Source organism: Pantoea sp. OXWO6B1 (assembly GCF_001641135.1).
In the GTDB taxonomy this organism is placed as follows: Bacteria; Pseudomonadota; Gammaproteobacteria; order Enterobacterales; family Enterobacteriaceae; genus Pantoea; species Pantoea allii.
The window spans coordinates 3358820-3474162 of sequence record NZ_LWLR01000001.1 but is presented as its reverse complement, the minus strand read 5'-3'; the positions used below and the strand labels follow the sequence as shown (position 1 = coordinate 3474162).

Here is a 115343-nt window from a genome sequence, read left to right as displayed (position 1 = left end):
TGGCTGCTTTTCATGGGATGGACTGGGGTTTGTCGGCGCTGGATTAGGGTTAACCATTACCCGCTACATCGGCGCTTTCGCCATTATTTATGTGCTAATGATTGGATTTAATGCTTCGCTTAAAATCACGCTTTCCAGCTATTTTCGTCGCTGGAACAGCAGCATCTTATATGAAGTACTGAGCATTGGCGTGCCTGCCAGTATTGAATCCGTGCTGTTTAACGGCGGTAAATTGCTGACTCAGGTTTTTGTCGCAGGCATGGGCACCAATGAAATTGCCGGTAATTTTATCGCCTTCTCTGTGGCTTCATTGATTAACCTGCCGGGTAATTCTCTGGGTTCAGCGTCAACTATCATCACCGGAAGGCGGCTGGGTAAATACCAGGTGTTTCAGGCTGAACGGCAGGCAAAGCATGTCTTTTGGCTGGCCACGCTCTGTCTGTCATGTATTGCTGCGCTTACCGTACCGCTGGCAGGTTTACTGGCCCGTTTCTACACCAGCGATCCCGACGTCATCAATGTGACTAAACACCTCATCTGGCTGAATGCCTTGTTCATGCCAATATGGGCCGCTTCGTGGGTTCTTCCCGCCGGTCTCAAGGGCGCGCGTGATGCCCGTTACACAATGTATGTCTCCATGTTCAGCATGTGGTGTGCCAGGGTTGTTGTGGGCTACCTGTTGGGCATTGAACTGGGGATGGGCGTGACTGGCGTCTGGCTTGGCATGTTCCTCGACTGGATGGTGAGAGGGCTCTTTTTCTGGAGACGATTCAACAGCGGTAAGTGGTTGAACAATTACCGTAAGATGATTGCCAAAGCCCAGCAGTCGTGATTTCTGCGTACACCGCGCTGGCTAACGCTGGTCTGTGTTGGCGTTCAGCGTAACGCTTGCGGCTTCCTGTTTTCGTCCGTACAGACGTCACTTCCCGCATCCATACTTTCATTTAAAATCGGCCCTCAGGCGTTATCCCTGCGGGCCTGGCTGGTCTGTAACAACTGACGCGATGCCGTTTAATTTCCCCATAACAGTTGCAGAAAGACGCTATTAATTGATCAGGTTATTAAGATAATTCTTAAATTAATATAAGTTCTTGTTTTTAACTCATTGAATTTAAATAAATTAAATGAATTAGGATTTATTACGTATGGGTAAAATTTGACTTAATTACGATTTAATACTTAAAAACGCTTCCCCGGCGCGCCCCTTATCCTGCTTTCCAGACATAATTTCTTCATTAAGCATTCGTTATGCTAATGTTTACAGGCTTAAGCGGAGCGGGAGGCAGCCCGAATTCGCGGTTTTTAGCCATTTTGATGGCAATATTCTCAGGCCAGTATGAAGTTTGCGTTAACCATAAATATTAGTTTTATTACTGATTAGGATGTGTCTGAGCTATGTTGAAATTTTGCAGGCATTATGTAAAGCTGTGTAAGATGTTAATAAAAGGAAAAGAACTTTACACAGGCGAGCAGGATGTTCAGGCTCGTGCGGTAGCTATGGTGCTGCAGTTTAATTTGTAAACCATTGATTTATTGCTATTTGTGTGAGATCGACTGGAAGTTAAGCAGGATGTTGCCATTCTCCCCACACTTATAACGATTAATCAGCCTTGCAAAACTTAACGATTCAGCAATATGAATTGTTTGCGCGTAATAGTTAACCAGGCTGTCTTAATGACGTTTGCGTTTAGGAATTTGTCAGTTTGCTGAATGTTTAATCTTACATTCAGCCGTCTTGTTCCGGTCATCAGGTTTTTATGAGCAGTTTCTACACTGTTCAATCTCATCGAATATAAATTTTACACTCAATAAATTATCTTATTCAGGCAAATTGTTTTGTTAATCAGGATGTTGGCTCCAGATGGCGGCCGGCATACCTCGTATGACGACATGGTTTGCTTAACACCGGCCAATGGCCACTTTTTGGGTATTAATGGAACTAAATATGAAGAAAATGGTGAACTTTCGAATTGCATTAAGCCTGATGTTCGTTTTTGCTGTTGCAGGCTGTAAAACACCGCCAAAAATGACGGATGACACAATGGTGACCAGCACGGTTGATGGCACCACCTTGATGCATCGTCATGCCATTGCTGCACCCGCTCAGTTTTCTGCCTTGAATGAAACCTATCGCGCATTGTATCCGGCGTCCGTCATGACGCGCCCGGATTTCAGCGGCAAAGTGGTTGAAACCCTAAAAACCGGTGAAAGCTATACCGTTGTCGGCCAGGTTGAAAATAACTGGCTGGCATTGGGTGAAGACGCGCAGGCCGAAGCCGCACCCGCGCCAGCTGCCGATGCAAAAGCAGCTGATAACAAAGGTGCCGCTGCTCAGGCCCCAACCAGCGCTGTAAAAGTCATTGGCTATGTGCCGTTCCGTGCCGTGGTGAAAAGCGATATGTACGATCAAACCGTTAAAGCTGACCAGCCAAAGCGTCGTGTGCGTGCCGCTGCCAGGAAAAAGACCTGTGTGTCAGTCGATGGCAACAGTCAGGCGTGCCAGAACAAAAATAACGGTACCTGGATCATCAACTAAGTCAGGGGCAGGGAGGGACAGAAATGGCACATACCTATTTACGCGCTGGTCTGAAAATATGGCTCTGGCCCTTCCTGCTACTCTTGCTGACGGCATGCAGTAGCAGTAAGCCTGATATCGCGCGCTACAACCTGAATTTTCAGGCGCATCCACAAATCAATGGTGGCGCGCCGTTGAAAGTCCGGGTGATGTTACTGACGTCGGATGCGGAGTTTATGTCCGCTGACTTTTTCACCTTACAGAATCAACCTGCTGCCGCGCTGGGAAATACGCTGCTTAACAACCAGCAGTTTTTCCTGATGTCCGGTCAGCTCACTAAAACGCTGAGTGCCAAAAGTCTTCCTGAAGCACGTTTCATCGGCATCATGGCGGAATATCAAAAGCTGGATGGCAAAGTGTGGCGGCTGGCGTTGCCTTTTCCTGACAGCGACAGCAGTTCGTTCTGGCAGTTCTGGAAGAGCAATGATGGTGAGTTAAACGCCAACATTATCGTAGACGATGCCGGCATGCGTCCCGTTAAGCAATAAAACCGTCTTCAAAGGATGATTATGAACAGAGCCGAAAAGGTTGTTTGGGCGGAAGGGATGTTTTTACGTCCCCACCATTTTCAGCAGGCAGAAAACTTTCTGCAAAACGCACTGCGTGAATGGGGCCAGTCGCAACGTCCTTACGTTTGGGGATTTTTCGATCTCGAATTTGATGAAGCTCTGTTACGGCAGGGTAAACTGGCGCTCAGTGCCGCCAGCGGATGCTTGCCAGATGGTACCTTTTTTTCCTTCAGCCAGCCGCAACACGGGCCCGCACCGCTGGATGTGCCGGGCAATATAGACCGCGCTAAAGTGGTCCTGGCGATTCCTGCTCGCCGTAACGGACGTGAAGCCGTGACCTTTCAGGATTCACCGGATTCGCTGGCGCGCTATCTGGCCTGGGAAGCGGAAGTTGAAGATGATAATGCGCAGGCTGTCGGGACGGCCACCGTCCAGTTTGGCAAGCTGCGCCTGCGTTTGATGCTGGAGCAGGATCTGACCGCAGAATGGACAGCGATGGGCGTTGCCCAGATCGTTGAAAAACGCAGTGACAACCACATTCGTTTAGACAATGACTACATTCCCCCCACACTTACCCTTGCTGGCAGTCGTCCGCTACAGAGCATGATGACCGACCTGCACGGCATGATTCAGCAGCGTAGCCAGCAGTTAAGCCAACGTGCACCCGGCACAGGCCGTTTTAACAGCGCAGATATGGTGGATTTTATGCTGCTGGCGCTGCTCAATCGCCAGTTAGGCCTGCATGCGCATCTGCAGCACCTGCCGCTATTGCATCCCGAAACCCTCTACAGCCACTGGCTGCAGCTGGCTGCTGAGCTGGCAACGTGGACGGAGGCTCGCACGCCAGATGCTTTTCCCCTCTACGACCATGATGACCTGCAGGGCTGTTTCTCGCGCCTCACGCTGTTGTTGCGCCAGGGGCTGTCACAGGTCATGGAAGAGAGCGCTATCCAGTTACCGCTGACCCAACGCTCACACGGCCTGAATGTCGCAACCGTGCCGGATAACAGCATGGTGCGCGAGTTTGGCTTTGTGCTGGCAGTGAAAGCCAGTGTGCCAGCGGAAGCCCTGAAAACGCATTTCCCGGCGCAAATGAAGGTCGCTCCGGTCACGAAAATTCGCGACCTCGTGCAGTTGCAGTTGCCTGGCCTTGCCCTGAAAGCCATGCCGGGCGCGCCGCCGCAGATCCCATGGCATGCAGGTTACAGCTATTTTGAGTTGGATAAGAACAGCGAGCTGTGGCAGGAGATGGAACGATCGGGTGCCTTCGCGCTGCACCTTGCCGGTGATTTTCCGGGCCTGAACATGGAGTTCTGGGCCATTCGCAGTCAGTCAGAATAATTCAAACTGAGCAGGCATGATGCAGGAACAAAATAAACCGAACAGTGATGCATTTCAGCAGGATCTTAGCCATCAGAATATTTTGGTGGCAGCCGCTAATCCGCTGATTAACGCGATTCCACAGATTCGTCACTCCGTGTCGCATGACGATCCCGCACGTCTACGTCAACAGCTTATCGACCAGATCCGCCGTTTCGAGCTGGCCTGCCAGCAGTCCGGTCTGAGTTATGAGGTGATCGTAGGCGCGCGTTATTGTTTGTGTACGGCACTTGATGAAGCTGCAGCACTGACGCCCTGGGGAAGCCGTGGCGTGTGGACCAGTAATGGCTTGCTGGTGACCTTCCACAATGAAACCTGGGGCGGTGAAAAGTTTTTCCAGTTGCTGGCGAAGCTTTCGCAAAATCCGCGTCAGCACATCCTGTTACTGGAGCTGATCTATTTCTGCTTACTGCTTGGTTTTGAAGGGCGCTATCGGGTTTTAGATAATGGCCGTTCTCAACTGGACACCATTAAACAGCGTCTGTTGCAGATGATTCGAAGCGTCAGGGGCAGCTTTGCCGCTGCCTTATCGCCGCATCCGACTGACCAGCCAGTATTGCGCAAACTGTGGCGACCGATGATTCCGCTGTGGGCCTGCGCGGCGCTGGCTGGTCTGGCTGCCTGCCTGTTCTATATTGTGCTGAACTGGCGTCTGGGGGATTACACCTCGCCAGTCCTGGCAAAAATTTATCAGACGACGCTGCCAGAAGTGCAGATCCGCAATCCGGCACCGCCGCCGCCGCCGTCCCTGAATCTGAAGTCCTTCCTCAAGCCTGAAATCGACGAAGGCCTGGTTGCCGTGCGTGACGAGGCAGATCAAAGCGTGGTGACGCTGAAAGGGGATGGCCTGTTCGCATCCGGCTCGACAGAGATTCGCGGACGTTATGACGCGGTCATCCAGCGTATTGCTGAAGCCATGAATAATGTCAGTGGGAAAATTCTGGTGGTGGGCTACAGCGATAACGTTCCGATTCGCAGTGCACGATTCGCGTCCAACTATGAGCTGTCACTGGCGCGAGCCCAGTCCGTGCAGACCGTGTTGCAAAAACAGTTGGCTAAACCATCACGCGTTAAAGCGGAAGGGCGTGGCGAAACGCATCCGTTGGTGCCGAATAACAGTGCAGAAAACCGCGCACGTAATCGTCGTGTCGAGATTACATTGCAGGTCGCACCTGATACGACGCAAGCTGAACTCAACGGCCTGGCGAGAGGGAACTAATCCATGCTGAACGTACTATTTGCGGTACTGACCAGCCGTCTGGCCTGGGGTTTTGTCGGTATTACCGCGTTATCATTTATTATCTGGGTTATCGGCCCGGTGTTCTCAATTGTGGATTCTCGCCCGCTGGAGTCTGAACAGAACCGCATGATCAGCATTGCGCTGCTCTATGTCGTCTGGGGCCTCAGTCAGGCAATTCCGCGCGTTTACAACTACTGGCTGAACCGGAAACTGATGTCCAGCTTGGAGAGTAATAAGTCGGATGCGCCGGAAGAAGACCGCAAGCGTCTGACCAGTGAAGATCAGGTGCTGGCGACTCGCTTCTCTGAAGCCACAGAGATGCTTAAAAAAGCACACTTTCAGCGTCAGAGCAGTAAAGGTGCACCTTTCTGGGCACAGCGCTTCAGTCATCAATATCTCTATCAACTGCCGTGGTACATGATTATCGGCGCACCGGGTGCCGGTAAAACGACGGCCCTGGTGAACTCCGGGTTGCAGTTCCCACTGGCGGATAAGTTTGGTAAGGCCGCACTGCGCGGGATTGGCGGTACGCGTAACTGCGACTGGTGGTTTACTAACGAAGCCGTGTTGCTTGATACAGCAGGACGTTATACCACTCAGGAAAGCCAGCAGGAGCGGGATGCCGGTGAATGGCATCAGTTCCTTGAACTCCTGCGTAAATACCGTGGACGCCAGCCGGTTAACGGCGTCATCGTGACCTTGAGTGTGGCGGATCTGTTATCCCAGTCACCTGAGGCCATGCGTAATCAGGCGGTGGCGTTGCGCCAGCGACTGATGGAGTTGCATGACCAACTCGGTATCCGTTTCCCGGTGTACGTTCTGGTTACCAAAACCGACCTGTTAAAAGGCTTCCGCAGCTATTTTTCCAGTCTGGACAAGGCACAGCGCGAGCAGATTTGGGGCTTTACTTTCCCTTGGGCAAAAGCATCAACGGCAGACTTTGAACTCAGCAGCCAGTTTCAGCAGGAATATTCGCTGCTGCAACAGCGACTGGATGCGGGACTTGCTGATGTCCTGTTGGCGGAAAGTGATGCTCAGGCTCGTGCCGAAAGCTACCTGTTTCCACAGGAATTTGCCGCGCTGCGCCCACAGTTGGCCGAAGCGTTGGATATCCTGTTTGCACGTTCCGATTTTGAAACCCAGTTTGCGCCGCGCGGTATCTACTTCGCCAGCGGTACGCAGGAAGGATTACCCTTTGACCGCGTGATGGGTGAACTGACCCGCGCGCTGCATCTGCCGGGCCAGCAGCAAGGGGAATCAGGCAGTTGGGACAAGGTCGATAAAGACGCACCGATTCCGCAAAACAAAGGCCAGAGCTTTTTCCTTAAGGGCGTGCTGGAAAATGTCATCTTCCAGGAGTCTGGCCTGGCCGGCAGCAACCGCTGGTGGGAATTACGTAACCGGGTGGGCTTGTGGTCTGGCTATGTTGCGTTACTGGTCATTGTACTGATTGCGGGTGCACTGTGGCTGGTGAGTTATAACAAAAACAAAACCTACCTGCAGGAGATGGCCGCGAAAAGCCCACAGGTTGAGCAACTGGGCGACAAGCTGCAAAAAGAGGTGAATGGTAACCTGTTTGCATTGGTGCCTTATCTCAACACGCTGCTGCACCTTCCTGAAAGTGAATCCTTTTCTCTGGATCATCCACCGCTTACGCGCCGGATGGGCCTGTACCGCGGAACGGAAGTCAGTGATGCCACCCAGGCCTTGTATGACCGGGCGCTGAAGCAGTTGCTGATGCCACAGGTTGCACAGAACATTACCCGCTGGCTGCGCAATGACACCGGAAGTGATGCCGACTACAGCTATGAAGCGCTCAAGGCTTATCAGATGCTGTACCAGCCAAAACACTACGACGGTAAATTTCTCCAGGCATGGATGATGTTAAACATTTCTCGCGAATTGCCGCAGGACGTGACCCAGGCGGAAGTGAAGCAACTGGCGTGGCATCTGCAGCAGCTCCTGGAGACGCAGATTCAGTCCTCGCCGTATGCGAAGGATGATGCGCTGGTAAAGCGCGAGCAGGCGCTGATTAGTCAGATGCCGCTGTCACAGCGCGTTTACGGACGCCTGAAACGCCTGCTGGAACGCGATGGCTCACTGTCACCGGTTACCCTGTCAGCCCTGGGCGGGCCACAAAGTGAACTGGTGTTTTCACGTAAAAGCGGTAAGTCAGTCAACGACGGTGTGTCCGGGCTCTTTACGCCAGACGGTTACTGGAACCATGTTGATAAACAGATCGCGCCGGTGACGGATGCGCTCTACAAGGATGATACCTGGGTGCTGGGTGCCGAGACAGCCCATGAAGACAGCAAACAAACCGACCTTGCGGTGCGCCAGCTGTATATTCAGGACTACATCCGTCAGTGGGAGCAGTTTCTCAGCGACATTCAGCTCAACAGTAATGCCGATCTGACGCAGCGTATTAATACGGCACGCCTGCTGTCAGGCAATCATTCACCGTTGCGCCAGTTGGTGATTAACCTGAGCAAACAGCTCACGCTGACCCGCGCACAGCCTGAAGACAAGAACGCAAAAGACCCGTCTGCATCTTCAGATAACAGTGCGACCCGAACGCTACAGGCGCTGTTTACTTCGCCACGTACCAACGGTGAACAGGCAGCCGTGCAGCAAACGCCTGAGCAAGCGGTCACCGCGCATTTTGCGCCGATTATTGAACTCGCACAGCCCTTGCAGCAAGGCAGCAAAGTGCTGGCCGTCGATGATTTCCTGAAGCAGATTGACGATCTTTATCGCTACCTGACTGCCGTGCAGGATGCCGCCAACAGCGGTATGCCACCGCCGTCTGGTGATGCGATAAGCCGTCTGCAGGCCAGCGCCGGACGCTTGCCTGGCTCGCTGCAAAATATGGTGTCCGGTATGGCTGTCGGCGCCAGCAGCGATGCACAACGTCGCGATATGGATAATGTCCGGAAACGCATCACCATGGAGGTGGGCAGTTTCTGCCGTCAGGCTATCGCAGGTCGTTACCCGTTGGTGCGTAATGGACGAAGCGAAGTCACACCGGATGACCTGGCGCGCATGTTTGCACCGGGCACCGGACTGATGGACAGTTTTTTCCGTGACAATCTGGCCAGCAAAGTGGATACCACGCGTGCCGCATGGCGTTTCACGCCCGGCATTGACGGTAAAACGTTACCCGGCGGCGAAGCCTTATTGCGTCCTTTCCAGCAGGCTCAGTCGATTCGTGATGCCTTCTTTGCCAATGGCGCTACCACGCCATCCTTCCGCGTGACATTGCGTACCGTGAAGATGGATAACGATATCCTGAATATGACATTGGACGTGGATGGACAGATTTTACGCTATAGTCATGGACCACAGGCTGTGCAGTTAGTGAGCTGGCCCGGTCCGGGCGGGACAAGTCAGGTACGTATGCAACTGGGTCTGACGAATGGCACCACCTCGACCCTGACCACCAGCGGCCCATGGGCGCTTAATCGCTTCTTTGACCGCGCGCGGGTAACGTCGGTAGGTGGGCTGACTCGCGAAGCCAGCTTCAGTGTGGATGGTCATAATGTGACGCTGTCATTCACGCCTGGCAGCATTCGTAATCCTTTCCAGCTACCCGCATTTAGCTGTCCCTGAAACAGGATCTGACTATGACCCATTACGCAGCACCTGGCTGGTACGGTAAACTGCCCAGTTCGGGTGATTTTGTGAAACGACGCTTTCCCGATACCTTGCAGCGCCAGTGGTCTAACTGGTTTCAGGTGGGATTACATCACTGGCAAACCAGTGCTGAAGGCGAAAATGCCCCCTCACGGGCTTTTCTTAAAGCGCCGGTGTGGAACTTTGTGGTGCCGCCCATGCTCGGCACACAACTGATCCAAATGGGTTGTCTGACGGCCGCACGTGACAGCGTGGGACGCCATTATCCCCTCTGCGCCTTACGTTATTTTACGCCGACCGAATGGATGCCTTCATTACTGGCACGCACGGGCGACTGGTATCACCAGATGGGGAATACCTTGTTGCGCGCGGTGCAGGATGGCGGAACACCCGAGCAGTTCGACCAGGCGCTGTTGAGTATTCCACTGCCTCAGCCTCAGCAGGACGAGGAGTCATCGGATATTCTGGCGGTTATCGGCAGCGGAGAACAAGATTCAACACTGAGCTGGCATTTGCCGTCACAAAGCTTTGATCCCCAGTTCCAGACCAGTTTCTGGTGGACGAATCAGAGCGATGGCTTCCCGCTTTATACCCATGTCCACAGTGGAAACTTAACGGCGCAGTTATTTTCACTGTTGTTTGATCCGGCGGGCGGTGCAAAGCCGGGACGAAATGGACTTTATCCTCCAATGTTTGAATCCTGAGGCGAAGCGGATGAGTATTGATATTGACACCTTGCTGATACCGGTAAGCCACGATAATCCGTGCGGTGAAAACCTGGAGTACGATGCGGATTTTCAGGCGATGGAACAGGCCAGTGTGGGGAAAGGCGAACAGCAGTTCGGTAACACTATTATCCCGGCTGAACCCGCCGACTGGAATAAAGTGGAAAAGCTGGCGCTGGAGCTACTGACCCGCAGCAAAGATTTACGCGTCATGCTGACGCTGACACATGCCTGGACGCGCCTCAAAGGACTGCCAGGTTATGCCCAGGGTCTGCAATTGATTGAGCAGGCCATGCTGCAGTACTGGGAGCCGCTCTGGCCCCGCCTCGAAGAAGATGGCGAGCATGATCCTTTTTATCGCATCAATGCGCTCGCGGTGCTGGGCGATCAGTCGGCACTGACCGGCGCGGTGCGTCAGTCATGGCTCATGCGCTATGCGTCCGACGGTATTACACTGCGTGATGCCTCAGCCCTGTGTGACGGCAGCAAAACAGAGGTGGCCGACTACCCAGGTGGGCTGCCACGTCTCAATGACGAACTGGCGCGCGGCGAACAACCGGGCATTGCGGCCATCCAGAACATTGCCGAGCGTTTGCAGAATATTCGGCGCATTGTGGTGGAAAAACTGGATGAAACGGCCTTACCGGATATGAGTCAGCTGCAGCGCAGCATTGCGATGCTGAATGAGCGCTGCCAGGCCACGGATATCGAATCATTACATTCACTGGCGGCTGCGGTGCAGTCAGCACCGGAAACCGAGCGTCAGGCCAGTCCTGCCGCCCCGCGTGCCGCGACTGACTGGCGCAGTGCTCAACTGAATTCTCGGGCAGAAGCCCAACTTATGCTGGAAAAAGTCAAACAGTACTTTAGCCAGCATGAGCCGAGTCATCCGGCGCCGCTGATGATAGACAGGGTACAACGCCTGATCGAACTGGATTTTTTGGACATCATTCGCGATCTCGCGCCCGATGGTGTACATCAGTTAGAGAACATTTTTGGACGCCGCGACTAAGCTAACAGTCAAGCCTTTACGCAGCGAGACCTGCGCGCCTCCTGCGAGCCTATACCCGCGCATTATTTATGGAGAGAACCATGCCAACAATGAAGTCCAGTGGGCAGAAATTTATCGCCCGCAATCGCGCGCCCCGCGTTCAGATTGAATATGACGTGGAAGTTTATGGTGCCGAACGCAAAATTCAGTTGCCATTCATCATGGGTGTCCTGGCCGATTTAGCCGGTAAACCGCTGGAGCCGCAGGCCAGCGTTGACGATCGTAAATTCATGGAAATCGACATCGACAATTTCGATGAGCGTATGAAAGCCATGAAGCCACGCGCCGCATTCCAGGTAGACAACACGCTGAACGGCGACGGCAAACTCAACATCGATCTGACCTTTGAAAGCATGGACGATTTTTCTCCAGATGCCATTGCCCGCAAAGTAGACCCGTTGAACAGTCTGCTGGAAGCACGCACCCAGCTCTCGAATCTGCTGACCTATATGGACGGCAAAAACGGGGCTGAAGAGCTTATCGGTAAGATTTTACAGGACCCATCACTGATGCAGGCGCTGTCACACGTGCCTAAGCAGCCCGATGCCCCTGAAGGTAAGGAGGAGCAGTAATGAACCAGACTTCTCAACAACCGCAATCGCAGGGCGGCGCCAGCTTTAGCCAGGATGAATTCAGTGCGTTACTGAACAAAGAATTCCGTCCTAAAAGCGATCAGGCGCGTGAAGCGGTAGAAAGCGCGGTAAAAACGCTGGCACAGCAGGCGCTGGAAAACACCGTTACGATGTCCAGCGATGCCTACCGCACGATTCAGGCGCTGATCGCTGAAATTGACGAAAAGCTGTCTCAGCAGGTAAACCAGATTATTCACCACGATGACTTTCAGAAGCTGGAAAGCGCCTGGCGCGGTCTGAGCTACCTGGTGAACAACACTGAAACTGATGAAATGCTCAAGATTCGCTTTATGAGTATTTCTAAGCAGGAACTGAGCCGCACGCTGAAACGTTATAAAGGCGTGGGCTGGGATCAGAGCCCGCTGTTTAAGAAAATCTACGAGCAGGAATATGGCCAGTTTGGTGGTGAACCCTTTGGCTGCCTGGTTGGCGATTACTATTTCGATCACAGCCCGCAGGATGTCGAGCTGTTGGGCGAGATGGCACGTATCGGTGCTGCGGCCCACTGTCCGTTTATCACCGGTACGGCCCCAAGCGTTATGCAGATGGAATCCTGGCAGGAACTGGCTAATCCACGCGATCTGACCAAAATCTTCCAGAACACCGAATATGCTGCATGGCGCAGCCTGCGTGAGTCGGAAGATGCGCGCTATCTGGGCCTGGTGATGCCGCGTTTCCTGTCTCGTCTGCCTTACGGTATCCGCACCAATCCGGTTGACAGCTTTGATTTTGAAGAGCAGACCGACGGTTCCGATCACGGCAACTATAGCTGGACCAACGCAGCCTATGCGATGGCGGCTAACATCAACCGTTCATTTAAAGAGTATGGCTGGTGCACATCGATTCGTGGCGTAGAGTCGGGCGGGGCAGTGGAAGATCTGCCGTGCCATACCTTCCCAAGCGATGACGGCGGTGTGGACATGAAGTGTCCAACGGAAATCGCCATCAGCGATCGCCGTGAAGCCGAGCTGGCGAAAAATGGCTTTATGCCATTAGTTCACCGTAAAAACTCCGACTTTGCGGCCTTTATTGGTGCGCAGTCGCTGCAAAAGCCAGCGGAATACCATGATGCTGATGCCACCGCCAACGCCCGTCTGGCCGCCCGCCTGCCTTATCTGTTCGCCTGCTGCCGTTTCGCTCACTACCTGAAGTGTATTGTGCGTGACAAAATTGGTTCTTTCCGCGAGCGTGACGAAATGGAACGCTGGTTGAACGACTGGGTGATGAACTATGTCGATGGTGACCCGGCTAACTCTTCTCAGGAAACCAAATCACGCAAGCCACTGGCTGCTGCAGAGGTGAATGTGGAAGAACAGGAAGATAACCCAGGCTATTACGCTGCGAAATTCTTCCTGCGCCCGCATTACCAGCTGGAAGGATTGACCGTATCACTGCGTCTGGTATCAAAACTGCCCTCGCTGAAGTCGAATGAAAACTAATCGTTAAAACATGAGGCACGCCCTGCGGGGTGTGCTCTTTTTGTCATAACGCACAGTACTGCTGCATGAAGGTAGGCCTTTAGTAAAAATGGCTGGCTTACGTTTTACCCCAAATTTTAACAATATTGCTTGGGACGAAGCGGAATAAACCTTTTCCGAAAGTGACGTTTGTCGCGAAGAGTGTCGCGCTTTCTTCGTGGATTAGTCAGTATAATGTTCCGCCTGCCTTTACGTTATAAATAACGGCGGTGTGAGCACAACGGATGAAATAATTATTACAACCAGTTTGACGGTGTTCAGGCTTATTTCAGCAGCGTAATCTGGGTGAAACAGAGTGCACAACATAATGGTTTCACTCTATAAGTGTCGTTGCCTTTTGCACAAAGACCTTAATTTGAAATACCCATACAGCAAAAAAATCTCCTGCTATTGCGGTTAATTGTGGTGGGATCTTTCGGGATGCCTGTAGCAACACCCGAAGTCGAGGCAAAAGTAAAATATGGACTGTTTTATTCAGCCCCATGCTTTTCTCTTTGCCATATAGATGCTTTTTCGAAAGCGACAACTTTTTCCATAACGAAGAGTAAATATTATGGCTATTGATATGTATTTGAAGGTAGACGGCATTACTGGTGAATCTAAAGATTCTAACCATACCGGCTGGATTGATATTACCTCTTTCTCCTGGGGCGCTAATCAACCGGGTAATATGAGCGTGGGCGGCGGCGGCGGCGCCGGTAAAGTAAACTTCAACGACCTGCACATTAATGCCAAAATCGACAAAGCTGTCACTGCACTGTTGAAAAACTGTGCCAGCGGTAAGCACGTCACCAAAGTTGAAGTTTCAGTCTGTAAGGCTGGCGGTACTCAAATCGAGTATACCCGCATTACGCTGGAAGACGTTCTGGTAACCAACGTACAGTTCGTGGGTTCTGAGCACGACGATACGCTGGGCGTTACCTATGCATTCCAGGCTGCGAAAGTGAAACAGCAGTACTGGGAGCAGAGTTCTTCCGGTGGCAAAGGCGCAGAAAGCAGCGCTGGCTGGAACATCAAAGAGAACAAAGAAGCGTAATTTATTGTCTAGCGGCCTTAGGGCCGCTTCATTTAAACAGGTTATTACAGGCAATTTGAACATTATCTATAATATCTATTTATAGTAGATTTTTCATGGAGTTGATATGGCTGGAAAAAGTAATGTCGAACCAGGTTTTTGCGTGGTGCAACGTCCGGGGAGATTAACTGAACAGGCAATGTTCTTATTCGGTAATCGTAATTTTCCAGCAATTAATTATTTTTTAGAACTAAACGCCGACGTCGTATGGGCAAAACCTGGGCAGATGCTTATAGTTGCAGATCCTAACGGAAATAATAACCCGACCGTAATAAATGCGCTCAATGTTGCAAAAAAGCAAACCAATAACAGCTTGTCTACCATGTCTGTAGAAGATGCGAATTTTTTTCACCGCCATTATGATTCGATTGCCGCAATCACCAATTTTATGGATAAAGGTCTTGGTTTAATCGGTGATGCAGGTGAAAAATATTTTTCTGAAATTGGTAATAAGTTAAAAGCTATTGAAAATGCTTACCGTAATCAATATTTAACGGCAGGGACACTGATAGGTGAGCAATTTTTTATTGAGAGGCGTCGTCTTTTTAATGAGTTAGAAGAACTATTGAACCGCTTTTCAAGATTGGCTCTGCGATTGCGGCCATATGAGCAACTAAAACATGCATTAAATCTTTCAAGTTCATCAATCGTACATGACTGGCAAACGGCAGGTGTCGGTGCCATCCGAGGATACTCAACCTATGTTGATGCTGCAGCTAAGGCAGCAAAGTTCATGAAATATGGCGGTTGGGTTGCGATTGGCTTCAGTGCACTAAATACGACTAATGATGTATATAAAGGATGCACAGTTGATCGCGAGCACGAATGCACTAAAGTTGCTGTAAAAGAATATTCCAGGTTTGCAGGGAGCACACTTGCTGGTTTTTACGGCGGAGCGTTATCTGCTTCACTTGCTACAGGTGCTTGCGTTGCATTGGGTGTGGCAACGGGTGGAGTTGGAGCCTTGGCTTGCGGCATAATTGGTGGTGCAGCAGGGGGATATGGTTTTGGTGAAGCTGGCGGCAAAGCTGTAGACATCATCATGGATAAGATATTATGACATTGTATAACTTCACCATGAGTATGGTTATTTTTTTGTTCTTTCTTATAGGTGTTTTACATATTGTTGCATCTTTAATATTCAAAAAAAATAAAGAAAAATACGCTAAGCTAATTCTTGGTTTCAATAGCGCCAACCTTCAGTTAGACGCCACCACTAAATTTTCGAGTAAATTGGGTTTTTACGCAAATTATCAGAAGCTATCTTATTTATATCGCCTCCAAAAAGGGGTGAAAATGAAATTCAGGCAGGGTGAAGATGTAAGGCAAGAGGCTTATCAATTTATCCAGTCACAACCAAACGATATGATAAAGTGGATAGCTGATCTGGTGTTCTTTTATAGAGTTATATTCGTGCTGACAGCCATTTTCGGTTTGCTTATGTTTTTCTTCGTTTACGTGCTTAACTAGATATATTTAATCGATTGGTTCAATATGAAAAAAACAATGATCGGACTTTTAATGGTGTTTTTTGCCCCATTCAGCCTTGCGGGCATGACGCTTTCTCCTTTAAAATCAATCGATAATAAAGGTTTTGTGATTGAGCAAATTGAACGGCATGATTTAGAAAGGGTTGATATTAATCATAATCAAACATTTCATCTTTACAGTAAGAATAAAGAAATTGGAACGCTCATTCAGGGAAAGGCCTGGAGGAAAACGACTCAGCCCGTATGTTTCATTGCCTGGTCTAAAAATGGCAAAGTGATCGACCAATTTATGGAAACAATTGGTCAGGGTGAATGGGAGGCAGTAGGCTGTCATGAAGTCCAGTCAGTCGGGATCATTTCACAGCAGAATGAGAATGATGTGAAAATTGCAACTATTTACCGAACTGAATTGCCTGTACATGATGGTGATGGTGTCCGTAATGAAAACGATTATGGCACGGATTATTATGTTATTGGTGTTAATTCCTCTGCGCGGAATATTACTTTTGACACGGCTTTAACGGAGAAATTTCAAAACACCGAAATAAAGACTATTGCTGAAATGAGGGCGCTGCTCAGCAATTAATAGTTAAATTTGTGCATGGTTTTTTGACTTTATTAAACATTGGTGGCTCGATTAGTGAATAAAATAGGAAGTTTTTTTGATTTTTATATTTTTTCTTACCCATTTTACTGCATCAGTTGCTGAAAAAGTTGCTTATGCTGATGGCAATAATGCACAAGAATTTTACGCCTGTCATTAATAATGAAGTCAAAGTTTTTGAAATATCTCTAAATAAAGAATACCAGTCCGCCAGACTAAGAATTAATGATGTATATAGTGGTTCTGGTAAAGACAGAGAAGATTATCTGCGAATTTTTACTGAATCAAAGCGGTCATAGCTTAAATATCGTGACAACGATTGTGAATTGGCTTCACTGGCGGTGGGCAAAAACTCTGAAGCGAGCATGGCATACAGAAACGCCTGTGTTGCGGATCAAGATAAAGAAAGAATCAGCAAGTTAAAAAAAGTACCTTATAGCTAATTATGAATTTAAAAATAAATGTCTTTTCTGTATCTCACTCTCAGGCGTCCATTATGCAGAGAACCGGTTTATTGTTACTTGTTATCGCTTCGCTGGTTACGCCGTTACTGTGTTCTGCTGAACAGGGACGTGTTTTAAAGCTTGATGGTAAATGGAAAGTTGAACATGTTTATGTTAACGAAGATTCCACTTCTACAAACCTGATGGCGCTAATTTCTGATGACCCGACGCTGAGAGGACGTATTTTTGAATTCACTCCGGATAAAATAAAAACGTCAATACTAACAGCTAGTCGCTGCGAGTTACCAGATTATGTTTCCATGGACGTGACATCAATAAACGCTTTGATGAGCAGGACGACAGAAGGGCAGCTCTCCGATCCGGCTAAAAGCTATGCTCTTCCCGTCAAAGGAACGTTAGACATTCGTCCTTATCGCATTCATTGTCAGAATGGGGCAATCAGCCCTTCAGATGAACATAGTGAACACTGGCTTGTAAAACTTGATGAAGAGTCAATATTCCTGAACTGGGATAACCAGTCTTATCTTTTACTAAAAAAACTCGCTGATAATGCCACATTGCAACCTTCGTTCGCCTGCGCAAGGGCTACAAGCGACAGTGAAAAAACCATCTGTCATGATTCCGATCTGTCTTCCTGGGATGTAAGCGTGGCCGAGGCCTACAATGTGGCGTTAAAGCAAATTGTGAATACAGGGGTTGATGTCAAATCACGTTCAGTCGAGCTTCGTAAAACACAGAAACGCTGGCTTGACGAAAGAAATGCGTGTTTTGTTAATCCAGCGTGCCTTAAGAAAAAAATGCAAGACCGTGTTGATGAACTCGTTGAGTTGGCAAAGCAATAAAATGTGCTTAAGTGAGTCTTTTAAGATAAGCAAACGCGCTTTCTTTACCTTAATGCGTTTGCTGATGAGATGAGATCTGAAACTTTCGGAGTCGAGTGAGTAATGAAAATTTACGCAGCGTTTTTTGTGGCTTCAATCGCTGTTTTTTCAGTTTCCTGCTTCGCAGAAACGCTGTGTTCTAAAACAAGTAATGATGCCGAGCTATATCAATGTTCTGTTAAATATAAAAGCCAGGCTGAAAAAGAATTAAATCACGAATATGGTCTTGCAAGAGAGCGCATTGTACAAATGTACGGCGCTCAAAAAAAACTGGGTGAGCAGTATGCCGGGATTATGGTTGATACGCAGCGTAATTGGCTTAAATTCAGGGATGGTCAATGTCATCTTGAAGCTTTTGCTGCAGAAGAAGGCAGTAATCCATACGATGTCACAACGAATCTCTGCATTTATCGAATGGATACTGAGCGTACGGCCGTACTTAAACAGCTGCCATACTGATTTTTTAACAAGCTGATATGACGTTATAGTGGTGCGATGATATTTTCACCATTCAAGTGGTCATTACGTTAATGGATACATAAAATATTATGCGTTATGTACTGATGTTTTTATCGCTGTTAACTCCTTTTCACGTATTGGCTGCGCTTTCCCTTGCTCCTACAGCAGATGCGCCCTATCAGAAAAGTATTTATAAATTATCGTCTGATAAAGGCATTCAGGGCGGTTCTCCAGTTGCACACCAAAGTTTTCATCTGGTTAATGAAGGCAAAGTTCTGGGCAGTTTTATTGCCGGGAAGGGTTTCGACTTACAAGATAAGAACGTGTGTTTTGTCGCCTGGTCAAACAACGCTCATCAGGCAGAGCGTGTTTTACCAACAATTGGATTTGGTGACTGGGAAGCGGAAACATGTCATGCGACTCGCGCTGTCGGCATGCTCGATGAAAAAGATAATAAAGTCATCATCGCGGTGATATATGACGTTGCGTCTCCCAATGCGACAGCACAGGAAGCCATCATCGTTTCTGTCGACCTGACCAATCACTCGATCACGATCAATGAGCCACTGACGAGGAAAATCGGTGCTTCAGGAGCAAAATCGATCAAGGAACTGCGAACCCTTTACAGGACAACGCCCTGAGTTGCGCCTTGCCACACCCTGTACTGTCTGATATGCGAGTGCCTCACCGTAGCCAGACATCAGTTAAACAAGGCGCTTTTACATCTGTAAAACAGGTCAATATTAAAAAATGAAGATATCTTTTTTGGGATGTGTGACTTTTATCATGTTTGGCTTTTCTTCCGCCGTCTACGCCCTTGATGACTGTGCTAAAAAGACCAGTGATGCCGATGTGTTTAGCTGTGCCGAGAATAACCGGGCGCAGGCAGAAGACGATTTAAATCAGGCCTACGGGGCGACGAAAAAACGCATCGAACATGTTTTTCAAAGTGAACCTGAAGCTAAAAAGAACTACCAGAACCTGTTTATTCAATCCCAGCGTCACTGGTTAGCCTACCGTGACGAGCAGTGCCAGTTATATGCGCATCCCGCAGATAAAGGCAGCAATGCGCATACCGTATTTAATAACCAGTGCGTCACCAGGCTTGATGAGTTACGCACGAAAGAATTATCAGAAATGCCCTACGATTAATTTTCACGGGCTGGCTATCTGCAACATTAGGTTTGCGTTTATCTTCCGTACCATTGACTACGCTTCTATATCCCGCCTTTCTTTCCGAGAGACGCGCGATATAGATGTCGAACAGCTAACCGCAGGAATCCGTGATGCGCTTTACGATAATAACCGCTAAACCCGGCCATGAACCGCCGCATACAAGTTTTGATTTTCTTCCTCCCGGCGGCACAATTGGTCGAGGCGTGGATAATAATCTGGTACTGCCTGACGACGACCGCACTATTTCCCGCCTGCAGGCTATCGTGCACATCACTGCTGAGGGTGAATGCCGCCTGACTAACCGTGGCAATGTCACGCGCGTGCTGCTGAATGACATCCCGCTTGAACGGGGACGCCAGGTGGAGTTGCAGGATGGGGACGTTCTCGGCATTGATGACTATCGCCTGCTGGTAAACGATCTCAATGGCGAGCAGCAACCGCAACAGCCACCGTTAGCGGCAGCGCCAAAGCCGCAGGCTGTGCCCAATGCGGCCCCTGTTCAGGCTTCGGCCGCCCCGGCCGCTGCCAGTACGGCAGCGATTCCAAGCGAGATCTGGGACAGCCTTGCCAAAGAGTTTTCGATTTCTGACGACTTATCGAAGCGTAAAAGCCCCGCGCCAGAAATGCCTGAAGCGAATCCATTAACTTCTACCGCTGCGAACCGTAATCCCGAAGATCCGCTGGCGCAGTTGATCAGCGATAAACCCCTGGATATCGGTCAGCAACCTAAAACAAGCAGCCTGTTTGATGAAGAAGATGCGCTGTTTGCTCAGGAAAGCATTTTTGATGACCGCACACCCAGTACCTTGTCGGCAAAACAAAACGCGCAAGGGCAGCCAAAAATAGAGGAAATGTCCACCGACGTGGACCCGTTAAATCTGTTTGGCAGCCAGGCCACGCCGGACCCGCGCCATCATGACGATCCCCTGGGATTAATGATGAGCGGTGCGGTGCCGCTGGCCCAGCCTGATGTGGTGCTTTCTTCACCTGAGGCTGCGCCCTTGCAGCAGAAAGAGAGCCATCAGTCTGCACCCTTACAGCAGAAAGAGCCCCATCAAGCGGTGCCATTACAGCACAAAGAAAATCACCAGCCGATGCCAGATATCCTTGATACGGCACCAGTTGAGTTGGCCGATTTAAGCAGTTCGCCATTGTTTGATCACACGGAAACGCAGGTCACTCACGATCCCGCTTTCGATCCTCAACCGGAGCCTGTCCAGCCTGAAGGTGCACAGAGTCCGATTGATTATGGCGGCATTACCTTACCCACACCGCAGGCGGTGCAGCGCACGCCTTCACCGACGCCAAAAGGGCGGTTGCGTATCGATCCGGTTGCCTCTCACAACAACAGCGGTGGGGCAGAGCAGAGCAGTACCAGCAGCAGTGGCGATGCCTTAAAAGGTGAGTTGCTGGATGCGTTACTGGAAGGTATGGGTTTACAGGACCTGCAACCGACGCCGCAGTTCGACCGTGAGCAGATGCGGCAGTTCGGCCAGATGCTCAGCATGTTCTCGCAGGGAACGGTGGCACTGCTTTCTTCACGGTCAATTTTAAAGCGCGGTGTGAAAGCCGACATGACCGTGATCCTGGATGATGCCAACAACCCGTTCAAGCTCCTGCCGTCGGGTAAGACGGTCCTGATGCAGATGTTTGGTAGCCGTATGCCCGGCTTTATGCCACCACGTCAGGCTGTGCGTGACGCGCTGATCGATCTGCAGGCGCATCAGTTAGGCATGATTGCCGGTATTCGCGCCATCATTGCTTCCATGCTGCAATCCTTCAATCCCGATCAACTTGAAGACGAAGCTCGCCAGGCGGGTTCTGTGTCGCGCCTTGGTCTGCCGGGTAGCCGTAAAGCCGCGTTGTGGGAGCATTTTGTCCAGCGCTATGGCGAAACCGCCGGTGAAATTGAAGATGACTTCCATACCTTGTTTGGCGAAGCCTTCTTGCACGCGTACGACATGGAAGTAAATCAGTATAAAGACTCACAAACCCACACGGATGACGCATGAATATCTCTACTGCTTCCACGTCGAATCAGGGCGATCGCGCCAGCAATCAGGATCAAACCGGTGAGAGCATCGGTGAACGTTCAGCCTGCTTTGTGGTGTGTGATGGTGTAGCAGGGTTTCCGGGCGGTGATGTGGCAGCAAAAATTGCACGCAGTAGCCTGATGGAAGCCTTCGATGGGAATGCGCATCTGGATGCGCAAACCATCCGCGATTACGTGAATTATGCCAATGGCGCGATTCGGCAACAGCAAAAAGCAAACAGTCAGCACAGCCGGATGGGGACAACGCTGGTCAGTTTGTTTATCGACAGAGACTATGAACTGGCTTACTGGGCGCATGCAGGTGACAGTCGCCTGTACCTGTTTCGTCGGGGCTATCTCTATCACGTCACCACCGACCACAGCCTGATCCAGCAAATGAAAGATGCCGGGCACCAGACGGAAGGCATTAACAGTAACCTGCTCTATTTTGCGTTAGGCATGGGCGATGAACAGCGGGATGCCAGCTACAGCGATGTGGTGCCTATTGAAGACGGGGATGCTTTCTTGCTGTGCACGGATGGTTTCTGGCATGGCGTCACGCTCGAACAAATGCAGCAGTCATTGCATATGGTGAATACGCCAGAAGAGTGGCTGACCCTGATGCAACAAATTATCAAAAACAGCCAACCGCAGGGTGGTCAGCAGGACAACTTCAGCGCTATGGCTGTGTGGGTAGGTTCACCAGAAGACACCACCTTATTGCACTCGCTGTCTGATGCGGCGCAGTTTTTCCCTCTTCGAGATTGAGAACGCCAACATGAAATATGGATTAGTGGGCCTGACTGCATTGCTGTTGAGTACACATGCCTTTGCAGAGAACTATCGCATTGTGCAGTCGCCAACTCAGAAACTGGATGTCTGGATTGATGATGTAAAAGATAACCAGCTTTCGAGCTGGTGTAAGAGCACGGTCAATCTGCGCATTGTGACGCACGGTGACAAAGAGGCGTCGGTGCTGAATGATTTTCTGCCCCGTGTCGCCGGGTTAATGGCGTCACAATGTAAACCGTTACAGCAGTTGCACTGGCAATTAACCGATACAGACGGCGGCGCGCTGTCTGCGGGTACGGCGGCAAAAGCGCAGCAGTGGAAACCTGTGGTCACGCCGCCAGCCGCGGTGCAACCGGTTCAGGCTGCGCAGCAGCCGTCCGTGCAGCAGCAGCCCGTCACCCAGACCGCACCTGCCGCCCCGGTGGTACTGAACTCGCCGGCGGCAGATACGACGCCATGGCTTCAGTTCAGCTTGCTGGATGGTTGCCATTTCCGCACCTGGTGGCATCAGCCCGCCCAGTCCAGTGCGCTCTTTGTTCCCGCTAAGCAGGGCGTAACCTGTGGTAAAGATGGCTGGTTAAGCGGACACAGCACGCTAACGCAAATGGGTAAGGACGCGTCTAAATCGGTTTCTGTGAGTTTTCTTCAGGGTTTCCCGGTGTCGGGCCTGAATAATAAACAGCCGGTTGATGAGCTGACCATCACCACCGTCAACAGTGAGCGCATGGTCCTCAGTGATGAAAAATCACCGGACAGCTGGTTGGTGTTGCCGTTCAATCAACAGTTCAATGGCTGGCAGGCGGTAAATCAGGTTGTCGTTGAGATGCCCGCCAGTGAAGCCGCGGACGAAAACGCCTTGCGTGCCCGTCTGCAGGAAGTCCGTAAAATCTGGTCACCCTGGTTAAGCAGCCCTGCATCAATCAAAGTGCAGTTGGTGGAAAAACTGCATCCGGAACTTAAAGATCCGGCCGCAGCCGTCTATCGCACCATCAACTAAGGCATAAGGAGTTTGAATGGACTCATTACAACAGCGACTGGCTAGCGCTTCTCTGGCTGAAAACCTCTCCAGCATCACTGCGCAAATTCAGGCCAATCCCGCGGATGTCGATTTACGCGCGGCTTTTGTACAGCTGCTATGCCTTGCCGGTAACTGGAGCCGGGCACAGACGCAGTTAAAATCCTGGCTGGCCATGCTGCCGCAGGCACAGCCGACCGTGACCCTGCTGCAACAGGCCATCGAGGGCGAACAGCTACGTGCAGCGGTTTTGCGCGGTGACGCTGAGCCGCAACTGCCGGGCAGCGCCTGGCCGTGGTGCGAAGTCTTACTGGCCGCGCTGAAAGCAGACATTGCAGGCGACAAGGCCGCCGGTACGGCACTGCGTGCTCAGGCGCTGGAAAGTGCAGAGGCCAGTGCCGGCACCGCCACGACTCAGGAAGGGGAAAGCCAGTTTGCCTGGATAATGGACGGTGACAGCCGCTTTGGACCGGTCTGTGAAGCCATCGCTAATGGACGTTATTACTGGATTCCGTTCGCTGCGATTAGTGAAATGGAGTTTCAGGCACCGGCGAGCGTCACGGATCTGGTCTGGCGTCATACCCGGCTGCAGCTGGTGGATGGCAGTGAACAGATCTGTCAGATTCCGGTACGTTATCCTTTACAGGACAAGGCAGACGAACGTTTCCTGCGCGCCAGCGTTACCGAGTGGCAGGCTTCAGACAGCGAAGACGGTCAGTTTATCGGACACGGGCAAAAGATGTGGCTCAGTGATGACGCTGACTATCCTGTACTGACACTGCAACAGCTTATTTTCAACGAAACTGAGTTAGCTCATGAGTCGTAATGACAATTCGTCCGGAGACGGCTATTCGCAGCTGCATGGCGGTTATCGTGCGCGCAAAAATCGCGACACGCTAACGGCGCGCGACAAACTTCAGTCCTCCTTGCTGGATCGACTGACGGATGACGCGCCAGACAAAACCAACGAGTCCGGCAACAGTTCCATTATTACTCACAGTACGCTGCGGCGTAATGTTCTGCGCGATCTCCAGTGGTTATTCAACACCATTAATAACGAGGCGCAGCACGATCTGACCGGTTTGACTGAGGTACAGCGTTCTGTCCTGAACTTTGGCGTGGCACCGCTGGCGGGACAAAATATTTCGGATATTGAATGGCAGGATATGCAACGCAAAATGACCGATGCCATTCTGCATTTTGAGCCACGTATTTTACCCCAGGGCTTGCAGGTCCGCTGTGTAAGCGACCTGACCTCCCTGAGTCTGCACAACGTGTTATCGATTGAGATTAAAGGCCGGTTATGGTGCGTGCCGTACCCGCTGGAGTTTCTGTTCCGCACTCAGGTTGATTTAGAGAGCGGCCATTTTGAACTACAGGATGCAGGTTAATCATGGACAGCAAGCTGCTCGATTACTACAACCGTGAACTGGCCTATCTGCGCGAGATGGGCGCGGAGTTTGCTGCCCAGTATCCCAAGGTCGCCGGGCGGCTTGGCATGCGCGGTATTGACGTTGCCGATCCTTATGTCGAAAGGCTGATGGAAGGCTTCGCCTTTCTGACGTCGCGCGTACAGTTAAAGATGGATGCCGAGTTTCCACGGTTTTCCCAGCGGATGCTGGAAATGGTGGCACCGGGCTATCTTTCACCGACACCCTCAATGGCGATAGCACAGCTCACACCGGACAGCCGTAAAGGTGATATCAGCAACGGTTTCTTAGTGCCGCGCGGCACGATGATGGAAAGCCAGAACCTGAAAAAAACCGGGGTTACCTGTAGCTACACCACCGCACACGATGTCATGCTCCAGCCCCTGCGTATCAGCGATGTGTCGTTAGGCGGCGTGCCGGCAGACATCCCTTTAGGCGAACTGAAAGCGGTCGGATCGACAGCAGCTTCCAGCGCACTCCGTATCCGCATCACCTGCGAAGGCATTTCCTCGCTGAGCCAGATGAGCCTGGATGACATCATGTTCTTCCTGAGCGGACCCGATATTCAGGCGCTGAAACTGATGGAGCTGCTGATGCAGCACCGTGTTGGCATCATCCTGCAGTCCGTGGAAGCAAAACCGCAACGTCAGTTTTTGCCCGATGATGCCCTGCAACAGGAAGGCTTCGCACCCGAACAGGCATTGTTACCAGACGATCTGCGCAATTTCGACGGTTATCGCCTGTTGCAGGAATATTTCGCCTTTCCGGCTCGTTTCCAGTTTGTCAGTCTGCGCCAGCTGGCGCCTTTCCTGCGCCGCTGCGACACCACACAGTCTTTCGATATCGTCATCTTGCTGGATAAAGCCGATGCGGCACTGGAAAGCGTGGTAGACAGCGCGCACCTTGCCCTGCATTGCACACCGGTCATTAACCTGTTCCCCAAAACGGCCGAGCGGCTTAAGGTCAGTGACAGCCAGCATGAATACCATCTGGTGGTCGATAACATTCGTCCGCTGGACTACGAGATACATTCGGTGAAGCGCTTATTTGCCTCAGTGGAAGGGCAGCGCGAGGAGCAGATCTTCCGGCCATTCTGGAGCACGTTCAGCCATGATGGCGGAGATTATGGCGCTTACTTCTCACTGCGTCGTGAGCAGCGCACATTATCTGAGCACGCCATGCGTTATGGCACTCGCACAGGCTATATCGGTTCTGAAGTGTTTCTCTCGTTGGTCGATCAAAACCATACGCCATGGAACAGTGACATCCGCTATTTGTCGGCTGAAGTCATGTGTACCAGCCGTGATCTGCCGTTGATGCTGTTGCAGCAGGAGCAGGGCAACTTTGTTATGCCGGACTCCATCCCGGTCGGGCAGCTTAAGTTGTGCAAAGGCCCGACGCCGCCGCGACCGGCGCTGGCCGAAGGGCTGTCAGCATGGCGACTGGTTAGCCACCTGCAGATGAACTATCTGAGCCTGATGGACAGCAGTGATGGCGAAGGCGCGGCTGCACTGCGCCAGATGCTGAGTTTATATGCCAGCCTGGCGGAAACGCCGTTAACCCGGCAGATTGACGGTATACGTCACTGCAACCTCAAAGCCGTTCACCGCCGGGTGCCTGAACCGGGGCCGGTGGTGTTTGCGCGCGGCGTCAGTATTGCGCTTGAAGTCGATGAACAGGCATTTTCAGGTGCCAGCCCGTGGCTGTTTGGCAGCGTGCTGGAGCGGGTCTTTTCTCGCCTTGTCGCGCTAAACAGCTTTACCGAATTCACCCTGAGCAGCCAACAGCGCGGCGAAGTGGGCTACTGGCCACCGCGCATGGGTAAAAAGGCCCTGCTATGAGTGAGACGGCGCACGTTATTCCTTTACAGCGGGCCGTTCGCCTGCCTGATGGCTTTTGGCAGGCGGTCATGGCCGCGCCCTGGCGCTATGACCTGTTTCAGCTGTTACGCAAGCTGGATGCTCAGAGTGGGCAGCGTTATGCCTTAGGTAAAGCGCCACTGCCCAAATTTGAAGCCGTGCGTATTGGACAAAAGCCATCCCTGGCCTTTGCACCGTCGACCGTGTCACAGGTTAAAGCCCGTGAGCAGGACGAACGCTACGACGTCTCCATTTACAGCTTTGGGTTGTTTGGCCCTAACGGCCCTTTGCCCACGCACCTGACGGAATATGTACGCGGACGCATCGATCACCATCAGGATCACAGCCTGAGCGCCTTCGCCGATCTGTTTCACCATCGTGCCACGCTACTGTTTTACCGGGCCTGGGCGAATTCACAGCCCACCAGTTCTCTGGATCGCCGCGACGATCGCCGCTTCCAGGATTATCTGGCCTGCGTGGCGGGCATTGGTTTACCTGCTCAGCAGCAGGCCAGTTCGCTGAGTTTACATGCCCGTCTTATGCTGTCAGGCCATCTCAGTCGCCATGGTCACGATGCGGAAGGACTGGTTCGCATTCTGCGTCATTACTTTGCCGTGCCGTTTATGCTGCAACAGAACGTGCCGCAGTGGTTATCACTGGACAGCCGCGATCAGGCCCGGCTGTCTGCCGGACGCCATATGCCGCGCCTTGGCGAATCTGCCTTTCTCGGTGTGGCTGTGCGTGATGTGCAACATCGTTTTCGTCTGCGTATCGGTCCACTCAGCGCCGAGCAATATGAACGCTTTTTACCCCAGGCACAGGGCTCGCGCGAAGTGTGTGACTGGGTACGTCACTATCTGGGCATTGAGATGCAGTGGGATCTCAGCCTGATTCTGGCGGCCGAAGCCGTTAAGGGAATCACCCTTGGCGGTACGGCCCGGCTGGGCTACACCAGTTGGCTTGGACAGCAACCGCAGCCCGTTGATCGTGAAGATTTTGCCTTTGAGGTTGAGGCGATGCCGTCATAGCCCAACCGCTTTCCCCGATAATTAGCCCGCTTCTTTCAATAAAGAGAACCGATATGTCAGAGATCAGCCGTGCCGTGCTATTCGGCAAACTGGATACGCTGTTATTTACCTCGCTTGAGAGTGCGACCGCCTTTTGTAAACTGCGTGGCAACCCCTACGTCGAGTTGGTGCACTGGCTGCATCAGCTTATGCAGCAGCAGGATGGCGATCTTCAGCAGGTGATTAAGCATTTTTCACTGGATGAAAACGCGCTGACGCGGGATATCGTCGCTGCACTGGACCGCCTGCCGCGCGGCGCTGGAGCAGTATCCGATCTCGCAGAACACATCGATAGCGCCGTTGAGCGCGCCTGGGTTTATGCCTCACTGAAGTACGGTGCCACCCGCATTCGTGGCGGTCATCTGCTGATTGGAATGTTAAAAACCTTTACGCTTGCCAGCGTCCTGAAGGGCATTTCAGCGCAGTTTTCACGCGTGAATGCCGATGCCTTGCTGGAGCAGTTTGATACCTTGCTGGCTAACAGCAAGGAAGTTCAGCAGGCGCTGGTGCAGCCAGCCGGTGAGGCCGCCGCGCCCCCTGCGGCAGGCGACAGCACCTTAGCGCAGTATGCGCAAGACCTGACCGCCCGTGCGCGCGACGGAAAAATCGATCCGGTCGCGGGCCGCGATGAAGAGATCCGCCAGATGGTGGATATCCTGATGCGCCGTCGCCAGAACAACCCCTTACTGACTGGCGAAGCCGGTGTTGGTAAAACGGCGGTGGTGGAAGGCCTGGCGCTGCGCATTGCCGCCGGCGATGTCCCTGCACCGCTGCGCGACGTACAGTTGTGGCTGCTGGATATTGGTATGTTGCAGGCCGGTGCCGGAATGAAAGGCGAGTTCGAAGCGCGTTTACAGGCCCTGATTAATGAAGTGCAGTCCAGCCCGACGCCGATTGTGTTGTTTATCGATGAAATTCACACGTTGGTCGGGGCAGGTGGTCAGCAGGGCACAGGCGATGCCGCCAACCTGTTAAAACCGGCGCTGGCACGGGGCCAGTTGCGCACCATCGGCGCGACGACCTGGGCAGAATACAAGAAATACATCGAAAAAGATCCGGCGCTGACCCGACGTTTTCAGACCGTGCAGGTGCAGGAGCCGGATGAAGCGAAAGCGATCCTGATGCTGCGCAGCACCGTCAGCGCGCTGGAAAAACACCATAAGATACTGTTGCTGGATGAGGCGGTGAGCGCCGCCGTGAAGCTGTCTCACCGTTATATTCCCGCTCGCCAGCTACCGGATAAAGCCGTAGCGTTACTGGATACCGCCTGTGCGCGCGTTGCCGTCAGCCAGGGGGCACAGCCTGCCGCGCTGGAAGATTGCCTGCACCGTCTGGCTGCGCTGGAAATCGAAGCGGAAATCGCCGAACGCGAAACCAAAGTGGGGCTGGGTGATGAAACGCGTCAGGCCAGTATTGCCGCGCAGCGCACTGCACTGGAAGCGGAGCGCGATGCGCTGGACGCGCGCTGGCAGCAGGAGCGTGAATTAGTCGAACAGCTGATTGCCCTGCGCGCACGTTGCGTCACGGAAGGGGAAACCTCCCTGCGTGAGCAGCTCGACGAGACCCGACAGAAACTGCACGCGGTGCAGGGTGAAGCCCCGTTACTGTTCGCCGCCGTGGACGCCAGCGTGGTTGCTGCTGTGGTCTCTGACTGGACCGGTATCCCGCTGGGCCGTATGGTGAAAAATGAAATTGACGCCGTGCTTAACCTGGCGGACACGCTGAACCAGCGCGTTATCGGTCAGCGGCATGGCCTGGATCTGATTGCCAAACGCGTACGTACCTCGCGCGCCCGCCTGGACAATCCCAATAAACCTGTCGGTGTCTTTATGCTCTGTGGTCCGTCGGGCGTGGGGAAAACCGAGACCGCGCTGGCGCTGGCCGAGTCACTCTACGGTGGTGAGCAAAACATCATCACCATCAATATGAGCGAGTTCCAGGAAGCGCACACCGTTTCAACCCTGAAAGGCGCACCTCCGGGTTATGTCGGTTATGGTGAAGGTGGGGTGCTGACGGAGGCCGTTCGTCGTCGTCCTTACAGCGTCGTGTTGCTGGATGAGATTGAGAAAGCGCATCCAGACGTGCATGAGCTGTTCTTCCAGGTGTTCGATAAGGGCTGGATGGAAGACGGTGAAGGCCGCCATATCGATTTCCGCAATACCATTATCATCCTTACCTCTAACGTAGGAACGCAACTGATCAGTGCGCTCTGTGCCGACCCGGAACTGATGCCCGATCCTGATGCGCTCAGCACCGCCCTGCGTAAACCCTTACTTGAGGTGTTCCCGCCTGCACTGTTAGGCCGTTTGCTGGTGGTGCCTTACTATCCATTAAGCGATGAGATGCTGGCAGAGATTGTTAAGCTGCAACTAGGGCGCATTGTCCGTCGTCTGGAAGAGAACCACGGTATTGAAGCCATTATTGACGATTCGGTGGTCAGCCAGATCGTGCAGCGTTGTACGGAAGTCGAGTCTGGCGGTCGCATGGTCGATGCCATCCTGACAAATACCCTGTTGCCGCAGATGAGCCAGATACTGCTCAGCGCCCATGCCCGTGATGAACGTTATCGTCGCGTGCGGGTCAGCTGTGATCAGGGCGAGTTTGTTTGCCAGTTTGCTGTCTAAAGCCGTTTGTTATCAGAGAGCTTTCGAATATGTCGGAAAATGATAATCACCAGAATGTACCCAATGCACTTCCGATTGGTTACCGGTTCAATGAATTTGAAATAAAAGATGTCATCGGTGGCGGCGGTTTCGGCATTGTCTATCGTGCCTGGGACCACCAGCTGGAGCGCGATATCGCCATTAAAGAGTTTATGCCTGCGTCGCTGGCCGTGCGCAGCGATGACCTGAACCTGGTATTGCGAAGTGAACGCTTCAGTAAAACCTTCCATGCGGGCCTGAACAGCTTTATTCAGGAAGCGCGTCTGCTGGCCCGTTTTAATCATCCCAACCTGCTACACGTTCTGCGCTTTTGGGTGCAAAACGACACGGCCTATATGGGCACGGTGTTCTACAGTGGCACGACGCTGTCTAACATGCGTGAACGAAATCCTCATCTGATTGATGAAAACTGGATTCGTCGCCTGCTGCCACCGCTGTTGGGTGCCATCAAGACGATCCATGATGCGGGCTATCTGCATCGTGATATCTCGCTGGATAATATTCAAATCCAGAGCAACGGTGAGCCGGTATTACTGGACTTTGGTTCGGCACGTAAAACCATCGGTAATCTTTCTGATGAAAGTGAAACCATGCTGCGTCCGGGTTATGCGCCCATAGAACAATACAGCGATAACGATGAAAGCGAGCAGGGCGCGTGGACCGATATTTACGCCCTGGGCGCTGTACTGCACACATTAATCACTGGCGCACCGCCGCCGGTCAGTGTGGTGCGCAGTATTGAAGATAACTATCAACCTCTGGTGCAACGCGCGCCGGCCGGTTACAGCCAGACCTTGCTGGCCGCAGTTGATCGCGCGCTGGCGCTAAAACCGGAAGATCGTCCGCAGAGCATTGATGCTTTCGCGGCCTCAATGGTCCTGCCAGAAAAAGCACCTGAACCGCTGCCTGAAGTTAAGTACAGCGGGCCGGGCACCATGCTGGTACCGGTTCAGGAAGAGCAAGAGGATGAGACAGCGGCTGGACCTGCAACGCCGCTGAAAAAACTGATGCGTAACCGCTTTGCACTGCCTGGCCTGGTCGCGGCGGGCGTGCTGGTGGGGGTTTGCGTCGGTCTGATGATGGCGAGTGGCGATAAAGAGGCTGCTGAGCCTGCGACCGTTGCTCAGACAGAGACCGCCCCAGCAACGCAGGTGGCCTCTCAGCCTCCGGTCGAACAACCGGCTGCAACGCCAGCGCAAACCCAGACCGCACAGGCCGAACCGGAAAAACCGCAGGAACCGGTTGCGCCACCGCCTGAACCCGTGGCGCAGGTTTATATTAAGCTCCAGCCTGGCGAGCGTGTTGAGGTGAATGGTAAACCGCAGGCCGTTGTTCCGGCAGCCAACGGTTTTGCGGCACTACAGCTGGCACCCGGCAATTACACCTTTTCTGTGACAGGCCAGCGTGGCGAACGCGAACAAACGTTGACCATTAATCAGGAAGGCGTTTGGTTACTTGATCCCCATAGTTAACAGGTATGTCTATGTCCTCACGTATAACTGTACAACTTCCCGCGGAAGGGCTGCTGTTCCGCCGTCTGAGCGGCAGCGAAGCGCTGTCCCAGTCGTTTGTGCTGGAGACGGAACTGCTCTCCACCGACGCGCGCATTGATCGCAAGTCGCTGCTGGGCAAGCCGGTCACGTTCACGCTGCCGACGGACGGCCTGATGAGCGCGGTGAACCCGCGCTACATCAACGGCAAAATCACCCGGATAGGCGTGCGCAGCGAGGAGCTGGGCGGCGTGCGTTATGCGGTGTACGGGCTGACGGTGGAGTCGGATCTGTGGCCGATGAAGCGCGACCGCAACCTGCGCATCTTCCAGAGCCAGACGGTGCCGCAGATTGTGCAGACGCTGCTGAAGGAGTACGGGGTAAACGTGGAGACGCGGCTGGCGGGAAGCTACCGGGTGTGGGAATACTGCGTGCAGTATCAGGAGAGCAGCTTCGACTTTATCAGCCGGCTGATGGAGCTGGAGGGGATGTACTACTTCTTCCGTCACGAGGCGGACAAGCACACGCTGGTGCTGTGCGACGCGCCGGACCAGCATCAGGCGTTCCCGGGCTACGAAACGATAGCCTACCACGTGACGCCGTCGGGCGGCAGCGTGACGGAAGAGGGCGTGAGCCAGTGGGCGCTGTCGGAAAGCGTGACGCCGGGGATGTACAGCACGGACGACTACGACTTCCGCAAGCCGAACGCGTGGATGCTGCAGGCGCGGCAGAACCCGGTGTCGCCGACCCCGGGTTCGGTGGACGTGTACGACTGGCCGGGTCGCTTCGTGGAGCACGGTCACGGCGAATACTACGCGCGCATCCGCCAGGAGGTGTGGCAGGTGGAGCACCACATGGTGAGCGGGAGCGGCACGGCGACGGGCATCGCGCCGGGGTACACTTTTTCGCTGCTGAACGCGCCGCACTTCAGCGACAACGGCAAATACCTGGTGACGTCGGCGCACTACGACTTTGAAGAGAACAGCTACGCCAGCGGCGACGTGGGCACCACGCGGCACAACATTGACTTCACGGTGCTGCCGGCGGCGGTGACGTACCGTGCGAAGCCGGACACGCCGTGGCCGAAGACGCACGGCCCGCAGACGGCGAAGGTGGTGGGACCGAAAGGCGAGAGCATCTGGACGGACAAATACGGCCGGGTGAAGGTGAAGTTCCACTGGGACCGTCTGGCGAAAGGGGACGACACGAGTTCGTGCTGGGTGCGGGTGTCAAGCGCCTGGGCGGGCCAGGGCTTCGGCGGGGTGCAGATCCCACGTGTGGGCGATGAGGTCGTCGTGGACTTTATTAACGGCGATCCGGATCGGCCAATTATTACTGGACGTGTTTATAACGAAGCCAGCATGCCGCCATGGGAATTGCCCGGCGATGCAACACGAATGGGCTTTATGACACGGAGTAAAGACGGACATCAGGCCAATGCCAGTTATCTGTTCTTTGAAGATAAGCCGGGCGGTGAACTGCTGAATATGCATGCTGAGAAAGACATGAATATTTCGGTAGAGAATGATAAGACCGTTGCCATTGATGGATCCCGGACTACCACTATTGGCAAAGAGCAGAGTGACGAAGTAACAGGTGATGCGAATTTTCATTATAAACAGAAGCGGACGATAACAGTTGACCAGCTCGAGTCAAAAAATTTTAATAACGGTGAAAGTGTTAAAGTAAAAAATGGTCGCAAAACCATCATTTCCAATGGTGGGAGCCACAGTGAAGTAACAGGTGATAAGTTTTTAAAACTCGACGGCCATTTTTCCAGAAAAATAAGTGGCAACGATGAAGAACACATTAACGGTAGCAGAGCGGCCACTATAGATAACGGTGATACACTGACCATTACAAATGGAGGGCTTAATGTTAACGTAAATGGCTTATGGCATCAGAGTGCAACCGCAGGTGTGAAAATTGAATCGCCGCAAGATATTACTATAAAAAGTAGTACTAAAGTTTTTATTGATTCACCTGTTTTTGAAAGAAACGATGTCCAAAAAAATAGCTTTGCACAAGATGCAATGGATTTTATTAGTAAATATGTTTCATTTTCGGTAGGAAGTGTGGCTTTCAAAGGTGTCAACTATGGCATGACAGGTGTGAATATATCACATCAAGGGTTTGCTTTCGGTCGGACCATCATTAATGCTCAAAGAGTTGAAGCCGCTCGTGTTGACAGTGGAAGCCTGAGGACAGCATTGTTTGCTCTCCACATGATTATGTAAAGAGGATTTATGTCGATATCAGGTATTGTGAATATTGTTTTAACTATTCTGGTTATTTTTGCATGTTATTATTTTGCGAATAAGATAGTGCGAGGCTCACAGCAGCGCGAACAAACTATTATTGAGAATGGCAGTGATGTGCAGATAACTATACTGTCGATGAAGCAGAACGGTCTTTTTCTTAATAACAATCCAGTGGTGGAAATGAGTTTGAGAGTAACAGACTCGCATGGAAAAAGTTGGTTAGTCGAAAAACACGAAGAAACAGTATTGCTTATTGCGCTTGATAAATATCAAGTTGGCGATATGTATGATGGTAAGCTCGATTCAAAAACAAATTCCATCATCTTTGTTAAAGATGGAAGTGGGAAGCCAATAAAGATCAACTAATCAAGTTGGGCTTTTATCCTTATAGTTTTCTTTGAAGCTTTACCTGAACGTGCATGAAAAGCAATCGGCAACTGCTTTTTATGCATGGTTGCCTTATTTTTGTCGTAAGAATTGTATTGGTGTTAATTGCTTCTCGTAGATAACAAATTTCTATCCCGGTTAATGTTATAGTGGTTGAACCAAGTAGATTATGAATATGACTTTTTTAACCGAAGTGCCTTTTTTAATTGGTGTGATCATTACTGTTTGTGTAACTGGGCTTGCACTGTCTATGTTAAAGCCTGATAAATCACAATTGAAAGGCATCAAAAACTGGATTAGTCGTGATAATTGGTCAGGAGAGGTTATCACCGTAAATGCAGAAAGTTGGTATCAAAATGATGTCCGATACGGTGATGATTTTTTTTATACTTTTTATTTTATTGCTACCATCAATGGTGTCAAAAAAAGATATGATGCCATGTGTGTCTTAAACTTCAGTCAAATACATAAAATAAGAGAGGGGGTTAAAATTTCTGTAAAATACAGTCGCGATGAACCGCCTAAAATGGCCGTGGTCAATCTTGAATATTTATAGTTTCCCTGTGATTCTAAGGGCATAAAAGAATATCCTTCGTAAGATGATTAGCTGTGCTCGAAGGTAAATATATGCTTTAGAGGTTGTTATGAGTACATTAGATAAGGGATGGTTAATTTTTGCTGCAGCCGTAGCTGTCATTGTTTTTTTCGTATGGCTAAAGTTTTTTCCATTGAGTTTTGGCCGCTTATAAAAAGCGGTTTTGTTCAGGCTCATATTATTAAGACGGGAATTTTGGTAAATGCAGATATTATTGCTGCACAGCAAACTACGGTTTGGAGTGGTGGTAAACCTGTATATAAAATTAGCTTTAAATATGTAACTTTGGACAGTAAAGAGATTGAGGCCAGTGTTTTACGAGAGTTAACGTTTGAAGAAGTTGAAAGGTATAAAGCAGGGCGGTGTACAACAATAAAATATGATGCTAAAAATCCCAAGTGTATTGCTCTGTATGATAAGCCTCTCATTTTGGAGAGATAACCCCTGTCCGATAGCTGCACAGATAAAAAGTCTCTCGAAAGGAGATGGTGGGTTTCTGTCTCTGTTTCAATGCTATGCCATTAATAGTGGTCGTGAACTATGGAATGATATAATGCCAGTTGCTGGTATATTAGCACATTGGTTCTTTTGGTATTTTATTTATGGCTTTGATCTTTCAATTGTCGGTGAATGCATAATAAACACGCTGTCAAGTCAATTTGAATTCATGCTTATTTCTTTAATCTAATGTTTTAAGGGTTAAAAAGGCAGGGTGTTTTATAAGTAAGTTATAATTTCTTGTTGGTGGTAAATTGATTTAATATGAAGTGCTTTCAAATTTTATTTGCTTTTTATTTTATTACAGGCGAGCGTGTTCTTCATGATGTTCGGAGGGCAAAAAACCGATTCCTCTAGCGCGTGTTAAGAATATTTATCTTAAGGTGCGTTTTTAAACCCTTCCAGTTTAGGTACACAACAGTAAGGGAAAAAGCGTTATTGGGCGGAAGATGAATCGCTGTACAAAGTCGGTAATGAAATTAGCATGATTTATGACTAAAAGCAGCCTGACATTGTCAAACTGTATATCGTCGGTCCAACAGAGAAAAAGAAGTATTTAGTTGTCTTTTTTTTGACTGCCCTCTCATCGTATTTATTTGACTGTCTCCCAGACTGGGAGACGCCTTGTCTCTGTTTTAAATGCTATACACAAAGGAAACCCAGGCATGAAAATTATTAAACCTCTCCGCCTGAGCGTACTTAATCGTCCTTTTCGCTGGCAGGGTAAAAACCATCTTGGCGTCACCGTGCTGGCGTTAGCCGATATGAGTGATAACCCGAAGCTCCGCCCGGAAATGGAGCTTTGGCAACTGGCTGCCAGCGAGTTACAGACCAGCGGCGGCGTTCTCGATTTAGCCATGCCAAAAGTGTGCGCCGAATTTCTGGCGACCGGCCATGCCTACACGCATCATCAAAGCGATAAAACCGCCTGCGCGGCAAAGATTGAAGTCGATACGCTAAGCAAGTCGCTGGCGGTATTTGGCGATCGCTACTGGGTTGGAAATAACATCACAGCGCCGCAGCCCTTTGAACAGATGCGGCTTGACTGGAGTCGCGCTTTTGGCGGTGAAGGCCATGATGACAATCCTTATGGAATTGGCATTCACCCCGAGGTGCATCAGGGCCATGAGTTCGTCCGCTTACCTAACATCGAAGCGATGAGCGGACGTCTTACGCAGCCTAAACAAAAGCCAGAGCCTGCGGGGTTTGGCCCGCTGGATATTAGCTGGCCACGACGTTTTAGTCGTATGGGAAAAAAATACGATTCCAGCTGGTTACAAAATGATTTTCCCGGTTTTGCGCGCGATATCGACTGGAAAGTCTTTAATGCTGCCAGTCCTGATCAATGGTGGGCAGATCGCGATACCTTACCTGAGCAAGCCGCCTGGCGAATCTGGAATATGCATCCGCAAAAGCCGATGCAGGAGGGCAAACTTCCTCTCTGGCAGGCACGCTGCTTTATTAATCGTCAGCGCGAAGATGAAACACTGTTTGAGGAAATTGCACTGCGCGCAACCACGGTATGGTTCTTTCCTCATCTGGAGCAAATGGTTCTGTTATGGCAAGGGAACACGCGCATCAATGAAGATGACGCGGCTGATGTCTTACAGTTGATGCCCGCGTTGGAAAAACGGGGAGCACCACGCTCAGTTAATCACTATCGTAAGGTGCTCACGCAACGCTTGGATAAAGAAAACGGCGCGCTGTTTTCATTTCGCGAAAAAGATCTTATCCCTGATGAAACCATTGGGCCCTGGATTGATAATCAGGTCGAGCAAACCCCCAGTCCGATGCGGGATAACATGCAAACGCGAGCAAAACATCTCCGAGAGCAGCATCGTGCGCGTATTGAGGCATCCGGCGGGGATGTGGGTGACTTGCTTAACGAACCCGATGAACCCGGGCTACCCAAACTGGAAGACTTGCCGGAATTTATCGAAAAGATGAACCGCCAGGCCGACGAGATGAAAGCGCGGGCAGAGCAACGTAAGCGCGAGATAGAGGCCCGTTATCCGCAAAGCGAAAGTGACGAGCATCAGCCACGCGGTCCGGAAACACTGTTCCGTATGCAAGAAATGCTGCAGCGCAACAAGGATAGCCTGAGTGAGAAGACACTGGCACAGATGCGTGATGCTCTCCATCAAATGTATCTCATGTCTGTTAAAAGCCAGCCACCAGCGCTGCGTCTGAAAGGCGATCTGGCACTGATAATTCGTCAACGCGCGGAACGAACGCTGGCACAGGGCGGCAACTTTAGCGGTATGGATCTTACCGGCGCTGACTTTTCTGGTATGGATCTTCGGGGAGCCGACTTTAGTAAGACGCTGCTGGAATGCGCCGATTTAAGTCACTGCCAACTGGACGGTGCCAATTTTCAGAGTGCGATGCTGGCGCGCACCGAACTGCATCATGCTTCCCTGCGCGGTTGTAATTTTGAAAACGCGAGTTTTGCCCTGGCACAGTGCTGTCAAAGTGATTTTTCCGGCGCACACTTTAAAGATACGCAGTTGCAAGAAACGCTTTTCGATGAGTGTACGTTTAATGAAGCGACTTTCAGTGAATTGTTGTTCCGGGAAACCTGGTTTACCCAATGCCATTTTCAGCGCGCTATTATGGCGTCTTGCGTGTTTATGGAACTCAGCCTTCCAGGCCTCGACTTTACAGAGGCGAAGCTCAGCAAAACGACGTTTTTAAAATCCACGCTTGCACAAGCCATATTTAACCGCGCTGAATTAGATAGCTGCTCATGGGTTGAAACCCAGGCAGATGGGGCCAGTTTCAGCGGATCAACCTGGTTGACCTGCGCGGTCGCTTCCGGGAGTTCCCTCAATGGCGCAGATTTTACCCACGCCACGCTGCGACAAAGTAATCTGCGCCAGACTCCACTCAATGGTGCAGATTTTACCCTGGCGAAACTGGAGAACAGTGACCTGAGTGAGGCTGTCTGCCAGTGTGCGAATTTCCAGCGTGCGAACCTGGCAGATAGCCTGTTTGTGCGCACCGATTTTCGGGAAGCAAACTTCACTGATGCCAATCTGATGGGGGCGATACTGCAAAAAAGTCAGTTGGGTGGTGCTCGTTTCCCAGGCGCTAATCTGTTTCGTGCCGATCTTTCACAGGCATTTACCAGCAACACCACTCAGATCGATGGCGCCTGGACCAAACGAATTAAAACGTTACCGAAGCGTGATGGAGAAATTGTATGACCACGCTTAGCGCCACTGATTTACAGCAGCGAATCAAACAAGGCCATCTGATCAGTGATGTGAAACTGGATGAACTGGATTTACGCGGATGCGATCTTTCAGGTGGTATATTCCAAAATGTTTCACTGACCCGATCCAACTTTACGGGTGCCAATCTTCAGGAAGCCGTTTTCACCGAATGCCAGCTGTCTCAATCCGACCTGGGTAATGCGAAGCTTGATCGGACAGTGTTTAACCAGTGCGAAATGTCTGGATTGACTGTCAGAGAAACGCGTCTTAACGAAACTATGTTTAACGAGTGTGAACTCACGGGTAGCGATTTTACGCACAGTCGTTTGTTTACCACGCAGTTTATGAAATGTCCGCTTAACCACAGCGATTTCACCCAGGTGGAGCTTGACCGCAGTCTGTTTTTTGAATCACCGCTGAATGAGTGCCGCTTCAATGGCTGTAAAAGTTTGCTCACGACTTTTTACGGTATTGATTTACGTCAGACCGTCATGAGCGCAGGTGCATTTGAACGCACGGTATTTTTTAAGTGCGATCAACGTGAAAAGAATTATGCACAGCAACGTTTTATTGGCTGCCAGTTCATGGACTGCGCGCTTGATGAAGCACAGTTCAATGGTGCTCAACTTTCACAATGTAATTTTAAAGGCGCTTCGCTTAAAGGCGCTCAGCTTAATCAGGTGAACGCCAGCCAGGCACTGTTCATGGAAGCAGACCTCACTGGAGCACAGTGCAAAGGGAGCCTTTTCGATCAGGCTATTTTTGTCGGTGCAATCATGGAGCATACAGATTTTACGGGCAGCCGTTTTTTCCAAAGCATCCTGCAGCAGGTAAAGGCCTCTCAGGCGTTATTCATTCGTTGCGATTTGACGTACAGCGATTTTACCGGCGCAGATATATGCAAGGCAGATTTACGCGGTGCTACCTTTTCCCGAACGCGCATGCATCGGGCGCGCCAGGAGAATGCGCAATTCTCTGGTCGTCAGGGCATTATTGAATTTGATGAAGAATTACTGGCAGCTGAAGCATGGAGCGCACAGCGCCAGAGCCGCAGTTGAGGAGATCAAGCAATGAATAGTGTCAATCATACGCTGGCAAAAGCCATTTTACCTCCAGTGCAGGCGGCTGGCGTTGTCACGCACAGCTTCGCCGATGGCAGCCTGACTGTTGAGTGTGAAGGCCGAGGCTGGCATTGTCGCCGTGCTGCAAGTTGCGTGATTGTGCCGCAAACCGGTGACACAGTTTTAATCACCAGTGTCGAAAATCAGATCTGGCTACTGGCTGTGCTGGAGCGTGCCGATCCGCAAAAGGCGGAACTCAGCATACCTGGCGATTTGCATATCAACAGTGTGGGTGAGCTGAGTTTAAGCAGTGCCGCTCTGCGCGTTAGCGCTGAACAGGGTGATTGCCATATCAACGAGATGAATTACAGTGGTGACAAGCTGTCGGCATGGATCAGTCTTTCACACATCGTTGGAAAACGAGCAGAATCCGTGTGGCAGACCATCACCCAGATTAGCCATAACCTGCTGCGTACCACATACAACACCGAACAAGTTCGTGCTGGGCAACTTGATATGAAAGCGGAAGATTACGCACGTTTGCATGCTCACAATACGGTAATCACCTCGAAAGCGATAACCAAAGTGGATTCCGAACAGATTCATATGGGTTAAGGAGTAAACATGTTTGCAAATTGTCAGCTTTTTGGTGTGGATCTGGCTTTCCCGGATGTGTGCCTGACGCCGACGCCCGCACCGGTGCCTGTTCCCTATCCAGATATCGCGTTGGGGCCAACGGCAATCCCAAATGCGCTAAATATACTATTTATGGGAATGCCTGCGCATAATATGGCAACCGTAACGCCACTTACTAACGGTGATAACCCAGGCGTCGCAACCGGTGTGGCATCGGGAACGGTCATGGGACCCTCGCGTCATCTTACCGGTTCATTCACGGTGTTATTGAAAGGCACGCCGGCAACGCGGTTGACGAGCATGAGTCTGCAAAATTCAACGAATGCGATTGGTATGCGTATTGTTCCCAGCCAGTTCAAAGTATTGATGCTTGCGCCTTAACGCGTACCCCTTTTTACCAACCCTTTTCTGACAGGGATGAATTTTATGTTTTCACGCATTACAGTCCAGTTACCCGCACAAGGACTGCTGTTCCGACGTCTGAGCGGCAGCGAAGCGCTGTCCCAGTCGTTCGTGCTGCAAGCGGAACTGCTCTCCACCGACGCGCGCATTGATCGTCAGTCGCTGCTGGGCAAGCCGGTCACGTTCACGCTGCCGACGGACGGCCTGATGAGCGCGGTGAATCCGCGCTACATCAACGGCAAAATTACTCAGATAGGCGTACGCAGCGAGGAGCTGGGCGGCGTGCGTTACGCGGTGTACGGGCTGACGGTGGAGTCGGATCTGTGGCCGATGAAGCGCGACCGCAACCTGCGCATCTTCCAGAGCCAGACGGTGCCGCAGATCGTGCAGACGCTGCTGAAGGAGTACGGGGTAAACGTGGAGACGCGCCTGGCGGGAAGCTACCGGGTGTGGGAATACTGCGTGCAGTATCAGGAGAGCAGCTTCGACTTTATCAGCCGGCTGATGGAGCTGGAGGGGATGTACTACTTCTTCCGTCACGAGGCGGACAAGCACACGCTGGTGCTGTGCGACGCGCCGGACCAGCATCAGGCGTTCCCGGGCTACGAAACGATAGCCTACCACGTGACGCCGTCGGGCGGCAGCGTGACGGAAGAGGGCGTGAGCCAGTGGGCGCTGTCGGAAAGCGTGACGCCGGGGATGTACAGCACGGACGACTACGACTTCCGCAAGCCGAACGCGTGGATGCTGCAGGCGCGGCAGAACCCGGTGTCGCCGACCCCGGGTTCGGTGGACGTGTACGACTGGCCGGGTCGCTTCGTGGAGCACGGTCACGGCGAATACTACGCGCGCATCCGCCAGGAGGTGTGGCAGGTGGAGCACCACATGGTGAGCGGGAGCGGCACGGCGACGGGCATCGCGCCGGGGTACACTTTTTCGCTGCTGAACGCGCCGCACTTCAGCGACAACGGCAAATACCTGGTGACGTCGGCGCACTACGACTTTGAAGAGAACAGCTACGCCAGCGGCGACGTGGGCACCACGCGGCACAACATTGACTTCACGGTGCTGCCGGCGGCGGTGACGTACCGTGCGAAGCCGGACACGCCGTGGCCGAAGACGCACGGCCCGCAGACGGCGAAGGTGGTGGGACCGAAAGGCGAGAGCATCTGGACGGACAAATACGGCCGGGTGAAGGTGAAGTTCCACTGGGACCGTCTGGCGAAAGGGGACGACACGAGTTCGTGCTGGGTGCGGGTGTCAAGCGCCTGGGCGGGCCAGGGCTTCGGCGGGGTGCAGATCCCGCGCGTCAACGATGAGGTTGTCGTGGACTTCATCAACGGCGATCCAGACCGTCCGTTGATCATTGGCCGTGTTTATAACGAAGCCAGTATGCCGCCATGGGCACTACCGGCTGCCGCCACACAAATGGGCTTTCTGAGTCGCTCGAAAGACGGCACTGCGGATACCGCGAATGCATTACGCTTTGAGGATAAGGCGGGCGAGGAGCATTTGTGGATCCAGGCGCAGAAGAACATGGATACCAATGTCAAAAATGATGAAACGCATAGTGTGGGTGGGGAACGGAGCCACTATGTAGCGAAAAGCGAGCTGCATCGTGTCGAAGTGAATCAGATTCAGGCTGTTAAAGGCGATACCGAAATTCTGACCGGTAAAGGTAAAGTTGATGCCGTAGTCGAAAAGTATGTTCTGGCGTCGGGAACTCAGCTACGTCTTGTGTCGGGTGAAAGTGCCATCGAACTGAACGCCAATGGCACTATCAATCTGATCGGCAAAGATTTCAATTTCTTCGTGGAGAAGGACGGCAATATTACCACGGGTGGAAAACTGAATCTGAACACCGAAGGGGCGCAACCGGGAACCTCTGCGCCAGGAGCGGGGCATAAAGGCGATATCAGCGCGGCTGTTCAGGAGAAATTTACGCCGGGAAAGCCTGAAAGGGCAGGTGCGCTGGCAAGCGCACCTGCTGACGCTTCAAACAATGTAGCTAATCCTTCTGGCGTTCAAACCCCATCTTTTAGCGGTTATGGCAAAGATGTCGACAATTTGGTTGAGAAATCACCTACCATGAAACAGGATATCACCACGCTGAAAAAGCGTGGATGGGTGTTTAAAGAAGGTGAGGCCGGTAAGGGGACTTCAGCGGATCGTCAGGGCCGTATCATCACAGTCGATAAAAGCCAGATGAATAACGCCGCTAACGTCGTACAGTCGCTGTCACATGAGAGTGGACATGCTCTTTATAAACCCAATATTGATCTGAGTTCTAAGAATAGTTACCTGAACAGTACACTCAGTGATGAAGGCGCTGCCACACTAAATAATATTCGTGTACAGCGTGAAATCATTGCCCATCAGGGCGGAGACATTGGTATAGCAGGCAACGCTGCGAACCAAAAGGATTACAATGGTATCTTCGACTCTCTGCAAAAAGGGGACATCACTGAGAGTGACGCGAGGATGAAGATCGGGCGTATATTCGGAAAGGGTGAAAAGACCTCCACGACCAATGAGTTATACGAGGATTATTATGGAGGTTGGTATGATAAAAATTACCCGGCAAAGTAAACTAGCAATAATGTTACTGGCAGGTTTTTTTTTAATAAACGGATTAGTGGAAGCAAAAATGCAAGCAAATGATATATGGAGCTTTGTCGCGCAAATGCGTTCCAACGTAAAAAGTTTGTCTGTACAAAATATCCACAATGCCCCACTGGCGTTCACATTACAAAGTCAGAATGAATATATCAATTTTTACCGGGCTGATCAGGTCAGGCTTAAAGATACTTTGTTGATCAATGATATTGAGTTACGTCTGAGTAAAACCTCTGACGGCATGGCACCTTTTTTTAGTTTTTCGCCACAAGGTAAATGCATCACACTGAATGAAATCAAAAAACACTATCAGGCGATCCGGTTAACGGATTACCCACGTGGTCAGTCTGAACATGAGCTTACCAGCTATACATCATCCCCTGATACGAACGGGCAGGTTATCACCTTTTCATTCACGGTTAAAAATCCGGACTGCCTGAGTAGGGTGATTATTACTACGGAAGAGTAAATTAGCTGCTTACATACAATGATGCTCTGGTACAAAGCTCGGCAGTAATTGCTGTCTTTGTATGCGATGATCTGGCTCGAATAATCCTCTCTCATTAGAAAATATATGACGTTAAACAGGTTGTTTTTGACACTGGCGTTTTTATTCACGCCTGTTTTAAGTCTGGCAAATACTCTGTCGACAGAGACGGTGCCTCCACTGAGCGATAACGATTTCTCTGTCCTGCTAAACGACTATGCCTTCACGCCTGGCGACGCATGGAGCAATCAAAGCTTCATACGCGCAGGCAAAGCCCTGAGTTCAGTTGTGGCCGGAGAAGTGGACATCAATGAGCAGCGCTACAACTATTACCAACACAGCTATGACGGCTTTGAGTTATTCAGCGCGACGGCGGTTGGGAACGACAGCCATACAATTCTGGCAGAGATCCTATTGGACGGTGCCAGCGTGCCGACGGCTCGTAATATCATCGTCGGCGATAGCATGGAACAGGTTCAGAAAGCCTATGGACCCGGAAAAGAAGACAACAGTGATAATCAGCACTGGCTTATCTATAAGATGGGTGAGAAGCAGTTGATGTTCGAAATTGACCAGCAAAAAGTCAGTCACATCATGTTGAATACCACCATGAGTGCAGAGCAACATGAAGTCAGCGCTGATCAGGCTATCGCCGTAGCGACGAACGCGATTCATACTTATCACCTCACCGCGCTTGATGATCAATGTCTGAGATACGACCTGGATGACACCAGTGAGAAGGCGTTCTACATCATTACGGTTCGTGAAGATAACCACGACGTCAGTTGCGGCGGGGACCCGGATATTTCTCCCCGGCTTTTTGATATCAAAGTTGCTCGTGATAACACACAGATACTCACAAATGCCGATAATGCTGATGGCGATTATCGTAGCCTGGTTCCACCCGCCACAAACAATCAATAAAACGGACATCCTATGAATTATCAGTTTAATGAGGGCGCTTTTGCGCTGTTTCCTGCTGCCTGGCAGGACACCACCATGAATATTTTGCGGGATGACGCCAGCGGACTGGCATTAGTGGTGAGCCGGGGTGTGATTCCTGAGGACAGCGATGCGGAAAAAGAGTTTCAACGTCAGTGGGACACGTTGCGCAGCCAGATGGGTCACATTCAGCAGACTGAGTTTGTTCGGGTTACGGCTGGCGCGGATAACGCTTTGCGTGCGGTAGAAGTTGAAACCGCATTCGATCGTAACGGACAAGCCGTGTGGCAGCGACAGTTGGCGGCCCGGGTTCCGGATAGCAACATCTTAATGATTTTTACCCTCTCCGCGATGCGCGCCTTCAATGAAGCAGACGGCCAGCGCTGGAGTGCCTTCAAACAAAGCCTGAGTCTGAACAACCCACGGAAAGCATAAGCTATGGATAACCGTGCGGCCCGTGTGGGCGATGAGATCATTCACTCCAGTATTTTCGCTGATATCACCAGTATTGTTGCTGAAGGCGCAGCCTACGCCGTGATCGGCGCTGCGGTCGGTGCGGCGGCAACAGCAGCAGCACCATTGCTGGGTGCAGGAATGGCTGCGGCCGGCGTGGCAGCCATTGGTTCCAGCTGTCTGCTCAGCGGCATTATTGGCGGTGTATTAGCGAACGCTGCGGGCATTTCGGATGACATCACTAAAGCGGCCGATGGGCTGGGAGACATGATATTCCCGCCTTCTCCAGCCGGTGTGATCGCTAGCGGCTCTGAGAATGTTCACGTTAATGGTCTTTTAGCTGCACGCGCGGCCGGGATGCTTACGCCTGGAGATACGCCGCCACCGGAACCGCAATCGCCCAAGAGTTTCGCAGACTATGGCGGCATGCTGCTCTCTGCGGTGGGGCAGTTTGGCAGTGCAATGTGGCAACCCACGGTCGCCTCTGCCGATGCTGGCACCTCTCCGCTGGAGCAGGACAAAGTGGCCTGTGAAAAGCACAGTGCACCGCAATATCTGGCGCAGGGATCGAAAAGCGTCTTTATCAATGGCCAGCCTGCGGTGCGGGCAAAGGATAAAACCACCTGTGATGCCACGGTGAGTGACGATGTTTCTCCCAATGTCATCATTGGTGGTGAAACCGTCACAGTAAGAGAAATTAAAAGTGGCAAGGTGCCAGGCCTGGCCGTGATGATGATCGGCCTTTCCCTGATTCGTGGTCGCCCCAGCCAGATCCTGAAAAATATGCCCTGCGCGCTGGCGAGCGCCGTGGGCGGGATGATGGCGGATATGGCGATTAACGCAGCCTTTTCGTCGTTGTTCCCGGTTCATGCCTCCACCGGCGTCAAAGTTCTTAATGATGATGCCGAGCGCGATTTCTCCCTTCCTGGCCGCTTCCCGCTTAGTTTCCAGCGTAGCTATAACAGCCTGACACAGCGCAGCGGATTATTTGGTTCTGGCTGGGCGACGGTGTTTGACAGCTATTTAACGCTGGATGGCAATCAGGCGACCTGGTTTGATGACAACGGGCGCGAGCTGAGCTTTGCGGTTCCCGGTGAAAAAGAGGTGCTCTACAGCATCAGCGAAGGGCTGATGGTACGGCGCAACGAATTGGGTGATATCGCCATTGCCGACGACGACGGTGCGGTATGGCGTCTGTACAGACGTACGGCCGCTGATCCGCAAGTGCTGCGGCTGGCTTCTCTGAGCGATGAGTACGGCAATGCGCTGGAGATGGGCTGGGATGAGCAGGCTCGCCTGGTGCGTATTCATGACGCGCCGCTGGCTATTGATGTCACCCTGCATTACGACGACAGGCTGCACACACGGCGTCCGACATCAGCCAGCCATTTTGATGGTGATCAGCACTGGCCATTAGCGCACTGGACCTACAATGAACAGGGCCAGCTTGCCAGCGTCACCGATGCCGCAGGCGTTGTCTCGCGTCGCTTCCGTTACAACGATGACGGGTTAATGGTCTGGCATCAACTGCCCGGCGGACTGGAAAGCGAATATCGCTGGCAGAAACTGGATCACTGGCGCGTCGTTGAAAACCGCACCAATACCGGCGACGGCTGCCATATGCATTACGACTTAGAGGCCGGTATCACGCGCGTTTCCACCTATGACGGTCAACAGCGCGAACACCACTGGAATGCCGCAGGCCTCATCACCTGCTTTATTGATGAGCGCGGCGAGAAGTGGCGCTATGAGTGGGATGAAAACGAACTCCTGACGCGTCGTATCGATCCGCTGGGCAACGCGGTGAGCTTCACCTATGACGATCTGGGCAACCGCGTTGAAGAGAAAGATGCGGATGGCGGTGTGCAGGCGGTGCAATGGCTGTCACACCGTTCTCTGCCGACGGTCGTCGCAGGGGCAGACGGTGCCACAACGAAATACTATTACGATCCCCATCATGGCCTTGAGCGCGTGGTCGATGCGCTCGGGCAGAGTACCTTCTATAAACGGGATGAGTTTGGGCTGGTTGTCGAAGAAACTGACGCGGCGGGTAACAGCTATCGTCGCGAATTCAATGATGCCGGCCAGGTCATCCGTGAAACAGACTGTTCAGGACTGACGACGCGTTACCGCTATCATCCCCTTGGCTGGCTCAGCTGTGTGACTGCGCCGGATGGTGAAGAAACCCGGTATCACTATGATGCAGCGGGCCGTCCTGTTCTGCTGGAGCGGGCAGAGGGCTGGGAAGAGCGGTTGCGCTGGAGCGACAACGGCCTGCCACTGGCCCATGAGTCAGCCGATGGTAAACGTAGTGAATTCCGCTACGATAATGTCGGACGCTTAATCGCCAACCGTAATGCCCAGGGTGAGACGGTTCAGCGCAGCTGGGACAGCCGCGGCCGGTTGACGGCGCTGCAAAACGAGAACGGCGAGCAGTATCAGTTCGAGTGGGGTGCCGATTCCCTGTTGCTGGCCCAGGTCGGGCTGGATGGCGTTGCCACGAAATACGATTATGACGCCGCGGGCCGCACGGTATCACGCACCTTTGCCGCCGGACATCCTCAGTCCATTACCCATCGTTACCACTGGAGCCGTGCAGGGCAACTGCTGGCGCGGACCACGCCGGAAGGCCAGACGCGCTATCACTACAGCGGTGGTGGTCAACTGGGTAAAGTGTCGCAGCATCTGCCGCTGTCTGACACCGCGTGGAGCCAGCAGGCCGAGCAGGAGATTACGTTTACGTATGATGCGCTGGGCCGCATCGTAGGTGAGCAGGGGGAGCAGGGCGCACTGGCCTGGGATTACGACGCGCTGGGCAACTGCACGGCCTTAACCCTGCCGGATGGCCGTAACCTGAAACAGCTTTACTACGGCAGTGGTCATTTACTGAGCATCGCGCTGGACAACCTGCCGGTCACCGAGTTTACCCGTGACACACTGCATCGGGAACTCAGCCGCACGCAGGGCGGCCTGACCACGCGCAGTGAGTATGACCGGTTGGGCAGGTTGCGCCGTCGTGACGTTTTCAAAGGGGAAGCACAGCGCCCTGCGCCGCGCGTCTGGTCCCGTCGGCGGGACTTCGATTACGGCAACAACCTGATCCGTGAAGAGCGCGACGATAACCCGTTCAGCCAGACATTATGGAACTACGATAACGCCGGTCGGCTGCTGTCTCAGGAAGGCGCACAGCCGGGTAATGAGCAGTGGCGCTGGGATGGCGCAGGCAACCCGCTGGATCGCCATACTGCTTCCCACATCATGCATAACCGTGTCACGGAGCTGAACGGTATCCGTTGGCAGTACGACATTCATGGCCGTACCACCGGGAAGGATGACGGCCAGACCCGCTGGCGCTACCGTTACGATGGTGAGCACCGCCTGACGGACGTCATCAGCGAACCGCGGGACCGCAATAAGCCACGCACTAAGGTGAGCTTCCGCTACGATCCGCTGGGGCGACGCATCAGTAAAACCAGCCAGCAACTGTTACAGGGCAGGCCGTCTGGCAGGGCCGTCACAACACGCTTTGTCTGGGAAGGCTATCGTCTGCTGCAGGAGATCCACGACGACATTCCGCTTACCTATGTCTACAGCGACAGCCAGAGCTATGAGCCTTTGGCCCGTATTGATGGCGTGGAAAGCCCGGAGATATTCTGGTTTCACTGCGCGGCAAACGGCACGCCGGAACGGCTGACTGACGTTGAAGGGCAGAAAACCTGGGAAGGTGTGAACAGCCCATGGGGCAAACTGCTGCGCGAGTCTAATCAGCGAATTCCGGTGGTGGAGCAGAACCTGCGTATGCAGGGCCAGTACCTGGATCGTGAAACGGGGCTCCACTATAATTTGTTCCGTTATTATGATCCGGACAGTGGCCGGTTTACCCAGCAGGACCCGATAGGGCTGGCGGGCGGGATTAACCTTTACCAGTACGCGCCGAATGCGCTGGGATGGGTGGATCCGTGGGGACTGAGTAGGTGTAGAAATCCTTCTAAAGAAGCGACTAAGTGGCAGGGGCCACATAATAGAGATTATCCAGGCATTGATGTATACACTAATAAAGTAATAAAAAAAGGGACTATACTCTATGCTCTCCATCCTAATGGAGATCAATTGCCAGCATATACTGTAAGTCATCCCACTGTAAGGCAATATAAAGGTGATCCACTTGGTTATCATGAAGCCCTGCAAATTAAGTTAAACCCAGCATTCCCTATGCGTTCACAGGTAAGAGCTTATTATGTTACAGAGGATATATATGTGGCTACGGGACGTGCTGAGGCGAACGCACGGTACGGCAAAGGTGGAGGGCTACAATTCTATATCCCAGAAGAAGCAAGACTTAAACTGAAACCAGGAAAAATAATAGATATATGAAAAAAATGACTTTAGATGAAAATACTGGAATTTTGCGGGTGAATGAAAATGAGATAGAGCTTAAATCTTATGATTTGTTTATTAATTCTCATTTTTTTCAATGCTCTAAAGATTTGACCTGCGTCGGTAAATATTGTTTTTTTGCTAAAGAAATTATCTGGCATAATGAACCATTTGCTATAGAGTTCAGACCTGCAGTTTTTTCTTTTAAAGGTAGCGTTTATCTTATTAGCAAAAGTGGTGATTATTTTCAAAATCTTCACGATTGGAATAAAAAAGCTGACTTAAATATATTGAAGGATGAAGAAAAAAGGCTATATGAATGGACTTTAAATCAATACCCTGAAAACTATGATGGTAAAATAAAAAAACCTCCCTATGGGTATATATGGCGCTTCCAATGGGGTAATGTAGTGGTTCAATCAAACCCTAATACTTTTGAATGCGGTATATATATAGAATGGAATTGATCTGGTTTTTTAAATTTTATTTTATTGTTAATTATATTTTTAGGGTTGTAAAAAGACGATATTCTAATAAAATCATCATGTTTTATAATTATTAAGATGTGGGAGTTATTTTGGTGTCATATTAATGATGGCACACAAATTAATATTTATTATCTTGCCCTGCATGCTTTTAGCAGGGTATTTGATGGGGTGTCAAGAAGTATGAGTGTATTGAGAAATCGGGCTTTCTTTTGTGATGAGTTTACAGATTATCTTCAGTTTTTTAAGAATAACATTAAGAATGATGTAAGTTGAAAGGATAAAAAGTTGCATGTGGGAAAATAATAATTTCTTTCATAATGTATTATAAAATCCTTATGGGAATAGTCTGCCTAAGAAGGAGGGAGTGAAAATAATAAAAAAGTCTTTTATTTTTAGCAGTAACTGTCAAAATTATTTAATTTTAACGATAGCCGCAAGGGGTGAGGCACCGCAGGTGCCGAATTAACCGGGCTGCACTACAATCTGTTTCGTTATTATGACCCGGACAGTGGCCGGTTTACCCAGCAGGACCCGATAGGGCTGGCTGGGGGGATTAACCTTTACCAGTACGCGCCGAATGCATTCACGTGGATTGACCCGCTTGAGTTGAGTAGGTTTTCAGTAGATAAAACACCAATAACACGAAATTCAGCCAGAAAACTATTTAGAAGTTGTGGCTTAAATAAGAAAGTTCAGCATAACACTATTAATAGTTTTAATGGCCAGGTTTATACATCCAGAGTAAAGCCTGGAGATGTATTCACTATTACAGAGCATACACCAAGTAGTGCCTCACAAGCATATGTCACAAGAAGAAGTGCAGGTGCTGCCCCAGCGGCAAGACATGCAAACTTGGCTTTGCCACCGAATAGCTCAGCAAATTATGAATATAAGGTTGCCCTAACAAGACCTCAAGTTTTTCTTGAAAGTAAAGTCGCGCCTCAGCTGTAATGAGGAGTAGAAAAAGTCGGTGATAAGTTGCAAATAGTGACTGACAGCTTTAGATATTCAGGAGCGACAGAATCATTATGAATTTAGAAGAACTTGGCAAAAAAATATGTGATATATTGGCTTCATCTGCTTATCTTGATGAAGCTAATGACATTGAAGATCTAATGATAAAAGTATTAATGTTGAATGAAAATGATCCTTTAAGAATGATGGCGATAGATAGTTTAATATCACGATGTCATCCTAAATGGCTTGGGGATTATTATGTTAACAATATTACTTATAAAGAATGGACCGATCTTATTACTGAATTTAAGAATAAGTTAAATAAAGAAAAATAAATTATAGCCGGAAGTGATCTCAGAATTTACAAATAGTGATTACAAAACCGTCATCACTACGGAAGGTGTTGTTTTATATAGAGTTTATGGAGGGAAGGCTGAGGCAGGTGGTTCATTCGTTTCTACAACAAGTGCAGGTAGTCGTATTCAAGCTAAGATTGATGCTGCATTGCTACCAGAATGGAAAAATACCAGACAATACGAAGCTACAATATTGGTACCTAAGGGGACTATATTACAGATTGGTGAGGTTGCACCTCAAGTAACAAAATCCGGTGCAATACTTGCTGGGAAAGCTGATCAAATAATCCTTCCTCGAGACTGGGATCAGAGTTGGATTTTAAACATTAGAAGAATTAATACTCCATAGGCTGTCTATATGAATAAGAATGAAGTTATAAAAATATTAAAAGATACACTGACTTTAATCAAAAGCGAAGCTTTAGTACATGGAAAAAATAAGCTTGATGACATCATTAAAAGATATGAATTAACAATTAAAAAGATAGAGGCTGACATCTTGGATCATAATGACATACACAATTCAGTAAAAGCTTATTTGGAAATTTATAATGATTACGATAATCATTTACTTTTTAAAATGTCAGATGCTGAGAAAGCAGTATCTACTTATCTTAAATTTTAGAAATTATCGATGATTTTAATGTAACCAATGATAGCTTAAAAACTATTAACTATATCAGATGCTTCTTAATAAGGTGGGGAGCTAGAAGATGTGGAGGATAGCACAGGTAACCGACTCGATCATTCTGTCGCCACATCATTTGATGCATAATCACTTTACAGTACTCAATACTAAATTGTTTGGGTAGCATCGAGATTAGAGAAACATATGGTATTCGGTTATGGGCTCTTGGACATCCCTGTTTTTATTAGTATGCGCCGAATGCGCTGGGATGGTTGAACTGTGGGGGCTGAGTAGGTGTAAAGGTGATTACAAATATGAAATGCTTAATAACCCCGGCCCTTTGGCAAAAATTAATGGGAATTCAGCTTCTGATTCTGTAGAAAAAGTACACATAGACCTAGCAGTAAAACCACAATGGATAGATAAAAATGGTATTTTGGCAGGCATCTTTCTAATTGAATCTGTATACAAGTTAGTTATTCCTAAAGGGACAACCATTTATAAAGGGCCTGTACGCTATCAAGGGGAGTTTATCTCGGTGGACAGAATATAAATCCAATATTTTTTGAGCAATCATGGCGACTAAGTGGGATTGAAGTGCTTGATAGTTGACCGTTGAGGTAATTATATGGATAGTAAAAATATATCCATTAATCTCTTGAATGAATTCGAAGAGTTGAAGAAAATTCTTATAAAAGAAAATGAAAAAAATTGGGCAAGAGGTATTTTAGCAATAATTGAAAAGATAGAGAGAGCATTGAGTAAGGACGAAGCATTGTCAAATGAATACTTAGAAGAAGCTTGTAATATATGGAAAATAATGGAGCAAGGTAATGGGGCTTTCTCTGATTTTTATATCTGGCGTGATGACCTCAAAGAGAGAAAGAAAGCTAATGATGAGTTGGTTTCTGTAAAGAATAATATATGGTTGATTGTTAATGAAAATAATCTTTAACTCGTTTACTTCCCCGGCGAGGTCTGCTCCTGGTGTCGGTGATAATTTTGGTGGCGGGATAGAAGTAATGGTTCAGGCATATGCTGTTGATATTCAGAGTTCCAGTATTTTTTAATTATGAAAAATGATATTTATACCGAAGCTAAAAAACTAGCTTCCTTAGTTAAAAAAGATGCAGTTTGTCGTTCTGATATTGCAGATGATATCATTGATGTTGTCGATTTCGGTGCCACTTCCGCTGAGATCCTTATGAAGTTGAAATATTATACTAGTCTTGTTTTATCTGATAAGGATAAACATAGTCGCGAATCAATTGACTTAGCATCTGCTATTCATTCTAAAATTTTGAAAAAAATCGTATGATAAATTTTTGATTCAGATGGGAAGGAGTTTCACTCTATCAATCTTTCTTCTAATTTTGCTGGTAAATAATACAATCTTTTAAGTTAATAATATTTATTCTTCCTTAAATTTTACCCCTTCAGTTGGAAAATCAATATAAGCAAGTTGCAATAGTAAGAGATTTGTTATGTTGGTTAGATAAGTTAGATAAGTTAGATAAGTTAGATAAGTTAGATAAGTTAGATAAGTCATAGAGTAATGCCCACTTCAAAGGTGAACCTGATGCGTTACACCTGACGCCTGAAAGTAAAAACCAGAGGCAAGTTTCCAATGATCATTGGGTTCCTGTAGGAAAAAATCCGGGGGGTGATTGAAGCGGTTATTGACCAAACATCACTGAGTGATGCAAATATTTATCCCTTTTTAAATAAACTTCTGCGAGATTTACTATGAGTGAATTGATATTTACAGGTTATGGTATCGATATAGTAAAGAAAAATGATGATTACTATATTCGATATGACGATGGTACTATTGCTATGTTTGAAAAAGAATCAAAAATAACTTTTGATGAGGCGTTAAAGGCTCAAAAAAGTGAAAGTGATGCTTATGAGGTCATTATTGCCACCCAATCCAGAGAAGGAAGGGGAAGGTCTCAATTCTGATTGGTGATAATTTAAAACGCTGCTAAATATTCCTGAAAAGAAAAAGTAAATAGTATGTCAGAAGGATTCTGTATTGTCCTGTCCGATACACACTAAAGCTGAAGCGTGTTTGATTTATTTCCAGCGGTGCTTCTCCGTTAAAGCAGTTTCCCTGTTACAGGATTGCTATTGTTGATCGCCTTTACATTTAATTTGCTGACATTCTGCAAACTTAACCTCCGCTCAGTCCACAGGTAGATGCGTTGAGTTTTTTGTTCCCTCAATCGTCATTATTGGCGCGATACTCACGGCCAGTTACCTGCTTGCGCGAGGCCAAACAGCCGGTGTGGCGGGGCTGGCTTACGTCTGTGCGATGTTGCTTATATCGACCGTTTTACTATTGAGCTACAGCGTTGTTACGGGTAGCCACTCGGGCCTGTGGCTGCTTCTGGCATTGGTTGCTTTGACTGGTGCTCGCTGGATACTTAACGGGCAGGCTTTCATCCTGTTTGCCATTTACTGCCGGACACAACGCCTCGCCAGCATTGCCCGACAGCATCGCATGAAATAAACCACATAGATCTTCATTACTCTTATCGCGGAACATCAATTCCGCAACACTCGTCATACCATCCACTTTTCTCTCAAACCTTCCGCCCGCTGCAGGAAATACATGACGATACTCCGTTTACCTATGTGTACAACGACAACCAGAGCTATGAGCCTCTTGCCCGTATTGATGTCATAGAAAGCCCGGCGATATTCTGGTTCTACTGCGCGGCTAACGGCACGCCGGAACTGCTGACCGCTGCTTAAGGGTATAAAACCTAGGCAGGTGTAAACAGTACCCGGGGCAAACTGCTGTGTGGGTCCAGTCAGCGAATTCCAGTGATAGGGCAGAATCTGCGTATGCAGGGTCAGTATTTGGACTGGGAAAGCGTACTACTTGGGGAGGGAATATGTAAGGGTTCCGTAAGTAACTATAGATCCAACACCTTTGAATTGAGCATTTGTTATTAAAATTTAAAGTCAGGAGTAGATGATGGGAAAAGCTATATTTAGTGGCTATGGGATGTTCATCACACAAGACGATGGGAAATATTATATCAATTATGACGCTGGTGGGATTGCAAATAAAGATGTTAAATATGAGATAAGCAAAGAAGAATTTAACAAAGCAAAATTAAGCGGGCAAGACGCTTATGAGGTGATAATACTCACTCAAGTTAGGAATAAAACAAACTGTTAATAGCGGCATGATTAATTTCGCTTGGTTATCGCTTGGAGCTATAGCGGCGTCAGTGCGGCTATTGGCATGGAGAGCCTGAATGAATTTTAACAAAGATAATGGAAATGTAAATTTTGGGAATGGATTGGTTCTTTCTTCCACTTTAGCTAAACAAGAGCTATTTCTAATTAATGGTTTATTTTGGGAGGCATGGCCTGACAATGGTGATGATACCGTAAATTATCGAGCCGTTTTTAATACAAAAAACAATAGGCAAGATGATATTTACCTGATCGTATTTTTATCTCATCAAGGTGATGTGAATGCCACAGTAGTAAGTTGGTGCTTTGCACCTGATAAACTATTGATGGGAGAGCAAAATAAACCAGAGGGTAAAGTTACGCGAAAATTAAGAGAGTGGTTTGAAGTGCAATCTGGTTGTAATCTTCCAGTCTATGGCGCGTGGGGACACATTGATGCAGTATATGACCCACATAACAGAACAGGTATGATTAGCTGTAATTATCGCTCAGGCTTTAAAGATGAAAAGTCATGGAACGATTATTGCAAATGGAATAAATTAAAAATTTAAGATTGGTAATTTGAAAATTGTGATGTGGTTTTTTTTATCGAGTAGCCACCTTCAGTCATTTTTTTAGCACTCGCATCATTGCTGCTCCCGGTAACGTGCCGCGCACCGGGCACTATATTGTGGGAACCATTCAATCGTTGGCGGTATTTTAATGCAATTTTTACCATGGCTTGTCGGGCGTAATATCGCTGAATTACTGCAGCATGGTCGCGAAATAGATCAGGTAATCGCACGACAGGATAAGTCCATACTAGCCCGTTCCACTCCAGAGCTTGAACGTTATTTCAAACAGCCTTCCGGGTCGCTTCCCAGGCAAAACGGCTTCCCGGTTGCAATAGTTCTGATGCTGTTGCTGGTCGCCTTTGCATTTAATTTGCTGACATTTCTGCACGCGTTACCTCCGCTCAGCCCACAGGTACATGCGTTGAGTTTTTTTGTTCCCTCAATCGTCATTATTGGCGCGATACTCACGGCCAGTTACCTGCTTGCACGAGGCCAAACAGCCGGTGTGGCGGGGCTGGCTTACGTCTGTGCGATGTTGCTTATATCGACCGTTTTACTATTGAGCTACAGCGTTGTTACGGCTAGCCACCCGGGCCTGTGGCTGCTTCTGGCATTGGTTGCTTTGGCTGGTGCTCGCTGGATACTTAACGGGCAGGCTTTCATCCTGTTTGCCATTTACTGCCGGACACAACGCCTTGCCAGCGTTGCCAGGCAGCGTCGCATGAAATAGCCCGCAGGTTGGTCTGTGGTATCCTCTTTGCAGACCAACTCATTCCCCCGTTCCGTCCACATCCCCTTTTTATCCTCGCGTTGAATCACACTCAACACGATAACGCTGTCTTCCGTCTTCTAAAATCCACCACACATCTCCAAATATATCCCTTCCTGTCACCCTAAATAGATTCCGACCTTACTTACTTCTGTTAAACCTTCCCTTATCAAATCAAGTGATCTGACGCTCATAATGCTTTTTTATTTAGACAACGCTCCCATTTCTGGCCCGCTCTGCCGCAGACATCTTCCGCACCTTAGCGGAAACCGCTTGTGTTTACATACCTTAGGTTTCCGTTAGGCTTTTCATCAAGGTACGGAACAATCCGGCAAGAGGGAAACCATGCTTATTGATCGCGAAAGCATATTCTTAAATAAAGCATTTACCAGTAAAGACGAAATATTCGATTTTATCGCTTCACATGCGGTTGCTCAGGGATGGGCGATGAGCGTGGAGGAAATAAAAACCGACCTCTGGCTGCGAGAACAGGAATATTCCACAGGCTTTGAGAGTCAAATCGCCATGCCTCATGCCAAAACGGAAAACGTAATAAAGGCCGGCGTGATTTTTATTCGTCTGAATGACGCAATTGAATGGCAAAGTCTGGATGGAGAACCCATCAAAATAATCTTCGCACTGTTGGTGCCAAAATCGGGTGCCAGTATTCTGCATCTAAAAATCATCAACGCGCTCGCAAGTCAGATTGTCGATGACGATTTCAGGCAAGCGTTGTTTACGATCGAAAATAAGGATGCCCTGCATCAGTTTATGATGCAACGAATCCAGTTTAAGGAGGAAGCATGAATATTGTAGGCGTCACGTCCTGTATTGCTGGCTTAGCGCATACACCGATGGCAGCGAAATCGCTGGAAAAAGCGGGGCGCAAGTTGGGACATCAGGTGCATATCGAACAGCAAGGGGCGATGGGGATGATCGATAAATTAACCCCGGAACATATTGCTGAAGCGGACTTTGTGTTGATTGCCGCCGATCGCTCGATTGAAGAAGAAGAGCGCTTCGCCGGTAAGACCGTAATCAGGGTGAAAATCAGCCAGTGCGTCGGACATGCAGCCGAGGTCATTACAAAATGCGTGGCGGCTGTCGAGGCGCGCCGTAACCCGTGATATTGGTGACAAAATGAAAAAAACTATGGTCAATATCAAAAACCATTTAATGACCGGTATCTCTTTTGCGCTGCCTGTCATTATTGCCGGATCGTTAGTGGTCGCGGTGGCCAAAATTATCGGTATCCTGCTTGGCGAACCTAATCTGGACAGCTTCGCTCACAGTAGCGGCCTGGAGAAATGGCTGTATCTTGCCCAGGATATCGGATTTAAAATTATTGGCTTAATGAATTATGTCTTAGGTGCCTATGTCGCCTATTCCATTGCAGGTAAAAAAGGTCTGGCTCCGGGTTTTGCGGCGGGTCTGATTGCCTCTGTCACCGGCTCAGGTTTTTTGGGCGCCGTACTGGGCGGCTTGCTGGCAGGCTACTCCGCGGAATGGGTATCCCGGAAGATCCGCATCACTGGTTCTGCCGCCTCGTCCGTGCCCCTTATCATCTTGCCGTTTATTACTGTTGGGCTGCAGGTTGTGGTGATGCTGTTGCTGCTGGGCGATGTCCTGTCCTGGCTTAACAGTTCGCTGATGGCCTGGGTCCAGCGTATGACCGAAGACGGCACCAATACGGTGGTGCTGGCTGCGGTACTGGGTGGGATGATCTGTTTTGACCTGGGGGGGCCGGTAAATAAAGCCGCATGGGGAACGGCAAATGTGCTGTTTATGAGTGGCGTGTATTTACCGGCCATTTTAGTGAATGTCGCCATTATTATTCCCCCCTTAGGCTACGCCGCTGCACGATTCCTCCGTCCCGGTAATTTCAGTGAGACTTTAAAAGAAGCCGGAAATGGCTCGGTCATTATGGGCATTTTAGGTATTTCGGAAGGGGCGATTCCGTTTACCTTAAAAAATCCGGCGCGATTAATTCCGTTAAACATACTGGCGGGGGCCATGGGCTCAATGACCGTGGCGCTGTTTAAAGCCTATCCCATTATGCCGCCACTGGGTGGATTGTATGGTGGCTTTACCGTGGGGAATGCATGGGCTTACTTTCTCGGCGCATTGGTCGGGACTCTGATTATAGCCATAGGTGCAAATTTCTTAGTGGATTTTAATGAGTCGGAAATCATCAACGAAAATATCAATAACGCCTCCGATGATATTGAAATTAAATTTGACTAAAAATTTATTTTAGTAAGGTTAATAACATGAAGAAACGCATGGTTCATCTGTATACGCATACTCACTGGGACCAGGAGTGGTATTTTACCTCATCACGTTCGCGTATTTATTTGTTTAACCATATCAAAAACCTTATCCAGGTGCTGGAGGGTAATCCAGACTTTCCCTGTTATTTACTTGATGCGCAAAGTTCACTTATCGAAAGCTATCTTCAGTGGGCTCCTGAGGATCGAGCCAGACTCACGAAACTGATCGCCGATGAGCGTTTGCTGACCGGCCCCTGGTTTACCCAAACAGATCAGTTGGTGATTCATCAGGAGTCTGTTGTCAGGAATTTGTTTTACGGTATGGAAGTGGCTCAAAGGCATGGCAACGTAATGAAGCTGGGCTATGTCCCTGACTGCTTTGGGCAGGGCGGCAATATGCCGCAACTCTATCGCCAGTTCGGTCTCAATCACGCTTTGTTCTGGCGCGGCATCGCCGATAATACGCTGCACGAAACAGAATTTTTCTGGCAGGGTGATAATGGTGACCGGGTTTTTGCCCTGCAAATGCCATGGGGATACCACTATGGTGGCCTGCTGGATGAAACGCCTGAAACCATGAAAGCCTTTCTTGATGAGAAGATGGCGGCTATAGAAGCGCGCAGTCATCGCCAGCACCTGCTGTTTCCTCATGGCTTCGACCAGGCTCCCGTGCGCCGCAACTTGCCAGAATTAGTTGAGCAGTTTAATGCCCGTGATGATAGCCGCCATTATCAAATCAGTAACCCGCTGACATTTATCAAGGCGCTGGAGCAGGAGGTGGGTACCGACGCGCGGACATTAGAAGGTGAACTCACCGAAGCCAAACATTCACGGGTACATAAAACGATCTTTTCCTGCCGTGCTGACCTGAAGCTACTCAACAATGAGACTGAAGCGCTGCTGGTTAACACGCTTGAGCCCATACTGGCCATCAGCCAGAGCCTTGGGCATGATTATCCAAAGCATATTGTTGCCGACATCTGGAAACGCATGTTTTATAACGCGGCGCATGACAGCATCGGCGGATGTAACAGCGATGATACCAATCAGGATGTCTTCTTCCGCTATAAAGAAGCTAAAGGGCTGGCGCAGAATTTACTGGAGTTACATACAAGGCTTATCACAGAGCGCATTCCGCGCCATCATGATTTTACCTTTACCGTGTTTAATCCTCTGCCGTGGCAGGTAGCTCCGCAAATAACTTTCGAGGCCTGGTTGCCCGGGTTGCCTTTTACCTTACGTGACAACAACGGTGAGGCTATTCCCTGCGTTATTGAGCAGCAGCAGGACCTCACTCAGTATGTACTTAACCAGAGTATCCGTTTAGATCCGGGCAAGCCCTGGCACAAACCCGAAAAAGTCTATCGCACGCGACTGACCGCCAAAAGTCCTGGCTTACCCGCGCTGGGCTATTGCCGTTGGTATATGGATTTTGCTGAAGACGGGGCCACTAAGCCTGATACCAGCAACCAGACCAGTATCGAAAATGACTATTACCACATCCAGGTAGAAGCAAATGGCTTGCTGACGATTACCGATAAGCTGAGTGGGAAAGGCTATAAGCGGCAGATGCTGTTTGTGGAAAATGGTGACGATGGCGATTCTTATAATTATTCCCCGCCGCGCGCTGACTGGATCATTACCTCCGAAAACAGCATGACGGCAGTACAACGTCAGAAAAGTGCGATCAGCCAAAGTCTGTTGCTTACGTATGCCCTTAAGGTGCCGGGTGATCTGACCGAAAGGGCGGCAAGAGTGACATCTGCAACGCTCAATTTGTCCGTAAACATCAGGTTGCAGGACGACGATCTCATCCGGTTTACCCTGGATGTTGATAACAATGGTCTGAGCCACCGCCTTTGTGTGCACTTTGCCACGGATATCTGTGCCAACGTGTCATGTGCCGATCAATTGTTCGGCGTCGTAACCCGGCCTGTGCAGTTAACTAATGCGCTTCACCTGTGGGAAGAAGAACGCTGGCAGGAAAAGCCGATCTCGATTGAACCGATGCAAAGCTATGTCAATGTGCATGACGAGCAGCACGGCTTTACGCTGCACACCAACGGCGTTCGTGAATACGAAATCGTAGGGGATGATTTCAATACGCTCTCGCTGACGCTGTTCCGCACGTTTGGCTTTATGGGTAAAGAAAATTTGCTTTATCGGCCGGGCCGCGCGTCCGGTGAAAGTATCGTAGAAACGCCTGATGCCCAGTTGTTGAAAACCTTGTCATTTGCGTTTGGCTGGCGAACTTACCGCGGCACATTCGATGAGGCCCAACATGCCCGCGTGTCGAAAACCTGGCTGACCGAGTTTCCCGTTTATCAGGACAGCGACTTCCTGAACGGACGACTGCGTTTTTGTTGGAATGATGAGAAACGCGATTATCCCGAAACCTACAGTGCGCTGAATCTGCCCGCGACGTTCAGGGATGCGCTGGTCAGTGCGGTGAAATGTGCGGAAGACCACAGCGGAATCATTGTCAGATTTTATAATCCCCATCTCGAAACCGACGTCGTCATTCCATCACTCCCGAATGCACACTTCGTGATGCTGGATGAGGTGACGCCCATGCCGACGCGCCTGATGCTCAGGCCAAATGATGTGCAGACGGTGCAGATTAAACGGATATAACCATGAGACTGTTCACCAGCAAACGGGTCAGGGACATCTTCATGACACTCGCGCAGGGCGATATCACCCAGTCCGCTCTGGCAAAAGAGATGAAGGTGTCGACAAGGACCATCCGTACTGACCTCAAAGAAGTGGGTGATATTGTCAGGCAGTCTGGTAACCGTCTTATCTATACGCGCAAAAAGGGCTTCTCTTTACAGATTAGCGATCCCGATGCCTTGCATCTGTTACTGCATCAGTGCCAACAACCCTGGAAAGAAACACGTTCGGGTGCGGAGCGTCGCGCGGCCATGCTGGAGGCACTGCTGTCTGATGAGCAGGGCGTGATGCTTGCTGAGCTGGAAGCCGAATGGTTTATCAGTATTTACAGTCTCAGAAATGATATGGCTTTGCTGAAGCGTCACGTTTCTCTCTATCAGTTGCGTATCGTGTCGGAGGGCGATGACATCTTTAAGCTTAAAGGCAGCGAAATTGCCTTTCGGCGCTGTATATACGACCACCAACTGCGGCTCACGCAGGCCACTGACGGCGGTAATAATACCGACCTGGTCAGGGCTTATCCAGACTGTAGAAACGTGTTAAGTCGCTTTCTTAGCGATAAAAAGCTCGAAATAAGCGACGCGAACCTGCATTTTTTAAGTCTGATCATCGCTATTGCCCAGGAGAGAATGGCGCGAGGGAAATGGCTACTGGATTTTGAATTTTGTGATGCCGAGCCTGGTTGGAAGATGCTTGCTGAAGCCTTACTTCAGTCATTATGGATTAACCCAGCCGTGCCGTTTCCGCAAAGTGAAATAGATTTCACGGCCATGAACCTTATTGCCTTTTGTACCACCACCTCCAGCCACGATTGGGTCCCTGAGGCGTATTCTGTTGAACGCACAATCATGAATCACTTTTTGAGCTACGTGAGTACATCGTGGTTTATTAACGTGAATTACGACGCGCTGTCACAGGCTACGCTGTTAAGCCATATCAGAGCCATGCGCGTTCGCGTCAACAACGCGATTACGATTGTTAACCCGCTACTCGAACAAATAAAGTGCCACTATCCGTTAATGTATGAATTAACGCTCAGTGCATTCAGCGAATTAGATCAGTTTTTCACGGCTACCATCAGTGCCGATGAAATCGGTTATCTGGTGATGCATATTGGTGCGATTCTGGAAGAAAGTATCTGCCATCAGAGTGGTCAAGGGATGCGGGCGCTGGTGGTCAGCGATCAGGGAATGGCATCGACGAGGGTTGTCTGTCAAAAAATCATGAGCCTGTATCCGGGTTTGCACATCGTCAGGCAGATCTCTGTTGAGCAATATAGTCTGATGTCTCACGTTGAAGAAGATATTGTTATCAGTCTGGTCAATATCGTTGAAAAGAATAAACGTATTATTCTATTGCCACCGTTTCCGGAAAGATGGCAGCTTGAGAATATAAAATATTATCTGGTGTCTGAAACACAACCTGTTAATGCGATGCTTAATTATTTCTCAGCTGACAACTTTTTTGTCCTCAATGCGGGGGATTATACTAAGTCATCGTTAATCACCTTTCTTTGCGACAGATTAAACGCGCAGGCGCGGGTGAATGATCATTTCCTGGCGTCTGTATTAGATCGGGAAATGCGTGCATCCACGCTGCTGGATGACAAAATCGCCATTCCTCATCCTTTAGCGCCCATTGCGTTAAGTACCCTGGTCTCCGTTGCCATTTTTCCCGATGGCATTGAATGGGATACCGGCAAACGGGTAAAGCTGGTTTTCATGTTGGCCATCAGTGAAGACCACTTCATTGACAGTATGTTGATATATGATTTCCTCACCAATATTCTGCATGACGATATTATAGAAAACATAAGTCAGTGTAATAACTATAACGAATTTATTACGACCTCAAAAAAATACTTCCCTTAAAGGTTTTATTCACTCAGGGTTATTTAGCATAAGGAGTTGGCTATGAAATACCGTCATTATTTCTGGGGGTTGGTTTTTGTCTCTTCAGCATCCTTTTCCGCGATGACATTTGATACAGAACAAGGTGCGCTTACACTCTATGGCGATGTTGAGTTTAATCTCGATGGTGCAAGCAGAACGGGCCAGATTACCTCATTAAAAACCAGTGCTGATAAAAACTGGAAGGCAGGAGAGGCGGAACGCTGGGATATCAATGGCCGAATTTTAATCGGGCTGGATGGTTACCGTAGCATGGCGGATAAATCCTTTGCAGGCTTTAGCGTGCAACCGCTGGCTGACCTGTCAGGCGGGCTTGAGTTAGACGATGCCGCCTTTTTCTTCGGTCAGGAAAAAGACTGGAAGGTGAAAGTGGGTCGTTACGAAGCCTTTGATATGTTCCCGCTTAACCAGGACACGCTTATCGAGTATTCCGGCAATACCGCTAACGATCTCTATGAAGATGGCTATGGCTATATCTACATGATGAAAGAGGCGCGTGGCCGAGGATCGGCGGGTGCCATCCAGCTGAGCAAAACAATCGGGCGTTTTTATTTTGAATTAAATACCATGGCGAATGACGGAACCAAATTGTTTCAAAATGGTGAATACCATGGCAATACGCTTGAGCATAAAAAGAATGTGATCTATCTGCGTCCGGTTATCGCCTGGAACGGTAACGATGTAACGGCGGCGGTCGCCATGGAAAGCAATGTGGTGAGCAATGCGTATGGTTATACGGACCAAAATGGTCAGTTTCAGGATCAGTCCAGGCGCAACGGTTACGGTGCAACGCTAAGCTGGAATGGCCAGCGCGCCAACCCGGATAATGGCGCAGTCATCAATCTAAGCACGGCGTATATGGACGCGAAGAAAGAGCAAAACTTCAGTGCGGGTCTGAATGGCTTATGGCGTGATATTCAACTCGGCTATATCTATGCGCGCAACGATGTTAAAGAATTTACGCTCCAGCATCTCCCTACAGCCAGCCTGAGCGACTTCATTTTAGGGAAGTATGACATTCACACCGTTCACTCCTCGTACCGTTTTCGCAATGTAATGAATATGCAAAATTTCGATATCTATCTGGGCGCTTACTGGTCTCAGGTTCATGCCGATAACCATAACGGAAATAAAGATCGTTACGGCACCCGAGTCAGGTTCAAATATCACTTCTGATTACCGGCTGATGCTCTCTGTACTGGCCCTGAAGCGTCATACAGAGAGCGGTCCTGCTGGCCGTGACATCTGTAACAGAACAGGAGACAGTCACCTTAAAAAAATTTTTTTCATCCTCTTGAAATTCCCCGAAACGATCCTATAAATTTCTCTGAGCAACGGGGAAGGTCCCCACGCAGATGAGCTTTTGAATGAACCATTAATTCAGGAGGTTATCACTATGGCATTACGTAATTTCCCTGTATTTCCTTCTGTCGCGGATTCCGCATTCTCTGACCGGTTTAACCGTATCGATCGGCTTTTCAGCCAGTTGACCGGTGATGCGCCCGTGTCGGTTTCACCCTCTTATGACCTCAGACAAACTGACAATGAGCACTATGAGCTCACCGTCAGCGTACCCGGCTGGAAAGAAAGCGAGCTGGAGATCGAGGTGGCGGGCGGTCGCCTGACGGTTACCGGCCAGAAAGAGGAGGTGACGGATAACGAGGCGGACAAAGAAGGTCAGAACAGCGGCTGGTTGCATCGGGGCATCAGTCGTTCAGACTTCCGTCTGAGCTACAGCGTGCCTGAACATATGAAAGTGACCACTGCCCGGCTGCAGGACGGATTGCTGCGGGTCGGTTTGCATCATGAGGTGCCAGAAAGCGAGAAACCTCGCCGCATTCCGATTGAACACCGCACCTCCGAGGCAATTGAACATCAGGCTTAATGGCAGTTTGACCCGACGGCGGGGAGCGTGAACAGCGCTCTCCGCACTATGTTATCAAGCGGATAATCAGGAGGCTGTTATGAGAGTCATCAGCGTGCCCGAAGATCGTAGCCTGTATCCTAAACTGGTCGGCGAGACCGTCATGGCTGCCAAACTGCAGCTGGGCAGGACCCGCTTGTCGGTGAATTACAATAAAGTGCCAGGCGGAATTCTGCCTGTGCTGGTGGTGGATTTTTACAATGAGAAGGGCAAGCTCTACACCCTGCGTTATAACCTGCCACCGGATACCCCAGAGCGTACCGATCGCCGGGTATCGTTGCTGATGCGCTTGATTGAGAAAGAGGCCAACGAGGAAAAGCTGGCTGAGGCGGTTTAACCGCTTGTCCCTACAGTGAAATCGAGGAGATAGGTTATGTTGAATACATTGATGCTACATAGCTCTCTGGGTGCTGGCATGTTAGCCATTACCGCCAGCCTGTTTCAAAACCGATTTAAATAGTCTGTTCTGTCGTTCGTTATCCCCACCTTTTGGTGCCGCTCAGTCGGCACCTTTTTTCATTTCGCCAGAATGCTTGTTTTTTCAAAACCCAATAGTTATGTTATAACATAACAAATAGCAGATAGGTTAACATAATGCGGCCTGAGACGTTACGTCCTACGGAGTCGATACTGCGGGTGAACATTGGGGCGCTGTACAAACCCGATGGCGGTTGCCTGCTCAATGACATTACCTTCAGCCTCCGGGCAGGGGAGCGCCTGGCCATTATCGGGCCGAACGGCAGTGGTAAAACCTCATTGCTGCGGGCGATAAGCCGCGAGCTGGCGCTACAGCAGGCCGAGATTGCACTCAACGGGCGCTGCCTGAAAACATTTACCCGGCAGGACTTAGCGACATGTGTTGCCGTTATGGCGCAGAACGACGTGCCTGATCTGCGGTTGTCGGTTGAAGATTACGTTGCACTTGGACGCCTTCCTCATGCCCGCACCTGTCCGCATTCTGTAAACCAGCGCATTGTCAGCGAGGCGATAGCGGAAACGGGGCTGCTGGGGTTACGGCGACGTTCGTTACATGCGCTATCGGGGGGAGAACGGCAAAGAGCCATCTTGGCGCGCGTTCTGGCCCAAAAGCCACAGCTGATATTGCTGGATGAGCCGACCAATCACCTTGATCCCCTGGGACGACATGCGCTGCTGACGTTAATCAAAAACAAAGGGATCACGGCCGTTGCGGTGTTGCACGATCTGTCACTGATTGACGGCTTTGCAGACCGCGTGCTGATTCTGTCGCAGGGCGAGCAGGTGGTCTTTGATACGCCAGCCCGAGCCTTGTCATCCCGTTATCTCCGGCCGGTGTTCGGGTTAAACAGTTTTACCGTACCGCATCCCGCTAACGGAAAACATTTACGCATTTTCGAGGTGCCAGACTGTGCCTGAAACGTTGTTAGCACTTTGTCTTGCCGTCGGGCTGGCGAGCATTCCTGTCGGGCACGCTCTTGCCGCCGATTTCCCTGTCACTATTCAGAGCTGCGGCCAGCCGGTCACGTTTAATTCACCGCCAAAACGGGCAGTGATTAACGACCTCAATATGTCGGAAATGGCCTTTGCGCTTCATGTGCAGGATCGTATCGTCGGGCTGACAGGCATCAGTGGCTGGTACAAAATGACGCCTGAATTTAAGCAGGCGATGGGAGCCATTCCTGAGCTGGCACCTAAATATCCGTCTCTTGAAACGCTGGTGGCGGTAAATCCCGACTTCTTTTTTGCCGGCTGGAATTACGGCATGAAAGTAGGGGGCGACGTGACGCCTGCGTCGTTAAGCCAGTACGGCATTAAGACACTGGTATTAAGTGAAAGCTGTGTTTTTACCCAAAAAGACAAGCATCAGGCCAGCATGGATCTGCTTTATAACGATGAGCTGACGTTAGGTAAAATCTTCGGCAAACAGGCCGAGGCGCAGGCCCTGGTGGAGGGCTGGAAGCAACGCCTCAGGCAGATTCCTCAACGGCCCAGCACGGCCCGGCCAGTAAAGGTGTTTGTTTATGACTCCGGCGAGGATAAGCCGTTTACCAGTGGAAAATATGCCATGCCAACGGCCATTATTGCAGCCGCTGGCGCGACCAATGCGATGGGCGGTCTGGATATCAGCTGGGGCACCACATCATGGGAAAGCGTGGCTGCAACGGAACCTGATTTTATTATTCTGTTGGATTATCAGACCGGCGGCGGGGCAGATGCGCTACGGCGTTTCCTGGAACATCATCCGCTGATGAAACTCACGCCAGCCGTACAACATCATCGTTATCTGAAGTTGCAGTATGCCGAGCTGACGCCAGGGCCCGCCAATATCACAGCCGTAGAAAAACTGGCGCATGCCCTGTATTCCGGAACCGCGCCGTGAGTGCGGTGTCTCACCGTTATACCTGGGTCATGTGCGGTTGCGTCCTTCTGCTGGCAGGGCTCCTGCTCATCAGCATTGCTACAGGCACGGTCGCGTTATCATTAAAGCAGGTATTGGGCGCGCTGGCGCTACTCCCTGCGCCCCCGTCTGAAATGGTCAACCGTATCGTGATTGACCTTCGGCTGCCGCGCACCTTGCTGGCGGCGTTAACCGGTGCTGGGCTGGCAATGGTCGGGGCACTGCTGCAAACCACCACCCGCAACGATCTGGCCGATCCCTTCCTCTTTGGTCTGTCTTCCGGCGCCTCGGCAGGGGCGGTGCTGGTCATCACCCGTTTCGGTGACAGGTTGGGGGAACTGACTTTGCCGGTTGCGGCCTTTGCGGGCGGGCTCTGTTCTGCGGCGGCGGTTATGTTGCTGTTCCACTTTAAAAAACGGCGTAGCGCAGAGCACCTGATCATCTGTGGGCTGGCTGTCTCTTTTTTGTTTGGTGCGCTCACCAGCTATTTTATTTTCTCTGGCGATCAGCGAGCAGCCAGTTCGGTCATGTTCTGGTCGCTGGGCGGTCTGGGGCTGGCCAGCTGGCAAAATCTGCCCGTTGCGCTCACCGGCGTGGCGCTGCTGAGTGGCTTCGTTCTGCTACGACACCGTTCTCTGGACGGCCTGCTGGCGGGGGAGCAAACGGCTCTCTCGTTGGGGATTAACGTCAGTCGTGTGCGCATCGAAACTTTTCTCTGCTGTGCACTGACGACCTCAATGCTGGTGGCCCTGACCGGGGTAATTGGTTTTGTCGGCCTGATGGTGCCGCATCTGTGTCGCTCTGTTGCCGGGGTAAAACACCGTCTGCTGTTGCCGCTGTGTGGCCTGGGCGGTGCGGTTTTGCTGTGCGCTGGCGATATCGCCAGCCGTACGCTGCTGGCACCCCAGGAGTTGCCGATCGGGATTATTACGGCAGGCATCGGTGGTGTTTTTGTGATTCTGCTGCTGACCCGCGCCTCGCGTGCATGATGCTGAGCGAGGCCAGCACAGCTCAGAAAGCACGAATGCTAACAACTTGTCACTAAGTAGTATTATTTCACTATACGCGCGCATTCCTGCGCCGCTCACCCGGTCTTTTTCCCTTTGCAGCGCCTGGTTTTTGCCGCTCACCCCAGGAAATGCAAGCTTCTGCCGCGAATGTAATAGCCTCTCACACTTCTTAGTATCTAAGTAACATATTGGACATTGTCTTATTTACTTTAACTGTTCATCAGGCTATTTCTACGCTACAACGACAAACGCACCAACGAAGCCCGGCGTGGCTTTCGTCTGACGTTAGGGTCTGGTTTATGCTTAATCGTATTACTGTTCAGTTACCTGTTGAAGGCCTGCTGTTCTGGAAGCTCTCCGGACGAGAGGCGCTGTCCGAATCCTTTACGCTGAATTTGCAGGTATTGGGCACGGATGCGCGCATCGAACGGAGCGCGCTGCTGGGCAAATCCGCCACCCTGATTATCCCAACGCAAACTCTGGCGCGCCCGCGCTATCTCAACGGCAAGATCACCCGGGTTGCCGTCAGCGCGGTGGAGTTATCCGGTACGCGCTATGCGGTTTATCAGCTCACGCTTGAGCCCGACCTGTGGCCAATGAAACGTGATCGCAACCTGCGCATTTTTCAGGAACAGACGGTTCCACAGATTGTGCAGACGTTATTCGGCGAGTATCAGGTTAATGTGGAAAATAACCTGACAGGCAGTTACCGCAACTGGGATTACTGCGTTCAGTATCAGGAAAGCAGTTTTGATTTCATCAGCCGCCTGATGGAGCTGGAAGGCATCGCCTGGCACGTTCGCCATGAGGCTGACAAGCACACGATCGTGCTCACCGATGCCGTTGCACAATACAAGCCCTTTAGCGGCTACGAATTTATTCCCTACCATCAAACGCCCTCGGGCGGCACAACCAGCGAAGAGGGCATCAGCCAGTGGGCATTGACGGACAGCGTAACGCCGGGGTTGTACAGTCTGGACGACTACGATTTCCGTAAGCCCAACGCCTGGCTTTTCCAGGCGCGACAAAACCCGCAGTCACCCTCTCCTGGCACCATCGATGTCTATGACTGGCCGGGCCGTTTTGTTGAACACGGTCATGGCGAGTTTTATGCACGCATCCGTCAGGAGCGCTGGCAGGTGGAGCATCAGCAAACTCAGGGCACCGCCACCGCCATGGGCATTGTGCCAGGCAGCACCTTTCAACTCACCAATGCCGCCTTCTTCAGCGATGCCGGAGAGTACCTGGTTACCGGTGCCGAATACGAGTTCGAAGAGAATCGCTACGCCAGCGGCCCCGACAGCGCAACCATCCATCGCACGACCTTCTCGGTGATTCCGGCAAGCGTGGTGTTTCGTCCAGAGCAGAAAACGCCCTGGCCGCGCACCGGCGGGCCCCAGACGGCGAAGGTGGTCGGGCCGAAGGGCGAAAGCATCTGGACCGACCGCTACGGTCGGGTCAAAGTGAAGTTTCACTGGGATCGGCTGGCTAAAGGGGATGATACGAGTTCCTGCTGGGTGCGCGTGTCAAGCGCCTGGGCGGGCCAGGGGTTCGGTGGCGTTCAGATTCCGCGCGTGGGCGATGAGGTGGTGGTCGACTTTATCAATGGTGACCCTGACCGTCCGATTATTACCGGGCGCGTCTATAACGAAGCCAGCATGCCGCCATGGGCGCTGCCGGCTGCGGCAACCCAAATGGGCTTTATGAGCCGCTCTAAAGACGGCTCGCCAGACAATGCCAATGCGCTGCGTTTTGAGGATAAACCGGGTCAGGAGCAGCTGTGGCTGCACGCCGAACGCAACATGGACACCGAAGTTGAAAACGACGAAACCCATGATGTCGGCAGCAACCGGACCAAAACCGTAGGCAAAGACGAAACCAGTCATATCAAACAGAACCGCACGCGCACGGTAGACGGCAACGAGACCGTAACTGTCGGCCAGGATCGCAGTAAAACGATCAACGGCAATGAAACCACGACGATCCAGCAAAATCGCACAGAAACGGTAAAGGGCAACGAAACCCTGAGCGTGGATCAAAATCGCGATGAAACCATTACCGGCAATCACACGACGACGGTGAAAAGTAACAACACCGGCACGGTGGAAGGGAAACAAACGCTGACGGTGATTCAGGACCGAACCCGCACGGTTCAGGGCAATGAAAAGGTCAGCGTGCAGCAAAACCGCGCAGTGCAGGTCACAGGAAATCAGACGCTCGACGTGACGGGCAATCGCCACGTCACCGTGAACAGCAATGAGGTGCGCACGATTGCGCAAAAGCAAGACGTGACGATCGGCGCAGGCCGCACGCTTAGTATTACCGGCGGTGATACGCGCTTTACCCAGGGCAGCGTTGCGGACAGCGCAACAGACACGTTCCATATTAATGTGGGCGAGAGCGGGATTTTAATCAGTAATGGCAGCGTGCAAATCACTGCTGGCGGATCGACCATTACCATTAATGCCGCAGGCGTGATGGTGAATGGTAAAAAAATTGAGCTGAATGCCTGACAGGGATGTGACATGAGTGCTGCAAAGAACCCAACCGAACGCGTGATGAGTGAGCTGGAGCTGAGCTGGCTCACCGCCAGTGAGAACCGTGACGCGCGTCTGTTTATCTGGCGCGTACCGGCTTCAGGCGAGTCGCTTCTTGACGCCTTTCTTGCCCTGCAACAGCATCCCGAAGGACGTTCAGTCCCTGACCTGTTTCTGAGCCTGACGACCGCCTTTGAAACAGGCTATGGCTACAGCGAGGCGCTGGCACGGGAGTTTATTGAGCACTACGAAGCCACGCCCGATGTGGCCGACTGGAACAGCGATGCGCTACAACCCTGCTATTCTGCGGCGCAGTTACGGCTGTTGTTGCAGGACTTCGCCCGTCATTTTCCCGACGATTTACGTTATCTGATGCTGGTGCTAAAACCCGCCGCCGTCAGCGACGAGCGCGCCATGATGCGCTGGCTCGAAAGCTGGCGGCAGGACGCCGAGCCCGCACCGCGTTTGCTGCTGATCGATACCACCGAGCAGCCCCTGTGGCAGTCGCTGTACGAGGCCCATCCTGAACACGTACAACTGATTGTCGATGATGTCGACGGCATGAAGGTGATGCATCAGACCGCCCAGCAGCAAAGTGATACCGATTCCGATCGTTTGCTGCTGCGTCGTTACCTGGCGGATGCCATGTTGCTACTGGAGAAAGGCAGCGCCGCCCAGGTGGCCGCCCGGGGCAACCTGGCTCTGGCCGTCGCGCAGCGGCGCGGCTGGCACGATCAGCAGGCGATGTTGCACAACCTGATTGCAGGCGGCTGGCTTAAAGGCAAAGACCACAGCAAAGCGGTCGGACATTACCGTGAGGCACAAAACGTCTCCAGCGCCATCGACGATCCCGCTGTAAAAGGCCAGCTTCGTACCCAAAGTACCTTTGGTGAAGCCGGAGCATGGTTCGCCAACAAAGCCTATTTGCAGGCCGCAAAAGTCTATCGTCAGGCCGCGCTGGAAGCCCAGACGATTCCGCATCCGGTTTTTTCCCTTGAAGGCTGGCGCATGTCGGGGTTTTGTCTGTGGCTGTCAGGTCATCATGCCGCCGCGATGGAAGCGTACGGCAAAGCCGTGCAGGCGGCAGGCGGCATCCCGCTGGCGGAGCGCGGGGAAACCACACTGCCGCTGGTTTTCCAGGATTTGTTGCGCATGCACGATAAGCGCCGTACTGAGGCCATCGAAGCCTGTGCCACGCGCTGGCAGAATGATAAACAGCGGCTGATCCAGCAGGCAGAGGCGGGCTTACCTTGCCCACCCAACACCGAATCGGTGAGGAAAACAGAAAGCCGTCTGCAACTGCAGCTTGAGGCCACCTTCCTGTTGATCCGCGAGGAAAGAGAAACGCTTATTCGTAACGGTGACGACAGTTTTCGTCGCGTTATCCAACTGGCACGGGAGCAGTTGCATCCCCAGTGGAACGGCCTGCCGGATATCGCCCATCCTTTTGATGCACCTCCAGGCGAATGGCAAAGCCTGCCAGCGTGGGGAAGTGCAAATCCATCATCACCTGAAAATGCAGGGAGCAACGCAGTATGAAAAACCGCATCATTCTTATCGTCGTCGTAACGGTACTCGCACTGCTGTTCCTGAGCCTTTCCGACAGCGGTCTGGCGACCGAGGTCCGAACCTTTTTACGCGCGCTGCTGCGTGCCATCTTCTGAGGCATAACCCATGCATTCCGGCGCGCACTTTGATCCGCAGCTAGGACTGGATATTCATACCTATCCCTGGCCGTTACCGACGCCACATATTGGCATTGTGTTTGATGTGTTCGACTATCTGCCATTGATTGGCACTACGGTACATGTCAACAGCATCAAACGCGCCAGCGCCGGAACGGGCGGAATGTCGGTACATATTCCGGTTGGCGGCGCCTGGGTGCCGCCACTGCGTATGCCGGGCGGTCCGCAGATTGAAGACGAGCTGTTCATGGGCAGTAAAACCGTCTCAGTCGACGGCGAACCCTTTTCACGCATCGGTATGCCGGTGCTGAGCTGTAACATCATCGGCATGATCCCGCCGTTCCGCCTCAAACGCGCCACCAAGCCAAAGCCGCTTTCCCTGACATTGCCGCTGACCTTTAATCTTGCCATTCCTAACAACGTGATCGTGGGGGGCCCGCCGACCATCAACCTGATGGCGTTATTGATGCGCGCCGGATTAAGCGGTCTGGGTAAGGGACTAAAGACGCTCAGGAAGTCGGTGAAGTGGCAAAATTTCATGAAGCGCTTTGCCCAGCACAGGCGCAAATTGTTTCGCAACATGGAGCCCGGTTTTCTCAAATGCCGTGTACTGCGCGCCGAACCCGTTGATATCCGCGATGGCAGCGTCAGCCTCGAACAGCAGGATTTTATGTTGTCAGGCCGCTTGCCGCTGGCCTGGAACCGGACCTATTCCTCGGCCGATGTTGATACGGCAGGGCTTTGCGGTTATGGCTGGTTGACGCCTGCCGACACGCGGCTTGAAATCCTGACTGAAGAAGGTGTCGCGTTTTTTACCCAACCAGATGGGATGACACTGTTTGCCACGCTCCCGCAGGCGGACGGGCGTGAACATGCGGTAATGGGCTTGCCGGATGGCAGCCGTCTGTGGCGGGACAGCGCGAAGGGCAGGATGACCTGGTGCGTCGAACAGGAAGGGGGCAGTCTGTGGCATTTCACCGGTGCCGATGGAGAGCTACCGATACAGCAGTTATCCGACCGTCACGGCAATGGCTGGGCCTTCGACTGGCACGAGGGAGCACTGACGCTGCTCCGTGAATTCAGTATTGAAGGGCTGACCGGACGAGAAATTCTTGTCACCCACGATAAAGGCCGCCTGAGTACGCTGCGCCTGCACAATGCGCTTGACGGTGAAATTACACCACTCACGCGCTATGAATACCACGCGAATGGCCAACTGAGCGCCGAAATTGATGCGCTGTCGCATCCCCGACGTTTTGACTATCAACACCATTATCTTGTCAGCCACTTTGATCGGAACGGTCAGGGGTTTCACTACCAGTACAATGAAGACTGGCGCGTTATTCATGCCTGGGGCGACGGCGGCGTTTGGGATTATCACTTTGCTTACGAACCGCTGCTCAATGAGGTTGAGGTAACCGATTCACTGGGCCATCTCTCACGTATCACCTTTGATGATAATGGCCTGCCGATCGCTGAAATCGATCCCTGTGGCGGCAATACGGTGTTTCGTTACGACGACGTTGGCCGAACGGTGGAAGTGATTGAACCAGACGGCAGCGTTCACCGGTGGGATTACGATGCGCAGGGACGCATGGTGGCCGAGCATTTACCCGATGGCAGTATGGTGCAGGCCGTTTACAACGATGATGGCCTGCCGCTAGCGATCACGGATCAGAAAGGCGCGGTCTGGCACGCCGACTACGACAGTGGCGGCAATCTGATTGCCAGTGCCGATCCGGGTGGCATAACGGCAACGTATCAGTTCGATCGTCTGGGGCAACTTACCCAGGCCAATGAGCCAGGCTCACCGCAAACCGATTATCGCTATGACCGCTTTGGCTTCCTGCTGACGGTCAGCGTGGCGGGAGCGGGCACCACGCATTTCAGGCACAACGTGCGCGGCAATCTCCTCGAACGGACCGATGCCGGTCACAGCGTGACCCGCTTTTACTGGGATGCCAAAGATCGCCTCATCGCTACGGTCGACCCGACGGGCGGCGATGTCCGGATAGACTATGACCGTGAAGATGAACCGGTCGCCTTTACCGATGAAGTGGGACAGACCACGCGTTTCCACTATAACGGTACCGGCATGCTTACCGCCTGTGAAACCTCTGATGGCGCACGACTGGGTTATGAATACGATCCTGAGGACCGCTTGCTGGCCGTGATCAATCAATCTGGTCAACGCTGGCAGATGGAACGCGATGGGCTCGGACGCGTGATCGCAGAGCAGGATTATTGGGGACAGAAAACGCAGTACAGCTGGGATAAGGGCAGCCGCCTGATCGCACGTCGCGATCCGCTTGGACGTGAAGTGCACTATGGCTACGATAAGGCCGGACGACTGAGTGAACGGCGCAGCGGTGATACCTTGCAGGCGACCTTTCATTACGATCCCTGCGGGCGGCTGGTGCTCTGCCAGAACCCCTGGCGACGACTGAGCTGGCGCTACGACGACGCGGGACGGTTACTGACAGACGATCAGGACGGCTTTCAGTTGCGCTATCAGTACGACTCACAGGGACGTCTGAGCGTGCGTGAAAGCGACAGCGGCCACCGGGTGGTTTACGGGTACGATGCGTACGCACGTATACGCACGGTGCAACTGAATGGCGATACGCCGATCACGTTTGACTACGATGCCGCGGGACGCTGTATCCATGAACAGCTGTCTGAAGCACTCACGCGCACCCTGAATTACGACCATCAGGGACGGCTCACCTCACAACAGGTGCTGCAAAACGATTTACCGCTGTTCGCCAGCGGCGTTGTCTATGACAAAAGCGGGAATATCACCGCGCGCGAGGACAGCCAGTGGGGCTGTGATCGCTACCGTTACGATCCTGTTGGCAGGTTGACGGCCCATATCGCCCCGGACGGCGCACTGCGAAAGTTTGTGCAGGATGCAACGGGTAACCCGTTGCAAACGCAAACCCGTGAGGTCAACGACAGCGCGGAAGGCTGGTTTCGTGAAGGCGTGCATCAGGGCGTACGTTATGTCTTTGACCGCGCGGGCGAGCTGCGTCAGCGCCGTCGAATGACAGAGACGACGAGCGAACAGGACGAAAAAGAAGATTTTCTCTGGGATGAGAATCGACAACTGATCGCGGTACGTAAAGGCAGCAGCCAGGTACGCTATGGCTACGACGGGCTTGGCCGCCGGGTGTTCAAACAAACCGACAGCGAAACCCGCTGGTTCTACTGGCAGGATGATGCGCTGGCGGGCGAGACGGTCACCCGCACGCACGCATCCTTAGCGGCGCTGAGTATCTTCGATACCGGCAGTCGCCTTAAGCGACAAAAAGCTCAGGCGGCGCTGTTCGGTACGATGCGGGAGTATGTGTATTATCCCGGTACGTTTCGTCCGCTGGCTTTGCTGACGCAGCAGGGCGACAGCAGGCAAAGCTGGCACTATCACTGCGATCCCAATGGCGCACCTGTCAGGTTGACGTCTGTGAGTGGCGAGATTGTCTGGGCAGAAAAAACCGGTGCCTGGGGTGAAAAAGGCCAGGTATTTGCTGACAGGATTGAAAACCCACTGCGTTTTCAGGGTCAGTATTTTGATGCCGAGACGGGTTTGCACTATAACCGCTATCGGTACTATGATCCGGAGATTGCAGGGTATATTAGTCAGGACCCGATAGGGCTGTTGGGGGGAGATAATCCTTATGCTTACGTATCGAATCCTCTTGGATGGATTGACCCCTTAGGACTTAAATGTGCGACAATTACGTATAATCATAGATTAAAACCTAATAAAGTTAGTAACATACGTGAGTTGCGGAGACAAATGCGAGGACAAACCAGGGCCTTTAATAAAATAATTAAGGCTGAAGGGATGTCAGGTTTAAAAAGACGAATCAATAACTACAATGCAGCCCTGGAGAGAGAAGGGCGAAACCATGTTAAAGCATTAGGTTCAGCTGGCGATGGAAATGTGTGGCTGCATGAACCAGATATGCGGACTGGAGGTTTACCTACAGATGTAAGCAGAATCGGTCTGTCTCGTGAAAACTCAATCATAGGCGGTAATGCATCTCAAATTGCACATCAAATCTTAGATTTACCTGATGATGTGACTAAACTTAGCTCAAGACTGATAATCAAATAGGGTTAGAAATGAAAAAAACTCAAGAAATCATTAAGGAATACAGTAACCTAAGCAGAGAGTCGCAGTTTGAATTCTTACGTGAATTTGATCAGAAGCTTGATTTGGAATTAGCCGAGTTTTTTCTAAAGGTGGTAGAAAATGATGACGATGATGATATAAGAATTGAGGCGGTTAAAGTTTTGGGTTTGTATAAAGGTGATTATGATGACTATTTTATAAGAAAATCACTAATTAGCATTATTAAGTCTGATGAAACTGAAGATGATAGTTTGATCGTTAATTGCATAAATACTTTGTCTCTTCTTGATATAGGGAAAGATGAAATAATTTTTGCTTCCAAGTTAATAAAAGGAGATAGTTACATCCTTTTTAAAAGTGCGGCCTTTGATTTATTGAAAGATAATAAAGATATCCCTGAAGCGTTTGATGTTATTAAAAGTCTGGTTGATGATAAAGAATATGGAAAGGCTGCCAAAAGGGTGGTTGGGTGAATAAAGATTAATTCCACAATGCGTTGGCGTTGTTTAAATGATCTGCTTTTTTTGTTCAGATCTTTACTCATTCCCAATAGTGCCGCTTGGCTTAAGCTGAGCGGGACTTGTCATCCCCAATGATTTTTTATTTAGACTCTTTAAGTTAAAACATAATTAATTTTGTCATTTTTATTTATTATCGGTCGGTTTATAAAAAGGTTAATGTAAAAATAGATGAGATTTTACATTTTATTTATCATTTTTATTATTGGTAACTCTGTGTTGTTAGTTTTTTAGATGATTTTTTATATCTTATGTTTTTTTGATGGTGTTTTTTATATTTTTTTATGGTTCTTCTAAAATTTTTTAGTTGAAATAATGAATTTTATTATACTCAAATCTATGCTCTTTAAAAATGGAAGTATAAGAACTGTAATTAGAGCTCTGTAGATCATTCAATATGCATAAAGTGCCTTTAAAACACCTTACTATCTGAGGCACAAATAAATTTCCATATTGGATTGATTAAGTTTCAAATTGCTTGCAGTACATTCAGTGCTCAAGCCAAACTCTGCCAATGAAAAGTTTGGCGTTCGGCTTGGTGCTTACACCCCATCCTCCAATCACTCCACCGTTTCATTCTCAAGCTTCTGCCTTTTCCGCAGATTCGGAAACAGCGTCATCCATAGCCCGACCACCACCAGCGTCCCGACGCCACCAATGACGGCGGCAGGCACCGCGCCCATCCATGCCGCTAACAGCCCCGACTCAAACTCACCCAACTGGTTTGAGGTATTGATAAAGATGGCGTTAACCGCATTGACGCGACCGCGCATCGTATCGGGTGTATCCAGTTGAACCAGCGCGCCGCGAATCACCATGCTTACCATATCAAAACCGCCCAGCGCCGCCAGCGCCAGCAGTGAGAGCCATAGCTGAGTCGAAAGGGCAAACAGCAGCGTTGCCAGGCCAAAGCCGGCAACGGAGCCGAACATAATCATGCCGACATGCTTTTCCAGTTTGTGGCGACTCAGCCAGACGCCGACCAACAGCGCACCTACCGACGGCGCACCGCGCAACAGACCAAGGCCCCATGGCCCGGTGTGCAGAATATCCTGGGCGAAGATAGGGAGCAGTGCCGTTGCGCCGCCCAGTAGCACAGCGAACAGGTCGAGCGATATCACGCCGAGCACATCTTTACGTTCGCGGATAAAGCGCACGCCCATAAACATGTTTGACAGATTCATCGGCACGCGCACCTGAGGAGGGCGTTCGTAACGTAAGCGGCTTATTAAGATCAGCGACAACAAATAGAAGAGGGCGGAAACCCCGTAAACGACTTCGGGCCCCGCCACATAAAGCAGTCCGCCCAGTGTCGGGCCGACAATCACCGCGGCCTGACCGCCGACGGAACTGGCCGCCATCGCGCGCGCCAGAATCGGCGGCGGGACCAACGCAGGCAGCATAGAGGTAATGGCTGGCCATTCCAGCGCTTTAGCAAGGGAGATCAGGAAGACTAACCCCCAAATTTCAATTTGATCTGCCCAGTGCAGTAACGTTAGTGCCACCAGGCCGAGCAGCGCGGCCCACTCAATCAGTTGCCCAATGACGACGATACGACGACGGTCAAATTGATCGGCCAAATGACCTGCAGGCAAAGCCAAAAGTACCGAAGGCAGAAACTGCATCAGGCCAATCATGCCTAACGCCATGGCGCTGTGGGTTATCGCATAGATTTGCCAGCTGACGGCCACGGAAAACATTTGAAAACCAAATGAAGAACAGGTTCGGGCCAGCCAGAACGCCACAAATGACCGGTGTTGCAGCAACGATGCTTCGCCTGAAGAAACCCCTGTACGCATAATTATTTCCGTCCCGAAAACGCCTGATGGCGAAAGTGGTGGCACCAGCCTGATTCATGACTGCGATCTGGTTTTACTTTATCCAGGCTCCGGCAGGTGAATTCCGCTGAATGGCGTGAAGCGGTCGCCAGATGTTGCTGGAGATGCGCCTGCCAGAGCACTGTTAACATAGATTCCTAAATATTAGCACGCTCAATATTCACTTTGATAAATCGAAATGTCGACAAGATGTGATATCAAACCCGGTATGAATGTGATGATTGAGCGGCTGTCTTTTCGTCAGGCAGGGGGACAAAAAGCGAGCAGGTGTGAAATGAAAAGGTGACTTATCAGAGCTATTGGTCTTTTGTCGACAGGGCGATGATAAGATACAACCTGATGTTTTGACTGAGTAAGTAAAACCCGGTCAAAAATCAGAAAAGGGGCTGTCGCTGCGCATGACGGTTTTAACGTCACACTGACGCCTCAACGTGTCACTGGCAGATTGGTCTTTTTTAAAACCGGACAGCCTACGCCAGGTGCTGGCGGAGACGTTTTTTGGCGGCCTGTGCTGAAAGCCGGTCAACGCGACAGCAACAAAGCGCGTAGTCAGTTAACTCAGGGTTGAACGGCCGTTGCCCATCAACCGGGATGCGTAAATATATAAACCTCCGTTTCGCGTCAATGCGCGCAAGCGGTGCAGACGGAGGTGATGATGTCCTTGAGTGTGTTACATTATTCAGGCACTTTTTTTCCATGGGTTTTCAGAGGTCCCAGCTAATGACGAATAAACAGGGTGTTTTAATTGTTAACCTTGGAACACCAAAAGAACCCACGCCTGCTGCGGTTAAAACATTTTTATCGAAATTTTTGCACGACTACAGGGTGGTTGATTTACCCAGAATCATTTGGTGCCCGATCCTGCATGGTGTGATTATCCCATTGCGTGCAAAGCGAGTGGCGAAACTGTACGCCTCTATCTGGATGGATGAGGGCTCGCCCTTGATGGTTTACAGCGTCCGTCAGGCCCGCCTGCTTCAAGAGGCGACGGGGATGCCCGTCGAGCTGGGGATGAGTTATGGTGAACCGAGTATCGGGGGGGCAATTGACCGACTTCTTGCAAAAGGCGTCGAGAAAATCATTGTTATCCCTATGTACCCGCAGTTTTCATCTTCAACGGTTTCATCTGTCTGGGATAGCGTGAGCCGTCACCTGCAAAAAATGAAGAACCGCTACACACCAGCCATCAATTTCGTCAATGACTATGCCGATCATCCGGCCTACATTGAGGGATTAAAAACCTCGGTGCTTGAGTCTTTTGAGGCGAACGGTGTGCCGGATGCGCTATTGGTTTCGTATCACGGAATACCGGTCAGGTTTTCCAGTGAGGGTGATAAATACCAGCAACGCTGTGAGTTAACGACCCAGTTACTCACTGACGCCCTCAATATGCCATCGCTGAAGATCATTATGACGTTCCAGTCCCGATTCGGCCGAGAGCCGTGGTTAACGCCTTTTACCGATGAGACGATTAAAAATCTGCCGAATGAAGGCATCAAAAGCCTGCATGTAATCAGCCCGGGTTTTGCAGCAGACTGTTTAGAAACGCTGGAAGAACTGGATGAGCAGAACAGGGAAATCTTCATGCATGCGGGGGGAACGTCGTTTACTTACATACCGGCGCTCAATGATAAACCCGTTCATATTGAGATGTTGCGACAGCTGGTTGACGGCGCGAAGTAAACATCAGGCAAGATGTCCAGATGCCGGTCAGCAGGCGGCTATGGCATGATTCACGGTGATACCCGATGTCGCCGTTCTTTCCGTAACGTGGTCAGGTGATGTTATTCTGACCACGCCAACCTATTCCGCGTGCTGTTTATTGAGCAGATAAAAAGCGTGGGATCACGCGACAGTCTGTTCTGATAAGCCCGTCATCTCTCTGCACCCGCCTGCCAGAACAACGCGTAACTCCGAACGGAAAGAGCTTTGTCAGACCACACAATCGGGACTGATTTCCCTTAGCGCGTTCTCACATGCCGCGCCGCGAATCAGGATTAACGCTATAACTAACCGAGGGTTACATTGTTTCTTTATTGTTTGGTTTTTGTTTGTTTTTGTTTTTTTGATTGTTCCAGGATATTCATCACTTTTTAGCCAATGCGCCTACCCTATGCTTCAGTCAGCAACGGGGGGTGAATATGTTTATGGACGAGAGGAGAATCAATGTCCTTAATTTTCTGGATAAACATAATAGTGCAACGGTAAAGCATCTGGCTCAGTATTTTAGCGTAACGAAAGAAACCATACGCAGTGATCTGCGAATGCTGGCACAGCAGGGATATATTCAACGCTGTCATGGTGGCGCTATTATTATTCGTAAGAGCCTGCAATCAAAATTAATTTCCGAAACTGACAATGATTTTGAAGTTTTATTGAAAAATATCAAGCAGAGGAAATATGAGAAAGGTTCAGTGGATAATATGAAAAATAAAGTCTGTATTCTCGGCTCTTTTAACGTAGATATCGTGGCGAAAGTGGCTCGATTTCCGAAAGGCGGAGAGTCGCTGATGGCGCTGGGTAGCTCGCTTGGGCCGGGCGGGAAGGGCGCAAACCAGGCGCAGGCAGCAAGCCGTGCCGGGGCGAAAGTGCATTTTGTTTCTAAAGTAGGGAAAGATCAGTTCAGCCAGTTTGCTATGGAGCATCTCTCTTCCTCTGAAATTTATTCTTTTAAACTTTATCAGTCAGAAGAAGAACCAACAGGCAGTGCAATTATTTATGTTTCACAGGAGAATGGCGAAAACATGATCGCCATCTATTCCGGTGCAAATAAAACAATCAGTGAAAAAGAAATCGCGGAACTGAAAGAAGAGCTGGAAGATGCCAGCGTTCTGTTGCTACAACTGGAAAATAATTTTTTCGCCACGCTGAATGCCATGAAGTTGGCAAAAGCGCTGGGCGTAAAAGTCATTATGAACCCTGCACCTTATTCCTCCGATATTATTCCAGCGCTGGAATATATGGATGTTATTACGCCTAATGAAACGGAAGCGTCGCTGCTTTCCGGAATCGAGGTCACCAATCTGGAGAGCGCCCGTCGTGCTGCCACTGCCATCGCCGAACTGGGGGCTCGTTGCATCATTATCACGATGGGGTCCCGCGGCGCGCTGCTGTATGAGAATCAGCAGTTCCAGCACATTCCCGCTTTCCCCGCCGTGAGTATTGATACCACAGGTGCCGGAGATGCCTTTAACGGCGCGCTGGCTGCTTCAATTGCCGACGGTCAGCCGCTGATGCAGGCGGCAACCTTTGCCTCTGCCTTTGCCTCGCTGGCCGTTGAGCGCGAAGGCGCATCAAATATGCCGGAGCGCCAGCAGGCGCTTAACAGACTGAAAAGCAAAGTTTAATTGTTTTCTGACCACACTGTGGCTGTAAGGAAAAAAATGAAAGAGATTAACGGTGTTGTACCCGTCATGCTGACCCCATTTAACGCGCAGAACGAAATCGACTGGCCTGGCCTGGAGCGCCTGATTGAGTGGTACCTGCAGAAGGGCGTTGATGCGTTGTTCGCAGTATGTCAGTCCAGCGAAATGCAATTTTTAACGCTGGAAGAGCGCGTAAAGCTGGGACGCTTCGTTGTGGAGAAAACCGCAGGCCGCGTGCCGGTGATTGTTTCCGGGCATATCAGTGATGATATCGACGATCAGCGCAAAGAGCTGCTGGCGATGGCCTCTACCGGTGCCGATGCGTTAGTGCTGGTTACCAACCATCTCGATCCGAAGAACCAGGGCAGCGAGGTGTTCTACGCCACTCTGCAAACCCTGCTGGACGCGCTTCCGGAGAGCCTGCCGCTGGGGCTCTACGAGTGCCCGGCACCTTATCGCCGCCTTCTGATGGATGATGAGTTCTCATGGTGCGCCCGCAGCGGACGTTTCACGGTGCTGAAGGACGTAAGCTGCGATCTGGACACGGTAAAACGCCGCGTGGCGCTGGCCGAAGGTACGCGGCTGAATATCATTAACGCCAACGCCGCTATTGCCTGGCCCGCCATGCAGGCCGGTTCAAAAGGTTTCAGCGGGGTATTTACCAATTTCCATCCAGAGCTGTACGTCTGGCTTTATCACCACCACGCGAAAGATCCGGTTCTGGCCAATGAGCTGGCGACATTCCTGTCTCTTGCTGCCGTGTCGGAAACGCTGGGCTATCCGAAGAATGCCAAAATCTACCATCAGCGCCTGGGCACCTTCGAGAGCGAAGCCTGCCGGGTAAACAAAGAAAATGTGCTGGAAAAATTTTGGGGGCTGGGAGTGATTCTCGACCAGATCCGCAGCGGAACAGAATTCTATAACAATAAAATCAGCTGATTTATCCACCCTGTACCAGCACCAGAGGCTATGCCTCTCTCTGGCGCCCAAAATGAAGGTGCATTCAATGCGTAAGCAAGCCATAAACGATAGCGTATTAGTCCGTGCGGTAAATAAAGCAAAATGGCGGATTATTCCCTGCCTGATAGTGATGTATCTGATGTCATACCTTGACCGGGTGAACGTCAGCTTTGCCAAATCGGCCTATCAGGCGTCTACCGGTATTTCCGATGCGGCCTTTGCCTTTGGTGCCGGGATCTTCTTCCTCTCCTACGCGCTGTTTGAATTACCCAGCAACCTGCTGATGCACCGCGTTGGCCCCCGCGCCTGGCTGGTAAGGATTATGGTCACCTGGGGACTGGTTTCCGCGGCAGTATCCTTTGCCTGGAACGAGCAGACCTTTTATTTTCTGCGCGTGCTGCTGGGTATTGTTGAAGCCGGATTCTTCCCTACGGCGATCTATTTTATCGCCCAGTGGTTCCCTTCGCGTTTTAGGGCCCACATCATGGGGATCTTCTATTTTGGTTCTCCGATTGCGCTGATTATTGGCGGTCCGATTTCCGGTCTGTTACTGGATCTGCACGGCTTTGGCGGCTGGGAAGGCTGGCAGATTATGTTTGCGGTAGAAGGCCTGGCAGCGAGTGTGTTGGGCGTGGTTCTGTGGTTCTTCCTGCGTAATTCACCGAAGGAGGTGAGTTGGCTGACTGCGGAAGAGAAACAGGTGCTGACTGCCGCGCTCGACGAAGAGAAAGCCGACAAGGCTCGCGCCGGACATACCCGCTTTATCGACGCGATTAAAAGCCCGGTACTGCTGCACTTTGCCGCCATCTACTTCCTGATCCAAATTACCGGATTGGGCGTCGCATTTTATCTGCCTACCCAGGTTGCCGCGCTGCTGGGCGTAAAGATTGGTCTGATGGTCGGCCTGGTGACCGCGATTCCTTGGTTATGCGCGTTGGTTGCCGGAGCCACCTGGCCTGGGCTGGCTGCCCGTCTGGGCCGAGCTCGCCTGTTTGGGGCCATCTCGCTGTGCTGCATTGCGTTTGGTCTGATCGTTTCCGCCCATGCTTCCCCGCTGTTAGCCATTGTCGCACTCAGCTTCGTCACGATGGGGATTATGACCGCCCAGCCCATCTTCTGGACCTGGCCTACCCGCTACTATGGTGGTGCGGCGGCGGCGGCAAGTTTCGCCCTGATCAACAGTTGCGGCGCGGTAGGGGGCTTCGTTGCACCGAACCTGCGTACCTGGGCTGAAATCTACTTCCAGACGCCGGCTGCCGGCCTTTACGCGCTGGCAATTGCCGCCGTGATTGCCGTCGCCCTGTTCGTTTTACTGCCTTCGGAAGAGAAAAAAACATCAGAAATCAAAGGAAAGAATTATGAACGCAACAACACCTGAAAAAATCGTAGTATTCACCGAGCAGTTTAAAAACAGCGATCCTGTCTTCGATCCGCTGCGACAGGCTGGCTATGACGTTGAGGTAAATGAAACCTTCAGGTTGCCCAATGAGCAGGAACTGATTAGCAAACTTCAGCAGAACGTGGTGGCGACCATTGCCGGGGGCGAACCCTATACCGAAAACGTCTTCGCTCAGGCCCCTAATCTGAAAATCGTTGCCCGCTGGGGGGTTGGCTACGACAAGGTAAACGTCCCAGCGGCTACCGCTGCCGGCGTGCCGATTGCGATGGCGTTTGGTGCCAACCACGAAAGCGTGGCTGAATTCGCCTATGCGATGGCGCTGACTCTGGCCTGTCGTCTGCCGCAGCGAGATGCAATGGTCAAGCGCGGCGAGTGGTTCTTTGACGGCTTCCACCCCGGTCTTTGGGGGCGTACCGCGGGCGTGATCGGCCTGGGCCGCATCGGCTATGCCATGGCGCGCCGCTGCCATGCGGCGGAGATGCGCATCCTGGTGTGTGATCCGTGGGCCAGCGACGAACTGCTGGCCAGTGTGAACGCCGAGCGGGTCGATTTGGAAACCCTGCTGCGTAACGCGGATATGGTCTCGGTGCATGCGCCGTCCACCCCGGAAAGCCGCCATACCATTAACGCTGGTACCCTGGCGATGATGAAACCCGGCGCGATCCTGGTGAATACCTCTCGCGGCCCGCTGATTAATGAAGAAGCACTGGTTGAGGCCCTGAAAAGCGGTCATTTGGGCGGCGTGGGGCTGGACGTCTACGAAGTGGAACCGTTACCGGCCAGCTCACCGCTACGCCAGTTCGACAATGTTCTGCTTTCACCACACGTTTCCGGTATGGACCGCATGGCTGAAAGGCTGGTCACCGAGCGTTGCATCAACAACATCCTTAATTATCTGAAAGGAGAGAAAGACGCCCTGAAACCTTACGTTATCAACCCAGAAACCCTGAAGTAACGGGCATACCGCACCGGTGAAAACCGGTGTGGGCTCTGCCTGCACCCGTAAACGCGTACCCGATATAACATTAAAAACGTTCATCTAATGAACCCTAAGAACCGTTATATCGCCGCGTTGTCACTGCTTTCGGCTCTCTCTGCTTCTGCCTTTGCGGGTACCAGTCCGGCGGATACCACGATCGCACTCAGCCGCTCGTTTGCCGGAAATACTTGGTGCCAGCAGATGATGACTGTCTGGAACCTGGCAGCAGAAGACGGCATCAGGCAGGGGTTAGTGGCAAAAACCAACCGGGTCAACGCCGATAACGCCGCGCAGCAGCAGGACAGCTGCAAAACCTGATCTTTTAAGGCGGGAAAGTGGTAGCGATTGATGCGGCATAATCCATCGCGCTGCATGGGTCGATCCAGGAAGCCTGTAATCAGGGCGTGGTGGTGGCGCTGATGATAGCCCCTGAGCCAGGCCGGGATTCGCCACATTGATCCGATAGTTGAGATACCAGAGACGTGAACTGCCTGGATTGATTAAAAGGGACAGGCCATGAGAATAGGATACTTTGAAAGGTTGAGCGGATGAGTTTAGGCTGCGGATGGTCGTGCCGTTCAGAGACGTAGAGTGGTCACGCTATAATCGTACTGAAATGACACCCAATAAGACCACCCATCTTGCCCGATGCGAAGGGAAAACTGAAAATGCATCGGGAAGGATTTTCACGCTAACTTGTTGAATCTAAATCGTATAAAGATTCGTGAAGACGCATGAAAACAAGAATGTGGCTCCTCTGACTGGACTCGAACCAGTGACATACGGATTAACAGTCCGCCGTTCTACCGACTGAACTACAGAGGAATCGTGTGAACGAGGCGCATATTAGCGAGGTCGCTCTGGTGTGTCAACAGCAAAAAAGCGGTTAGCATTCAACTGGCTAGCTTTAATGCAAAGCGTTCGCGAAGTAAGCAGATTAGCCTTCCCCGGCCTGCATTCTGCTTAGCGGGTCCTGCTGATAAAATTGCTGAAGATGTGCATACATCGCCGGAAAACGTTCCGTTAACAGGGCAGGGGCGGTAAAGAAATACTCGGAGAGCACTGCGAAACATTCTGCGGGATCGCTGGCGGCATAAGGATCGATACTGGCCGCCTGTTCACCGACTAAATCAACCTCATTTTCGATGTCCGCCATCGCCTCACGCAAGTCTTTTTCCCACTGGGCGACGTCACGGAGCGGGATCAACGGGACACCGCTGGTGTAGCCGCTTCCGCGGGCATCCAGCTTGTGTGCCACTTCATGAATGACCAGGTTATAGCCTGACAGGTCGAAGGAATCCTGAATATCGAGCCAGTTAAGGATAACAGGGCCTTGGGTCCAGCTCTGCCCGGCATGGACAGCAGGCGCATGATGGACAAGACCCGTTTCATCCTGCCACTGATCTTCCACATTAAAGGGTTCAGGATAGATGAGCACTTCATGGAAGCCATCCAGCCAGTCAAGCCCCAGTTTCAGCACCGGCAGGCAGAACAGCAGAGCGATACGGACGGTGCGGTGCGCATCAAGCTGACAGCCTTCAAGCGGAACCAGTTTCTTTTGCTGCAGAAAGCGTTGCCCCAGTTCAATCAACCATTGCTGTTCATCGGGACGGAGTAGGGTAAAAATCGGCTGTGCCAGACCGGCCTGCCAGGGCAATTCGATCACGGCAGTGTCGCTATGTGTTTTCCATGGCCATTTGAACATCGTAAGTCCCGCACTGAGTCCAGCTGTCGCAGAATCCTGAGAGACCGGACAGGAAAATGCCAGCATCAGAACCTCATGCTGGCATTGTCGGGCTTCAGGAATGAAGACGTTATATTCAACCTGTTAGCAAGAAAATTGTCTGTGATTCAGCCCGCAAAGCGCAGGCTAAGTTTACTCACGTTCGGCGCGCTGAAACTCGATCACCCACACCCACGGGTTTACCTGCCAGCTGGTTGCGCCGTACTGCTTTTGCCAGGCCTTGCGATAGGCTTCTTTTGGCATTTCTGAATTGACATTCATGGTGAAAAAATTATTCAGAAAGTGCGAATCGGTTTGAACGCCTTCCGCCATGATGTCATCTTCGCTGATGTCCTGGATTTGCTCCGCACGCACATCCGTGATGAGCAGATTTATACGGCTGGCCCAGCGCGGCATATGTATCGCCGTTTGCCAGCCAAACTGCTCCGCGTCCGGTCCACCCAAGGTATGCTGCCCCAGTTCATTGCTGTCCGCCCGGTACTGGCAAAATTCTGGCGAACGGAAAGGCACGGGATCGCGTTCATAATCCGCCAGCGCACTTTCTGGCACAATCGGGCCACGCCAGGTTTCGCGCACCCAGAGTAGGTCGCCCGGCATGCCATAAGGGCAGTGATAACGAATGTCGTTCATTGTCATCATTTTATCGCCATGCAGGTGGTTCGCCTGAACATCAAAAGCATGAACCCCTTCATGGTGATCCTGCCCCGGACCGAAAGCCTGCGTTTTCATTATGCGCCGGGTTTGCGTTTGTTGGCCAACTAACAGGGCACGAACCCGCTGTTCGGAAAAAAGAATCGGCCGCTCTTTCATGGATTACCTCTTTTTATTAGTAGAACCCGGTTACTGCTAAAACAACAAGGGCATCTAAATGGTGGCAATATCATAAAAACTATAAATCATTACCCTTAACAATTTGCTGTCTTATAGCCATCTGAGCATTGGTGATTTTTGCCCCGAAAAAGGGGAGCGGATAAAAAATCAACAACGCGGGTGTAAATGCGCGTTCCGGGACATCTGATAGTGAGAATACAGTACGTTATATCGGCAAAAATAGGAACCTTTTCAGATTAATCTGTCTGTCACTTTCGCCGATTTTATTGATAAGTGCGATCGGGTTATGTCATGTTTTTTGTGCCTCTTCGATAAAATGCCTTTCAGAAATCATTACATTTATTAAACTAATTAACCTGCCTGCAATTAAATCAGTCAAGGCTGAAAAAGCAGCAAATGGCCGTTTTAATTACGTCAAAATGCTATAAAAATGATCAGCGTCTCATTTTCTTTAAGAATTTAAAGGTTCAAAAGGTGATTAACGTCCGCTGTGTAAAGAAAATGTCATTAGCTATTCGCTATGATGGTAGGCCGTAAGCGCTTAAATCGTCGTCAATCAGAACGCACTTCAACCCCGACAGGAAAGAGACTATGTCACTCACTCTTTGGCAGGCTCGCTATGAAACCTGGTTTGAAAACAACTGGATTCATGATGATGGCGCGCATGATATCGCACATTTACGCCGCGTGTGGATGAGCGCTCAGCGCATTATGACCGGCACCCAGGCCGATCCGCTGGTGGTACTGACCGCGTGTTATTTCCACGATGTGGTGAATTTACCGAAAAATCATCCTGAGCGTCATAAGGCATCCACCTATGCCGCCAGTGAAACGCAGCGCATTTTACAGCAGGACTTCATCGATTTTCCTGAGGAACTGATCGAGCAGGTAATGCATGCCGTTCAGGCACACAGCTTCAGCGCGGCCATTACGCCAAAAACCCTGGAGGCGAAAATTGTGCAGGATGCCGACAGGCTGGAATCGCTTGGTGCAATCGGCCTTGCGCGGGTGTTTTACACGGCAGGTACGATGAATCGCCCCTTATTTAACAGTGCGGACCCGCTTGGTAAAGATCGGGAACTCAATGATGTAAAGTGGACGCTGGATCACTTCCAGACCAAGTTACTGCGGTTGCCAGAAACCATGCAAACCGAAGCGGGGCGCATGCTGGCAGAACACAATGCTGACTTCCTGGTAGGCTACATGGCCAAGCTGTGTGCGGAGCTGCAAGGCAATTTAGTGGGCCTGGATGAGTCGGTGCTTCGCGATTTTAGTCCCTTACATGCTGAATATTAAATTTTTATGACAGTATAGGAATCGATACAGTCATCCGGTAGCGTGGGAGTAATAACAAAAAGGAGTGATGAAATGACCGAAACTGTTAATTTAACGATTAAAATTGATCCTGCATTGAAAGAACATATCAAACAGCTGGCGCTCGAAAATCAGGTGTCAATGAGCCAGGAAATCGTGCAACGGCTTCAGGCGAGCCTGAATGCGCCTTCTCAGCCCATCATTGACAGCCAGAACACAGAGGAAGAAGCCTCGGATGCATTAAACTCAAGCGAAATTAAGCAGCTCCGTACGCTGCTTAAGAAGCAGAGCAAGAAAAAGAAATAACAAAAATCCGACGTGAATGCCGTTAAGACAATAAATAAAAGCCGCCTTTAATACAGGCGGCTTTTTTACGGCTCAAGCTTTATGGCTACAGCGTGATACGGAACTGCTGGACGCTTTCGGCCAGGCGTGCAGCCTGCTGCTGTAAGGTATCAACCGTGCGGCCCTGTCGGGCGCTGAGCCCTTCATTCGTCTGAAGTTGTTTATCCAGCGCCACCACCTCTGCGGCAATGCCGGTGACGCGTCGACTTTGTGCCGTGGCGTTTTCCTGTAGCTCTTTCAGCTGCGCCACGACGGCGCTGACTGATGCGCTGATCTGGTTAAACAGCGCTTCCAGCGATTTCACCTTATTGAAGCCCTCTGAAATGTGCAGCTGCGTATTATTTACCAGGCCATTAATTTGTTGAGCAGATTCGCCACTCTTATTGGACAGATTTCCCATTTCTTTCGCGACCACGCCAAAACTGCGTCCATAAACCCCCGCATGGGCGGATTCAATCGCGGCGTTGAGCGCCAGCAAACGCGTTTGCAACGACAGGCCATCCAGCATCGCAACGATACCGGCAATTTCCCCTGAGGAATCCACGATGTGGCGCATCTGAACCTCCATTTCATCCACCTGAAGCGTGCACTGCTGCATCAGATCATCGGCGAAATGGGCCTGCTCGGAGGCCTGCTGTGAAAACAGGGTACTGTTTTCAACTTCTTCAGACACGCGGTGTAAACGCTGTGAAATATGGCTAAAGCTGCTGTTTTGCGCTGTATATTGCTCACTCACCTGTTCATTGGTGTGCTGCATTTCACGCGTTCCGTCTGCCACACTTGCTGCAATGGTATTGATTTCTACCACAATGGCGCGCAGCCCCTGGCGCATCTCCGCCACCGCATTGAACAGTTTAGCGGTTTCCAGCGACTGCAAACGGGGCGGAACCGGGCAGCTAATTAAGTCCCCGGTTGCGATATCCTGTAACTGACGGCTGGCCAGACGTAATGGGATAATCACACCTCGCAGCAGCAGTACGCCGCCGGTGAGCAGCAACGTAAACAGCAGCGCGGTTACCATCAGCGACAGGTTGCGGCTTTCAGTCAGCGTTTGCAGCGTCAGGCTGTTTACGGCAGTGAGTTGCTTATTGGTCTGGGTGATTTCGTTAAACCATGCGCTATTAAACTGCTGCTGATAGGCCTGCATCGGTACCATAAAAAAGGCATCGATGTTGTTCGCCTCCAGACCTTTCAACTGCTCTTCTAATCCCTGGGTCAGCAACACAAATCCCTGCTGAAGTTCGCCGCCAGGCGCCGCGTGATAGTTGGCAAAAAGCTGTTCCGCATGCAGCAAAGACGATTTAGCGGTCTCCGCCAGGCTTTTCCAGCTGTCAACGGAACCGCTTTTCTGATCTTCCATCAGATAAAGGCCGGCGCGATGGCTGTTATCGCTGGCTGTCAGCAGCTCAACGCGCGCACGATCCAGCAAAGCCAGCCGGTCACGCATGGCGCTGGCCTGGGTCAGGTTGACTTGGGTATGGCTGACCTGAGCGGTAAGCAGAACAATACCGATGGACTGCAATAAACAGAACAGCACCACAAAGAGCATAAAATTCCCGCGCAGGCTGGTCAGCCAGGTGGGGATGGCGGGAAGTATAAACCTGGGGCGTTGCTTCAGAACGCGCAGCGTCAATAAAGTGAGAGGTGACATCATTCTACCCATCAAGTGAAAAAGCAGCAGTATTCTGGGCTTGCGTGACGATGTTGTGACAATCCCACCGGGTAGCAGGAAAAGAGAGGAATCGTTGCGCCTAAGCGCAACTTTCAGTGTGAGTCAGGCTTTTAAATCGCGGATATACGGTGAAAGTAGCTGTGCGACGGCGGCAAATACCGGCACTACTACGGAGTTACCAAATTGTTTGTAGGCCTGGGTGTCGGACACCGGTATACGGAACGGTTGACTGTCTGCGGTATCAAACCCCATTAATCGCGCGCATTCCCGTGGCGTTAAACGACGCGGACGTCGTGCCATATTCCGGGCATCAAGAAAGTCGGCTTCGCCTTTTTCCCGATCCCAACCGCGATCGATTAAAATTTCCGAGCCATCTTTATAGTAGCGGGCTGACAGGGTTCGCACACAGCACTGTTGATTTTGCGGATCGTTGAGGCCAAAGCCGAAGCCGTTCCCCAGTGCCTTGTGCTTTTTGGCGTAGTCATAGAGATAACGCCATAATACAGGCGACAAAATGTATTTTTCGTCAGGCTGAGGCTCCAGCAAACTTTGTAAGCTGGGGACCTGTGCAGGAAAAAATTTGCGGATATCGCGCAGCGTAAACTGTTCTGAACCGGCAATATCCCGCCGGATGCCAACCAGAACGATACGTTCACGGTGCTGTGGCAGAAAATAGCGTGCATCAATCACTTTAGGATCGGGGGACGTGGCATCTGCATCCGCCACGTCGTATCCCAGCTCATTCAGCGTTTCCATAATGATCGCAAAGGTCCGGCCTTTATCATGGCTCTTGAGATTCTTCACGTTCTCCAGGACGAAGAACGGCGGCTTCTTGGCCGCCAGAATGCGTGCAACATCAAAAAACAGCGTGCCCTGAGCCTGACATTCAAACCCATGCGCCCGTCCCAGTGCATTTTTCTTGCTGACCCCGGCCAGGGAAAAAGGCTGACAAGGAAAGCCGGCCAACAGAACCTGATGATCGGGAATTGCCGCATCAATTGACTGATAAATCGCCTGTTCGTCCGTGAGCCCGGCGGGCTGCGTCACCTGGCGGATATCCGTATTAAAATGGTGTTCCTGCGGATCGCTGTAGTGATTGGCCCGATAAGTACGAATCGCCTCTTTATTCCATTCACTGGTAAATACGCATTTACCGCCGATACGTTCAAACCCACGTCGAATGCCGCCGATACCGGCAAACAGATCGATAAAGCGGAAATCGGGTGAATCATAATGCGCCGGCCGTGAAGGCAATAACGCCTGTAACAGTGATCGTTCCGCAGAGGCCAGAGAGGGCAACGCGCGCTTGCCCTGACGAATACTGTTCAGCAGCGGCGGCGTCCAGCGCGAAAAGCCTGCCTGATGCAAACGTTCGACCACATCCCGGACGGAATAGATCGACAGCACCTGGTGTAACATGTTCAGTTCATCGGAATGCAGAGCAGCAGGGAGAAGAGGTTCAGCGGGTGCGACGGCGTGCATGCAAATATCCTTAACAGTGAAGCGCCTATGCTAACACTCCTTGCCCAATGAGGAAATCCGCAGGCACGGGGTTAGACGGTGTTTCCGTGTGCGCGGGCTTCAAAAAAGAGACGATTGTTGCCCGCGTCGTCACGGAACGCGTGGACATCAAGCTAAATATTTGCCCCACTTTCATGGTGCTGGCTTTCACTTTTCAGGACGGCGACTAAAGTTGAATAAGTCGCTATTAAGGAGGTGCTATGGTCGACGTTCACTCCAGCGAAACGCGCAGTAAAAATATGCGCGCCATTCGTCAGCAGGACACAGCCATCGAGCAGCGGATAGCTTTGTTGCTCAAAGATCGTGGATTTACCTACCGGGTACAGGATAAAAATCTACCGGGCCGGCCCGATTTTGTCGTGACGTCGCATCAGGCCATTATCTTTGTTCATGGCTGCTTCTGGCATCGCCATCACTGTTATTTGTTTAAAGTGCCCGCCACGCGCACCGAATTCTGGACGGGCAAAATTAACAGCAATGTGGAGCGCGACCAGCGTTACGTCCGGCAGTTACGGGAAAATGGCTGGAAGGTACTGATCATCTGGGAGTGTGCGCTACGCGGTAAACTCAAACTGGACGATGAGGCGCTGCTTGAACGCCTGGAAGAGTGGCTGCTGGCGATGAGTGACAGCGCCGAGATTGATCACCAGGGCATTCATCATTACCGCGAGAGTGAATGAGCCAGCCTTGCTAATCCGTCGCGTAAAAGGTTAGATAGACGCTTTTCCGTGACCGGGAGCCCAAAATGAGCAGCATAAAACTGACGGTTAAACGCCTTTATCAGATTCGTGATGAGCGCATGGTGAACACCAAAGCCACCGCCAGAATCTATGCTGGGGAAACGCTGGTGGCCACGGAAGAGATTACCGGGATGACGGAAAGCCCGGTCAGTAAATATCTGCATATGGCGGGTCCGTCCGGACAAGCAGTGCGTGTCGAATGGGATTGTGAGGGCATCGCTGATATGACCGTGACAGAAATTGAACGATGCCCGTGTTGTCAACATAACGAACCGGAACAGGCACCACGGTGAACACCGCATCGCCTTGCACATCGTCGAGGATGATGTGTTGCGGCTGATGCAGGCAGAAACCGTTGCTGATGACCGAATAAGGGAAATATTTTGGCTGGAACCAGTTTATTAACGCTACTTGATGATATCGCCACACTGCTGGATGATATCTCGGTAATGGGAAAAGTCGCCGCAAAGAAAACGGCAGGGGTGCTCGGTGACGATCTGTCACTGAATGCACAGCAGGTGAGCGGTGTGAAAGCCAACCGCGAGTTGCCGGTCGTGTGGGGCGTTGCCAAAGGCTCCTTCCTGAACAAACTGATATTAGTGCCATTGGCGCTAATTATCTCCGCGTTTGCGCCCTGGCTGATTACGCCATTGTTGATGATTGGCGGGGCGTACCTCTGCTATGAAGGCGTGGAGAAAGTGCTGCACAGCCTGCAGCATGATAAACAAGAAAATTCGCCAGAGGCGCGTCAGGCACGTCTGGATAAGTTGTCCAAACAAGATCCGCGCGATTTCGAAAAGAAAAAGATCAAAGGCGCTGTGCGAACCGATTTTATTCTGTCAGCCGAAATCGTCGCTATCACCTTAGGCATCGTCTCCGAAGCCCCGTTACTGAATCAGGTCGTGATCCTGGCAGGTATCGCGATTCTGGTCACGATTGGCGTCTATGGCATTGTGGCCGGCATTGTTAAAATTGATGATTTGGGGTTCTGGCTGCGTGAAAAATCCTCACGCGTGGCGCAGGCGCTGGGTGCGGTATTACTGGCCGCTGCCCCCTGGTTGATGAAGATTCTGACCGTGGTCGGCACGCTGGCGATGTTCCTGGTCGGTGGCGGCATTATTGTCCACGGTCTGACCCCATTACATCATCTGATTGAAAATGCGATTGCACCGTTCAGTGCGCTGGTTTCAAGCCTGCTCAGCAACGGCGCAAACTTAGTGATTGGTTTTATCATTGGGTCAATCGTGCTGTTAGTGGTTAACCTTATTGCCAAACTGCGTGAGTCATCGGTATAAAAGCGCATTCTTTAACGCGTTCTGGGGAGAAAACTATGAGCGACGACATGTTTGAATTTGATATTGATGCTCAGTTAGAGCAGGCCGAAGCGAAGGCAGAAAAAAAGGCGGCAGAAGTACCAGAAGACCTGATTGACGACGCCGATTGCGAAGGCTGCAAAATCTAATCTACTCAACCCCCGAAGCGGATAATGCCTTATCCGCTTTATTTATTTCCGCTATATCCTTCTACGTTATTCTGAATTAGCCATTTTTATGCGCGTCTTAACAGCAGCAACTCTTTTACCGTGCTATAAAGAAATGGTTTCAATGACAGCCAATTCTCAAAGAGGGCGCAACATGGTTTTTGCAATCAGTGATGAAGTACAGCATAAGGAAGGCGGGCAAACGATGGTGGTGACCGGACATGCCAGCGGCATGGTGGAATGTCGATGGTATGATGGTTATGCGGTCAGGAATGAAGCTTTTCGCAGTGATGAGCTTAGTCATTCCAGCGAATCGCAGCCCCAGTTTACGTCCTGATTTCTGCCGTCCAGGCCTGTGATTACTCACTGGCCTGGCCGATTTTATGCTACCTGGCTTACACGCCGTTATCACAAGGCGCGCGCAGCATCAGACGTTGCCGTCGTTATCCTCTTCTACCGCTTTATAAATACGCTGCAGAATATCCGGAAAAGCCGACTGGACCCGACTCCAGCTGGGGATAAAGGGTTTGTCATTTGGTCGCTCAATAAATGACTGCCCGGCGTCAAGAATCGACTGCGTAAACATTTCGACGGCGGCTTCCTCAACGTGCTGATCGAATTTCAAACCGTTCATGGCCGCTTCGTGATTGTAGATTTCCATCATATCCAGCGCATTACGGTAATAGGTCGCTTTAAGCACCCGGAAGGAGTCACTGGTTAACGGCACGCCCATGGTCGCCAGCTTGCGCAGCAGTGACTGAACAATATCGTTGCTCATGCGCTTCAGGCCGCCGGTGCCATCATCTTCCGCCAGCGGCTGATGTTTGTGGTCATAGTTATCCGCAATCTCCACCTGGCACGACTGGCGCGTGGTGTAGTTACGGTAAATTTCCGAGAGCACGCCGATTTCCAGTCCCCAGTCACCCGGAATTTTGATGCCGTTAAGCACGTGTGTCCGCATCGCAAATTCGCCGGAGAGCGGGTAGCGAAAGCTGGACAGATAATCAAGGTATTCGGAGTGACCGTAGACTTTTTGCAATGAGCGCAGCAGCGGGCCCACCAACAGGCGACCTACGCGGCCGTTCAGCTTGCCATCGGCAACCCGTGCGTAAAACCCTTTACAGAACTCATACTGGAAAGCCGGGTTCGCCAGCGGGTAGAGCAGGCGCGCCAGCATACCGCGTTCGTAGGTGACGATATCGCAGTCGTGCAGTGCGACACAGCTGGTGCGGTCAGACGCCAGCGTATAGCCGGTACAAAACCATACGTTACGGCCCTTGCCCGGATTGGTGGGCGATAAGCCCTCTTTGTCGAGTTCCGCGTCAATGGCTTTGAGCCTCGGGCCATCATTCCACAGGATGCGGTGACGCTGTGGCAGTCGTGAAAAAAACTCGCGGGCATGAAGAAACTGATCGCGGTCAGCCCTGTCCAGCCCGATGACAATTTCATCGAGATAGGGCACCTTAGCCAGCTCATCCACGATTTTCGTCAATGCCGGGCCTTCCAGTTCGGAAAACAGCGATGGCAGGATCAATCCCATTTTGCGCTTACGGGCAAAGCGCACCATTTCCTTTTCCAGTGACTCAACGCTGCGGTGCGTAAGATTGTGAAAGTTAGTAATTACGCCATTCTGAAAAAAATCACTCATTGCATCATCCTTATGGGGTTGCCAGAGGAACAACAGCTTTTCATGGCTGAGTCAAAAAATGGTCCAGACCTTCACGCCAGCCTTCCGGGCCATGATGTGTCGTATGGAAAACCCGGTCATCATCCGCGCGCTGCAGAGTGACGGGCGTCTTGCTGTAGCCCTTTATCACCACGGCATAATCGACCGCATCCAGCATCGGGGCATCATTTGGCCCATCGCCCAGGCCGACAGTGATATACGGCTGGTCTGTCTGGTGCGACAGCAACCAGCGTAAGGCTTCACCTTTACCGCTTCTGGCGGGCATCACATGCCAGAAACGACCGCCCTGGGTCAGGGAAAGATGATAGTCAGCAAGTGCTGCGCGAAAACGATTGAACGCCTCATCGGTATCCCGCCAGACGATCACCTCGGATGCGTCACGTTGGCGGGCGAGGGCGGCATCCGCCTCACTCAGGCCGGTCATGGATGACACATCGACATCGCTAAAGTCATGAAAGCCGGTAAAGCGGAACTGCTGCCGTAACGTGGCCAGAACCCGACAAATCGACTTATAGCTCATTTTATCGTCCGGGATACGAACGCTTTTGCTGTCGTCGAGGTAGAGCACCGCACCGTTCTCAGCAATAAAAGGCGCGCCCACAACGCCGAGTTTGCGTTGCAGGGGCAGGATTTCAGCCGCCGTTTTACTGGAGCAAATAATTAAGGGGACAGCGTGCTGCCTCAGCCTGTCGAGCCACTCTGCGGCGGCATCCCAGTTGTAATCGTGGTGGTCAAGCAGCGATCCATCGAGGTCGGTCACTATCATCAGCGATTCATTCAAATTGGGCATCCTGATTTCCTTCACTCTGGTTTGACACTACAGCGTAGTCATTACGTTTTAGTGTAGTTGAGTCTACAGCAGGCTTTGATTTGCGCAGTGGAAGCTTTATAACCAGGAGGATTCCTAAAACCGGAAGAGGGGAAAAGCCGGTTCCGTCATATCGTGCATCGATTATTGCTGAATTAACAAGACAGAGAAGTGGGTTTGACCGCGCGGACGGCAATGAGGTGAGTAAAACACGCATGGAAAAGGCTTGTTATGGCTTATGGGAAGCGTAGTCTCGAAGAGCACTATGACTTCCCTGATGTAACGAATTGACTACTTACCTGGCTCGCGCCGGGTATTTTTTTGTGTGCGCTATGGCGACAGGCGCGCGGCTTCTCGTCTATCGGCTTATCTCGCCATAACGGCAATCCTGAATATCCATCTCACATTGCTCGGCGGGTTCACGGCACAGCCCGGCACGATGATCATCCGCGAGCGAGGATGAATGCTTTTGTTGAGAAAAGTAATCCTGAAGATCGCCAGTGCTTTCAGGCTGTATCGCCTTAAGCAGCGCGTCCATTTCTCTGTCTCTGTCGTTCTGATCGGGTAAGTGGGGAAGCGTCATGGCATGCCTCCAGCGGTCAGTGTGAGCAATAAATATACAACTTAGCGGAAAATGCGGGGGCAGGGAAGTTAAAAAAAAGCCCGCGCTGCGCGGGCAAATAATCCTTGTTACTTTGGGTGTTGTATTTCCTGGGGAGGAAAGCAACGAAATGAAGCTTATCTGTTCTGCCTGTTAAACGTCTCGCAGGGAAATGTCAGGAAAATGAAAAAACGCATTACTCAGATTTACCTGACTTTTGCTGTAACCTGGCAAAAAGGGGCTATATTTGATAACAAAACGTTTTTTATCAATACCTAAAGGAATGGTTATGGACTTACTTCGAATTCTTATCGCGATCTTACTCCCCCCACTCGGTGTTTTTATGCAGGTGGGTTTTGCAGGCGCGTTCTGGCTCAATATCTTACTGACGCTATGCGGATACATCCCGGGTATCATCCACGCTGTCTGGGTTATCGCACGTCGCTAACGCCTGCATTACGGGCGCTCTTCGATTAAACTGTTCAGCAGGAAAATATCAGGAGAGTCGTAAATGAAGGTAGACGATCGCGTCAGTGTTAAAACGGATGGCGGGCCACGGCGAACCGGCACAATCCTTGCCGTAGAGCCCTTTAGTGAAGGCACAATGTTTCTGGTCGCGTTGGACGATTACCCGCAGGGTATCTGGTTTTTTAACGAGAGCAGCCATCAGGATGGCGTTTTCGTCGAACCCTATCCTTCCGCCTGACGCCTGCGCGTAACCGGTAAAAATTTGCCCTCTGCATAGTGATACGCAGAGGGCGATTTTTTTCTTACTTGCCTGCCTGCCGGTCAGATAATGTCTGGCGGCGCGGCTTAAGCCTAAGCGTTTTTTAAAACGTTTCCCAGTTCTCGTTGCCGTGAGTGATAGCGGCTGGACGTAACGTTGGCGCGGAAGCTTTTGGGGCCGTATCAGGTTGATAAGTTGACTTCGCTACCGGCGTATCCTGTAAACGGAACGCGGCGACCGCTTTCGTTAACTTACCCGCTTGATCTTCCAGTGAGGACGCTGCTGCAGAGGCTTCTTCAACCAGCGAGGCGTTTTGCTGTGTAACGTTATCCATCTCAGTCACGGCCTGGCTGACCTGCTGAATACCCCGGCTTTGTTCATCGGAGGCCGCGGCAATTTCCGACATAATATCGGTCACCCGACGGACCGCTTCTACGATCTCGCCCATGGTGCTGCCGGCTTCACCCACCTGCTGTGAACCACTGCTGACCAATTTCACGGATTCTGCGATTAGCGATTCGATTTCTTTTGCAGCCTGCGCACTGCGCTGGGCAAGGTTGCGTACTTCACTGGCAACGACCGCAAACCCGCGTCCCTGTTCACCTGCACGCGCAGCCTCAACCGCGGCGTTAAGCGCCAGAATGTTGGTCTGGAAGGCAATGCTGTTGATCACGTTGGTGATCTCGGCAATTTTCTTCGAACTGCCGGAGATGTCGTTCATGGTTTTCACCACGCCGTTCACCATATCACCACCACTACGTGCCTTGCCTGATGCATCAGCGGCCAGCTGGCTTGCATGGTGCGCATTATCAGCATTCTGTTTTACCGTGGCCGTTAGCTGTTCCATGCTGGCTGCGGTTTGTTCGAGTGCGGCAGCCTGTTGCTCTGTACGAGAAGAAAGGTCGGTGTTGCCAGCCGTAATTTCACTTGAGCCCTGATAAATCGCAATCGCACCTTCACGAACCGTGCCTACCGTTTTGATTAACGACTGCTGCATGTGTTGCAGGTTGTCCAGCAACAAACCAATCTCGTTACGACCGTGCGGGACGGAAGGTGCCGTTAAATCCCCTTGCGCGATACGTTCTATATGCGCCACTGAACTGTGCAGTGGATTAATGACCACCCGACGTAAAAACACAAAGGTCAGCAACACCAGTAGAAGGGCAGCAATAAATGCGGAACCCATAGCGATAAAGCCAATGCGAGACTGCTCGGCAGCCTGCTCGTTGATCTGCGCGGAGCGCACATCACGAAGTTTAATCGCTTGCATCAACACGGCTTTATAGGCGTTATCCAGTTTGCGCGTCGTATCGGTTTCCTGAGCAATGATACTTTCAAAACTGCCCTGTTTTCCGGCGTCGATCATCGGCATCAGGCCCTTAGTCACATACTCTTTGAACAGAGCCTGTAACTGCTCGTCCACCTTGGTGCCTTCAGGGGTTTTACTTTTACGATTCAGATAGATTTTAAGACCTTCTGAAGCCTGTTTGATACGATCATCGGTTGCCGCCAGGTTGGCGTTGAACTCATCCATTTCGCCAATACGTGCTGCGGCACCGGCCTGGATAATATTTAAACGCGCAGAACGCATATGAGAGGAACTGTCGACCAGCCCATTACGTACCTGAATTTCGTCGGTTGCGTCTTTTAGTGATTGATTACTAAGGATAAGGAAATAGCTTGATATCGCGATACAGAGCGCGAACAGAAACAAGATACCGCCAAATATCAAACTAAACAGAGGAACCAGGCGGATATTTTGCCAAATACTGAGTTTGTGATGTCCTTCATTAACCAGCGTCGTGTTCATTTCCTTGCTCTCTTAGGAGGTTGTTCTGTTGAACAAAACATCGGCAAAAGAACGGAAAGGTTTACGCTTGAAAATGAGATCTGGATCGCTAATCCAAAAAAAACCGGCCTTGTGGGCCAGTTCCTGAAGACGGGAGGTACTACCTTACGTTGACATAGATGCCGGACGTCACGTTATCGGTTAAACGCACCACGTGATAAATCACCTGTTTGTTATGCGTTTTAATTTTCCGCTTGATATTGCCTTTATGGGACGAAACGGTTTTCGCTTTAATTTGCATTTTATCTGATATCTGGATGGTGTCATGACCTGACATCCACATTTTCAGCATATTGGACTCCGTCTGACTTAGCGTAAGCGGGTGGACATCGAGACCCGAAGAAATACGCGGTGACATATTGAGTTTCTTTTGCAAATAGGTACTCAAAAGTGAATCCAGCGTCGAAGGCTTGATGGCTTTTGAGGTGATAATTAAATTTTTACGGACATACAAATATTCTTCAAAATGAATATTGCTGATGGCCATAAATATAAAAAACAGTGTCTCAGGATGCTGATTAATAACACTGCGAATACGTTCGCTGGAGTCGGTTTCATGAATGAAGCAATCTTCATTAATAAAAACAACACCTGGTTTTAACTGCTCACATCTTTGCTGTAATTGCTCAATGTCGGAGACGGAAGTGATATTTTTCTTTTTCACTCCTTTCGACGACATATAATCTGATAATCCCAGGCGTGTGTAGTTGCAGGAATCCATAATAATCGTTGGCATGTTAGCGACCCTCACCAATTTGTTATCCGTTTAAATCAACGATGAATTACGCGTTGCGGTACGAGAAGATTTCAAAGCGCTTTTTTTTATTGTGCTGATGCAGCGAGGCAACAGGCAATGGCCCATAAAATTCTTCTTCCCTGACCCGTTCTGCAAAAATTTTGTATTGCTCTGACCTCACACATGAGCCTGTATCAACCTGATTTGTTGATATAAAGCCGCACTGAGCGAAATACCGTTTTTTGGGAGCGCTGTCACTATCGCCGAAAACCCAGAGTTTTCTGATAGGACAAGTCTTAAAAACATTTATTTCACGAAAGTGTGATGTCGATAAGCGATTTGACAATGCCGGAAAAAACATTTTCTGACAAGAAAAATCACATAAAAATTTTTCTTGAATAAATTCAATGTATTGCCGAATTTATCACCAAAACAACCCTGTCGATGACTCTGTTAACCGCCTGACTAAAATACGCGAAGCGCGGTTTAATAAGAATAATTTTAAGACTTTCCGCACGCTTATCAGATTATCCTTAGTTGATTTCTGAAAAATGTGGTTTGAAAAATGCTCTGATAGTTATGGGTTTCTTAAGTATCAAAAGTGATAAATAGTTAGATACTTAATGTTCAGGCGGGGGACAGTTCTGTCAGGAACAGGGCCAGCAGATCAAATATTTCGCCGAACAGGTGCTCACAGAAGGGCGCAAGGAGAGGCATTAGCAGGCTGATGGTCAGGATGCCCACTGATAAGGTAATCGGGAAGCCAATCGCGAAGATTGATAACTGTGGTGAAAGGCGGTTTAACAAACCCAGGACCATATTTAGCGTGAGGAGTAAAACGATCAAGGGTAGCGCTAACATCATGCCGTTAAGGAAAATCATGCTGGCCGATTTTGCCAGTGCCATAAAAGCATTAGCGTGCAGCGGTTCGCCACCAATGGGCAACGTATGAAAACTGTCCGACAGCAGCGAAATAAGCCACAGGTGGCCATTGAACGTCAAAAATAAAAGCATCGCCAGCATGTCGAGGAAGCGAGCAAGGACGGGCATGTTCAGTCGGCTGGCGGGATCGAAGAAGGTGGCAAACGACAGGCCCATCTGCAAGCCAATCAACTCACCGGCGGTACGAACGGCGGCAAAGGCAAACTGCATGGTAAAACCAATGGCAATACCAATGAGCATCTGCTGAATCAGCAACATGAAGCCAGCCGGTGAAAACAGGGTAACGTTTACCGGGGGCAAATTGGGGATCAGTATCCAGGTAATCATGGCCGCAAGACCGATTCTTACCCGTTTGCTCACCGATCGTTCACTGAGCACCGGGGCGGTCGACAGTAGGGCCAAAATGCGCACCAGCGGCCAGAAAAACTGACTGACCCAGTGAACAAGTTGGCTACTATCGAGAGTAATCATCAGCCGATGATATAAGGCAGGTTAGAAAAGACGGTGCGGATGTAATCCAGCAACACGTTTAACATCCACGGGCCGGCAATGATGCCAGTGGTTGCCACTGCAATAATTTTTGGAATAAAAGACAGCGTTTGTTCGTTGATCTGGGTAGCCGCTTGCAGCAGGCTCACCAGTAAACCGCTAACCAGCGCGGCCAGTAGCATGGGGGCAGCCAGCAGCAGCGCAACGCGCATCGCTTCCTGTCCCATAGCCATTACCGATTCAGGTGTCATGTATTTCTCCCGTGCAACGGATGAGATCAGGAATAGAAACTTTGTGCCAGCGATCCCACCAGCAATTGCCAGCCGTCCACCAGAACAAACAACATTAATTTAAAAGGCAGAGCAATGGTTGCCGGGGGAACCATCATCATACCTAACGCCATTAATACACTGGCAACGACCAGGTCGATAATTAAGAAAGGAATAAATACCGTAAAACCAATTTGGAAGGCGGTTTTTAATTCGCTGGTGACATAAGCAGGCAGCAAAATACGCATCGGCACCGCTTCGGGTCCTGCGATGGGAGCCGTATTAGCGAGGCGGGCAAATAACGCTAAGTCGGCCTCACGGGTTTGACGCAGCATAAACTCACGCAGCGGTTGCGACCCTTTTTCAATCGCCACATCCATATTGATTTTATCCTGACTAAAAGGCAGGTAGGCATCCTGATAAATTTTATCGAACGTCGGGGCCATAATAAAAAAAGTTAAAAAGAGCGTCAGGCCAAGTAATACCTGGTTAGGAGGCGCGGAAGGCGTCCCCAGGGCACTACGCAGCAGGCCGAAAACGATAATGATGCGGGTAAAGCTTGTCATCATTAACAGAATGGCCGGAAGAAACGTTAACGAGGTAATAAAAACCAGCGTTTGCACCGGCAGTGACCAACTCTGGCCACCATTGGCTAATGGCTGACTAACCAGGCCCGGTAGTTGGGCATGGGCGACCGGTGCCAGCAACAGCAGCGGCAGAAGAGGAAGCAGTCGACGCATCATGGATTTTTTCCGGGACGTTTAACCAGATTTTGTAACAGCTGACGGAAATCCTGCGGTGCTGGCTTTTCCGGTGTGTTCATGTCGGGTGAGGCTGGTGGCAACGTATGCAGGTGAGTAATCTGCTGAGCAGTGACGCCAAGCACTAAGCGCGCATCAGGTGTATCCACAATCACGACGCGCTCGCGCTGACCAACCTGCACACTGGCCGTAAGATTAAGCTCACGGCTGCCCACTTTCTTAGGCGCAAAACCCATGCGGCGAGCCAGCCATGCACAGGCCAGAATCAACAAAATAATGACGACTAATACGCCACTGACTTGAGTCAGCACTGAACCTGCCGAAATCGGCTGCGCCGGAGGCGTAGCAGGTTGTAGCGTGTGATTCTGGTTATTCATCTTAACGGCTCAGGCGACGCATACGTTCTGACGGCGTAATAATATCCGTGATGCGCACGCCATACTTATCGTTCACGACGACGACTTCGCCCTGAGCAATCAAATAGCCATTAATCAGGATGTCCAGAGGTTCGCCTGCAAGACCATCCAGTGAGACAACGGAACCCTGAGTCAGACGCAGGAGTTCTTTAATCGTCATTTTTGTGCGGCCAAGCTCGACGGTGAGCTTCACCGGGATATCCATGATCAGGTCAATATCCTGCAACGAACCTGATGCATTACTGCTTTCAAACGTTTTGAATACGTCGTCACTCTGTGAAGCGCTGGCACCAGAGCCAACCTGCTCATTCATTGCTTCAGCCCACAGATCGTCCGCAGAGATGGTGTCATCGGACGGTTTCTTGCTGTCAGTCATGGGGCTGTTCCTCGTTAAGCGAATTCAAAATCGGGTTAATCAAATGTTCAACACGCAGGGCGTACTGGCCGTTGAGCGTGCCATACTGGCTGGTTAAAACAGGCACACCGTCCACATGGGCAATAATGCGCTCTGGCTTTTCAATCGGCAGAACATCACCAGGCTTCAGCTGTAAAACGCGCGACAGACGCAATGATGTTTCAGCAAAATGGGCAATCAATTCCAGTTCGGAGTGCTGAACCTGCTTCACCAGATTGTCGCGCCAGTGTGTGTCTTCTGAGCGCGAGTTTTCCAGTGGCGGATTCACCAGCAACTCACGCAGAGGTTCAATCATCGAAAACGGAATACAGATGTTGAACTCACCGACAAGGTTGCCGATTTCGACCTGGAAAGGCGTATTCACGACGATATCGTTAGGCGATGTGGTGATGTTGGTGAATTTCACCTGCATTTCCGAACGCACGTACTCGACATCCAGTGGGTAAATGGCTTTCCACGCATCGCTGTAGCCGTCCAGCGCCAGCTTCAGCATGCGGCGGATGACACGTTGCTCAGTATGGGTAAACTCACGTCCTTCTACTTTTGTAGGAAAACGGCCATCACCGCCAAAAAGGTTATCAACTGCAATAAAGACCAGGCTCGGCGAAAACACCACCAGTGCCGTACCGCGTAACGGTTTAAGGTGGATCAGATTCAGGTTGGTTGGCACCGGCAGATTGCGGGCAAACTCGTGGTAAGGCTGAATCTTAATCGCGCCTACGCTGATATCCGGGCTACGGCGTAGCAGGTTAAACAGCGCCATACGGAAACTACGGGCAAAACGCTCGTTAATAATTTCCAGCGCCTGCAGACGCTCGCGCACCACGCGACGCTGGGTATTCGGATCATAAGGGCGAATGTCGCCCTCAGGTCCGTTTTGTTTCTTTTCTTCTTCCGCACTGCCGCTGTCGCCGTTAAGTAGCGCGTCAATTTCAGCCTGGGAGAGAATGCTGTCGCCCATTGATTCACCTCAAAATGAAGGCGGTAAACAGTACGTCGTCTACAGCCTGCGGAGGTTGACCTTTTACCAGTGGTGGTGCCAGCGCCTGTTTGATTTGCTCAACAAGCGCTTGCTTTCCTTGCTCCGTCGCCAGCGCAGCTGCGCTCTGACGAGACAGCAGCAGTAACAGACGACTGCGAACCTCAGGCAGGTAGTCACTCATCCGACGACGTGTTTCTTCATCCGGCAGACGCAGCGTAAAGCCTACGTACAGAACGCGGTCTGGGTCGTTGTCGGGATTGACCAGGTTAACCGTAAATGTATCAAGTGCAAAAAAGACCGGGGCGGGAGGCGGTTCAACTTTCGCGACCTCCGGCTTATCACCCTCGTGTTTATTCATTATTCGCCAGACTGCATAGCCTGCCACGCTGCAAGCGGCCAGCGTTACGATCAGTAACACTGGTATTAAGAGTTTTCGTTTGCGGCCTTTGGCTTTCGCGTTATCAGACATTTTTGCAGTAACTTCCTGTGAATTATGGGCAAGCCTCTCGGCTCGCCTGAACAGATTATCGCGTGTCTTAAGTCAAACAATGGCAAGAAAAGACACGGGTTTTACGCTTACCTTCAGCGTTTGTCGCTGTCAGGCAAATGTGTCGACTGCGCCCTTGCCGGTTAACCGGGCCTGAAGAGACTGCGGTACGGCAATGGGCGTGATGTCGTTATCACTGTCCTGAGTAAGGGAGAAGCTGCCGTGCTGTCCGTCGCGACGCGCCTCCTGCTGCTGCTGGAAGCCTTGTCCCTGCGAAAAACTCTCACTGCTTACCTGACTCTCACCCAGGTTAATACCGCTTTCAGCCAGCGCACTACGCAACTGGGGAAGCGCGGCCTCCAGCGCGGCTCTGACATGGCTATGACTGGAAACCATACTTAACTGTGCCTGATCGTTATTCAGTTTCAGGCTGATCTGAATCGCACCTAGATCTTCAGGATGCAAACGCAGCTCTGCGTTCTGCTGACCGTTGCGACTAAACATCACAATTTGCTGACTCAGCGCCTGCTGCCATTCATTACTGCCCAGATGCGCATTGAGCATCGGGGTCGACGGTGAGTTCATTGGCGCTGCTGCGCCAGGCGACTGCAGTAAACTGCTGGCGCTGCTCAGGGGCGCACTAATAATGGCCTGATTATCACTGGCCGTTGCCGTTAACGGGCGGTCATCCTGCTTCGTAACGCTGCTGAGTATTTGCTGAAAGCTGCCGTCAGTGGTCAGTGTCGCAGGCGCAGCCGCGGGGTTATTACTTGCCGCGGAGGCTATGCCGCTAGCGGGCAGATTGGTCTGGCTGACTTTGCTCGCCAGGTTTCCGTCCTGCACCTTAGTGTTCTTCGTTTCTTTGTCATCACCGGTCAGTGCCGTATTAACAGCCTGGGTCAGTGCTGACAATGCTGAGCGTGGAGCTTCCCGAAGGCTATCGGCGTCACGGCTTGCCACGCTCTCTTTGACCGCCTGCTGCAGACCCGTTGCCGGTAACATGGCAAACAGCGCCTGAATATTCTGCATGTCGCTGTTATTAAGGACAGCGCCAGTTAACTCATCCTTATCATCGGCTGATTTTGTACCGGCTTTAATATTTTCCGGTTTAAACAAGGCACTGAGCGCCGCGGGTGTTTCAAGCGAAGAGAGCAGGGCATTCAATGACGTGGCCGTTTTACCCTCAGTGTCAGCGGTAACATTTTTATCGGTAGCCAGCGAGGTTTTACCGTGCAGTTTAGCAAGGGAAAGCAACTGGTTTCCCAGGGCGGTAATAAAGTCCTGTGGCAGAGCTTCTCCACCACTGGCGAGCAAATCTGTAGTACCTGATGTTTCAGCGGTGCCGATGGCTTTGGTCGTCAACGCGGTGTTTGGCAACGTAATCATTCGCCTTTCCTCTGTGAAGCCCGTTGGGCAAATTCATCCATCCGTTTCTGATCGAGACGGTTTTCTTGTCGTAATGCATTTTCCTCTGCCCGGGTAATCAGCGTTTGGTAGGCATTCAGGCGCTGCTGTTTTTCACGCCAGTTAACCAGCGCCTGCTCCAGTCGTTGATTCCAGTGCTGTAACTGACTGCGATGTTGGTCAATCGCTTTTTCCAGCGTCTGGATAAACTGGTGATAGTTGGTCCAGCGATTGCTGGCAATACCGCTGGACATGTCGCTGTTCAGCTTGTTGCGGTATTCATCCTGATAATCAAGCAGCATGGTGAGCTGCTCGTTAGCCGCCTGCTGACCACGGCGCATATCGCCTAACAAAACGGCAGCGCGTTCCAGGTCCTGTTCCGCCAGGTCACGCAGTGTGTCAATGGCATTAGCTGTTTTCATTAGGATGTCCTCGTATTAAACGCGCGGCTTAGCCGAACAAGGCGTGCAAGTGCAGGCAGGCATCGTCGTACTCACTGCGTTCAAAAATGCCTTGTTGCAGGAAGGCTTCCATCTGCGGGTAAAGCTGAATGGCTTTATCCAGCATGGGATCGCTGCCTGCGGCATAGGCGCCGACGCTGACCAGGTCACGGTTGCGCTGGAAACTCGAGAGCAACTGCTTGAACTGGCGTACGCGTGCATAGTGGTTCTCATCAATCAGTGATGTCATGGCACGGCTGATTGACGCTTCAATATCAATGGCCGGATAGTGCCCGGCTTCAGCAAGACGGCGTGACAACACGATGTGTCCGTCAAGTATCGCGCGAGCAGAGTCGGCAATCGGGTCCTGCTGGTCATCGCCTTCGGTCAGTACGGTGTAAAAGGCGGTAATGGAACCGCCGCCATCAATGCCGTTACCGGCGCGCTCAACCAGTGCCGGGAGTTTGGCAAACACGGACGGTGGATAGCCTTTGGTGGCCGGTGGCTCACCGATGGCCAGGGCAATCTCACGCTGCGCCATCGCATAGCGCGTCAGGGAGTCCATGATCAAGAGGACATGTTTACCGCGATCGCGAAAGTCTTCTGCAATTCGTGTGGCATAGGCGGCGCCCTGAAGACGTAACAGCGGCGACACATCGGCCGGCGCGGCAATTACCACGGAACGGGCACGGCCTTCAGCACCTAAAATATTTTCGATAAAGTCTTTAACTTCACGACCACGTTCACCGATTAATCCCACGACAATCACGTCGGCCTGGGTATAGCGCGCCATCATGCCAAGCAGCACGCTCTTACCAACGCCTGAACCCGCAAACAGCCCCATTCGTTGACCACGGCCGACGGTAAGCAGGGCATTGATAGCACGCACGCCGGTATCCAGTACGTCAGTGATGGGCGTACGCTGTAAGGGGTTAAACGGCGGCGTATTTAGTGCCGCGCGGTAGCCCGTTTCCGGTGACGGCAGGCCATCAAGAGGACGTCCGCTACCGTCAAGTACGCGGCCCAGCAGTTGTGGGCCAAGCAGAAGCTGTTTGCCCGCCTGTGGGTGTTCACCCGTAGCGCGGGCATAAACGCGAGCGCCAGGCAGAATGCCGTCCACTTCTTCCAGCGGCATCATCAGCAGCTTCTGACCGTTAAAGCCGACCACTTCACTTTCAATTTCGCTAATGGTTTTACCGTCATTACGTTCAATCACACAGGTCGAACCGAGGGGCAACTGCAGGCCGGTTGCCTCCAGCACCAGGCCGGTGGCACGGGTCAGACGTCCATAACGACGAATGGGTTGGACCTGCGCAATACGACTCTCAAAGGCATCAAGCGAGCCAAGCCAGCGGTTCAGACGTGTGGTCATTAAAACTCTCCCGGTGCAGCAAGGCGGCACAGTTCCTGCCAGCGAGTGGCAACGCTGGCGTCAAGATCGCCATCTTCGGCGCTGAGCTTACAGCCACCTGGATGCAACGTGTTATCCGCCAGTAAACGCCAGCCGTGCAGATCAAGCGTGGGCCCTAAGGTCTGCTCAATTCTCAGTAAATCATCCGGATGCACGCGCAGCTGAGGTTTACCGCTGAACATGGGTTCCTGCTGAAGCAGGCCCTGAATCTGACGAAGCAGGGCACTACCATCCACCGTCGTCGCCTGACCGATCACCGAACGGGCGGCTTCAAGCGCCAGTTGCATCAGGCGGGCTGCAATCACGCTGTCCAGTGATTCCAGCGTGTTCTGAAACTCAGTCACCAACTGCTGCATACGGGCCTGCAACGGCGCCTGCTGCTGCTGTGCATCGGCCAGACCTTGCTGAAAGCCTGCGTCGTAACCGGTCTTCTGCCCTTCAGCAAATCCCTGCAGGTGGCCTTCGCTATAGCCTTGTCCATGGGCTTCTTTACGCAGCTGCTGCTGCATATGTTCAAACTGTTGTTGTTGCTCATCTTCTTCAGATTCGAAGACCTCAACGTCTGTTGGCTCAGCCGTCACCATGGCAGGTTCTTCAGTACGACCCAGCTCTACCGGCTGCCACAGCTGCCATGGACGGGCGGAAAATGCATCAGACATAGGTTTCCTCGCCACCACCGATTACCATCTCGCCGGACTCTGCCAGGCGGCGAACCACCAACAGGATTGCTTTCTGTTCGTTCTCGACCGCAGACATACGCACCGGACCACGGTTGGCGAGATCGTCGCGCAGGATATCTGCCGCACGTGCTGACATGTTTTTGAGGAACTTCTCGCGCAGTGGCTGCTCGGCACCTTTCAGTGCGATCAACAACTGCTCGGACTCCACTTCCTGCAACAGGCGCTGGATGCTGCGATCGTCCACTTCCACCAGGTTTTCGAACAGGAACATCTCGTCGATAATTTTCTGTGCCAGCTCGCCGTCGAAGTCGCGTACCGCTTCGATGACCGCTTCTTCCTGCTGGGTTTTCATCAGGTTGATAATTTCGGCCGCTGTTCTTACGCCGCCCATCTTCGCACGCTTGAGGTTGGTACCATCGAGCAGGCTGTTCAGGACTTCGGTCAGTTCTGCCAGCGCGGCTGGCTGTACGCCACCGAAGGTCGCAATACGCAGCATGACGTCGTGACGCAGGCGCTCATCAAACAGCGCCAGGATATCTGCCGCCTGGCCACGTTTGAGGTGCACCAGAATGGTGGCGATAATCTGCGGATGTTCGTCGCGGATAAGATCGGCAGCCGCCTGCGGTTCCATGAAGTTAAGCGTTTCCATCCCACTGGTGGTATCGCGGGTTTCAAGGATATCTTCCAGCAGGCTGGATGCACGCTCTTCACCCAGCGCTCGGGTCAGGACGGAACGCAGGTAATCGTTAGAGTTCAGGCTCAGCGCCGCGAACTGCTCGGCATCAGATTCGAACTCACGCAGCACTTCTGTTAGTTGCTTGTGCGACACCTGACGCATGCTGGCCATGGCCGCACTCAGGTGCTGAACCTCACGTTGGTTCAGATGCTTGAACACTTCCGCAGCGCGTTCTTCGCCAATGGTCATCATCAGAATGGCGCTTTTTTCAGTACCGGTCAGACTCATAGTTCGTTACTCATCCATTCGCGAATAACCAGCGCTACAACGCGCGGATCGTTTTCAGACATGTCGCGGATACGCTGGCTCATGACTTCAGCGCTCATGCGGTTATTAGTTTTCCGTTCCTGGTCCATTTCATCTTTGCTGAGCTGGACGCTGTACGCTTCCTGATCGTTCTGCTGTGTGGCACGTGCGGCCTGCGCTTCTGCTGCCACTTTCTCAGCTTCTTTCTTACGCAGTACGTGTGGACGCACCATTTTGCGATACAGGATGAAGGCAATCAGCGCAACCAACAGCCATTTACCTGCGTTCATCAACTGGTCAAAGAACGTCTGCTGTTGCCAGAAGGGCAGTTCACTGACCGTTGGTTCGGTGGTATTGAACTGCGAGTTCACAACATTGACGCTGTCGCCACGTTGTTGTGAATAACCCATGGCTTCACGTGTCAGGTCTTCAATCTGCTTCAGCTGCTGATCATTCAGTGCCAGCGCTTTGCCTTTATCGTCTTCGCGATAGTTCACTACCACGGCGACGGACAGGCGCTGCACATCGCCCACATTCATCTTGGTATGGCGAATGGTGCGGTCCAGCTCATAGTTCACCGTGTCATCGCGGCGAGAGTTGGTGGGCACGCTGCTGGCGGCCGCAGTGCTGGTCCGTTGACCATTCGCGTTCGTATTCTGACCATTTGCGTTCTGGCCATTGGCATTCTGACCGTTAGCCGCGTTGGTATTAGGTGCATTCACCGGCGCGGTGTTGGCTGGCGCTGGCTGATTCGACAGCGCGCCAGGCACGCCGCCAGGATATGGGCTGCCAGACTGATCGCTGGTACTGGTCTGCTGTGAGCGGATAGACGCATTTTTCGGATCGCCATTCGGCTGATACTTCTCGTCAGTCTGCTCGCGGGTATCAAAGTTAATCTGCGCGGTGACCTGTGCATGCACGTTGCCCTGGCCCAGAATCGGATTCAGGATCGCTTCGATACGTTGCTGATAACGGGTTTCAACTTCGGCAGCATATTTAAGTTGTGCATCATTCAGGTCACGGCCAACTGCATCAGAACGCGTTAACAGGTGACCACTTTGATCCACCACGGTGACGTTGCCCGGTGGTAAACCGGCCACGCTGCTGGAAACCATGTGGGTAATGGCCTGAATCTGGCCTTCATCCAGGGCGCGACCCGGCTGCAACATTAAGGTTACCGAAGCAGAAGGGGCTTTTTGCTCACGCACGAACAGGGTAGGTTTAGGCATCGCGAGGTGCACGCGAGCGCTTTTAACCGGACCCAGTGATTCGATGGTACGCGCCAGTTCACCTTCCAGTGCGCGCTGGTAGTTCACCTGCTCGCTGAACTGGCTGATACCGAACTTCTCTTTATCCAGCAGTTCAAAGCCAACGTTGCCACCCTGCGGCAGACCTTGCTGTGCCAGGCGCAGACGCAGTTCATGCACCTTGTCATCAGGGACCATCAATGCGCCACCGTTATCGGCAAAGCGATAAGGTACATTCATCTGCGTCAACTGCGTGACAATGGCACCGCCATCCTCATTAGAGAGATTGCTGAATAACACGCTGTAGTTAGGTGTCTTGGCCCAGAGGACTAACGCAAACACCACTGCAATGGCAGCGGCGGCGGCAACGATTAAAGGTATACGTGGATTAGCACGCAGGCGAGCGAGAAGGTCACCGAAGCCTTTCTTATCTTGATCTTGTGTGGCGGCTGCACTCGCATTCATGACCGATTCCTGCCTGACGTAATTGACCGGGTTAGTTGTGTTGGCAAAACAGACTCCCTGACCTGCTTAAATAAAATTTCCACTTCAATGCCTGGCATTATTTGATGAAACGCAAAATTCGATGGGTGAATAAGCCACGGTTTTTAGTGTCATTTAGGGGCTTTGTCTTATTGACAATGTGTTAACTTCTCTCCTCATCAAAAATCTTCATCTCTTTTCAATGAGGTAACAGCAATGTCAATTCAGGCAATCGACGGTGTTTTACAGCAGCTACAGATGACGTCGCTTCAGGCCAACAACAAAAGCAACGACGTCACCAGCCATATCGACTTTGGCGCGACCATGAAGGCCGCACTCGACAAAATTAGTGAAACCCAGACGACAGCACGTACCCAGGCCCAGGATTTTGAAATGGGTAAGCCAGGTATCGCGCTCAATGATGTGATGGTCGATCTGCAAAAATCATCAATTTCTATGCAGATGGGCATTCAGGTCAGGAACAAGCTGGTATCGGCTTATACCGACATCATGAATATGCAGGTGTAGTGGCGCGTACTCACGGGCAATATCAGGTTTATGCTTACTGGACGCTGGTGTGAGGCGTGAGTGGGGCAAATCGCTGCTAATTTTCATTGAAAAGCGCTATTGCTCTCACCATTAAGCTTCGTTCATGCAATCGTATTCCTGATAACCCCTTAACAGGGGAGTTAAAGCCTTGGTGACGGAAGAACGGGATTGGACCTGCCTCACTGCCGACAGGCAACCTGTCTCTTTTTGGCGTGACTAACAACGTTTAAATAAGTCAGGCCTGCATTCCTCTTGAATCGTCCCCCGCTTACCACGCCAGCTTCAGAATATCATCATGATGACTTACCCCTGACGTCAGAAGCATAAACGTATATCGATGTATTATTACGCCAGTGTTGGTAATGACAGTTCTTACTGTTATTCCTCTTTTTAATTATTGTCCATCCTCCGTGCGTGCCTTAAAACGAATACTTCACTTTTTATAACCTCATTCAGAGTCTGTATGGATTTTAGTGAGATATTATCTGTGCATAGCGAACGTGCTTTTAACGATAAAGTGGGTTGCTATCTAATAATTAATCGAGAAACTTTGACTGCTACGCGCAAATCTAAAAGTGATTAAAGTATGAAAACAGGTAATCCGCTACGGATTGTTAAGCCTGTAAAATAGTTCCTGCATCAAAAAAGTATGTAATCAATAGTTTTTATGGTGAAGGTAGAGGCGGGGCGTGCTTGCTGGTTATCAGGCGAGGACTGGCGACAATACGGGTGGTAATATTTAATTAAAATATTTAACTGTTTAAAAAAATCACATAGCGTTAATATTTATTCTCTTCCCGCTAACGCTTAGGGAAAAATGCGATACTTAATTCAAACGCTTCTCGCTACCTCTAATAGCGGCGAAATGCTTAAATACGAAATTTATTCTGACAACAGAAAAGTAGATTATTCAGACAAGATTCCAGAAGGTTCTTGTAAAGTGATCGTGTATAAACTGGTTGGGGACGCTATCCAGTTGAGTAATGACGTGGATCTGCAGGCTTTATTTGATGCAAATCGACCCGCTCACAATACGTTTTATTCTGATGGGCCTCACCGGATCAGCCTGGAAATGCTGATAGACTTCCTGAATAAATAAGCCTGACGGCCTGCTGATGCTGTTTCGTTAAGGTGGTTCA

General features: G+C 51.0%; 108 protein-coding genes, 1 tRNA gene and 2 pseudogenes (1 of these 111 cut by a window edge). 86 read left to right on the top strand and 25 right to left on the bottom strand.

Features of this window, described 5'->3' with window-relative positions; genetic code table 11:
- The 49 genes and pseudogenes from A6A26_RS18370 to A6A26_RS18135 form a co-directional block, all read left to right on the top strand.
- On the top strand, positions 1 to 832 hold the 3' portion of the coding sequence (locus A6A26_RS18370; protein ID WP_063881201.1) for an EmmdR/YeeO family multidrug/toxin efflux MATE transporter. Its footprint begins 584 nt before the window's first position; only the last 832 of its 1416 coding nucleotides appear in the window; its start codon lies off the left edge, out of view; its stop codon occupies positions 830 to 832.
- A gap of 1101 nt (positions 833 to 1933) precedes the next feature.
- Positions 1934 to 2536, top strand: coding sequence for a hypothetical protein (locus tag A6A26_RS18365; RefSeq protein ID WP_063880068.1), 603 nt, complete (start codon positions 1934 to 1936; stop codon positions 2534 to 2536).
- A 23-nt stretch (positions 2537 to 2559) separates the two neighbouring features.
- Positions 2560 to 3063, top strand: coding sequence for a type VI secretion system lipoprotein TssJ (tssJ, locus tag A6A26_RS18360; protein WP_063880067.1), 504 nt, complete (start codon positions 2560 to 2562; stop codon positions 3061 to 3063).
- Positions 3064 to 3084: 21 nt separating this feature from the next.
- Positions 3085 to 4425 carry a type VI secretion system baseplate subunit TssK gene (gene tssK / locus A6A26_RS18355; protein ID WP_063880066.1) on the top strand — a complete coding sequence of 447 codons (1341 nt, stop codon included), beginning with the start codon at positions 3085 to 3087 and terminating at the stop codon, positions 4423 to 4425.
- Between the two features lie 16 nt (positions 4426 to 4441).
- Positions 4442 to 5683: a DotU family type VI secretion system protein gene (locus A6A26_RS18350; protein ID WP_063880065.1), complete on the top strand. Its 1242-nt coding sequence runs from the start codon at positions 4442 to 4444 to the stop codon at positions 5681 to 5683.
- 3 nt (positions 5684 to 5686) lie between these two features.
- Entirely contained in the window at positions 5687 to 9313 is a 3627-nt protein-coding gene (tssM, locus tag A6A26_RS18345; protein ID WP_063880064.1) for a type VI secretion system membrane subunit TssM, read from the top strand.
- A gap of 14 nt (positions 9314 to 9327) precedes the next feature.
- A complete protein-coding gene (tagF, locus tag A6A26_RS18340; protein WP_063880063.1) occupies positions 9328 to 10041 on the top strand; it encodes a type VI secretion system-associated protein TagF in 714 nt (237 codons plus the stop codon).
- Between the two features lie 10 nt (positions 10042 to 10051).
- Positions 10052 to 11074: a type VI secretion system protein TssA gene (gene tssA / locus A6A26_RS18335; RefSeq protein WP_063880062.1), complete on the top strand. Its 1023-nt coding sequence runs from the start codon at positions 10052 to 10054 to the stop codon at positions 11072 to 11074.
- Positions 11075 to 11154: 80 nt separating this feature from the next.
- A complete protein-coding gene (gene tssB, locus A6A26_RS18330) occupies positions 11155 to 11685 on the top strand; it encodes a type VI secretion system contractile sheath small subunit (RefSeq protein WP_063880061.1) in 531 nt (176 codons plus the stop codon).
- Positions 11685 to 13184, top strand: a complete 1500-nt coding sequence (tssC, locus tag A6A26_RS18325) for a type VI secretion system contractile sheath large subunit (protein WP_063880060.1) — start codon at positions 11685 to 11687, stop codon at positions 13182 to 13184. Before tssB ends, tssC begins: the two co-directional genes overlap by 1 nt.
- Positions 13185 to 13776: 592 nt before the next feature.
- Positions 13777 to 14259 (top strand): Hcp family type VI secretion system effector, encoded by a 483-nt coding sequence (locus tag A6A26_RS18320; protein ID WP_013026243.1) that lies wholly within the window; start codon positions 13777 to 13779, stop codon positions 14257 to 14259.
- 106 nt (positions 14260 to 14365) lie between these two features.
- Entirely contained in the window at positions 14366 to 15358 is a 993-nt protein-coding gene (locus tag A6A26_RS18315; RefSeq protein ID WP_063880059.1) for a hypothetical protein, read from the top strand.
- Positions 15355 to 15768: a hypothetical protein gene (locus A6A26_RS18310; RefSeq protein ID WP_063880058.1), complete on the top strand. Its 414-nt coding sequence runs from the start codon at positions 15355 to 15357 to the stop codon at positions 15766 to 15768. The genes A6A26_RS18315 and A6A26_RS18310 overlap by 4 nt, the downstream gene beginning before the upstream one ends.
- Before the next feature lie 24 nt (positions 15769 to 15792).
- Positions 15793 to 16374, top strand: a complete 582-nt coding sequence (locus tag A6A26_RS18305; protein ID WP_172823903.1) for a hypothetical protein — start codon at positions 15793 to 15795, stop codon at positions 16372 to 16374.
- A 514-nt stretch (positions 16375 to 16888) separates the two neighbouring features.
- Positions 16889 to 17698: a lysozyme inhibitor LprI family protein gene (locus tag A6A26_RS18295; protein WP_063880055.1), complete on the top strand. Its 810-nt coding sequence runs from the start codon at positions 16889 to 16891 to the stop codon at positions 17696 to 17698.
- A 102-nt stretch (positions 17699 to 17800) separates the two neighbouring features.
- Positions 17801 to 18196 (top strand): lysozyme inhibitor LprI family protein, encoded by a 396-nt coding sequence (locus A6A26_RS18290; RefSeq protein ID WP_063880054.1) that lies wholly within the window; start codon positions 17801 to 17803, stop codon positions 18194 to 18196.
- 89 nt (positions 18197 to 18285) lie between these two features.
- Positions 18286 to 18837, top strand: coding sequence for a hypothetical protein (locus tag A6A26_RS18285; RefSeq protein ID WP_063880053.1), 552 nt, complete (start codon positions 18286 to 18288; stop codon positions 18835 to 18837).
- A 109-nt stretch (positions 18838 to 18946) separates the two neighbouring features.
- Positions 18947 to 19348 (top strand): lysozyme inhibitor LprI family protein, encoded by a 402-nt coding sequence (locus A6A26_RS18280; protein ID WP_063880052.1) that lies wholly within the window; start codon positions 18947 to 18949, stop codon positions 19346 to 19348.
- Between the two features lie 134 nt (positions 19349 to 19482).
- Positions 19483 to 21384, top strand: coding sequence for a type VI secretion system-associated FHA domain protein TagH (gene tagH, locus A6A26_RS18275; protein WP_063880051.1), 1902 nt, complete (start codon positions 19483 to 19485; stop codon positions 21382 to 21384).
- A complete protein-coding gene (locus A6A26_RS18270) occupies positions 21381 to 22172 on the top strand; it encodes a PP2C family protein-serine/threonine phosphatase (protein WP_013026239.1) in 792 nt (263 codons plus the stop codon). The genes tagH and A6A26_RS18270 overlap by 4 nt, the downstream gene beginning before the upstream one ends.
- A gap of 10 nt (positions 22173 to 22182) precedes the next feature.
- Entirely contained in the window at positions 22183 to 23193 is a 1011-nt protein-coding gene (locus A6A26_RS18265) for a hypothetical protein (protein WP_063881200.1), read from the top strand.
- A 16-nt stretch (positions 23194 to 23209) separates the two neighbouring features.
- On the top strand, positions 23210 to 24037 hold the full coding sequence (locus A6A26_RS18260) for a type VI secretion system accessory protein TagJ (protein ID WP_063880050.1): 828 nt from the start codon (positions 23210 to 23212) through the stop codon (positions 24035 to 24037).
- Positions 24027 to 24602, top strand: coding sequence for a type VI secretion system baseplate subunit TssE (gene tssE / locus A6A26_RS18255; RefSeq protein ID WP_063880049.1), 576 nt, complete (start codon positions 24027 to 24029; stop codon positions 24600 to 24602). Before A6A26_RS18260 ends, tssE begins: the two co-directional genes overlap by 11 nt.
- A 2-nt stretch (positions 24603 to 24604) precedes the next feature.
- Positions 24605 to 26482, top strand: coding sequence for a type VI secretion system baseplate subunit TssF (gene tssF, locus A6A26_RS18250; RefSeq protein WP_063880048.1), 1878 nt, complete (start codon positions 24605 to 24607; stop codon positions 26480 to 26482).
- Positions 26479 to 27528, top strand: a complete 1050-nt coding sequence (gene tssG / locus A6A26_RS18245) for a type VI secretion system baseplate subunit TssG (protein ID WP_063880047.1) — start codon at positions 26479 to 26481, stop codon at positions 27526 to 27528. The genes tssF and tssG overlap by 4 nt, the downstream gene beginning before the upstream one ends.
- A gap of 53 nt (positions 27529 to 27581) precedes the next feature.
- Positions 27582 to 30191 (top strand): type VI secretion system ATPase TssH, encoded by a 2610-nt coding sequence (gene tssH, locus A6A26_RS18240; RefSeq protein ID WP_063880046.1) that lies wholly within the window; start codon positions 27582 to 27584, stop codon positions 30189 to 30191.
- A 29-nt stretch (positions 30192 to 30220) separates the two neighbouring features.
- Positions 30221 to 31702 (top strand): serine/threonine protein kinase, encoded by a 1482-nt coding sequence (locus A6A26_RS18235; protein ID WP_063880045.1) that lies wholly within the window; start codon positions 30221 to 30223, stop codon positions 31700 to 31702.
- Positions 31703 to 31713: 11 nt separating this feature from the next.
- Positions 31714 to 33957, top strand: a complete 2244-nt coding sequence (locus tag A6A26_RS18230; RefSeq protein WP_063880044.1) for a type VI secretion system Vgr family protein — start codon at positions 31714 to 31716, stop codon at positions 33955 to 33957.
- A 9-nt stretch (positions 33958 to 33966) separates the two neighbouring features.
- Entirely contained in the window at positions 33967 to 34347 is a 381-nt protein-coding gene (locus A6A26_RS18225) for a hypothetical protein (protein WP_063880043.1), read from the top strand.
- A 190-nt stretch (positions 34348 to 34537) separates the two neighbouring features.
- Positions 34538 to 34924 (top strand): hypothetical protein, encoded by a 387-nt coding sequence (locus A6A26_RS18220; RefSeq protein WP_253851905.1) that lies wholly within the window; start codon positions 34538 to 34540, stop codon positions 34922 to 34924.
- Between the two features lie 153 nt (positions 34925 to 35077).
- Positions 35078 to 35404: a DUF3592 domain-containing protein gene (locus A6A26_RS18215; protein ID WP_253851904.1), complete on the top strand. Its 327-nt coding sequence runs from the start codon at positions 35078 to 35080 to the stop codon at positions 35402 to 35404.
- A gap of 722 nt (positions 35405 to 36126) precedes the next feature.
- Positions 36127 to 38667, top strand: coding sequence for a DUF2169 family type VI secretion system accessory protein (locus tag A6A26_RS18210; protein WP_063880041.1), 2541 nt, complete (start codon positions 36127 to 36129; stop codon positions 38665 to 38667).
- Positions 38664 to 39734 carry a pentapeptide repeat-containing protein gene (locus tag A6A26_RS18205; protein WP_063880040.1) on the top strand — a complete coding sequence of 357 codons (1071 nt, stop codon included), beginning with the start codon at positions 38664 to 38666 and terminating at the stop codon, positions 39732 to 39734. Before A6A26_RS18210 ends, A6A26_RS18205 begins: the two co-directional genes overlap by 4 nt.
- A gap of 12 nt (positions 39735 to 39746) precedes the next feature.
- Positions 39747 to 40352, top strand: coding sequence for a DUF3540 domain-containing protein (locus A6A26_RS18200; RefSeq protein WP_063880039.1), 606 nt, complete (start codon positions 39747 to 39749; stop codon positions 40350 to 40352).
- Between the two features lie 9 nt (positions 40353 to 40361).
- Positions 40362 to 40754, top strand: coding sequence for a DUF4150 domain-containing protein (locus A6A26_RS18195; protein WP_063880038.1), 393 nt, complete (start codon positions 40362 to 40364; stop codon positions 40752 to 40754).
- Positions 40755 to 40799: 45 nt separating this feature from the next.
- A complete protein-coding gene (locus A6A26_RS18190; RefSeq protein WP_063880037.1) occupies positions 40800 to 43364 on the top strand; it encodes a type VI secretion system Vgr family protein in 2565 nt (854 codons plus the stop codon).
- Positions 43339 to 43860 (top strand): hypothetical protein, encoded by a 522-nt coding sequence (locus A6A26_RS18185; RefSeq protein ID WP_253851903.1) that lies wholly within the window; start codon positions 43339 to 43341, stop codon positions 43858 to 43860. The genes A6A26_RS18190 and A6A26_RS18185 overlap by 26 nt, the downstream gene beginning before the upstream one ends.
- Before the next feature lie 126 nt (positions 43861 to 43986).
- Entirely contained in the window at positions 43987 to 44802 is an 816-nt protein-coding gene (locus A6A26_RS18180; protein WP_253851902.1) for a hypothetical protein, read from the top strand.
- A gap of 12 nt (positions 44803 to 44814) precedes the next feature.
- Complete coding sequence (locus tag A6A26_RS18175; RefSeq protein ID WP_063880035.1) at positions 44815 to 45255, top strand: DcrB-related protein; 441 nt, start codon at positions 44815 to 44817, stop codon at positions 45253 to 45255.
- Between the two features lie 3 nt (positions 45256 to 45258).
- On the top strand, positions 45259 to 49647 hold the full coding sequence (locus A6A26_RS18170; RefSeq protein WP_063880034.1) for an RHS repeat-associated core domain-containing protein: 4389 nt from the start codon (positions 45259 to 45261) through the stop codon (positions 49645 to 49647).
- Positions 49644 to 50117, top strand: coding sequence for a hypothetical protein (locus A6A26_RS18165; RefSeq protein ID WP_063880033.1), 474 nt, complete (start codon positions 49644 to 49646; stop codon positions 50115 to 50117). The genes A6A26_RS18170 and A6A26_RS18165 overlap by 4 nt, the downstream gene beginning before the upstream one ends.
- Before the next feature lie 486 nt (positions 50118 to 50603).
- Positions 50604 to 51089 (top strand): annotated as a pseudogene (locus tag A6A26_RS26070) (RHS repeat-associated core domain-containing protein); the annotation flags it as partial.
- Between the two features lie 77 nt (positions 51090 to 51166).
- A complete protein-coding gene (locus A6A26_RS18160; protein WP_063880032.1) occupies positions 51167 to 51430 on the top strand; it encodes a hypothetical protein in 264 nt (87 codons plus the stop codon).
- Positions 51431 to 51443: 13 nt separating this feature from the next.
- Complete coding sequence (locus tag A6A26_RS26065; RefSeq protein ID WP_253851901.1) at positions 51444 to 51800, top strand: hypothetical protein; 357 nt, start codon at positions 51444 to 51446, stop codon at positions 51798 to 51800.
- A 9-nt stretch (positions 51801 to 51809) separates the two neighbouring features.
- Positions 51810 to 52076, top strand: coding sequence for a hypothetical protein (locus A6A26_RS18155; protein ID WP_063880031.1), 267 nt, complete (start codon positions 51810 to 51812; stop codon positions 52074 to 52076).
- A gap of 271 nt (positions 52077 to 52347) precedes the next feature.
- On the top strand, positions 52348 to 52632 hold the full coding sequence (locus A6A26_RS18150) for a hypothetical protein (RefSeq protein WP_253851900.1): 285 nt from the start codon (positions 52348 to 52350) through the stop codon (positions 52630 to 52632).
- Positions 52633 to 52707: 75 nt separating this feature from the next.
- Complete coding sequence (locus A6A26_RS18145) at positions 52708 to 53034, top strand: hypothetical protein (protein WP_063880029.1); 327 nt, start codon at positions 52708 to 52710, stop codon at positions 53032 to 53034.
- Positions 53035 to 53151: 117 nt separating this feature from the next.
- Positions 53152 to 53397, top strand: coding sequence for a hypothetical protein (locus tag A6A26_RS18140; protein WP_063880028.1), 246 nt, complete (start codon positions 53152 to 53154; stop codon positions 53395 to 53397).
- 428 nt (positions 53398 to 53825) lie between these two features.
- The gene (locus A6A26_RS18135) at positions 53826 to 54041 is read left to right on the top strand and encodes a hypothetical protein (protein WP_063880027.1); all 216 of its coding nucleotides are present in this window, start codon (positions 53826 to 53828) and stop codon (positions 54039 to 54041) included.
- Positions 54042 to 54417: 376 nt separating this feature from the next.
- Here the strand turns inward: A6A26_RS18135 and A6A26_RS25575 are convergent, their stop codons facing one another.
- The gene (locus tag A6A26_RS25575) at positions 54418 to 54648 is read right to left on the bottom strand and encodes a hypothetical protein (protein ID WP_063880026.1); all 231 of its coding nucleotides are present in this window, start codon (positions 54646 to 54648) and stop codon (positions 54418 to 54420) included.
- Between the two features lie 23 nt (positions 54649 to 54671).
- Here A6A26_RS25575 and A6A26_RS26325 point away from each other — a divergent pair.
- From A6A26_RS26325 to A6A26_RS18040, 20 genes and pseudogenes are all read left to right on the top strand, one after another.
- Positions 54672 to 54965, top strand: a pseudogene (locus A6A26_RS26325) (hypothetical protein); the annotation flags it as partial.
- Positions 54966 to 55062: 97 nt separating this feature from the next.
- Positions 55063 to 55269: a hypothetical protein gene (locus A6A26_RS18125; RefSeq protein ID WP_063880025.1), complete on the top strand. Its 207-nt coding sequence runs from the start codon at positions 55063 to 55065 to the stop codon at positions 55267 to 55269.
- A 79-nt stretch (positions 55270 to 55348) separates the two neighbouring features.
- Entirely contained in the window at positions 55349 to 55840 is a 492-nt protein-coding gene (locus A6A26_RS18120; protein ID WP_063880024.1) for a hypothetical protein, read from the top strand.
- A 151-nt stretch (positions 55841 to 55991) separates the two neighbouring features.
- Positions 55992 to 56573 carry a hypothetical protein gene (locus A6A26_RS18115; RefSeq protein WP_063880023.1) on the top strand — a complete coding sequence of 194 codons (582 nt, stop codon included), beginning with the start codon at positions 55992 to 55994 and terminating at the stop codon, positions 56571 to 56573.
- A 384-nt stretch (positions 56574 to 56957) separates the two neighbouring features.
- Positions 56958 to 57419, top strand: a complete 462-nt coding sequence (locus A6A26_RS18110; RefSeq protein ID WP_063880022.1) for a PTS sugar transporter subunit IIA — start codon at positions 56958 to 56960, stop codon at positions 57417 to 57419.
- Entirely contained in the window at positions 57416 to 57739 is a 324-nt protein-coding gene (locus A6A26_RS18105) for a PTS fructose transporter subunit IIB (RefSeq protein ID WP_063880021.1), read from the top strand. The genes A6A26_RS18110 and A6A26_RS18105 overlap by 4 nt, the downstream gene beginning before the upstream one ends.
- Before the next feature lie 13 nt (positions 57740 to 57752).
- Positions 57753 to 58856 carry a PTS fructose transporter subunit IIC gene (locus A6A26_RS18100; protein ID WP_063880020.1) on the top strand — a complete coding sequence of 368 codons (1104 nt, stop codon included), beginning with the start codon at positions 57753 to 57755 and terminating at the stop codon, positions 58854 to 58856.
- A 26-nt stretch (positions 58857 to 58882) separates the two neighbouring features.
- Positions 58883 to 61516, top strand: coding sequence for a mannosylglycerate hydrolase (gene mngB, locus A6A26_RS18095; protein ID WP_063880019.1), 2634 nt, complete (start codon positions 58883 to 58885; stop codon positions 61514 to 61516).
- 2 nt (positions 61517 to 61518) lie between these two features.
- A complete protein-coding gene (locus tag A6A26_RS18090; protein ID WP_063880018.1) occupies positions 61519 to 63426 on the top strand; it encodes a BglG family transcription antiterminator in 1908 nt (635 codons plus the stop codon).
- Positions 63427 to 63468: 42 nt separating this feature from the next.
- Positions 63469 to 64641 carry a carbohydrate porin gene (locus A6A26_RS18085; RefSeq protein ID WP_063880017.1) on the top strand — a complete coding sequence of 391 codons (1173 nt, stop codon included), beginning with the start codon at positions 63469 to 63471 and terminating at the stop codon, positions 64639 to 64641.
- A 220-nt stretch (positions 64642 to 64861) separates the two neighbouring features.
- The gene (locus A6A26_RS18080) at positions 64862 to 65350 is read left to right on the top strand and encodes an Hsp20 family protein (RefSeq protein WP_063880016.1); all 489 of its coding nucleotides are present in this window, start codon (positions 64862 to 64864) and stop codon (positions 65348 to 65350) included.
- A gap of 79 nt (positions 65351 to 65429) precedes the next feature.
- Positions 65430 to 65726: a hypothetical protein gene (locus A6A26_RS18075; protein WP_013026217.1), complete on the top strand. Its 297-nt coding sequence runs from the start codon at positions 65430 to 65432 to the stop codon at positions 65724 to 65726.
- 257 nt (positions 65727 to 65983) lie between these two features.
- Positions 65984 to 66784, top strand: coding sequence for an ABC transporter ATP-binding protein (locus A6A26_RS18070; RefSeq protein WP_063880015.1), 801 nt, complete (start codon positions 65984 to 65986; stop codon positions 66782 to 66784).
- Between the two features lie 31 nt (positions 66785 to 66815).
- Complete coding sequence (locus A6A26_RS18065) at positions 66816 to 67748, top strand: ABC transporter substrate-binding protein (protein WP_371560350.1); 933 nt, start codon at positions 66816 to 66818, stop codon at positions 67746 to 67748.
- A gap of 29 nt (positions 67749 to 67777) precedes the next feature.
- Complete coding sequence (locus tag A6A26_RS18060) at positions 67778 to 68755, top strand: FecCD family ABC transporter permease (RefSeq protein ID WP_257469695.1); 978 nt, start codon at positions 67778 to 67780, stop codon at positions 68753 to 68755.
- 320 nt (positions 68756 to 69075) lie between these two features.
- Entirely contained in the window at positions 69076 to 71289 is a 2214-nt protein-coding gene (locus A6A26_RS18055) for a type VI secretion system Vgr family protein (protein ID WP_063880012.1), read from the top strand.
- A gap of 12 nt (positions 71290 to 71301) precedes the next feature.
- Complete coding sequence (locus A6A26_RS18050; protein ID WP_063880011.1) at positions 71302 to 72852, top strand: hypothetical protein; 1551 nt, start codon at positions 71302 to 71304, stop codon at positions 72850 to 72852.
- Positions 72849 to 72977, top strand: coding sequence for a hypothetical protein (locus tag A6A26_RS26180; protein ID WP_096010432.1), 129 nt, complete (start codon positions 72849 to 72851; stop codon positions 72975 to 72977). The genes A6A26_RS18050 and A6A26_RS26180 overlap by 4 nt, the downstream gene beginning before the upstream one ends.
- 10 nt (positions 72978 to 72987) lie before the next feature.
- Entirely contained in the window at positions 72988 to 77115 is a 4128-nt protein-coding gene (locus A6A26_RS18045) for an RHS repeat-associated core domain-containing protein (RefSeq protein ID WP_082875206.1), read from the top strand.
- An 8-nt stretch (positions 77116 to 77123) separates the two neighbouring features.
- The gene (locus A6A26_RS18040) at positions 77124 to 77606 is read left to right on the top strand and encodes a hypothetical protein (RefSeq protein ID WP_063880010.1); all 483 of its coding nucleotides are present in this window, start codon (positions 77124 to 77126) and stop codon (positions 77604 to 77606) included.
- A 605-nt stretch (positions 77607 to 78211) separates the two neighbouring features.
- Here the strand turns inward: A6A26_RS18040 and A6A26_RS18035 are convergent.
- Positions 78212 to 79450 (bottom strand): MFS transporter, encoded by a 1239-nt coding sequence (locus tag A6A26_RS18035; protein ID WP_063880009.1) that lies wholly within the window; start codon positions 79448 to 79450, stop codon positions 78212 to 78214.
- Between the two features lie 759 nt (positions 79451 to 80209).
- Between A6A26_RS18035 and hemH the strand changes: the two genes are divergently transcribed.
- From hemH to A6A26_RS18005, 6 genes are all read left to right on the top strand, one after another.
- The gene (gene hemH, locus A6A26_RS18030) at positions 80210 to 81172 is read left to right on the top strand and encodes a ferrochelatase (RefSeq protein ID WP_063880008.1); all 963 of its coding nucleotides are present in this window, start codon (positions 80210 to 80212) and stop codon (positions 81170 to 81172) included.
- Between the two features lie 458 nt (positions 81173 to 81630).
- Positions 81631 to 82836, top strand: coding sequence for a ribokinase (rbsK, locus tag A6A26_RS18025; protein ID WP_063880007.1), 1206 nt, complete (start codon positions 81631 to 81633; stop codon positions 82834 to 82836).
- Between the two features lie 36 nt (positions 82837 to 82872).
- Positions 82873 to 83793 carry a dihydrodipicolinate synthase family protein gene (locus tag A6A26_RS18020; protein ID WP_063880006.1) on the top strand — a complete coding sequence of 307 codons (921 nt, stop codon included), beginning with the start codon at positions 82873 to 82875 and terminating at the stop codon, positions 83791 to 83793.
- A gap of 67 nt (positions 83794 to 83860) precedes the next feature.
- Complete coding sequence (locus tag A6A26_RS18015) at positions 83861 to 85192, top strand: MFS transporter (protein ID WP_063880005.1); 1332 nt, start codon at positions 83861 to 83863, stop codon at positions 85190 to 85192.
- Positions 85173 to 86168, top strand: a complete 996-nt coding sequence (locus A6A26_RS18010; protein ID WP_063880004.1) for a phosphoglycerate dehydrogenase — start codon at positions 85173 to 85175, stop codon at positions 86166 to 86168. The genes A6A26_RS18015 and A6A26_RS18010 overlap by 20 nt, the downstream gene beginning before the upstream one ends.
- 87 nt (positions 86169 to 86255) lie before the next feature.
- A complete protein-coding gene (locus A6A26_RS18005) occupies positions 86256 to 86510 on the top strand; it encodes a hypothetical protein (protein ID WP_063880003.1) in 255 nt (84 codons plus the stop codon).
- 431 nt (positions 86511 to 86941) lie between these two features.
- On the opposite strand, the gene A6A26_RS18000 is transcribed toward A6A26_RS18005, so the two are convergent.
- The 3 genes from A6A26_RS18000 to A6A26_RS17990 form a co-directional block, all read right to left on the bottom strand.
- Positions 86942 to 87017 (bottom strand) — tRNA-Asn (locus tag A6A26_RS18000).
- Positions 87018 to 87129: 112 nt separating this feature from the next.
- A complete protein-coding gene (mtfA, locus tag A6A26_RS17995) occupies positions 87130 to 87897 on the bottom strand; it encodes a DgsA anti-repressor MtfA (protein ID WP_172823902.1) in 768 nt (255 codons plus the stop codon).
- 171 nt (positions 87898 to 88068) lie between these two features.
- The gene (locus tag A6A26_RS17990) at positions 88069 to 88746 is read right to left on the bottom strand and encodes an ASCH domain-containing protein (protein WP_063880001.1); all 678 of its coding nucleotides are present in this window, start codon (positions 88744 to 88746) and stop codon (positions 88069 to 88071) included.
- 612 nt (positions 88747 to 89358) lie between these two features.
- Here A6A26_RS17990 and A6A26_RS17985 point away from each other — a divergent pair.
- Together A6A26_RS17985 and A6A26_RS17980 are read left to right on the top strand one after the other, a co-directional pair.
- Positions 89359 to 90063, top strand: coding sequence for a phosphohydrolase (locus A6A26_RS17985; RefSeq protein WP_063880000.1), 705 nt, complete (start codon positions 89359 to 89361; stop codon positions 90061 to 90063).
- A gap of 72 nt (positions 90064 to 90135) precedes the next feature.
- Positions 90136 to 90387: an Arc family DNA-binding protein gene (locus A6A26_RS17980; protein WP_063879999.1), complete on the top strand. Its 252-nt coding sequence runs from the start codon at positions 90136 to 90138 to the stop codon at positions 90385 to 90387.
- A gap of 85 nt (positions 90388 to 90472) precedes the next feature.
- Here the strand turns inward: A6A26_RS17980 and A6A26_RS17975 are convergent, their stop codons facing one another.
- Together A6A26_RS17975 and dcm are read right to left on the bottom strand one after the other, a co-directional pair.
- Positions 90473 to 92089: a methyl-accepting chemotaxis protein gene (locus A6A26_RS17975; RefSeq protein ID WP_063879998.1), complete on the bottom strand. Its 1617-nt coding sequence runs from the start codon at positions 92087 to 92089 to the stop codon at positions 90473 to 90475.
- 111 nt (positions 92090 to 92200) lie between these two features.
- On the bottom strand, positions 92201 to 93580 hold the full coding sequence (dcm, locus tag A6A26_RS17970; protein ID WP_063879997.1) for a DNA (cytosine-5-)-methyltransferase: 1380 nt from the start codon (positions 93578 to 93580) through the stop codon (positions 92201 to 92203).
- A 239-nt stretch (positions 93581 to 93819) separates the two neighbouring features.
- On the opposite strand from dcm, the gene A6A26_RS17965 reads away from it, so the two are divergent.
- From A6A26_RS17965 to A6A26_RS17950, 5 genes are all read left to right on the top strand, one after another.
- Positions 93820 to 94299 (top strand): very short patch repair endonuclease, encoded by a 480-nt coding sequence (locus A6A26_RS17965; protein WP_063879996.1) that lies wholly within the window; start codon positions 93820 to 93822, stop codon positions 94297 to 94299.
- A 65-nt stretch (positions 94300 to 94364) separates the two neighbouring features.
- Complete coding sequence (locus tag A6A26_RS17960; RefSeq protein ID WP_063879995.1) at positions 94365 to 94652, top strand: hypothetical protein; 288 nt, start codon at positions 94365 to 94367, stop codon at positions 94650 to 94652.
- A 90-nt stretch (positions 94653 to 94742) separates the two neighbouring features.
- Entirely contained in the window at positions 94743 to 95654 is a 912-nt protein-coding gene (locus tag A6A26_RS17955) for a DUF808 domain-containing protein (RefSeq protein WP_063879994.1), read from the top strand.
- A 35-nt stretch (positions 95655 to 95689) separates the two neighbouring features.
- On the top strand, positions 95690 to 95821 hold the full coding sequence (locus A6A26_RS26175; protein ID WP_255474456.1) for a hypothetical protein: 132 nt from the start codon (positions 95690 to 95692) through the stop codon (positions 95819 to 95821).
- Between the two features lie 172 nt (positions 95822 to 95993).
- Positions 95994 to 96176 carry a YodC family protein gene (locus A6A26_RS17950; RefSeq protein ID WP_063879993.1) on the top strand — a complete coding sequence of 61 codons (183 nt, stop codon included), beginning with the start codon at positions 95994 to 95996 and terminating at the stop codon, positions 96174 to 96176.
- Positions 96177 to 96266: 90 nt separating this feature from the next.
- On the opposite strand, the gene A6A26_RS17945 is transcribed toward A6A26_RS17950, so the two are convergent.
- The 3 genes from A6A26_RS17945 to A6A26_RS17935 form a co-directional block, all read right to left on the bottom strand.
- Positions 96267 to 97487: a glycosyltransferase family protein gene (locus A6A26_RS17945; protein ID WP_063879992.1), complete on the bottom strand. Its 1221-nt coding sequence runs from the start codon at positions 97485 to 97487 to the stop codon at positions 96267 to 96269.
- Positions 97488 to 97527: 40 nt separating this feature from the next.
- Positions 97528 to 98316 carry a mannosyl-3-phosphoglycerate phosphatase-related protein gene (locus A6A26_RS17940; protein ID WP_063879991.1) on the bottom strand — a complete coding sequence of 263 codons (789 nt, stop codon included), beginning with the start codon at positions 98314 to 98316 and terminating at the stop codon, positions 97528 to 97530.
- 376 nt (positions 98317 to 98692) lie between these two features.
- A complete protein-coding gene (locus A6A26_RS17935) occupies positions 98693 to 98917 on the bottom strand; it encodes a DUF2525 domain-containing protein (RefSeq protein ID WP_063879990.1) in 225 nt (74 codons plus the stop codon).
- 307 nt (positions 98918 to 99224) lie between these two features.
- On the opposite strand from A6A26_RS17935, the gene A6A26_RS24930 reads away from it, so the two are divergent.
- Together A6A26_RS24930 and dsrB are read left to right on the top strand one after the other, a co-directional pair.
- Positions 99225 to 99383 (top strand): YqaE/Pmp3 family membrane protein, encoded by a 159-nt coding sequence (locus A6A26_RS24930; protein WP_074181025.1) that lies wholly within the window; start codon positions 99225 to 99227, stop codon positions 99381 to 99383.
- A gap of 63 nt (positions 99384 to 99446) precedes the next feature.
- Positions 99447 to 99641 (top strand): protein DsrB, encoded by a 195-nt coding sequence (dsrB, locus tag A6A26_RS17930; protein WP_063879989.1) that lies wholly within the window; start codon positions 99447 to 99449, stop codon positions 99639 to 99641.
- Between the two features lie 124 nt (positions 99642 to 99765).
- Here dsrB and A6A26_RS17925 read toward each other — a convergent pair whose 3' ends face one another.
- The 15 genes from A6A26_RS17925 to fliF all read right to left on the bottom strand — a co-directional run bounded on the left by A6A26_RS17925 (position 99766) and on the right by fliF (position 113637).
- Complete coding sequence (locus A6A26_RS17925; RefSeq protein WP_063879988.1) at positions 99766 to 101472, bottom strand: methyl-accepting chemotaxis protein; 1707 nt, start codon at positions 101470 to 101472, stop codon at positions 99766 to 99768.
- Positions 101473 to 101611: 139 nt separating this feature from the next.
- On the bottom strand, positions 101612 to 102247 hold the full coding sequence (gene rcsA / locus A6A26_RS17920; RefSeq protein ID WP_014593952.1) for a transcriptional regulator RcsA: 636 nt from the start codon (positions 102245 to 102247) through the stop codon (positions 101612 to 101614).
- Positions 102248 to 102874: 627 nt separating this feature from the next.
- Positions 102875 to 103660 (bottom strand): flagellar biosynthetic protein FliR, encoded by a 786-nt coding sequence (gene fliR, locus A6A26_RS17915; RefSeq protein ID WP_063879987.1) that lies wholly within the window; start codon positions 103658 to 103660, stop codon positions 102875 to 102877.
- Positions 103660 to 103929: a flagellar biosynthesis protein FliQ gene (gene fliQ, locus A6A26_RS17910; protein WP_063879986.1), complete on the bottom strand. Its 270-nt coding sequence runs from the start codon at positions 103927 to 103929 to the stop codon at positions 103660 to 103662. The genes fliR and fliQ overlap by 1 nt, the downstream gene beginning before the upstream one ends.
- 26 nt (positions 103930 to 103955) lie before the next feature.
- Positions 103956 to 104687 (bottom strand): flagellar type III secretion system pore protein FliP, encoded by a 732-nt coding sequence (gene fliP, locus A6A26_RS17905; protein ID WP_063881197.1) that lies wholly within the window; start codon positions 104685 to 104687, stop codon positions 103956 to 103958.
- Positions 104687 to 105085: a flagellar biosynthetic protein FliO gene (gene fliO / locus A6A26_RS17900; protein WP_063879985.1), complete on the bottom strand. Its 399-nt coding sequence runs from the start codon at positions 105083 to 105085 to the stop codon at positions 104687 to 104689. The genes fliP and fliO overlap by 1 nt, the downstream gene beginning before the upstream one ends.
- Before the next feature lies 1 nt (position 105086).
- A complete protein-coding gene (fliN, locus tag A6A26_RS17895) occupies positions 105087 to 105500 on the bottom strand; it encodes a flagellar motor switch protein FliN (protein WP_063879984.1) in 414 nt (137 codons plus the stop codon).
- Positions 105493 to 106500 (bottom strand): flagellar motor switch protein FliM, encoded by a 1008-nt coding sequence (fliM, locus tag A6A26_RS17890; protein ID WP_063879983.1) that lies wholly within the window; start codon positions 106498 to 106500, stop codon positions 105493 to 105495. The genes fliN and fliM overlap by 8 nt, the downstream gene beginning before the upstream one ends.
- A 4-nt stretch (positions 106501 to 106504) precedes the next feature.
- Positions 106505 to 106990 carry a flagellar basal body-associated protein FliL gene (gene fliL, locus A6A26_RS17885; RefSeq protein WP_063879982.1) on the bottom strand — a complete coding sequence of 162 codons (486 nt, stop codon included), beginning with the start codon at positions 106988 to 106990 and terminating at the stop codon, positions 106505 to 106507.
- Between the two features lie 129 nt (positions 106991 to 107119).
- Complete coding sequence (locus A6A26_RS17880) at positions 107120 to 108394, bottom strand: flagellar hook-length control protein FliK (RefSeq protein ID WP_063879981.1); 1275 nt, start codon at positions 108392 to 108394, stop codon at positions 107120 to 107122.
- The gene (fliJ, locus tag A6A26_RS17875) at positions 108391 to 108834 is read right to left on the bottom strand and encodes a flagellar export protein FliJ (protein ID WP_063879980.1); all 444 of its coding nucleotides are present in this window, start codon (positions 108832 to 108834) and stop codon (positions 108391 to 108393) included. Before fliJ ends, A6A26_RS17880 begins: the two co-directional genes overlap by 4 nt.
- 28 nt (positions 108835 to 108862) lie before the next feature.
- On the bottom strand, positions 108863 to 110224 hold the full coding sequence (gene fliI / locus A6A26_RS17870; RefSeq protein ID WP_063879979.1) for a flagellar protein export ATPase FliI: 1362 nt from the start codon (positions 110222 to 110224) through the stop codon (positions 108863 to 108865).
- Complete coding sequence (gene fliH, locus A6A26_RS17865) at positions 110224 to 110922, bottom strand: flagellar assembly protein FliH (RefSeq protein WP_063879978.1); 699 nt, start codon at positions 110920 to 110922, stop codon at positions 110224 to 110226. The genes fliI and fliH overlap by 1 nt, the downstream gene beginning before the upstream one ends.
- Positions 110915 to 111907: a flagellar motor switch protein FliG gene (gene fliG / locus A6A26_RS17860; RefSeq protein ID WP_063879977.1), complete on the bottom strand. Its 993-nt coding sequence runs from the start codon at positions 111905 to 111907 to the stop codon at positions 110915 to 110917. Before fliG ends, fliH begins: the two co-directional genes overlap by 8 nt.
- A complete protein-coding gene (gene fliF / locus A6A26_RS17855; RefSeq protein ID WP_063879976.1) occupies positions 111904 to 113637 on the bottom strand; it encodes a flagellar basal-body MS-ring/collar protein FliF in 1734 nt (577 codons plus the stop codon). The genes fliG and fliF overlap by 4 nt, the downstream gene beginning before the upstream one ends.
- Positions 113638 to 113871: 234 nt before the next feature.
- Between fliF and fliE the strand changes: the two genes are divergently transcribed.
- Together fliE and A6A26_RS17845 are read left to right on the top strand one after the other, a co-directional pair.
- Positions 113872 to 114183, top strand: a complete 312-nt coding sequence (fliE, locus tag A6A26_RS17850) for a flagellar hook-basal body complex protein FliE (RefSeq protein ID WP_063879975.1) — start codon at positions 113872 to 113874, stop codon at positions 114181 to 114183.
- Positions 114184 to 115021: 838 nt separating this feature from the next.
- The gene (locus A6A26_RS17845; RefSeq protein ID WP_156506677.1) at positions 115022 to 115303 is read left to right on the top strand and encodes a hypothetical protein; all 282 of its coding nucleotides are present in this window, start codon (positions 115022 to 115024) and stop codon (positions 115301 to 115303) included.
- The last annotated feature ends 40 nt before the right edge of the window (positions 115304 to 115343 follow it).

What these genes read in the sequence shown, in the direction of transcription:
- A6A26_RS18230 (WP_063880044.1), top strand. Translation starts at nt 31,714, where the DNA reads ATGTCCTCACGTATAACTGTACAACTTCCCGCGGAAGGGCTGCTGTTC.
- A6A26_RS18085 (WP_063880017.1), top strand. Translation starts at nt 63,469, where the DNA reads ATGAAATACCGTCATTATTTCTGGGGGTTGGTTTTTGTCTCTTCAGCA.
- dsrB (WP_063879989.1), top strand. Translation starts at nt 99,447, where the DNA reads ATGAAGGTAGACGATCGCGTCAGTGTTAAAACGGATGGCGGGCCACGG.
- rbsK (WP_063880007.1), top strand. Translation starts at nt 81,631, where the DNA reads ATGTTTATGGACGAGAGGAGAATCAATGTCCTTAATTTTCTGGATAAA.
- tssB (WP_063880061.1), top strand. Translation starts at nt 11,155, where the DNA reads ATGCCAACAATGAAGTCCAGTGGGCAGAAATTTATCGCCCGCAATCGC.
- fliL (WP_063879982.1), bottom strand. Translation starts at nt 106,990, where the DNA reads ATGTCTGATAACGCGAAAGCCAAAGGCCGCAAACGAAAACTCTTAATA.
- A6A26_RS17965 (WP_063879996.1), top strand. Translation starts at nt 93,820, where the DNA reads ATGGTCGACGTTCACTCCAGCGAAACGCGCAGTAAAAATATGCGCGCC.
- A6A26_RS18035 (WP_063880009.1), bottom strand. Translation starts at nt 79,450, where the DNA reads ATGCGTACAGGGGTTTCTTCAGGCGAAGCATCGTTGCTGCAACACCGG.
- A6A26_RS18270 (WP_013026239.1), top strand. Translation starts at nt 21,381, where the DNA reads ATGAATATCTCTACTGCTTCCACGTCGAATCAGGGCGATCGCGCCAGC.
- A6A26_RS18045 (WP_082875206.1), top strand. Translation starts at nt 72,988, where the DNA reads ATGCATTCCGGCGCGCACTTTGATCCGCAGCTAGGACTGGATATTCAT.
- tssH (WP_063880046.1), top strand. Translation starts at nt 27,582, where the DNA reads ATGTCAGAGATCAGCCGTGCCGTGCTATTCGGCAAACTGGATACGCTG.
- A6A26_RS18100 (WP_063880020.1), top strand. Translation starts at nt 57,753, where the DNA reads ATGAAAAAAACTATGGTCAATATCAAAAACCATTTAATGACCGGTATC.
- A6A26_RS18260 (WP_063880050.1), top strand. Translation starts at nt 23,210, where the DNA reads ATGGACTCATTACAACAGCGACTGGCTAGCGCTTCTCTGGCTGAAAAC.
- tssG (WP_063880047.1), top strand. Translation starts at nt 26,479, where the DNA reads ATGAGTGAGACGGCGCACGTTATTCCTTTACAGCGGGCCGTTCGCCTG.
- fliO (WP_063879985.1), bottom strand. Translation starts at nt 105,085, where the DNA reads ATGAATAACCAGAATCACACGCTACAACCTGCTACGCCTCCGGCGCAG.
- A6A26_RS26180 (WP_096010432.1), top strand. Translation starts at nt 72,849, where the DNA reads ATGAAAAACCGCATCATTCTTATCGTCGTCGTAACGGTACTCGCACTG.
- A6A26_RS18310 (WP_063880058.1), top strand. Translation starts at nt 15,355, where the DNA reads ATGACATTGTATAACTTCACCATGAGTATGGTTATTTTTTTGTTCTTT.
- A6A26_RS18115 (WP_063880023.1), top strand. Translation starts at nt 55,992, where the DNA reads ATGCAATTTTTACCATGGCTTGTCGGGCGTAATATCGCTGAATTACTG.
- A6A26_RS18040 (WP_063880010.1), top strand. Translation starts at nt 77,124, where the DNA reads ATGAAAAAAACTCAAGAAATCATTAAGGAATACAGTAACCTAAGCAGA.
- A6A26_RS18295 (WP_063880055.1), top strand. Translation starts at nt 16,889, where the DNA reads ATGCAGAGAACCGGTTTATTGTTACTTGTTATCGCTTCGCTGGTTACG.
- fliJ (WP_063879980.1), bottom strand. Translation starts at nt 108,834, where the DNA reads ATGAAAACAGCTAATGCCATTGACACACTGCGTGACCTGGCGGAACAG.
- A6A26_RS17845 (WP_156506677.1), top strand. Translation starts at nt 115,022, where the DNA reads ATGCGATACTTAATTCAAACGCTTCTCGCTACCTCTAATAGCGGCGAA.
- rcsA (WP_014593952.1), bottom strand. Translation starts at nt 102,247, where the DNA reads ATGCCAACGATTATTATGGATTCCTGCAACTACACACGCCTGGGATTA.
- A6A26_RS18050 (WP_063880011.1), top strand. Translation starts at nt 71,302, where the DNA reads ATGAGTGCTGCAAAGAACCCAACCGAACGCGTGATGAGTGAGCTGGAG.
- A6A26_RS18080 (WP_063880016.1), top strand. Translation starts at nt 64,862, where the DNA reads ATGGCATTACGTAATTTCCCTGTATTTCCTTCTGTCGCGGATTCCGCA.
- A6A26_RS18020 (WP_063880006.1), top strand. Translation starts at nt 82,873, where the DNA reads ATGAAAGAGATTAACGGTGTTGTACCCGTCATGCTGACCCCATTTAAC.
- tagH (WP_063880051.1), top strand. Translation starts at nt 19,483, where the DNA reads ATGCGCTTTACGATAATAACCGCTAAACCCGGCCATGAACCGCCGCAT.
- A6A26_RS25575 (WP_063880026.1), bottom strand. Translation starts at nt 54,648, where the DNA reads ATGACGAGTGTTGCGGAATTGATGTTCCGCGATAAGAGTAATGAAGAT.
- A6A26_RS18015 (WP_063880005.1), top strand. Translation starts at nt 83,861, where the DNA reads ATGCGTAAGCAAGCCATAAACGATAGCGTATTAGTCCGTGCGGTAAAT.
- A6A26_RS18280 (WP_063880052.1), top strand. Translation starts at nt 18,947, where the DNA reads ATGAAGATATCTTTTTTGGGATGTGTGACTTTTATCATGTTTGGCTTT.
- A6A26_RS18225 (WP_063880043.1), top strand. Translation starts at nt 33,967, where the DNA reads ATGTCGATATCAGGTATTGTGAATATTGTTTTAACTATTCTGGTTATT.
- tssJ (WP_063880067.1), top strand. Translation starts at nt 2,560, where the DNA reads ATGGCACATACCTATTTACGCGCTGGTCTGAAAATATGGCTCTGGCCC.
- A6A26_RS17940 (WP_063879991.1), bottom strand. Translation starts at nt 98,316, where the DNA reads ATGCCCAATTTGAATGAATCGCTGATGATAGTGACCGACCTCGATGGA.
- A6A26_RS17925 (WP_063879988.1), bottom strand. Translation starts at nt 101,472, where the DNA reads ATGAACACGACGCTGGTTAATGAAGGACATCACAAACTCAGTATTTGG.
- fliR (WP_063879987.1), bottom strand. Translation starts at nt 103,660, where the DNA reads ATGATTACTCTCGATAGTAGCCAACTTGTTCACTGGGTCAGTCAGTTT.
- A6A26_RS18155 (WP_063880031.1), top strand. Translation starts at nt 51,810, where the DNA reads ATGAATAAGAATGAAGTTATAAAAATATTAAAAGATACACTGACTTTA.
- tssA (WP_063880062.1), top strand. Translation starts at nt 10,052, where the DNA reads ATGAGTATTGATATTGACACCTTGCTGATACCGGTAAGCCACGATAAT.
- fliN (WP_063879984.1), bottom strand. Translation starts at nt 105,500, where the DNA reads ATGACTGACAGCAAGAAACCGTCCGATGACACCATCTCTGCGGACGAT.
- A6A26_RS18285 (WP_063880053.1), top strand. Translation starts at nt 18,286, where the DNA reads ATGCGTTATGTACTGATGTTTTTATCGCTGTTAACTCCTTTTCACGTA.
- A6A26_RS18005 (WP_063880003.1), top strand. Translation starts at nt 86,256, where the DNA reads ATGAACCCTAAGAACCGTTATATCGCCGCGTTGTCACTGCTTTCGGCT.
- A6A26_RS18185 (WP_253851903.1), top strand. Translation starts at nt 43,339, where the DNA reads ATGATAAAAATTACCCGGCAAAGTAAACTAGCAATAATGTTACTGGCA.
- A6A26_RS18140 (WP_063880028.1), top strand. Translation starts at nt 53,152, where the DNA reads ATGAAAAATGATATTTATACCGAAGCTAAAAAACTAGCTTCCTTAGTT.
- A6A26_RS18350 (WP_063880065.1), top strand. Translation starts at nt 4,442, where the DNA reads ATGATGCAGGAACAAAATAAACCGAACAGTGATGCATTTCAGCAGGAT.
- A6A26_RS18220 (WP_253851905.1), top strand. Translation starts at nt 34,538, where the DNA reads ATGAATATGACTTTTTTAACCGAAGTGCCTTTTTTAATTGGTGTGATC.
- A6A26_RS18215 (WP_253851904.1), top strand. Translation starts at nt 35,078, where the DNA reads ATGGCTAAAGTTTTTTCCATTGAGTTTTGGCCGCTTATAAAAAGCGGT.
- A6A26_RS18145 (WP_063880029.1), top strand. Translation starts at nt 52,708, where the DNA reads ATGGATAGTAAAAATATATCCATTAATCTCTTGAATGAATTCGAAGAG.
- tssC (WP_063880060.1), top strand. Translation starts at nt 11,685, where the DNA reads ATGAACCAGACTTCTCAACAACCGCAATCGCAGGGCGGCGCCAGCTTT.
- A6A26_RS18210 (WP_063880041.1), top strand. Translation starts at nt 36,127, where the DNA reads ATGAAAATTATTAAACCTCTCCGCCTGAGCGTACTTAATCGTCCTTTT.
- A6A26_RS17990 (WP_063880001.1), bottom strand. Translation starts at nt 88,746, where the DNA reads ATGAAAGAGCGGCCGATTCTTTTTTCCGAACAGCGGGTTCGTGCCCTG.
- A6A26_RS18105 (WP_063880021.1), top strand. Translation starts at nt 57,416, where the DNA reads ATGAATATTGTAGGCGTCACGTCCTGTATTGCTGGCTTAGCGCATACA.
- A6A26_RS18235 (WP_063880045.1), top strand. Translation starts at nt 30,221, where the DNA reads ATGTCGGAAAATGATAATCACCAGAATGTACCCAATGCACTTCCGATT.
- A6A26_RS24930 (WP_074181025.1), top strand. Translation starts at nt 99,225, where the DNA reads ATGGACTTACTTCGAATTCTTATCGCGATCTTACTCCCCCCACTCGGT.
- tssF (WP_063880048.1), top strand. Translation starts at nt 24,605, where the DNA reads ATGGACAGCAAGCTGCTCGATTACTACAACCGTGAACTGGCCTATCTG.
- A6A26_RS18125 (WP_063880025.1), top strand. Translation starts at nt 55,063, where the DNA reads ATGGGAAAAGCTATATTTAGTGGCTATGGGATGTTCATCACACAAGAC.
- A6A26_RS18160 (WP_063880032.1), top strand. Translation starts at nt 51,167, where the DNA reads ATGAATTTAGAAGAACTTGGCAAAAAAATATGTGATATATTGGCTTCA.
- A6A26_RS18070 (WP_063880015.1), top strand. Translation starts at nt 65,984, where the DNA reads ATGCGGCCTGAGACGTTACGTCCTACGGAGTCGATACTGCGGGTGAAC.
- A6A26_RS17935 (WP_063879990.1), bottom strand. Translation starts at nt 98,917, where the DNA reads ATGACGCTTCCCCACTTACCCGATCAGAACGACAGAGACAGAGAAATG.
- A6A26_RS26175 (WP_255474456.1), top strand. Translation starts at nt 95,690, where the DNA reads ATGAGCGACGACATGTTTGAATTTGATATTGATGCTCAGTTAGAGCAG.
- A6A26_RS18110 (WP_063880022.1), top strand. Translation starts at nt 56,958, where the DNA reads ATGCTTATTGATCGCGAAAGCATATTCTTAAATAAAGCATTTACCAGT.
- A6A26_RS18190 (WP_063880037.1), top strand. Translation starts at nt 40,800, where the DNA reads ATGTTTTCACGCATTACAGTCCAGTTACCCGCACAAGGACTGCTGTTC.
- mngB (WP_063880019.1), top strand. Translation starts at nt 58,883, where the DNA reads ATGAAGAAACGCATGGTTCATCTGTATACGCATACTCACTGGGACCAG.
- A6A26_RS18075 (WP_013026217.1), top strand. Translation starts at nt 65,430, where the DNA reads ATGAGAGTCATCAGCGTGCCCGAAGATCGTAGCCTGTATCCTAAACTG.
- fliE (WP_063879975.1), top strand. Translation starts at nt 113,872, where the DNA reads ATGTCAATTCAGGCAATCGACGGTGTTTTACAGCAGCTACAGATGACG.
- fliI (WP_063879979.1), bottom strand. Translation starts at nt 110,224, where the DNA reads ATGACCACACGTCTGAACCGCTGGCTTGGCTCGCTTGATGCCTTTGAG.
- dcm (WP_063879997.1), bottom strand. Translation starts at nt 93,580, where the DNA reads ATGCACGCCGTCGCACCCGCTGAACCTCTTCTCCCTGCTGCTCTGCAT.
- A6A26_RS18135 (WP_063880027.1), top strand. Translation starts at nt 53,826, where the DNA reads ATGAGTGAATTGATATTTACAGGTTATGGTATCGATATAGTAAAGAAA.
- fliG (WP_063879977.1), bottom strand. Translation starts at nt 111,907, where the DNA reads ATGAGTCTGACCGGTACTGAAAAAAGCGCCATTCTGATGATGACCATT.
- A6A26_RS17980 (WP_063879999.1), top strand. Translation starts at nt 90,136, where the DNA reads ATGACCGAAACTGTTAATTTAACGATTAAAATTGATCCTGCATTGAAA.
- A6A26_RS18060 (WP_257469695.1), top strand. Translation starts at nt 67,778, where the DNA reads ATGTGCGGTTGCGTCCTTCTGCTGGCAGGGCTCCTGCTCATCAGCATT.
- A6A26_RS17975 (WP_063879998.1), bottom strand. Translation starts at nt 92,089, where the DNA reads ATGGGTAGAATGATGTCACCTCTCACTTTATTGACGCTGCGCGTTCTG.
- mtfA (WP_172823902.1), bottom strand. Translation starts at nt 87,897, where the DNA reads ATGTTCAAATGGCCATGGAAAACACATAGCGACACTGCCGTGATCGAA.
- A6A26_RS18200 (WP_063880039.1), top strand. Translation starts at nt 39,747, where the DNA reads ATGAATAGTGTCAATCATACGCTGGCAAAAGCCATTTTACCTCCAGTG.
- A6A26_RS18320 (WP_013026243.1), top strand. Translation starts at nt 13,777, where the DNA reads ATGGCTATTGATATGTATTTGAAGGTAGACGGCATTACTGGTGAATCT.
- A6A26_RS18265 (WP_063881200.1), top strand. Translation starts at nt 22,183, where the DNA reads ATGAAATATGGATTAGTGGGCCTGACTGCATTGCTGTTGAGTACACAT.
- fliF (WP_063879976.1), bottom strand. Translation starts at nt 113,637, where the DNA reads ATGAATGCGAGTGCAGCCGCCACACAAGATCAAGATAAGAAAGGCTTC.
- fliM (WP_063879983.1), bottom strand. Translation starts at nt 106,500, where the DNA reads ATGGGCGACAGCATTCTCTCCCAGGCTGAAATTGACGCGCTACTTAAC.
- A6A26_RS18315 (WP_063880059.1), top strand. Translation starts at nt 14,366, where the DNA reads ATGGCTGGAAAAAGTAATGTCGAACCAGGTTTTTGCGTGGTGCAACGT.
- A6A26_RS18150 (WP_253851900.1), top strand. Translation starts at nt 52,348, where the DNA reads ATGGTTGAACTGTGGGGGCTGAGTAGGTGTAAAGGTGATTACAAATAT.
- A6A26_RS17880 (WP_063879981.1), bottom strand. Translation starts at nt 108,394, where the DNA reads ATGATTACGTTGCCAAACACCGCGTTGACGACCAAAGCCATCGGCACC.
- tssE (WP_063880049.1), top strand. Translation starts at nt 24,027, where the DNA reads ATGAGTCGTAATGACAATTCGTCCGGAGACGGCTATTCGCAGCTGCAT.
- tagF (WP_063880063.1), top strand. Translation starts at nt 9,328, where the DNA reads ATGACCCATTACGCAGCACCTGGCTGGTACGGTAAACTGCCCAGTTCG.
- A6A26_RS17950 (WP_063879993.1), top strand. Translation starts at nt 95,994, where the DNA reads ATGGTTTTTGCAATCAGTGATGAAGTACAGCATAAGGAAGGCGGGCAA.
- A6A26_RS18175 (WP_063880035.1), top strand. Translation starts at nt 44,815, where the DNA reads ATGAATTATCAGTTTAATGAGGGCGCTTTTGCGCTGTTTCCTGCTGCC.
- A6A26_RS18365 (WP_063880068.1), top strand. Translation starts at nt 1,934, where the DNA reads ATGGAACTAAATATGAAGAAAATGGTGAACTTTCGAATTGCATTAAGC.
- A6A26_RS17945 (WP_063879992.1), bottom strand. Translation starts at nt 97,487, where the DNA reads ATGAGTGATTTTTTTCAGAATGGCGTAATTACTAACTTTCACAATCTT.
- hemH (WP_063880008.1), top strand. Translation starts at nt 80,210, where the DNA reads ATGACGAATAAACAGGGTGTTTTAATTGTTAACCTTGGAACACCAAAA.
- A6A26_RS17985 (WP_063880000.1), top strand. Translation starts at nt 89,359, where the DNA reads ATGTCACTCACTCTTTGGCAGGCTCGCTATGAAACCTGGTTTGAAAAC.
- A6A26_RS18055 (WP_063880012.1), top strand. Translation starts at nt 69,076, where the DNA reads ATGCTTAATCGTATTACTGTTCAGTTACCTGTTGAAGGCCTGCTGTTC.
- A6A26_RS18165 (WP_063880033.1), top strand. Translation starts at nt 49,644, where the DNA reads ATGAAAAAAATGACTTTAGATGAAAATACTGGAATTTTGCGGGTGAAT.
- A6A26_RS18195 (WP_063880038.1), top strand. Translation starts at nt 40,362, where the DNA reads ATGTTTGCAAATTGTCAGCTTTTTGGTGTGGATCTGGCTTTCCCGGAT.
- A6A26_RS18170 (WP_063880034.1), top strand. Translation starts at nt 45,259, where the DNA reads ATGGATAACCGTGCGGCCCGTGTGGGCGATGAGATCATTCACTCCAGT.
- A6A26_RS18290 (WP_063880054.1), top strand. Translation starts at nt 17,801, where the DNA reads ATGAAAATTTACGCAGCGTTTTTTGTGGCTTCAATCGCTGTTTTTTCA.
- A6A26_RS18090 (WP_063880018.1), top strand. Translation starts at nt 61,519, where the DNA reads ATGAGACTGTTCACCAGCAAACGGGTCAGGGACATCTTCATGACACTC.
- fliH (WP_063879978.1), bottom strand. Translation starts at nt 110,922, where the DNA reads ATGTCTGATGCATTTTCCGCCCGTCCATGGCAGCTGTGGCAGCCGGTA.
- fliP (WP_063881197.1), bottom strand. Translation starts at nt 104,687, where the DNA reads ATGCGTCGACTGCTTCCTCTTCTGCCGCTGCTGTTGCTGGCACCGGTC.
- fliQ (WP_063879986.1), bottom strand. Translation starts at nt 103,929, where the DNA reads ATGACACCTGAATCGGTAATGGCTATGGGACAGGAAGCGATGCGCGTT.
- tssM (WP_063880064.1), top strand. Translation starts at nt 5,687, where the DNA reads ATGCTGAACGTACTATTTGCGGTACTGACCAGCCGTCTGGCCTGGGGT.
- tssK (WP_063880066.1), top strand. Translation starts at nt 3,085, where the DNA reads ATGAACAGAGCCGAAAAGGTTGTTTGGGCGGAAGGGATGTTTTTACGT.
- A6A26_RS18010 (WP_063880004.1), top strand. Translation starts at nt 85,173, where the DNA reads ATGAACGCAACAACACCTGAAAAAATCGTAGTATTCACCGAGCAGTTT.
- A6A26_RS18120 (WP_063880024.1), top strand. Translation starts at nt 55,349, where the DNA reads ATGAATTTTAACAAAGATAATGGAAATGTAAATTTTGGGAATGGATTG.
- A6A26_RS17960 (WP_063879995.1), top strand. Translation starts at nt 94,365, where the DNA reads ATGAGCAGCATAAAACTGACGGTTAAACGCCTTTATCAGATTCGTGAT.
- A6A26_RS18205 (WP_063880040.1), top strand. Translation starts at nt 38,664, where the DNA reads ATGACCACGCTTAGCGCCACTGATTTACAGCAGCGAATCAAACAAGGC.
- A6A26_RS18305 (WP_172823903.1), top strand. Translation starts at nt 15,793, where the DNA reads ATGAAAAAAACAATGATCGGACTTTTAATGGTGTTTTTTGCCCCATTC.